Annotated in this window: 106 protein-coding genes, 2 tRNA genes, 1 rRNA gene, 1 pseudogene and 1 riboswitch (1 of these 111 cut by a window edge); of the genes and pseudogenes, 76 read left to right on the top strand and 34 right to left on the bottom strand. The window is 71.6% G+C overall.

Annotated elements, in window-relative coordinates:
• Positions 1–730, top strand: partial view of an NAD(+) diphosphatase gene (nudC, locus tag ACYQ1L_RS13280; RefSeq protein ID WP_460004562.1) — the 3' portion only. Its footprint begins 227 nt before the window's first position; the window shows 730 of its 957 coding nt (coding positions 228–957); its start codon lies off the left edge, out of view; its stop codon occupies positions 728–730.
• Positions 727–2454 (top strand): ATP-dependent helicase, encoded by a 1728-nt coding sequence (locus ACYQ1L_RS13275; RefSeq protein WP_460004561.1) that lies wholly within the window; start codon positions 727–729, stop codon positions 2452–2454. The genes nudC and ACYQ1L_RS13275 overlap by 4 nt, the downstream gene beginning before the upstream one ends.
• Before the next feature lie 749 nt (positions 2455–3203).
• On the opposite strand, the gene ACYQ1L_RS13270 is transcribed toward ACYQ1L_RS13275, so the two are convergent.
• Positions 3204–4667, bottom strand: coding sequence for a zinc-dependent metalloprotease (locus ACYQ1L_RS13270; RefSeq protein WP_460004560.1), 1464 nt, complete (start codon positions 4665–4667; stop codon positions 3204–3206).
• 130 nt (positions 4668–4797) lie between these two features.
• On the opposite strand from ACYQ1L_RS13270, the gene ACYQ1L_RS13265 reads away from it, so the two are divergent.
• From ACYQ1L_RS13265 to ACYQ1L_RS13250, 4 genes are all read left to right on the top strand, one after another.
• On the top strand, positions 4798–5901 hold the full coding sequence (locus tag ACYQ1L_RS13265; protein ID WP_460004559.1) for a YlbL family protein: 1104 nt from the start codon (positions 4798–4800) through the stop codon (positions 5899–5901).
• 82 nt (positions 5902–5983) lie between these two features.
• Entirely contained in the window at positions 5984–8884 is a 2901-nt protein-coding gene (locus ACYQ1L_RS13260; protein ID WP_460004558.1) for a UPF0182 family membrane protein, read from the top strand.
• 59 nt (positions 8885–8943) lie between these two features.
• A tRNA-Met gene (locus tag ACYQ1L_RS13255) sits at positions 8944–9017 on the top strand.
• 161 nt (positions 9018–9178) lie between these two features.
• Positions 9179–9556 (top strand): histone-like nucleoid-structuring protein Lsr2, encoded by a 378-nt coding sequence (locus ACYQ1L_RS13250; RefSeq protein ID WP_460004557.1) that lies wholly within the window; start codon positions 9179–9181, stop codon positions 9554–9556.
• A gap of 72 nt (positions 9557–9628) precedes the next feature.
• Here the strand turns inward: ACYQ1L_RS13250 and ACYQ1L_RS13245 are convergent, their stop codons facing one another.
• The 3 genes from ACYQ1L_RS13245 to ACYQ1L_RS13235 all read right to left on the bottom strand — a co-directional run bounded on the left by ACYQ1L_RS13245 (position 9629) and on the right by ACYQ1L_RS13235 (position 13440).
• The gene (locus ACYQ1L_RS13245) at positions 9629–10960 is read right to left on the bottom strand and encodes a hypothetical protein (RefSeq protein WP_460004556.1); all 1332 of its coding nucleotides are present in this window, start codon (positions 10958–10960) and stop codon (positions 9629–9631) included.
• A gap of 281 nt (positions 10961–11241) precedes the next feature.
• Positions 11242–12525, bottom strand: a complete 1284-nt coding sequence (locus ACYQ1L_RS13240) for an MFS transporter (RefSeq protein WP_460004555.1) — start codon at positions 12523–12525, stop codon at positions 11242–11244.
• Between the two features lie 126 nt (positions 12526–12651).
• Positions 12652–13440, bottom strand: a complete 789-nt coding sequence (locus ACYQ1L_RS13235; protein WP_460004554.1) for a slipin family protein — start codon at positions 13438–13440, stop codon at positions 12652–12654.
• 148 nt (positions 13441–13588) lie between these two features.
• Here ACYQ1L_RS13235 and ACYQ1L_RS13230 point away from each other — a divergent pair, with 148 nt between their 5' ends.
• Genes ACYQ1L_RS13230 through ACYQ1L_RS13205 form a run of 6 tightly spaced genes read left to right on the top strand, consistent with a single transcriptional unit; the run spans position 13589 to position 18682 of the window.
• Positions 13589–14086, top strand: coding sequence for a hypothetical protein (locus ACYQ1L_RS13230; protein WP_460004553.1), 498 nt, complete (start codon positions 13589–13591; stop codon positions 14084–14086).
• The gene (locus ACYQ1L_RS13225) at positions 14083–16299 is read left to right on the top strand and encodes a bifunctional polysaccharide deacetylase/glycosyltransferase family 2 protein (RefSeq protein WP_460004552.1); all 2217 of its coding nucleotides are present in this window, start codon (positions 14083–14085) and stop codon (positions 16297–16299) included. The genes ACYQ1L_RS13230 and ACYQ1L_RS13225 overlap by 4 nt, the downstream gene beginning before the upstream one ends.
• An 8-nt stretch (positions 16300–16307) precedes the next feature.
• Entirely contained in the window at positions 16308–16622 is a 315-nt protein-coding gene (locus ACYQ1L_RS13220; protein WP_460004551.1) for an FAD-dependent oxidoreductase, read from the top strand.
• Positions 16568–17404: an NAD(P)/FAD-dependent oxidoreductase gene (locus tag ACYQ1L_RS13215; RefSeq protein ID WP_460004550.1), complete on the top strand. Its 837-nt coding sequence runs from the start codon at positions 16568–16570 to the stop codon at positions 17402–17404. Before ACYQ1L_RS13220 ends, ACYQ1L_RS13215 begins: the two co-directional genes overlap by 55 nt.
• Positions 17401–17829: a Rieske 2Fe-2S domain-containing protein gene (locus ACYQ1L_RS13210; protein WP_460004549.1), complete on the top strand. Its 429-nt coding sequence runs from the start codon at positions 17401–17403 to the stop codon at positions 17827–17829. Before ACYQ1L_RS13215 ends, ACYQ1L_RS13210 begins: the two co-directional genes overlap by 4 nt.
• A gap of 49 nt (positions 17830–17878) precedes the next feature.
• Positions 17879–18682 carry a carbon-nitrogen hydrolase family protein gene (locus ACYQ1L_RS13205; protein WP_460004548.1) on the top strand — a complete coding sequence of 268 codons (804 nt, stop codon included), beginning with the start codon at positions 17879–17881 and terminating at the stop codon, positions 18680–18682.
• 41 nt (positions 18683–18723) lie between these two features.
• Here the strand turns inward: ACYQ1L_RS13205 and ACYQ1L_RS13200 are convergent, their stop codons facing one another.
• Positions 18724–19932, bottom strand: coding sequence for an aminotransferase class I/II-fold pyridoxal phosphate-dependent enzyme (locus ACYQ1L_RS13200; RefSeq protein WP_460004547.1), 1209 nt, complete (start codon positions 19930–19932; stop codon positions 18724–18726).
• Positions 19933–20030: 98 nt separating this feature from the next.
• Here ACYQ1L_RS13200 and ACYQ1L_RS13195 point away from each other — a divergent pair, with 98 nt between their 5' ends.
• From ACYQ1L_RS13195 to ACYQ1L_RS13185, 3 genes are all read left to right on the top strand, one after another.
• Positions 20031–21482 carry a S1C family serine protease gene (locus ACYQ1L_RS13195; protein ID WP_460004546.1) on the top strand — a complete coding sequence of 484 codons (1452 nt, stop codon included), beginning with the start codon at positions 20031–20033 and terminating at the stop codon, positions 21480–21482.
• A gap of 133 nt (positions 21483–21615) precedes the next feature.
• Positions 21616–22917: a CDP-glycerol glycerophosphotransferase family protein gene (locus tag ACYQ1L_RS13190; RefSeq protein WP_460004545.1), complete on the top strand. Its 1302-nt coding sequence runs from the start codon at positions 21616–21618 to the stop codon at positions 22915–22917.
• Positions 22914–24368, top strand: a complete 1455-nt coding sequence (locus tag ACYQ1L_RS13185; RefSeq protein ID WP_460004544.1) for a CDP-glycerol glycerophosphotransferase family protein — start codon at positions 22914–22916, stop codon at positions 24366–24368. The genes ACYQ1L_RS13190 and ACYQ1L_RS13185 overlap by 4 nt, the downstream gene beginning before the upstream one ends.
• A 43-nt stretch (positions 24369–24411) precedes the next feature.
• Here ACYQ1L_RS13185 and ACYQ1L_RS13180 read toward each other — a convergent pair whose 3' ends face one another.
• The 4 genes from ACYQ1L_RS13180 to ACYQ1L_RS13165 form a co-directional block, all read right to left on the bottom strand.
• The gene (locus tag ACYQ1L_RS13180) at positions 24412–25518 is read right to left on the bottom strand and encodes a glycosyltransferase family 2 protein (protein WP_488199507.1); all 1107 of its coding nucleotides are present in this window, start codon (positions 25516–25518) and stop codon (positions 24412–24414) included.
• Between the two features lie 102 nt (positions 25519–25620).
• Complete coding sequence (locus ACYQ1L_RS13175; protein WP_460004543.1) at positions 25621–25926, bottom strand: hypothetical protein; 306 nt, start codon at positions 25924–25926, stop codon at positions 25621–25623.
• Positions 25927–26028: 102 nt separating this feature from the next.
• The gene (locus tag ACYQ1L_RS13170) at positions 26029–27024 is read right to left on the bottom strand and encodes a hypothetical protein (protein ID WP_460004542.1); all 996 of its coding nucleotides are present in this window, start codon (positions 27022–27024) and stop codon (positions 26029–26031) included.
• Positions 27025–27114: 90 nt separating this feature from the next.
• Positions 27115–27807, bottom strand: a complete 693-nt coding sequence (locus ACYQ1L_RS13165; protein WP_045249181.1) for a phosphocholine cytidylyltransferase family protein — start codon at positions 27805–27807, stop codon at positions 27115–27117.
• 239 nt (positions 27808–28046) lie between these two features.
• Here ACYQ1L_RS13165 and ACYQ1L_RS13160 point away from each other — a divergent pair, with 239 nt between their 5' ends.
• Genes ACYQ1L_RS13160 through ACYQ1L_RS13150 form a run of 3 tightly spaced genes read left to right on the top strand, consistent with a single transcriptional unit; the run spans position 28047 to position 31716 of the window.
• Complete coding sequence (locus tag ACYQ1L_RS13160) at positions 28047–29852, top strand: ABC transporter ATP-binding protein (protein WP_460004541.1); 1806 nt, start codon at positions 28047–28049, stop codon at positions 29850–29852.
• 5 nt (positions 29853–29857) lie between these two features.
• Positions 29858–31396 (top strand): hypothetical protein, encoded by a 1539-nt coding sequence (locus ACYQ1L_RS13155; RefSeq protein ID WP_460004540.1) that lies wholly within the window; start codon positions 29858–29860, stop codon positions 31394–31396.
• A 53-nt stretch (positions 31397–31449) separates the two neighbouring features.
• On the top strand, positions 31450–31716 hold the full coding sequence (locus tag ACYQ1L_RS13150) for a DUF3039 domain-containing protein (protein WP_045249880.1): 267 nt from the start codon (positions 31450–31452) through the stop codon (positions 31714–31716).
• Positions 31717–31813: 97 nt separating this feature from the next.
• Here ACYQ1L_RS13150 and ACYQ1L_RS13145 read toward each other — a convergent pair whose 3' ends face one another.
• On the bottom strand, positions 31814–33136 hold the full coding sequence (locus ACYQ1L_RS13145) for a nicotinate phosphoribosyltransferase (protein ID WP_460004539.1): 1323 nt from the start codon (positions 33134–33136) through the stop codon (positions 31814–31816).
• A gap of 68 nt (positions 33137–33204) precedes the next feature.
• On the opposite strand from ACYQ1L_RS13145, the gene murI reads away from it, so the two are divergent.
• From murI to ACYQ1L_RS13125, 4 genes are all read left to right on the top strand, one after another.
• Positions 33205–34038: a glutamate racemase gene (murI, locus tag ACYQ1L_RS13140; protein WP_460004538.1), complete on the top strand. Its 834-nt coding sequence runs from the start codon at positions 33205–33207 to the stop codon at positions 34036–34038.
• Positions 34035–34805, top strand: coding sequence for a ribonuclease PH (gene rph, locus ACYQ1L_RS13135; RefSeq protein ID WP_460004537.1), 771 nt, complete (start codon positions 34035–34037; stop codon positions 34803–34805). Before murI ends, rph begins: the two co-directional genes overlap by 4 nt.
• Entirely contained in the window at positions 34805–35395 is a 591-nt protein-coding gene (gene rdgB, locus ACYQ1L_RS13130) for an RdgB/HAM1 family non-canonical purine NTP pyrophosphatase (protein ID WP_460004536.1), read from the top strand. Before rph ends, rdgB begins: the two co-directional genes overlap by 1 nt.
• 85 nt (positions 35396–35480) lie before the next feature.
• Positions 35481–36413 (top strand): cation diffusion facilitator family transporter, encoded by a 933-nt coding sequence (locus tag ACYQ1L_RS13125; protein ID WP_460004535.1) that lies wholly within the window; start codon positions 35481–35483, stop codon positions 36411–36413.
• Positions 36414–36436: 23 nt separating this feature from the next.
• Here the strand turns inward: ACYQ1L_RS13125 and ligD are convergent, their stop codons facing one another.
• The gene (gene ligD / locus ACYQ1L_RS13120) at positions 36437–38476 is read right to left on the bottom strand and encodes a non-homologous end-joining DNA ligase (RefSeq protein ID WP_460004534.1); all 2040 of its coding nucleotides are present in this window, start codon (positions 38474–38476) and stop codon (positions 36437–36439) included.
• 61 nt (positions 38477–38537) lie between these two features.
• On the opposite strand from ligD, the gene ku reads away from it, so the two are divergent.
• A complete protein-coding gene (ku, locus tag ACYQ1L_RS13115; protein WP_460004533.1) occupies positions 38538–39368 on the top strand; it encodes a non-homologous end joining protein Ku in 831 nt (276 codons plus the stop codon).
• A gap of 26 nt (positions 39369–39394) precedes the next feature.
• Here the strand turns inward: ku and ACYQ1L_RS13110 are convergent, their stop codons facing one another.
• From ACYQ1L_RS13110 to ACYQ1L_RS13095, 4 genes are all read right to left on the bottom strand, one after another.
• Positions 39395–40081: a DedA family protein gene (locus ACYQ1L_RS13110; RefSeq protein ID WP_460004532.1), complete on the bottom strand. Its 687-nt coding sequence runs from the start codon at positions 40079–40081 to the stop codon at positions 39395–39397.
• A 201-nt stretch (positions 40082–40282) separates the two neighbouring features.
• Positions 40283–40364: transfer RNA gene (locus ACYQ1L_RS13105), tRNA-Leu, on the bottom strand.
• Between the two features lie 47 nt (positions 40365–40411).
• Positions 40412–41236 (bottom strand): aldo/keto reductase, encoded by an 825-nt coding sequence (locus ACYQ1L_RS13100; protein ID WP_460004531.1) that lies wholly within the window; start codon positions 41234–41236, stop codon positions 40412–40414.
• A gap of 42 nt (positions 41237–41278) precedes the next feature.
• Entirely contained in the window at positions 41279–42487 is a 1209-nt protein-coding gene (locus tag ACYQ1L_RS13095) for an MFS transporter (RefSeq protein ID WP_460004530.1), read from the bottom strand.
• Between the two features lie 109 nt (positions 42488–42596).
• Here ACYQ1L_RS13095 and ACYQ1L_RS13090 point away from each other — a divergent pair, with 109 nt between their 5' ends.
• The 6 genes from ACYQ1L_RS13090 to ACYQ1L_RS13065 all read left to right on the top strand — a co-directional run bounded on the left by ACYQ1L_RS13090 (position 42597) and on the right by ACYQ1L_RS13065 (position 46515).
• The gene (locus ACYQ1L_RS13090; protein WP_460004529.1) at positions 42597–43046 is read left to right on the top strand and encodes a MarR family winged helix-turn-helix transcriptional regulator; all 450 of its coding nucleotides are present in this window, start codon (positions 42597–42599) and stop codon (positions 43044–43046) included.
• A 101-nt stretch (positions 43047–43147) separates the two neighbouring features.
• Positions 43148–44299, top strand: a complete 1152-nt coding sequence (locus ACYQ1L_RS13085) for a TadA family conjugal transfer-associated ATPase (RefSeq protein WP_460004528.1) — start codon at positions 43148–43150, stop codon at positions 44297–44299.
• A complete protein-coding gene (locus ACYQ1L_RS13080) occupies positions 44296–45150 on the top strand; it encodes a type II secretion system F family protein (RefSeq protein WP_460004527.1) in 855 nt (284 codons plus the stop codon). The genes ACYQ1L_RS13085 and ACYQ1L_RS13080 overlap by 4 nt, the downstream gene beginning before the upstream one ends.
• On the top strand, positions 45147–46073 hold the full coding sequence (locus ACYQ1L_RS13075; RefSeq protein WP_460004526.1) for a type II secretion system F family protein: 927 nt from the start codon (positions 45147–45149) through the stop codon (positions 46071–46073). Before ACYQ1L_RS13080 ends, ACYQ1L_RS13075 begins: the two co-directional genes overlap by 4 nt.
• A gap of 36 nt (positions 46074–46109) precedes the next feature.
• Positions 46110–46250, top strand: a complete 141-nt coding sequence (locus ACYQ1L_RS13070; RefSeq protein WP_460004525.1) for a hypothetical protein — start codon at positions 46110–46112, stop codon at positions 46248–46250.
• A gap of 94 nt (positions 46251–46344) precedes the next feature.
• Positions 46345–46515 (top strand): hypothetical protein, encoded by a 171-nt coding sequence (locus ACYQ1L_RS13065; RefSeq protein ID WP_460004524.1) that lies wholly within the window; start codon positions 46345–46347, stop codon positions 46513–46515.
• Positions 46516–46556: 41 nt separating this feature from the next.
• Here ACYQ1L_RS13065 and ACYQ1L_RS13060 read toward each other — a convergent pair whose 3' ends face one another.
• The 12 genes from ACYQ1L_RS13060 to ACYQ1L_RS13005 all read right to left on the bottom strand — a co-directional run bounded on the left by ACYQ1L_RS13060 (position 46557) and on the right by ACYQ1L_RS13005 (position 54619).
• On the bottom strand, positions 46557–46988 hold the full coding sequence (locus ACYQ1L_RS13060; RefSeq protein WP_460004523.1) for a hypothetical protein: 432 nt from the start codon (positions 46986–46988) through the stop codon (positions 46557–46559).
• On the bottom strand, positions 46988–48388 hold the full coding sequence (locus tag ACYQ1L_RS13055) for an arsenate reductase/protein-tyrosine-phosphatase family protein (RefSeq protein WP_460004522.1): 1401 nt from the start codon (positions 48386–48388) through the stop codon (positions 46988–46990). The genes ACYQ1L_RS13060 and ACYQ1L_RS13055 overlap by 1 nt, the downstream gene beginning before the upstream one ends.
• Positions 48385–48795, bottom strand: a complete 411-nt coding sequence (locus ACYQ1L_RS13050; RefSeq protein WP_460004521.1) for a hypothetical protein — start codon at positions 48793–48795, stop codon at positions 48385–48387. Before ACYQ1L_RS13050 ends, ACYQ1L_RS13055 begins: the two co-directional genes overlap by 4 nt.
• On the bottom strand, positions 48792–49760 hold the full coding sequence (locus ACYQ1L_RS13045) for a hypothetical protein (RefSeq protein WP_460004520.1): 969 nt from the start codon (positions 49758–49760) through the stop codon (positions 48792–48794). Before ACYQ1L_RS13045 ends, ACYQ1L_RS13050 begins: the two co-directional genes overlap by 4 nt.
• A 12-nt stretch (positions 49761–49772) precedes the next feature.
• Complete coding sequence (locus tag ACYQ1L_RS13040) at positions 49773–50084, bottom strand: hypothetical protein (protein WP_460004519.1); 312 nt, start codon at positions 50082–50084, stop codon at positions 49773–49775.
• Positions 50081–50389, bottom strand: coding sequence for a hypothetical protein (locus ACYQ1L_RS13035; protein ID WP_460004518.1), 309 nt, complete (start codon positions 50387–50389; stop codon positions 50081–50083). The genes ACYQ1L_RS13040 and ACYQ1L_RS13035 overlap by 4 nt, the downstream gene beginning before the upstream one ends.
• Positions 50386–50676, bottom strand: a complete 291-nt coding sequence (locus ACYQ1L_RS13030) for a hypothetical protein (protein WP_460004517.1) — start codon at positions 50674–50676, stop codon at positions 50386–50388. Before ACYQ1L_RS13030 ends, ACYQ1L_RS13035 begins: the two co-directional genes overlap by 4 nt.
• Complete coding sequence (locus ACYQ1L_RS13025) at positions 50669–52240, bottom strand: AAA family ATPase (RefSeq protein WP_460004516.1); 1572 nt, start codon at positions 52238–52240, stop codon at positions 50669–50671. Before ACYQ1L_RS13025 ends, ACYQ1L_RS13030 begins: the two co-directional genes overlap by 8 nt.
• Complete coding sequence (locus tag ACYQ1L_RS13020; RefSeq protein ID WP_460004515.1) at positions 52237–52614, bottom strand: hypothetical protein; 378 nt, start codon at positions 52612–52614, stop codon at positions 52237–52239. Before ACYQ1L_RS13020 ends, ACYQ1L_RS13025 begins: the two co-directional genes overlap by 4 nt.
• Entirely contained in the window at positions 52614–52748 is a 135-nt protein-coding gene (locus tag ACYQ1L_RS13015) for a hypothetical protein (RefSeq protein WP_460004514.1), read from the bottom strand. The genes ACYQ1L_RS13020 and ACYQ1L_RS13015 overlap by 1 nt, the downstream gene beginning before the upstream one ends.
• Positions 52745–52957 carry a hypothetical protein gene (locus tag ACYQ1L_RS13010; RefSeq protein ID WP_460004513.1) on the bottom strand — a complete coding sequence of 71 codons (213 nt, stop codon included), beginning with the start codon at positions 52955–52957 and terminating at the stop codon, positions 52745–52747. Before ACYQ1L_RS13010 ends, ACYQ1L_RS13015 begins: the two co-directional genes overlap by 4 nt.
• Before the next feature lie 186 nt (positions 52958–53143).
• Positions 53144–54619, bottom strand: a complete 1476-nt coding sequence (locus ACYQ1L_RS13005; protein ID WP_460004512.1) for a recombinase family protein — start codon at positions 54617–54619, stop codon at positions 53144–53146.
• Between the two features lie 125 nt (positions 54620–54744).
• Here ACYQ1L_RS13005 and ACYQ1L_RS13000 point away from each other — a divergent pair, with 125 nt between their 5' ends.
• The 3 genes from ACYQ1L_RS13000 (at position 54745) to ACYQ1L_RS12990 (ending at position 56133) form a co-directional block, all read left to right on the top strand.
• Positions 54745–55161, top strand: a complete 417-nt coding sequence (locus tag ACYQ1L_RS13000) for a TadE/TadG family type IV pilus assembly protein (protein ID WP_460004511.1) — start codon at positions 54745–54747, stop codon at positions 55159–55161.
• A gap of 106 nt (positions 55162–55267) precedes the next feature.
• Complete coding sequence (locus ACYQ1L_RS12995) at positions 55268–55654, top strand: TadE family protein (protein ID WP_460004510.1); 387 nt, start codon at positions 55268–55270, stop codon at positions 55652–55654.
• Positions 55651–56133: a pilus assembly protein TadG-related protein gene (locus ACYQ1L_RS12990; RefSeq protein WP_460004509.1), complete on the top strand. Its 483-nt coding sequence runs from the start codon at positions 55651–55653 to the stop codon at positions 56131–56133. The genes ACYQ1L_RS12995 and ACYQ1L_RS12990 overlap by 4 nt, the downstream gene beginning before the upstream one ends.
• Before the next feature lie 68 nt (positions 56134–56201).
• Here the strand turns inward: ACYQ1L_RS12990 and ACYQ1L_RS12985 are convergent, their stop codons facing one another.
• From ACYQ1L_RS12985 to ACYQ1L_RS12975, 3 genes are all read right to left on the bottom strand, one after another.
• Positions 56202–57698, bottom strand: a complete 1497-nt coding sequence (locus ACYQ1L_RS12985; protein ID WP_460004508.1) for a bifunctional phosphatase PAP2/diacylglycerol kinase family protein — start codon at positions 57696–57698, stop codon at positions 56202–56204.
• Between the two features lie 76 nt (positions 57699–57774).
• Positions 57775–59025 (bottom strand): MFS transporter, encoded by a 1251-nt coding sequence (locus tag ACYQ1L_RS12980; protein ID WP_460005822.1) that lies wholly within the window; start codon positions 59023–59025, stop codon positions 57775–57777.
• 58 nt (positions 59026–59083) lie between these two features.
• Positions 59084–60337, bottom strand: a complete 1254-nt coding sequence (locus ACYQ1L_RS12975; RefSeq protein ID WP_460004507.1) for an HNH endonuclease signature motif containing protein — start codon at positions 60335–60337, stop codon at positions 59084–59086.
• A gap of 127 nt (positions 60338–60464) precedes the next feature.
• On the opposite strand from ACYQ1L_RS12975, the gene prfB reads away from it, so the two are divergent.
• From prfB to smpB, 5 genes are all read left to right on the top strand, one after another.
• Positions 60465–61577, top strand: a complete 1113-nt coding sequence (prfB, locus tag ACYQ1L_RS12970) for a peptide chain release factor 2 (RefSeq protein WP_460004506.1) — start codon at positions 60465–60467, stop codon at positions 61575–61577.
• A gap of 98 nt (positions 61578–61675) precedes the next feature.
• Entirely contained in the window at positions 61676–62302 is a 627-nt protein-coding gene (locus ACYQ1L_RS12965; protein WP_460004505.1) for a C40 family peptidase, read from the top strand.
• Between the two features lie 91 nt (positions 62303–62393).
• Complete coding sequence (ftsE, locus tag ACYQ1L_RS12960; RefSeq protein ID WP_460004504.1) at positions 62394–63374, top strand: cell division ATP-binding protein FtsE; 981 nt, start codon at positions 62394–62396, stop codon at positions 63372–63374.
• Positions 63371–64285, top strand: coding sequence for a permease-like cell division protein FtsX (ftsX, locus tag ACYQ1L_RS12955; protein WP_460004503.1), 915 nt, complete (start codon positions 63371–63373; stop codon positions 64283–64285). The genes ftsE and ftsX overlap by 4 nt, the downstream gene beginning before the upstream one ends.
• A 51-nt stretch (positions 64286–64336) precedes the next feature.
• On the top strand, positions 64337–64813 hold the full coding sequence (smpB, locus tag ACYQ1L_RS12950; protein WP_460004502.1) for an SsrA-binding protein SmpB: 477 nt from the start codon (positions 64337–64339) through the stop codon (positions 64811–64813).
• 15 nt (positions 64814–64828) lie between these two features.
• On the opposite strand, the gene ACYQ1L_RS12945 is transcribed toward smpB, so the two are convergent.
• On the bottom strand, positions 64829–66727 hold the full coding sequence (locus ACYQ1L_RS12945; RefSeq protein ID WP_460004501.1) for a S9 family peptidase: 1899 nt from the start codon (positions 66725–66727) through the stop codon (positions 64829–64831).
• Positions 66728–66831: 104 nt separating this feature from the next.
• Between ACYQ1L_RS12945 and ACYQ1L_RS12940 the strand changes: the two genes are divergently transcribed.
• Together ACYQ1L_RS12940 and metE are read left to right on the top strand one after the other, a co-directional pair.
• Positions 66832–67842 carry a methylenetetrahydrofolate reductase gene (locus tag ACYQ1L_RS12940; protein WP_460004500.1) on the top strand — a complete coding sequence of 337 codons (1011 nt, stop codon included), beginning with the start codon at positions 66832–66834 and terminating at the stop codon, positions 67840–67842.
• Positions 67843–67877: 35 nt separating this feature from the next.
• Complete coding sequence (metE, locus tag ACYQ1L_RS12935) at positions 67878–70199, top strand: 5-methyltetrahydropteroyltriglutamate--homocysteine S-methyltransferase (RefSeq protein WP_460004499.1); 2322 nt, start codon at positions 67878–67880, stop codon at positions 70197–70199.
• 75 nt (positions 70200–70274) lie between these two features.
• On the opposite strand, the gene ACYQ1L_RS12930 is transcribed toward metE, so the two are convergent.
• On the bottom strand, positions 70275–72116 hold the full coding sequence (locus tag ACYQ1L_RS12930) for a flavin-containing monooxygenase (protein ID WP_460004498.1): 1842 nt from the start codon (positions 72114–72116) through the stop codon (positions 70275–70277).
• 90 nt (positions 72117–72206) lie between these two features.
• Here ACYQ1L_RS12930 and ACYQ1L_RS12925 point away from each other — a divergent pair, with 90 nt between their 5' ends.
• Positions 72207–73388, top strand: a complete 1182-nt coding sequence (locus tag ACYQ1L_RS12925) for a GAF domain-containing protein (protein WP_460004497.1) — start codon at positions 72207–72209, stop codon at positions 73386–73388.
• A 6-nt stretch (positions 73389–73394) separates the two neighbouring features.
• Here the strand turns inward: ACYQ1L_RS12925 and lexA are convergent, their stop codons facing one another.
• Complete coding sequence (gene lexA / locus ACYQ1L_RS12920; RefSeq protein WP_159575561.1) at positions 73395–74081, bottom strand: transcriptional repressor LexA; 687 nt, start codon at positions 74079–74081, stop codon at positions 73395–73397.
• A 321-nt stretch (positions 74082–74402) separates the two neighbouring features.
• On the opposite strand from lexA, the gene ACYQ1L_RS12915 reads away from it, so the two are divergent.
• The 7 genes from ACYQ1L_RS12915 (at position 74403) to ACYQ1L_RS12885 (ending at position 80311) form a co-directional block, all read left to right on the top strand.
• Positions 74403–74759 (top strand): LysM peptidoglycan-binding domain-containing protein, encoded by a 357-nt coding sequence (locus ACYQ1L_RS12915; RefSeq protein ID WP_460004496.1) that lies wholly within the window; start codon positions 74403–74405, stop codon positions 74757–74759.
• 75 nt (positions 74760–74834) lie between these two features.
• Positions 74835–75920 carry a histidinol-phosphate transaminase gene (locus ACYQ1L_RS12910; RefSeq protein WP_460004495.1) on the top strand — a complete coding sequence of 362 codons (1086 nt, stop codon included), beginning with the start codon at positions 74835–74837 and terminating at the stop codon, positions 75918–75920.
• Positions 75917–76519 carry an imidazoleglycerol-phosphate dehydratase HisB gene (hisB, locus tag ACYQ1L_RS12905; RefSeq protein ID WP_460004494.1) on the top strand — a complete coding sequence of 201 codons (603 nt, stop codon included), beginning with the start codon at positions 75917–75919 and terminating at the stop codon, positions 76517–76519. Before ACYQ1L_RS12910 ends, hisB begins: the two co-directional genes overlap by 4 nt.
• Positions 76516–77166: an imidazole glycerol phosphate synthase subunit HisH gene (gene hisH, locus ACYQ1L_RS12900; RefSeq protein WP_460004493.1), complete on the top strand. Its 651-nt coding sequence runs from the start codon at positions 76516–76518 to the stop codon at positions 77164–77166. The genes hisB and hisH overlap by 4 nt, the downstream gene beginning before the upstream one ends.
• A gap of 112 nt (positions 77167–77278) precedes the next feature.
• Positions 77279–78025, top strand: a complete 747-nt coding sequence (gene priA, locus ACYQ1L_RS12895) for a bifunctional 1-(5-phosphoribosyl)-5-((5-phosphoribosylamino)methylideneamino)imidazole-4-carboxamide isomerase/phosphoribosylanthranilate isomerase PriA (protein ID WP_460004492.1) — start codon at positions 77279–77281, stop codon at positions 78023–78025.
• The gene (locus ACYQ1L_RS12890; protein WP_460004491.1) at positions 78009–78815 is read left to right on the top strand and encodes an SseB family protein; all 807 of its coding nucleotides are present in this window, start codon (positions 78009–78011) and stop codon (positions 78813–78815) included. Before priA ends, ACYQ1L_RS12890 begins: the two co-directional genes overlap by 17 nt.
• A 110-nt stretch (positions 78816–78925) precedes the next feature.
• Positions 78926–80311, top strand: a complete 1386-nt coding sequence (locus ACYQ1L_RS12885) for a pyridoxal phosphate-dependent decarboxylase family protein (RefSeq protein WP_460004490.1) — start codon at positions 78926–78928, stop codon at positions 80309–80311.
• 96 nt (positions 80312–80407) lie between these two features.
• On the opposite strand, the gene ACYQ1L_RS12880 is transcribed toward ACYQ1L_RS12885, so the two are convergent.
• Complete coding sequence (locus tag ACYQ1L_RS12880; protein ID WP_460005821.1) at positions 80408–80737, bottom strand: DUF1844 domain-containing protein; 330 nt, start codon at positions 80735–80737, stop codon at positions 80408–80410.
• A gap of 353 nt (positions 80738–81090) precedes the next feature.
• Here ACYQ1L_RS12880 and infC point away from each other — a divergent pair, with 353 nt between their 5' ends.
• The 29 genes and pseudogenes from infC to ACYQ1L_RS12735 all read left to right on the top strand — a co-directional run bounded on the left by infC (position 81091) and on the right by ACYQ1L_RS12735 (position 111666).
• Complete coding sequence (gene infC / locus ACYQ1L_RS12875; protein ID WP_460005820.1) at positions 81091–81708, top strand: translation initiation factor IF-3; 618 nt, start codon at positions 81091–81093, stop codon at positions 81706–81708.
• Between the two features lie 88 nt (positions 81709–81796).
• Entirely contained in the window at positions 81797–81991 is a 195-nt protein-coding gene (gene rpmI, locus ACYQ1L_RS12870) for a 50S ribosomal protein L35 (protein ID WP_159575568.1), read from the top strand.
• 31 nt (positions 81992–82022) lie between these two features.
• Complete coding sequence (rplT, locus tag ACYQ1L_RS12865) at positions 82023–82409, top strand: 50S ribosomal protein L20 (RefSeq protein ID WP_045249837.1); 387 nt, start codon at positions 82023–82025, stop codon at positions 82407–82409.
• 82 nt (positions 82410–82491) lie between these two features.
• Positions 82492–83292: a TrmH family RNA methyltransferase gene (locus ACYQ1L_RS12860; protein WP_460004489.1), complete on the top strand. Its 801-nt coding sequence runs from the start codon at positions 82492–82494 to the stop codon at positions 83290–83292.
• Positions 83293–83313: 21 nt separating this feature from the next.
• The gene (locus ACYQ1L_RS12855) at positions 83314–83982 is read left to right on the top strand and encodes a response regulator transcription factor (RefSeq protein ID WP_460004488.1); all 669 of its coding nucleotides are present in this window, start codon (positions 83314–83316) and stop codon (positions 83980–83982) included.
• A 3-nt stretch (positions 83983–83985) separates the two neighbouring features.
• Positions 83986–85380 carry a HAMP domain-containing sensor histidine kinase gene (locus ACYQ1L_RS12850; protein WP_460004487.1) on the top strand — a complete coding sequence of 465 codons (1395 nt, stop codon included), beginning with the start codon at positions 83986–83988 and terminating at the stop codon, positions 85378–85380.
• Positions 85377–86369, top strand: a complete 993-nt coding sequence (locus ACYQ1L_RS12845) for a TAXI family TRAP transporter solute-binding subunit (protein ID WP_460004486.1) — start codon at positions 85377–85379, stop codon at positions 86367–86369. Before ACYQ1L_RS12850 ends, ACYQ1L_RS12845 begins: the two co-directional genes overlap by 4 nt.
• Positions 86370–86543: 174 nt before the next feature.
• A complete protein-coding gene (locus ACYQ1L_RS12840) occupies positions 86544–87308 on the top strand; it encodes an amino acid ABC transporter ATP-binding protein (RefSeq protein WP_460004485.1) in 765 nt (254 codons plus the stop codon).
• Between the two features lie 42 nt (positions 87309–87350).
• On the top strand, positions 87351–88259 hold the full coding sequence (locus ACYQ1L_RS12835) for a glutamate ABC transporter substrate-binding protein (RefSeq protein WP_460004484.1): 909 nt from the start codon (positions 87351–87353) through the stop codon (positions 88257–88259).
• Positions 88260–88350: 91 nt separating this feature from the next.
• Positions 88351–89007 carry an amino acid ABC transporter permease gene (locus ACYQ1L_RS12830; protein WP_159575575.1) on the top strand — a complete coding sequence of 219 codons (657 nt, stop codon included), beginning with the start codon at positions 88351–88353 and terminating at the stop codon, positions 89005–89007.
• Entirely contained in the window at positions 89004–89951 is a 948-nt protein-coding gene (locus tag ACYQ1L_RS12825; RefSeq protein ID WP_460004483.1) for an amino acid ABC transporter permease, read from the top strand. The genes ACYQ1L_RS12830 and ACYQ1L_RS12825 overlap by 4 nt, the downstream gene beginning before the upstream one ends.
• Positions 89952–90014: 63 nt before the next feature.
• The gene (gene pheS, locus ACYQ1L_RS12820) at positions 90015–91073 is read left to right on the top strand and encodes a phenylalanine--tRNA ligase subunit alpha (RefSeq protein ID WP_460005819.1); all 1059 of its coding nucleotides are present in this window, start codon (positions 90015–90017) and stop codon (positions 91071–91073) included.
• Positions 91073–93595, top strand: coding sequence for a phenylalanine--tRNA ligase subunit beta (gene pheT, locus ACYQ1L_RS12815; RefSeq protein ID WP_460004482.1), 2523 nt, complete (start codon positions 91073–91075; stop codon positions 93593–93595). Before pheS ends, pheT begins: the two co-directional genes overlap by 1 nt.
• 106 nt (positions 93596–93701) lie before the next feature.
• Positions 93702–94400 carry an urease subunit gamma gene (locus ACYQ1L_RS12810; RefSeq protein WP_460004481.1) on the top strand — a complete coding sequence of 233 codons (699 nt, stop codon included), beginning with the start codon at positions 93702–93704 and terminating at the stop codon, positions 94398–94400.
• Positions 94400–96100, top strand: coding sequence for an urease subunit alpha (locus ACYQ1L_RS12805; RefSeq protein WP_460004480.1), 1701 nt, complete (start codon positions 94400–94402; stop codon positions 96098–96100). Before ACYQ1L_RS12810 ends, ACYQ1L_RS12805 begins: the two co-directional genes overlap by 1 nt.
• Positions 96101–96102: 2 nt before the next feature.
• Complete coding sequence (locus ACYQ1L_RS12800; protein WP_460004479.1) at positions 96103–96804, top strand: urease accessory protein UreF; 702 nt, start codon at positions 96103–96105, stop codon at positions 96802–96804.
• Positions 96797–97555, top strand: a complete 759-nt coding sequence (gene ureG / locus ACYQ1L_RS12795) for an urease accessory protein UreG (protein ID WP_460004478.1) — start codon at positions 96797–96799, stop codon at positions 97553–97555. The genes ACYQ1L_RS12800 and ureG overlap by 8 nt, the downstream gene beginning before the upstream one ends.
• Positions 97552–98295, top strand: a complete 744-nt coding sequence (locus tag ACYQ1L_RS12790; RefSeq protein WP_460004477.1) for an urease accessory protein UreD — start codon at positions 97552–97554, stop codon at positions 98293–98295. Before ureG ends, ACYQ1L_RS12790 begins: the two co-directional genes overlap by 4 nt.
• Positions 98285–98914: pseudogene (locus ACYQ1L_RS12785) on the top strand (HoxN/HupN/NixA family nickel/cobalt transporter); the annotation flags it as partial. The gene ACYQ1L_RS12790 and the pseudogene ACYQ1L_RS12785, both read left to right, overlap by 11 nt.
• A gap of 115 nt (positions 98915–99029) precedes the next feature.
• Entirely contained in the window at positions 99030–99266 is a 237-nt protein-coding gene (locus ACYQ1L_RS12780; protein ID WP_460004476.1) for a hypothetical protein, read from the top strand.
• Between the two features lie 49 nt (positions 99267–99315).
• Positions 99316–99409: riboswitch (TPP riboswitch) on the top strand.
• Complete coding sequence (thiM, locus tag ACYQ1L_RS12775) at positions 99400–100311, top strand: hydroxyethylthiazole kinase (RefSeq protein ID WP_460004475.1); 912 nt, start codon at positions 99400–99402, stop codon at positions 100309–100311. It overlaps the preceding riboswitch by 10 nt.
• Positions 100308–102491 (top strand): bifunctional hydroxymethylpyrimidine kinase/phosphomethylpyrimidine kinase, encoded by a 2184-nt coding sequence (locus tag ACYQ1L_RS12770; RefSeq protein WP_460004474.1) that lies wholly within the window; start codon positions 100308–100310, stop codon positions 102489–102491. Before thiM ends, ACYQ1L_RS12770 begins: the two co-directional genes overlap by 4 nt.
• Before the next feature lie 347 nt (positions 102492–102838).
• Positions 102839–103912 carry an N-acetyl-gamma-glutamyl-phosphate reductase gene (gene argC / locus ACYQ1L_RS12765; RefSeq protein WP_460004473.1) on the top strand — a complete coding sequence of 358 codons (1074 nt, stop codon included), beginning with the start codon at positions 102839–102841 and terminating at the stop codon, positions 103910–103912.
• On the top strand, positions 103909–105066 hold the full coding sequence (gene argJ, locus ACYQ1L_RS12760) for a bifunctional glutamate N-acetyltransferase/amino-acid acetyltransferase ArgJ (protein WP_460004472.1): 1158 nt from the start codon (positions 103909–103911) through the stop codon (positions 105064–105066). The genes argC and argJ overlap by 4 nt, the downstream gene beginning before the upstream one ends.
• A complete protein-coding gene (gene argB, locus ACYQ1L_RS12755) occupies positions 105063–105962 on the top strand; it encodes an acetylglutamate kinase (protein WP_460004471.1) in 900 nt (299 codons plus the stop codon). Before argJ ends, argB begins: the two co-directional genes overlap by 4 nt.
• A complete protein-coding gene (locus tag ACYQ1L_RS12750) occupies positions 105959–107194 on the top strand; it encodes an acetylornithine transaminase (RefSeq protein ID WP_460004470.1) in 1236 nt (411 codons plus the stop codon). Before argB ends, ACYQ1L_RS12750 begins: the two co-directional genes overlap by 4 nt.
• Positions 107191–108132: an ornithine carbamoyltransferase gene (argF, locus tag ACYQ1L_RS12745; protein WP_460004469.1), complete on the top strand. Its 942-nt coding sequence runs from the start codon at positions 107191–107193 to the stop codon at positions 108130–108132. The genes ACYQ1L_RS12750 and argF overlap by 4 nt, the downstream gene beginning before the upstream one ends.
• On the top strand, positions 108129–109550 hold the full coding sequence (gene argH, locus ACYQ1L_RS12740; protein WP_460004468.1) for an argininosuccinate lyase: 1422 nt from the start codon (positions 108129–108131) through the stop codon (positions 109548–109550). Before argF ends, argH begins: the two co-directional genes overlap by 4 nt.
• Positions 109551–110141: 591 nt before the next feature.
• A 16S ribosomal RNA gene (locus ACYQ1L_RS12735) occupies positions 110142–111666 on the top strand.
• The last annotated feature ends 166 nt before the right edge of the window (positions 111667–111832 follow it).

Below are 111832 nucleotides of genomic sequence, written 5' to 3'. Positions count from 1 at the left end.
CGATCCCGTGCTGGCGCGCACCCGGGAGTGGGCGCTGCTGGGGCGACGCCCCGACGGATCCGGGCTCCTGCTCGCGCTGCAGGATCCGGATGACGACACCGATGCCGACGGCTCCTGGGCGGCGCAGTGGAGCGACTTGCGCGAGGCGCTCCCCGTGGTCGACGCCGGCGACGGCGAGCTCGTGGTCGCCGCGATCGCCCTGGCCGGATGGTTGCGCGACGCCGGGTTCTGCCCGACCTGCGGGCACGCGGCGGAGTTGCGTCAGAGCGGATGGTCGCGGCACTGCCCCTCCTGCGGTCGCGAGCACTTCCCGCGCACCGACCCCGCGGTCATCGTCGCCGTGCAGAGCGCGGATGGCGAGCGGCTGCTGCTCGGCGCGAACGCGCAGTGGAAGGGGCGCTTCTACTCCTGCTTCGCCGGATTCGTGGAGGCGGGGGAGTCGCTGGAGACCACGGTGCACCGGGAGCTGTTCGAGGAGTCCGGGGTCCGCGTGCGCGACGTGCGCTACTTCTCCTCGCAGCCGTGGCCGTTCCCGCGATCGCTCATGGTGGGATTCCACGCCACCGCGATCGACGAGCGGACGGCCCGCGGCGACGGCGACGAGATCATCGATGTGCGCTGGCTGACGCGGGACGAGATCGGATCGGCACTCGCCGGATCCGGTCCCGTCGGGCTTCCCGGCGCGGCGTCGATCGCGCACCGTCTCATCGCCGACTGGTATCGGCGGTGAGTGCGCTCGACGGCCTCGACGAACGCCAGCGGGAGGCCGCGTCCGTGCTGCGCGGACCGGTCGCGGTGCTGGCGGGCGCGGGCACCGGTAAGACGCGGGTGATCACGCACCGCATCGCGCACGGGGTGGAGACCGGCGCGTACTCGCCGGCGCGCGTGATGGCGGTGACCTTCACCGCGAAGGCCGCGGGGGAGCTCCGCGGACGGCTGCGTGCGCTCGGCGTGCAGGGCGTCGCCGCACGGACGTTCCATGCCGCGGCGCTCGCCCAGCTCGGCTTCTTCTGGCCGCAGCTGGCCGGGGCGCCGGCGCCGGCGATCGTGGACAACAAGGTGCGCCTGCTGGCGCAGGCCGCGGACATGCTGCGGCTGCGCCCCGACACGGCGACCCTGCGGGATCTGGCCTCGGCGATCGAATGGCGCAAGGTCTCGATGCTCTCCATCGACGAGGTCGCCGCGCGCGGCCGCTCGATCGGGCGGTTCGACGCAGAGCAGGTCGCCGATCTGTCGCGCGCGTACGAGACCCTCAAGGACGACCGTCACCAGCTCGACTTCGAGGACGTGCTGCTCGCCTGCGCCGGCATGCTGGAGGCGGAGCCGCGCGTCGCCGCGGCGGTGCACGAGCAGTACCGGCACTTCACGGTCGACGAGTATCAGGACGTGTCCCCGCTGCAGCAGCGCCTTCTCGAGTTGTGGCTCGGCGACCGCGGGGATCTGTGCGTCGTGGGTGACGCGTCGCAGACCATCTACTCGTTCGCCGGCGCCGATCAGAACTACCTGCTCGACTTCGCCCGACGCCACGCCGACGCCACGGTCGTGCGGCTCGAGACCAACTACCGATCCGCGGGCAGCGTGCTCGATGTCGCCAACGCGCTCATGAAGGGGCGCCCGGGCGCGCTCGAGCTCGTCCCCGCGCCGGAGCGGCAGACGGCCGCATCCGAGGTGGCGGACGCCGCCGTCGTGGTGGCGTTCGACGACGACGCGGAGGAGGCCCGCGGCGTGGCGGCCGCGATCGCCGCGCGCATCGCGGCCGGCGTGCCGCCGGAGGATATCGCGGTGCTGTACCGCGCGCACTCCCAGTCAGCGATCCTGCTGCAGGCGCTCGCCGCGGCGGGCGTGGCGGCGACGGTTCTGGGTGGCAAGCGCTTCTTCGACCTGCCCGAGGTGCGCCAGGCGGTGCAGGCGCTGCGCGCGGCGGCGGTGGCGCCGCAGCAGCATTCCTTCCTGGCCGCGGTGCGCGACGTGCTGCGCGGTCTCGGCTTCAGCGACGATCCGCCCGAGGCGGGCGGCGCGCTGCGCGATGCCTGGGAGGCGCGCCGCGCCGTGCTGCGCCTCGCGGAGGACGCCCCGGCCGGCACCACGATGCGCGCGTTCGCCGACGATCTGTTCGCGCGCGCCAAGGACCAGCACGACCCGGTGCTGCGCACGGTGACGCTGTCCACCCTGCACGCGGCGAAGGGCCTGGAGTGGCCCGAGGTGTACCTCGTGGGCTGCTCGGAGGGGCTGCTGCCCATCTCGTACGCGACCGGGTTCGAGGCGATCGACGAGGAGCGCCGCCTCGCCTACGTCGGCCTCACGCGGGCCGCGCGAGCGCTGACCCTGACCTGGTCCCGCGATGTCGATCGGGCAGGGCGACGGCCGTCGCGCTTCCTTGCGGAGATCGGCAGAGGCAGTCTGCGTGAAATCCGGCCGTCTGAGATGATCGGACGCCGTCGCGACGGATCCTGATCCGCCGGCCGGACCCGCCCCGCTCGGCCTCCTCCTGTCCGGCGAGCAGATCCGCCACGGCGTCCGCGGCGGAGGCGATGACGCCGAGCGGCACCCGGCCGGGATCCCGCTCCAGCAGCTGCACGTGCAGGGCCGCCCAGGCCGGGTCCCGATCGCGGTCGTGCGAGTCGCGGCAGGACAGGCACGGCGTGCGCCCGGGCACGACCAGGGGTCCGATCGTGGCTCCGCCGGCGTCGAAGGAGAGGGCGAGGTGCGGCCGGTCCTCGGCGAGGAGGTGCGCGGCCTCACGCGCCGGCACCGCGCCGTGGCGCACGAGCAGGCTCACCGCGCCGGGAGAGTCGGTGAAGTCGACGCCGGCGTCGGCGAGCGCCTCCTCCAGCCGCAGCAGCGTGCGCGCGCCCACCGCAGGTGCCGCCGCGAGCGCCACCGCGAGGCGGGGCACGTCGTCGCGCAGCACGGGGCCGAGCAGCGCGCGGAGCCGCCGTGCGTCGGGAAGCGGCGCGCCGGCGCTGTGCGCGACGACCTCGAACGCGCGCTCGTCGATCCCGCGCGCCAGCTCGTGCAGCAGACGCGGGATCCACGGGCCGTCGACGGGGAGGGTCAGAGCGGCGTCCGCGCCGAGCTGCACCGTGTCGGCGTCGCGCCAGAGCACGGGATGGGCGGGGTCGAGCCGGATCGTGGGCATGCCCCGATCATGACCCGTCCGCCGTCGTCGTCGGACACGGATCCCGAATCGGTGGAGAACTCGGTCAGACCGGCTTCTCGCCGGATCCATCCGGACCCGGATCCGGCCGGTCGGTGCCCGATCCCGGCTCGTCCGCGCCCGGGGCCGACTCGTCCGAACCCGAGTCCGGTCGGCCGCCGCCGGAGTCCGGCCCGTCCGCACCGGCGCCGGGCTCACCGAAGTCCTCGCCGCGCAGCAGCCGCTCCAGCGCCTCGTCCATCTCGTCCGGTGCCGGCTCCTCGCCGCGGGCGCGCGCCTGCAGGCGGGCCACCAGGGCCGCGGGGTCGTCGATGTCCGAGGCTTCGGGCATCAGGTCGGGGTAGTCCCAGAGCGCATCGCGCGCCTCGATGCCGACCGCGTCGGTGACGGCGCGCCACATCGCAGCGGCCTCGCGCAGCCGGCGGGGACGGAGCTTGAGTCCGACGAGGGCGCCGAGGGCGTCCTCCGCGGGTCCGCCCGCGGCGCGGCGCCGTCGCGCGGCCTCCGCGATGCGCACGCTGTCGGGCAGCCGGGAGGTCGCCTGCGTGGTGACCACGTCGACCCACCCGTCGATCGTCGCGATGAGGCTCTCCAGGCGCTCGAGGGCCTCGCGCTGCACGTCGGAGAGTTCCGGCAGGAGGGCGCCGCCCTCGATCGCCGCGCGCAGCTCCTCCGGGTTCGACGGGTCGAGGCGCCCCGCGACGTCCTCCAGCTTCGCGACGTCGACCGTGACGCCCTTCGCGAACTCGGTGATCTGCGTCATCACGTGCAGGTGCAGCCACCGCGCGTGCCGGTAGAGCCTCGCGTACGCGATCTCCCGCGCCGCGAGGTAGAGCGCGATCTGGTCCTCGGGGATCTCCAGGCCCTCGCCGAACGCGGCCAGGTTCTGCGGGACGACGGCCGCAGTGCCCGGCGGCAGCACGGGGATCCCGACGTCGCCGCCGGAGACCACCTCGAGCGACAGGTTCCCGAGCACCTGGCCGAACTGCATCGCGAAGACCGAGCCGCCGATGCCGCGCATGAGCCGGCCGGCACCCTGCACCGCGCCCTGCATCTCCTCGGGCACCTGACCCTCGAGCGCGCTCGTGAGGGCGTCGGCGATGCTGGTGGAGACCGGCGTGGCGACCTCCTTCCACACCGGGAGCGTCTGCTCGACCCACTCGCCGCGGGTGAGGGCGCGCGGAGCGGATCCGAGCTCGGAGATCGTGGTCGCCTCGCCGACCCACAGATCCGCGAGGGCGAAGGCGTCGGCGATCGAGGACCGCGCCCCGGAGTCGATGCCGAGACCGTCGCGGTTCGCGATGTGCAGCGCCTGGCGCAGGGCGGTCTCCCAGGGGTCGCCGCTCATCGCGTGCTGCATCTGCTGCATGATCTGCTGCATCATCGCGGGATCGAGGTTGAGCCCCTCCATGCCCTGCAGCGCGCTCAGGTCGAAGTCCTCGGCGGATCCGCCGAGCATGCGGCGCAGGAACTGCAGGAAGTCCTCGGAGTTCGGGTCGTTCTCAGCCATCGGAAGCCCTCTCAGCACGTGTAAAGCCCGTGCTGACTACGCTAGTCACACGACCAGTGCGAGTGCTCCGAACCCGGCCGCTCCGCTGTACGCCGCTCGCGAACGAGCATCGAGCACCCCTGGGAGACACATGACGAGCACCCGCTCCGGCCGCGGCACCCGGATCGGTCTCATCGCGTTCATCGCCTCGCTCGCGGCCCTGCTCGTGCTCACGTTCCTGCCGCTGCCGTACGTGATCGAGCAGCCGGGGCCCGTGTTCAACACGCTCGGCGAGGTGAAGGACGCGAAGGGCGAGAGCGTTCCGCTGATCTCCGTCACCGGCGCCGAGACGCACCCGACCAGGGGCGCGCTCGACCTGACCACCGTGCAGGTCGTCGGCAACCGCGAGACGCCGCCGTCGTGGATGCAGATCGTGCTCGCCTGGTTCGATCCGTCCAAGGCCGTGGTGCCGGTGGACGCCGTGTTCCCGCAGGGCGTGAGCACGACGCAGCGGGACCAGGCGAACCAGCTGATGATGGTCGATTCGCAGCAGGAGGCGACCGCCGCAGCACTGCGCGAACTCGGCCACACCGTCCCGGTCACGATCCAGGTGGCCTCGGTCACGGACGACGGCGCGGCGCACGGCATCCTGCAGAAGGGGGACACGGTCATCGCTCTGAACGGCAGCAACCCGGCCGATTCGGACGCCCTGCGCGCGGAGATCCAGGACTCCCAGGGAGCGCCGGTGACCCTCACGATCGAGCGCGGCGGGCAGCGCCAGGACGTCTCGGTCACCCCGCGCCGGCAGACGATCGACGGCGCGAGCCGGTGGCTGCTCGGCATCACCCTGCAGCAGAAGTACACCTTCCCGGTCGACGTGAAGCTGCAGCTCGACAACGTGGGCGGGCCGAGCGCCGGCATGATGTTCGCGCTGGGGATCATCGACACCTTGACGCCCGGGGCGCTCAACGGCGGCAAGCAGGTGGCCGGCACCGGCACGATCACCGCCGACGGCACGGTCGGGCCGATCGGCGGCATCCGGCAGAAGCTGTACGGGGCGCGCTCCGCCGGGGCGACGTACTTCCTGGCGCCCGGATCGAACTGCGACGAGGTGTACGGGCACGTCCCCGCGGGGCTCACCGTGGTCCGCACCGACAGCCTGGAGCAGTCGCTGGACGCGCTGAAGGTCATCGCCGACGGGGGAGACGTGGCCAGGCTGCCCACGTGCACCGCCGCCGACCTCAAGAAGCAGTAGCGCGAAGGCCGCGTTCGCGACGGGCGAAGCCGAGGCTCCCGCGCCTCAGGATCCCGAGATTCCGCCGACCTAGGATGGGACCGTGACCTCACCCGCACCGGCCGCGCCCCGACCCGCCCGACGCATCGTCCTCGCGACGGTGGTGATCCTCGCTGTGCTCATCGCCGCGTTCTTCGTGTTCGCGACGATGTACACCGACTTCCTCTGGTATGACCAGCTGAACTTCGCCCAGGTGCTGACCACGCGATGGATCGCCACGGCCACGATGTTCGTGGTCGGCTTCCTCGGCATGGCGGTGCCGATGTTCGTCGCCATCCAGCTCGCCTACCGTCTGCGTCCCGTCTATGTGCGGCTGAGCTCGCAGCTCGACCGCTACCAGGAGGTCGTCGAGCCCCTGCGCCGCCTCGCCATGTGGGGGATGCCGGTGTTCTTCGGCCTGTTCGCGGGCTTCGCCGCGGCCGGGCAGTGGGAGACCGTGTGGCAGTGGGCCAACGGCACCGCCACCGGCAAGACCGACGCGCAGTTCCACCTCGACACCGGGTTCTATCTGTTCGACCTGCCGTTCTACGAGGCGCTGCTCGGATTCGTCTCGGCCGTGCTGATCCTGAGCCTGCTGGTGTCGGCGCTCGTGCTGTACCTCTACGGCTCGGTGCGCGTGGGGCAGGGCGAGCTCCGTATCTCCAAGGCCGCGCGCGTGCAGCTGGCCGTGATCGCCGGCGTGTACCTCCTCGTCCAGGCGGCGAGCCTGTGGGTGGACCGGTACAAGACCCTCACCGCGACCGAGGACAAGATCACGGGTGCGGCATTCACCGGCGTGAACGCCACCATCCCCGGTCTGTCCATCCTCGCGATCATCGCGGCGCTCGTGGCCGTGCTGTTCTTCGTCACCGCAGTGATCGGCCACTGGCGCTTCCCGCTCGCGGCGACGGCGCTGCTCATCGTCGCCGCGCTCGTGCTCGGCATCGGCTATCCCTGGGCGGTGAACACCTTCCAGGTGAAGCCGAACCAGAACCAGCTGCAGGCGCAGTACTACGAGCGCAACCTCAAGGCGACGAAGGCGGCCTACGGCATCGACGCCGTCGACACGACGCCGTTCAAGGCCCAGACCACGGCCGAGTCGGGCCAGCTGCGCAGCGACGCCGACACCACGGCCTCGATCCGGATCATGGATCCGAACGTCATCGGCCCGACCTTCCAGCAGCTCGAGCAGTACCGCAGCTACTACAAGTTCCCGCAGAAGCTCGACGTCGACCGATACAAGATCGACGGCAAGAACCAGGACGCGCTGGTCGCCGTCCGCGAGATCGACACGAGCCGCATCCCCAGCCAGACCTGGAACAACAGCACGCTCGTGTACACGCACGGCTACGGTCTCGTCGCCGCGGCGGGCAACCAGCGCACCGACGACGGCGAGCCGGTGTTCCTCGAGCGGGGCATCCCGACGTCCGGCACCCTGACCGACAGCAAGAAGTTCGAGCCACGCGTGTACTTCGGCGAGAACTCGCCGGCCTACTCGATCGTGGGCGCCCCCAAGGGCACCGCGCCGGTCGAGATCGACTACCCGCGCGGCAAGGACTCGAGCGAGAACCAGACCAAGACGACCTTCACGGGCGACGGCGGCCCGCGCATCGGCAACTTCTTCACGAAGCTGCTGTACGCGCTGAAGTTCCAGTCCGAGCAGATCCTCTTCTCCGACAGCGTGAACCAGGACTCCCAGATCCTGTACGACCGCGACCCGGCGGATCGCGTGCAGAAGGCCGCGCCGTACCTGACCCTCGACAGCGACCCCTACCCGAGCATCGTCGACGGACGGATCGTGTGGATCGTGGACGGCTACACCACGAGCTCGAACTACCCGTACTCGACGACGGTGAACCTGCCGAAGGCGATCAGCGACTCGGTGAACACCCAGCCCGGGTTCGTCACGGATGACATCAACTACATCCGCAACTCGGTGAAGGCGACCGTGGACGCCTACGACGGCAAGGTCACCCTCTACGCCTGGGATCCGTCGGATCCGGTGCTGAAGACGTGGCAGAAGATCTACCCGGGCACGCTCAAGCCGATCAGCGACATGTCGTCGCAGCTGATGAGTCACGTGCGCTATCCGACCGACCTGTTCAAGGTGCAGCGCGCGATGCTCGGCACCTATCACGTGAACGACGCCGCGTCGTTCGCCCGCCAGGACAACCTCTGGGAGACCCCGAACGACCCGCAGAGCGGGTCCGCCAACCCGGAGCTGCAGCCGCCGTACTACCTGAGCATGAAGATGCCCGGTCAGGACCAGTCGCAGTTCTCGATGTACACCACGTTCATCCCCGCCTCGCAGGGATCCAACAGCCGCAACGTGCTGTTCGGGTACCTGGCGGTGGATGCGGATGCGGGCTCGACGGCGGGCAAGAAGTCCGACTCGTACGGCAAGCTGCGCATGCTGGAGATCGACGCGGACACGACCGTGCCCGGTCCCGGTCAGGTGCAGAACTCGTTCGACTCGGATCCGACGGTCGGACAGCAGCTCAACCTGCTGAAGCAGGGGCAGTCCAAGGTCACCCACGGCAACCTGCTGACGCTGCCGGTCGGCGGCGGGTTCCTGTACGTGCAGCCCGTCTTCGTGCAGTCCTCGGGCGGCACGCAGGTGCCGCGCCTGCAGAAGATCCTCGTCGCGTTCGGTGACAAGATCGCGTTCGCCGACACGCTCACCGAAGCGCTCGACCAGCTCTTCGGAGGCAACTCCGGTGCGGCCGGCGGCGACAACAACGTGAATCCGACGCCCACCCCGACTCCGGGGGGCGGCGGCACGACGCCGCCGACCGGCGACGCGGCGTTCCAGGCTGCACTGGCCGATGCGAAGGCCGCGATGCTCGCGCGCGACGCGGCGCTGAAGGCGGGGGACCTCTCGGAGTTCGCGGTGCAGGACAAGAAGCTGACCGACGCCGTCAACCGGCTGATCGCGCTCGAAGGGAGCGGCAGCGCCACGAAGTAGCGCCGATCCTGCCCCGATTGGCGCTCTGCCGAATCCCGTGCTAAGCTCATTTCTTGTGCCGCGGGGTGGAGCAGTTCGGTAGCTCGCCGGGCTCATAACCCGGAGGTCGCAGGTTCAAATCCTGTCCCCGCAACAAGAGAAGGCCCCCTGATCAGGAGAAATCCCGATCAGGGGGCCTTCGTCATGTGCTCCTCCGTGCACGATGAGCGGCGAAATACCGCTATTCGACAGATCTTTCTGTCGACCTTCACAAATCTTTCGCCGTCTGTTGCCGCGTCGGATAGCTTCTATAGCATGGCGAAGCGAAGCATCATCGAATCCGACCTCAGCGGCAAGCCCGATGCCGACACGGTCACGTTCGGCTGGGGTGGTGCCTGGTACGACATCGATCTGACCGCGGAAGAGCAGAAGGAGTTCGAGGCGACGTTGGCTCCCTACCTGGAGGCGGGGCGGGAGTCCGAGCGCTTCGGACTCGACGACGGCGTCGGTCGACGCCAGGTTCCCATCACCACTGCGGCCGAGCGGGTGCAGATCCGCGAGTGGGCCAAGGAGCACTACGGCGGAGCCGTGCCCGAATTCGGCCAGATCCCCAAGGGCATCATCGAGGCGTACGACCGGGCGCACGGCCTGACGAGGCAGACCCGACCGGCGGAGCCGCGCGGTCGGCGTTGAGCGAGGCATCCCCGCCCCGACGTGTGCTCGAGGCGGGGATGCTGTCACGCGGGCGTGCCCGCCGTCAGACCTTCAGCGTTTGCCGCCGGTCGAGGTGCTGCTGCCCGGCAGGGTCAGCTTGTAGATGTTCGCCTTCGATGAGCCGATGTAGGCGATGCCGTTGGAGACCGCGATGCTCTTGGCGTCGTAGTAGGCAGGCATGATCACATCGGCGAGCTTCGTCCAGGTGCTGCCGTCGGTCGACGAGTAGATGCTCGGCGCGACCGGACTGTTGGCGAGGATGTAGCTGGTCGTGCCGTCCTGATAGGTGTCGAGGACCGAATACACGCCGGGTGCGTTCAGCGAGCCGTAGGTGTTCGTCGAGGTGTCGAAGACCGGGACTGCTGTGGTCTGGCCGTTCACCGTCACCGATCCCGTGACGCCGCGGAAGCTGCTCATCGCGAAGATGATCTTCGAGCCGACCGCGTCGGCGTGGTACGGGTGGGGCAGGGTGGCGATCGTCGGACCCGCGTCGATCGCGCTCCAGCCGCTGCCGGGTGTGTAGACGTCCAGTCCGGGGGTGTTGTACGCCGTGTGCTGCACGCCGTCCGTCCCCGGGTAGGTGAAGGCGAGCGACGGGTCGCCCGTCGAGCTCATCGTGCTGGCACGGGTGTACAGCTTCCCGCCGGACACGGCGAGCCAGTAGTAGCGCGCGTACTCGCCGTCGCCGGGGTAGGTCGACAGGACCACGGGGTCGTCCGCCGCCGTGCGGTCGATCGTCCAGGTCGCACCGCCGTCGACGGACTTCTTGATCGCGGCCAGGGTGTTCGTCGGTCCGTACACGGTCTTGTCCGGGTTGACGATGGAGCCGGCCATGAAGAGCTCGCTGCCGAGCTTGGCGACGTCGAACACGTGGATGAAGGGCGTGTTGGCGATGTAGCTGCCTGCGTGCGTGGCGGGGTCGTAGCGGCCGTAGTTCGCCGGGGACGTCCAGCTGACGCGGGGGTCGATGTTCGGCGCATACACGGCGCCGTCCAGGAGCTTCAGCTTGCCGATCTCCTCTCCGGGGATGCCGGTGATCTCGTGCTTCTCCGCGCCCGTCGCGATCGAGTACGAGTTCAGGTTCACCGGTCCGGTGTTGGCGTTGTAATCGCCGTAGCCGGCGAACACCTTGCCGTCGGCGATGGCGAGGTCATGGATGCTGGAGTGGAACGAGTTCGCACCGGCGGACGCGGGGACGTTCTGCGCATCGGTGTTGGTCGCGAACAGGGACACCTTGATTCCGCTGGGGGCGGACTTGCCGGTGATGACGGCGCTGGGGACGCCGGCCGAGGCAGGCGCTGCGACCGCGACGGCGAGAGCCGCGCTGGCAGACAGCGCCGAGAGCGCGATCCAGACGCGCTTGCCGGGCTTCGATGACTTCATGGGGATTCCGTCTCCTTATGGATCTGGAGTTCTGGGGAACTGGGGATGGGAGTGACCGGGCCCGGCTCAGACCCGAAAGCTCTCTGAAAGGCCCGGTCGACGTCTTGTCACAGATCCTCGGTTCTGCAGACACGTCCTCGGGTCTGCGACGAAACGTCATCGATACAGGTTGTTTCGAATGGGGCGAGCCTATCTGTATCGAAAGACTGCCGAATAGGTTCTTTCGACACGACAAGACCCCCTGCGGCGCCCGCAGGGGGTCTTGATGCGAGTCGGGCGGGTCAGGAGCGCATCAGGCGCAGCACGGTGATCAGCCCGGCGAGTGCGAGTGCATTGGCGATCAGCACCGCGGTGACGATGACGGGCGTGCCCAGATCGTAGGCGGCGCCCAGGACTCCGCCGGCGACGAGGAGCCCCACGCCGCGAACGAACGCGAGCCATCCGAAGGCGATGGCCCGGGCGGCGGCGGGCACCAGCTCGGTGACCACCGCCTTGACGGTGGAGTCGAGGATCCCGTTCACGACGCCCCAGATCGCGACGCCGATCCAGATGAGCGCGGCGCTCTCGGAGAACGCGATCACCGAGGCGCCCGCGGCGACGGGGACGAGCAGCAGCGTTCGCGGGCCGAAGCGGTCGTAGGCGCGCCCCATCACGAGTCCGCTTGCGCCGTCCACCAGCATCGCGACGGCGAACAGGATCGGGATCTGGGCGTCGCTGAGCAGTGACCGGGTCTGCGCATGGAAGGCGAGCAGCGGGAAGGATGCGACCCCCGCCGAGAGCACGGCGATCGCCGCCGCATACAGCCAGAACCGCCCGGGGAGTCGCCGGTCCGCCGGTGCGGGCGTCGGAGCCGGGTCGGTCTCGCCGGCGGGATCCGCGGCAGCGCTCGCGCCACCGTCCGCGGTCCCCACCGGGGGTCCCGCCTGCAGCGCGGCCGGCTCCTCGTAGACGAGCGGATCCGGCACCCGGTGGCGGAGCCAGAACAGCACCCCGAGCACGAGGATCCCCGGCACGATGAGCACGCCGAAGGCGAGGGCGTAGTCGCCGTCCCGCCAGCCCAGAACCGCAGCCAGCAGCAGCGGGCCGAGCACGGCGCCGGTCTGGTCGAGCGCCTGATGCACGCCGAACGCGCTGCCGCGCCCGGTGCGCGCCGAGGCGTACGAGAGCAGCGTGTCCTTCGCGGGAGAGCGCACCGCCTTGCCGAGGCGTTCGGTGCCGTAGAGCAGGAGCGCGGGGGCGAGCACCCCGGTGACCCCGATGAGCGGCACGCTGAGGACGGTGAGGGCGTAGCCGAGGATCGTCCAGGTCCAGTAGTGACGCGTGCGCACCACCGCGTAGCCGGTGACGACGCGCAGCCCGTAGCCGATGAACTCCCCGGCACCGGCGACGATGCCGACGACCGTCGCCGACGCGCCCAGCGTGGCGAGGTAGGGGCCGATGATGCTGCGCGCGCCTTCATAGACCATGTCGGCGAGGAGGCTCACGATGCCGAACGCGAGGATGAAGTGCCACGGGCGCAGGAGTCGCGCGGCGCCGGGCTGGGCGGAGGGGGTGTGTGCGTTCATGCATCGCCTGTCGGTCGGGTGATCGTCGGATCGATCATCCACCGGACGGCATCACGGGGCCACGCGGCGCACGGCGGCCGTCCTGATTCGCCCTGGGCGGCGCGGCCCGCCCGCCGCCTCCCATGCTCAATGCGCGCGCATCTGTGCGACCGCCGCCTCCCGGTCGATCAGGTTGACGACGTCGCCGATCGAGCTGACGAGCGGTGCCGGGGCGATGACGAGCGTGTTCTTGTCGACGCCGATCTCCACGAGCGTCTGCAGGGTGCGCAGCTGCAGCGCGAGGGGGTGCGACATCATCGTGTCGGACGCCGAGCCCAGCTGGGCCGCGGCGAGCGCCTCGCCCTCCGCGGCGATGATCTTCGCCCTCTTCTCGCGCTCCGCCTCGGCCTGCTTCGCCATCGCGCGCTTCATGGTGTCCGGAAGCAGGATGTCCTTCAGCTCGACGAGAGTCACCTCCACGCCCCAGTCGACCGTGATGACGTCGAGGATCTCCCGGATGTTCGCGTTCAGTGCGGCCGTGTCGGACAGGATCTCGTCGAGATGGTGCTGGCCCACGACCCGGCGCAGGGTCGTCTGCGCAATCTGGTCGATCGCCGCGCGCACGTTCTCGATCGCGATGACCGACTTCACCGGGTCCTGGATCCGGTAATAGGCGACGGCCGAGACGCCCACGGTCACGTTGTCCTTGGTGATGATGCCCTGGGACTGGATCGGCATCGTCACGATCCGCAGCGAGACGGGGATGAGCACGTCGACGATCGGGAAGATGAACCGGATCCCCGGCTCGCGCACGTTGTGCAGGCGGCCGAAGCGCAGCACCACGCCGCGCTCGTACTGCCGCACGATCCGCGCCGACAGGAAGAACGCGATGATCGCGAGGACCACCACGATGCTGAGGATGATGAGCGGGGTCATGGGGACCGCCTCCTCCGGCTCCGGTGACGTGCCGCGGGCCGTGCCTCCATTGTCCTCCTCGCCGCCCGCGGCGTCGCGGAAAATCTCGGGATCGCGGACGCAGAGCGCGCCGAGAGGGCTCTCAGCGAACCGCATTATCCTGGTCTCCGTGACCCCCGATGAACCGCTGACCCGGCGTGCCCTGCGCCGGAGCGCCGACGCCCCGAGCGCCGTGTTCGTCGACCCGAGCGGTCGCCGTGCCAAGCGCGCCCGCGGCGCGGTGACCGTGCTCGTCCTCGCCGTGACCGCCGCGGTCGGCGCCGTCGTCGTCGCGGTCGCCACCACGCCGGAGCTGCGCGCGCCCCTGCTGCCGCCCGTGGTGGCCGCCGGTGCGCCCGCGACGGCGCGCACAGCTGCGCCGTCCCCGGCTCCGGGCGCCCGCCCGGGGACGCCGGCACCGGCCCCGGCGCCCGCCGAGCCGGCGACCGACACGACCTCGGCCACCACGGCCGGCACCCCGGCCGTGGTGCAGCCGGCCCCGGTCTCGGGGACGTCCGCATCCGGCACGGCGCCTGCACCGACGCCGGCACCCGTGACGGGACCGGGCAACAGCGCCAACGCCCCTGGGCGCACGACCCCGCACGGAACACCGCCGCCGCATCCATGACCCGCCGTCCCGTCGTGCGCCCCACGGCGCACTGGGTCGCGCTCTCGGCCCTGGTCGTCTTCCTCGTCGCAGTGCTCGTGGCGCAGGGGTACGTGCAGCATCTCGGCGGCTCTGCCGCGGATGGTGCGGTGTCGCGTGGCGATGCCCGCTCCGTGCCGCAGGCCGTGCGCGACGGCGGCCCGGTCGTCGCCGCGCGCAGTGACGGCCAGGTGCGCACCTCGGCCCCGCCGGCCCGGACCGTGGCGCTCACGTTCGACGACGGCCCCGATCCCCGCTGGACGCCCGAGATCCTCAAGGTCCTGGAGAAGCACGGCGCTCACGCCACGTTCTTCGAGGTCGGTCAGGAGGCGATCGCGCATCCGGACCTGGTCCGCGCGATCGTCGGGGCCGGCAACGAGGTGGGCGTGCACACCTTCACCCATGTGGATCTGGGAACCGCGCCCGACTGGAGGCGGCAGCTGGAGATCACCCTGGGCGAGCAGGCCCTGATCGATGCGACAGGCCGCACCGCCGCGCTTCTGCGGCCGCCCTACAGCTCGACCAATGCCGCCGTGGACGACGCGGGCTGGGGCGCCATCCAGGCCGCGGGAGCCGACGGGTTCGTCACGGTCCTGAGCACCCAGGACAGCGAGGACTGGCGGCGGCCGGGCGTGGAGCAGATCGTGCACAATGCCGCGCCGCGGGGCGATGGCGGGCAGGTGCTGCTCATGCACGACGGCGGAGGCGATCGCAGCGAGACGGTCGCCGCGCTCGAACGGCTCCTGTCCGAGCTCTCGGCACGCGGCTTCCGGGTCACCACCGTGAGCGACGCCTTCGGGCTCTCCGGCAGCACACGGCCGGCGACCTTCGCCGAGCGAGCGACCTCCGCGGTGACCGCGGGCGCGGTGCGGCTCAGCGACGGGGTCGTGCTCGCGGTGGAGGTCGCGCTGCTGATCAGCGGCATCCTCGTGGTGCTGCGCTCCGTGCTGGTGGTGATCGTCGCCGCGCGCCACGTCCGGCTCAGCCGTGGCCACGCGGCACGTGCCACGAGACCGCGGCGGCGCGGTGCGGACCTGCTCGCCGTGACCGATCCGGTGACGGTGATCGTGCCCGCGTACAACGAGTCCGCGGGCATCGAGGCCGCGGTCCGTTCGATCGCGGCGTCCACGCACCCGGTCGAGGTGATCGTCGTGGACGACGGCTCCTCGGACGGCACCGCCGACATCGTGGAGCGCCTGGCTCTGCCCGGAGTGCGGGTGATCCGGCAGGCGAACGGCGGCAAGCCGGCTGCCCTCAACACCGGCATCGCCGCGGCCTCGCACGAGCTCATCGTCATGGTCGACGGCGACACCGTGTTCGAGCCGGACACCGTGACCCGGCTCGTGCAGCCGTTCGCGGATCCGGCCGTCGGCGCCATCTCCGGCAACACCAAGGTGGTGAACCGCTCCGGCATCCTCGGCCGATGGCAGCACATCGAGTACGTGGTGGGGTTCAACCTCGACCGCCGGCTGTTCGACCTGGCCGAGTGCATGCCGACCGTCCCCGGCGCGATCGGCGCGTTCCGCCGCTCCGCGCTCGCCGGCGTCGGCGGCGTCAGCGACGACACCCTCGCGGAGGACACGGATCTGACGATGTCGATCCTGCGTGCCGGATGGCGGGTCGTCTATCGCGAGGACGCCCGCGCCTGGACCGAGGTCCCGGCGAGCCTGGGGGCGCTCTGGCGGCAGCGCTATCGCTGGTGCTACGGCACGATGCAGGCCATGTGGAAGCACCGGAGGGCGGTGTTCCAAACCGGACCGGCAGGCCGACTGGGGCGCCGCGGGCTCACCTATCTGCTGCTGCTCCAGGTGCTGCTGCCGCTGCTCGCACCGGTCGTGGACGTGTTCGCCGTCTACGGCGTCCTGTTCCTCGACCCGATCCGCGTGCTCGGGCTCTGGCTGTTCTTCCTCGTCGTGCAGAGCCTGGTGGCCGCGTACGCCTTCCGCCTGGACGGCGAGCGCCTGGGCCCGCTCTGGACGCTGCCCCTGCAGCAGGTGGTCTATCGGCAGCTCATGTACCTCGTCGTCATCCAGTCGGTGTTCACGGCGATCGCCGGAAGACGACTGCGCTGGCAGCGCATGCAGCGATACGGAACGCTCGCCGGCGTGGTCGAGCCGACGGCATCCTCTGCCGCACCGCTAGTTGGCGCGGCGGGCGAAGTCAATGCCGTGTCCGGGCGGTCCGCGCGCACGTAGCGTTCCCGATGTCCCTCGTCGACGGGGGAGGGAAGGCCGGGGCGCTCATGGACTCTCTCTGGATCGACGGGCGCACGTTCCCGACCCTCGACCCGTGGGACTCGGGCGCGCACGCCGATTCCGTGGTGGTGGGAGGGGGCCTCACCGGCCTCGTCACCGCACTTCTGCTCGCCCGTGCGGGCATGAGCGTGACGGTGCTCGAGGCGCACCATGTCGGAGCGCTGACCACGGGCCGCAGCACCGCCAAGCTCAGCCTGCTCCAGGGGGAGTGCTCTCCAGCATCCGACGGCACTTCTCGGCACGCGTGGTCGAGGCGTACGTGACGGCCAACCGCGAGGGGCAGGCGTGGATGCTGCGCTACCTCGCCGAGTGCGACGTGCCCGTGCAGCGCCGTGACGCGTTCACGTACGCACGCACGTTCGAGGGCGCCGCGGACCTGGACCGCGAGCTCGAGGTCGCGCGCGCCGCAGGTCTGGACGTGGAGCGGATCGACGAACCGGGGCTGCCGTTCCCCACGCACGGCGCCCTGCGCCTCGCAGATCAGGCCCAGCTCGACCCGATCGCCGTCGTGTTCGCCCTCGCCGAGGAGCTGCGGGCGCGCGGAGCCCGGATCGTGGAGCGCACCCCGATGCGCGGCGTGGACGACGAGTCGCCGGCCACCATCGTCACCGCCCGCGGGACGATGACGGCCGACCACGTCGTGCTCGCGACCGGGACCCCGATCCTCGATCGCGGCCTGTACTTCGCGAAGCTGGTGCCGCTGCGCTCCTACGCGGCCGCCTACCGGGTTCCCGGGGACGAGGTCCCGCGCGGCATGTACCTGTCGATCGACGCGCCCCACCGCTCGCTGCGCACCGCGGAGGCCGGCGGGCGCCCCCTCCTGCTCGTCGGAGGCAACGGGCACATCGTGGGCAGGGCGGCCTCCGCGAAGGAGCGCCTCGACGAGCTGGACGTCTGGACGCGCGAGGCCTTCCCCGGCGCGGAGCGGACGCACGGCTGGTCGGCCCAGGACTACCGCTCGGTGAACAGGGTCCCGTTCGTGGGATCCCTGCCGCGCGGTCATGACCGGATCTTCGTCGCCACGGCTACGGGAAGTGGGGCATGACGAACGCGGTGGCCGCGGCGCTCAGCCTCTCCGCGGAGATCCTCGGCGGTCGGCTGCCCTGGGCGGACACGCTCCACCACCGGGTGACCCATCCCGCGACGCTCGGCGCGGGCGCACGGTTCAACGCCGGGGTGGTGCGCGAGGACGTCAAAGGCTGGGTGCGCGCGGAGACCGCCCGGCCCGAGGAGCCGGCGGAAGGCCAGGGGACGATCCGCCGGGTGAGCACGGGCCCGGTCGCGGTCTCCCGCGTCGACGGCACGTGCCGCGGCGTCTCCGCCGTGTGCACCCACCTCGGCGGGATCGTGACGTGGAACGACGCGGAGCGCACGTGGGACTGCCCGCTGCACGGTTCGCGATTCCGCCCGGACGGTGCGCGGATCGAGGGCCCGGCCACGGAGGACCTCGCGGCAGAGCCCGAGCGGTGACCGGCGCGCATGCGGTGTCGGCGGCGTGGGAGTGCGCGATGATGGACCCATGACCGCCGGATCCGTCCTCGTCGCCGTCTGCCAGTTCGCTCCCGTCGCGGATCGCGCGGCGAACCGCGGACGCATCGGCGAACTCGTCGCACGTGCGGCGGAGCGGGGCGCGCGGCTGGTCGTGCTGCCCGAGTACTCGAGCTACTTCGTGGATCCCCTGGATGAAACCCTCGCCGCGAACGCGGAGCAGCTGGACGATGTCTTCACCGCGGAGCTGAGCCGTCTCGCCGCAGAGCACGACGCGGTCATCGTCGCCGGGCTCGTGGAGCGCGCGGACGGCGGACGCATCCGCAACGGCGTCGTCGCCGTCGGCGCCTCGGGGATCCTGGCGGTCTACCGGAAACAGCATCTGTACGACGCGTTCGGGCAGACCGAGTCGACCTGGATCGAGCCGGGCGAGGTCGGGGACGCTGCCACGTTCGTCGTCGACGGACTGAGGTTCGGGCTGATGACCTGCTACGACCTGCGGTTCCCGGAGGTCGCGCGCACCCTCGTCGACGCCGGCGCGGACGCGCTCGTCGTCCCGGCGGAGTGGGTGCGCGGTCCGCTCAAGGAGCACCACTGGACGACCCTGCTCGCCGCGCGCGCGATCGAGAGCACGAGCTACGTGATCGCGGCCGATCATCCCGCCCCGGTGGGCGTCGGCCACTCCGCGGTGGTCGATCCGCAGGGCGTGGTCGTCGCCGGCGTCGGCACGGGGGAGGGGATCGCCGTCGCCGAGCTCGACGCCGGTGCCGTGGCGCGCGTGCGCGAGGTCAACCCGGTGCTGCGGCTGCGCCGTTACCGCGTCGTGCCGCGCTGACCGCATCGACCCCCGCCGGGGACGGGCCGCGTTCCGCCGCCTCAGCGGCCGCGGCGAAGCCCGGCCAGGCGCTCCGCCGCCTCGGCGATCACCTCGGGACGCTTGCAGGCGGCGAAGCGCACCAGGCCTGCGTAGGCGTCGCGGTGCTCCGGCCGCACGAACGCGGTGAGCGGGATCGCCGCCACGCCGATCCGCCCCGGCAGCGCGCGGCAGAACGCATCCGCGTCGGAACCGCCGATCGCCGTGGCGTCCGCGACCGTGAAGTAGCCGCCGTCGGGGCGATGCACCTCGAATCCGGCCGTGGTGAGCCCCTCGGCGAGCAGATCGTGCTTGGCGCGCAGTCGCTCCGCGGCATCCACGAAGAACGCGTCGGGCAGGCGCAGCCCCGCCGCGACCGCCGGCTGGAACGGCCCTCCGTTGACGTAGGTGAGGAACTGCTTCACGCTGAGCACGGCGGTGATGAGCTCGGCGGGACCGTGGATCCACCCGATCTTCCAGCCGGTGACGGAGAACGTCTTGCCCGCGGAGGAGATCGTCAGGGTCCGCTCGGCGGCGCCCGGCAGCGTCGCGATCGGCACATGCGGCGCGGTGAAGGAAAGATGCTCGTACACCTCGTCGGTGACGATGATCGCGTCGTGCTGGTGGGCGAGGCGCACGATCTCGGCGCGCAGCTCGTCGCTCAGCACGGCGCCCGTGGGATTGTGCGGGTCGTTCACGAGGATCACCCGGCAGCGATCCGTCACCGCGCGCGCCAGCTCGTCCGGATCCGGCTGGAACCCCGGAAGGCGCAGCGGGACGGTGCGCAGGGTCGCCCCGGTCAGCGCGGCGATGGCGGCGTAGGAGTCGTAGTAGGGCTCGAACACGACGATCTCGTCATCCGGGCCGTCGACGAGGGCGAGCAGCGCCGCCGCGATCGCCTCGGTGGCGCCCGCGGTCACCAGGATCTCGCGGTCGGGATCCAGGTCGAAGCCGTAGAAGCGGTGCTGATGCTCGGCGACCGCGTGCAGCAGGTCGGGCACGCCGCGACCCGGCGGGTACTGGTTCGCGCCGTCGACGATCGCAGCCCGGGCGGCCTCGAGGACCTCCGCCGGACCGTCCTCGTCCGGGAAGCCCTGCCCGAGGTTGATCGCCCCGGTGCGGGCCGCGAGCGCCGAGATCTCGGCGAAGATGGTAGGGGCGACCTCCCCGGAGGCGGAGAGCAGGCCGGCGCCGGCCGCGGTGCGGCGCCACGCGCCAGGAACGATTCCCATGGCGCCCAGGGTAACGCCATAGCGGAATCTCCCAACGGGCATAAGAAAAACACAGAAACGGTCGTCAGGCTGTAAGGGCAAGGTTCGAAGGAGCAGACATGAACGAGCAGACGCCTCACCCCGACGCCGGACACTCCGTGCCCCCGGCGTTCTCGTCCACCCCCGCAGACAATGCCGCAGCGGCCGGCGCGACGGCCCCCACGACCCCCCTCCCGCCCACCGGCTCCTACGCCCCGCAGGGCCAGACGCAGCCGGGACAGCCGGGAGCGCATCCCGGTGCCGCCTTCGGGGCGGCTGCGGCGCCCGCGTCGACCGCCGAGCCGAAGGTGAAGTCCGGCGTCGGCGGCGGCAAGATCGCCGCCATCATCATCGCCGCAGCCCTGGTCGGCGGCATCGCCGGCGTCGGCGGCGCGGTGGGCTACGGCTCCCTGACGGCCTCCAGCCCCTCGTCGTCCAAGACGGCGGCGGGCCCCAGCACGGTCACGGTGAACAACCCCGAGTCCGTCTCGGAGGCCACCGCGATCGCCGCGAAGGCCGTGCCCTCGGTCGTCACGATCGAGGTCTCCGGCTCCAGCGCCGCCGGCTCCGGATCCGGCATCGTGCTGGACAAGGAAGGTCACATCCTCACCAACGCGCACGTGGTGACCCTCGACGGCGAGGTCTCCGACCCGGCGATCCGCGTGACCACCTCGGACGGTCGCATCCGCGACGCCACCGTGGTCGGGATCGACGCGACGTACGACATGGCTGTCATCAAGGTCAAGGACGGCTCGGACCTGACCCCCATGGAGTTCGCCGACTCGTCCAAGCTCAACGTGGGATCGATGACGGTCGCGGTCGGCGCTCCGCTGGGCCTGTCCAACTCGGTGACCACGGGTATCGTCAGTGCGCTCAACCGCAGCATCCAGATCCAGTCGTCGGCGGCTCCCGCGCCCGGCAACGGCGACCAGCAGCAGAAGCCGAACCAGGACGGCTCGCAGCAGCCTTTCCAGTTCGACATCCCGGGTCGCGGATCCGGCTCGCAGGGCGCGGCGTCCACGATCTCGATCTCGGTGATCCAGACCGACGCGGCCATCAACCCCGGCAACTCGGGCGGCGCGCTGGTCGACAGCGACGGCAAGCTCATCGGCGTGAACGTCGCGATCGCGAGCGCCGGATCCTCGTCCTCCTCGTCGGGGCAGTCCGGCAACATCGGCGTCGGCTTCGCCATCCCGTCGAACATCGCCAAGCGCATCGCGAACGACATCATCTCCGACGGCAAGGCCACGCACGGCCTGCTCGGGGCGACCGTGCAGGACGCCAGCGGGCAGAAGGGCGCCACGGTCGTCGGCGCCGCGATCGCCTCCGTCACCAGCGGCGGGGCGGCGGCCAGCGCCGGCATCCGGGCCGGCGACGTGGTGACCGGCTTCAACGGCAACCCGATCACGGATGCCAGCGATCTCACGGCGCAGGTCCGCTCGGTCGCGGGCGGCAGCTCCGCCACGCTGACCATCGTCCGCGACGGCAAGAGCCAGGACATCAAGGTCACCCTCGGCACGCTCGCCCAGTGACCGGCTGCGCCTGAACCTCGCCTCAGGAAGGACGCCACCTTCGCGACTCCGTCGCGGGTGGCGTCCTTCCTTCTCTGGATCCCTTCGGGATCGGCTCGGTCGGCTGCGCCGACAGGCGCGATAGGCTCGCGGGGTGGCGTCCTTCTCCTTCCGTGCGGGCAACGCCGGCAAGCTGCTGAGGATCCCGCTGTACCTGCTCGGCCGTCTGGGGACTCTCATCGTCCCGCGCGGCCGCAGCTGGGTGATCGGCTGCGGCGCCGGCATCGGCGACGGCGCGCTCGCGCTGTGGCGCGCGGCCGCCGCGGCCGGGCTGGAGCCGCTCTGGCTGACCGGCTCCGAGCGCGAGGAGCGCGATGCCGCTGAGCTCGGCATCCCCGCGACCCCGAAGAACGGGCTGCACGGGTGGTGGGCCACGGCCCGGGCGGGCGTGATCGTCGTCACGCACGGCTTCGGCGACGTCAACCGCTACGCGACGTCGGGGGCCTTCCTCGTCCAGCTCTGGCACGGCATACCGCTCAAGCGCATCGGGCTCGACTCCCCGGCCACCGTGCAGAGCGCCTTCCTTCCCCGCTTCACGCCGCTGCAGCGGCTGCTCGGCCTGCTCTACCGCGGCCAGACGCAGCGCATCGGCCTGCTCCCGGCCGCCTCCGACCGCTCCCGCGGACGCCTGGAATCGGCGTTCGGGCTCGGTGTGCAGCAGGTGCTGGTGACCGGCGAGCCGCGCGTCGACGTGCTCTCCGCCGGAGATCCGGTCACGCGTCGCGCCGACGCGGTCGCGCGCCGCGACGCCGCGGTCGGTCCGGTCCCGGAGGGCGCCCGGGTGGTGCTCTACGCGCCCACCTGGCGCGATGGCGCGCCCGATCCGGCTGTCCCCACGGACGACGAGTGGGCGCGCATCCTCGAGGTGCTCGAGCGCACCGACAGCGTGCTGCTCGTGCGCTCGCACCCCCTCGGCGAGGGGGAGTACCGGCCGCCCGTGCCGACCGACCGGGTGCGCTCGATCGGCTCCGCCGTGGTCGCGGACATCACTCCGGTGCTGCCGGCCGTCGACGTCCTCGTCACCGACTACTCGTCGCTCGCGTACGACGTGGGGCTGCTGTCGATGCCCGTCGTGTATCTCGCGCCGGACCCCGAGGAGTACGCGAGCTCGCGCGGCTTCTACGGCGCGTACGCGGAGGTGGCCGGCGACGACCCCGCCTCCGACTGGACGGCCGCCGCCGCGCAGCTGGAGGCGGTGCTCGCCGACGAGTCGGAGCACGCCCGCCGCGCCGAGCTCTCCCGCGCCCTCAGCGCCCGCATGCACGCGCACCGCGACGGACGCAACACCGCCCGGGTGCTCGCCGCGATCCTCGCCCGCACCGGCGACGCACCGCGCACCACCGCACCGGCGCCCGCCTCGGAGCAGCCGGCCCCCGCATCGAAGGGAACCCCATGACGAGCCGCGTCACGACCGTCCGCGTCGACGAGGAGCAGCAGACGCTGCTGATCGAGGGGGACGGATCCACGCCCGGCGAGGTCGAACTGACCGGACGCCGTGCGGTGGCCGCGGCGTCCGACGTCGTCGCGGGTGAGGACGGCACCTGGCGCGCCGAGCTGCCGCTGCGCGCCTCGCGCTGGGGCGGGGCGGAACTGCCGCTGCCGTCCGGCGACTACGCACTCCTCCTCGACGGCCGCGCGGCCGCCGTCCCCGCCATCGCGACCGTGATGCTGGCCGGACTCCGCGTCGGCTCGACCGGGGGAGACGTGCGCATCGATCCGCCGGTCGACCCGGCGTACGAGACCGCCGAAGGCCGCCTCGCGCTCGAGGGGCGCTATGCGGCGCTGCCGGGCGCCCACGAGAACGCCGTGTTCTTCGAGTCGTTCTACGGGCAGTCGAGCGGCTGCAATCCCGGCGCGATCGACCGGGAGCTCGCCGTGCGCGCCCCCGGTGTCACCCGGTACTGGAGCGTCGTCGACCTCTCCGTCGCGGTGCCCGACGGCGCCATCCCGGTGGTCGAGGGATCTCCGGAGTGGTGGCGGGCCCGCGCCGACGCGCGCCTGCTCATCGTGAACGACTGGCTGCGCCGACGTTTCGACCGCAAGCCCGGGCAGCGCGTCCTGCAGACCTGGCACGGCACGCCGCTCAAGCGCCTCGCCCTGCATCGTCCCGGTCTGCACCCCCGGCGCTGGCTCGCGGTCATCCGGGAGTCGCGGCGCTGGGATGTGCTGCTCGCGCAGAACCCGTACGCCGAGCGCGTGCTGCGCAAGGCGTACGCCTTCCTGCGCCGGCCCGTGTGGGTGGAGGGCTACCCGCGCAACGACGTGCTGACGACGGGCGACCCGGCGCGGATCCGCGCGGCGCTCGGCATCGATCCGGCTGCCCGGGTGCTCCTGTACGCCCCGACCTGGCGCGACGACCGTTCCGAGATCGTCGACTTCGTGGATCCCCGGGCGCTCGCCGACGCGGCCGACGCGGTGGTGCTCGTGCGTGGTCACTCCCGCACGATCCGTCCCGGGCGCGATCACGCCGGATCCCGCGTCATCGACGTCACCGGCTACCCCGACACCGCGGAGCTGCTGCTCGCCGCCGACGCCCTCGTCACCGACTACTCCTCGGTGATGTTCGACTTCAGCGCCACGGGCAAGCCGATGTACTTCCTGGTGCCGGATCTCGAGCACTATCGCGGCAAGCTGCGCGGCTTCTACTTCGACCTCGCCGCCCGCGCGCCCGGGCCGCTGGTGCGCACGCAGGAGGAGCTCGTGGCGGCCCTCTCGGATGTGTCGGCGCTCGCCGAGCATGCGCCGAAGTACGTCTCCTGGCAGGCGCAGTTCAACGGGCGGGACGACGGTTCCGCATCGGCGCGCGTCGTCGACCGGATCCTGGACCTGGGCTGGCTCGACGTCTGAGCGCCCGGGTCCCTGCGCCTGCCGCAGGGCCGGCGCAGGCGGTTCAGGGGAGCGGCGTGTTCCGCGTCCCGAGACGCGACGTGTCGACGGTGTCGTGCGCGCCGCGCAGCACGCCCATGAGGAAGCCCAGGCCCCAGGCGAGGTGCATGGTCGGCAGCACGGCCAGGGTCCAGATGCGCTCACGGGGACTGCGCGGCGGATCCGTCGGGCGGCCGGGGGCGAGCGCCATCGCGATCACGAGCAGCGCGTACGCGATCAGCGGCAGGTACACCACGGAGGCGAGCAGTCCTGCGATGCCGGAGAGCACTCCGGTCAGCTGCAGGATGCCGACGAGGACGGCGAGGACGAGGATCACCAGCAGCGCGGGCGGTGCGAAGAAGCGCAGGCCGTTGCTGCGGCCGTAGCGGCGCACCAGCTCGCCGCGCCACGCGCCGGTCGAGCGGAACTGCCGGGCGAGCCGGATCCAGCTCTCCCGCGGCCAGTAGGTCACGGCCAGCTGCGGATCGAACCACACCGTGTACCCGGCCTGGCGGATCCGCAGGTTCAGCTCCCAGTCCTCGCCGCGGCGGATCGACTCGTCGAACAGCCCCACCTCGTCGAGCACGGCCCGGCGCATGACGCCCAGATAGGCGGACTCCGCGCGGCCCTCGCGCGTGCTTCCGTGGTAGCTGCCGCCGCCGAGGCCGACGGGCGAGTTGTACGCCCGCGCGACCGCGGCCTGGAACGGGGTTCGGCCGTCGGCGCGCATGACGCCGCCGACGTTCGCCGCGCCGGTGCGCTCGAGGGTCTCGATCGCACGCTTCGCGTATCCGGGGGAGAGCTCGGAGTGCGCGTCGACGCGGATGATCGTGGGGTGGCTGCTCGCCCGGATCGCCGCATTGAGGCCGACCGGGATGTCGGCCGCCGGGTTGTGCACGATCCGCAAGCGGGGCTCGGCGACGGCCAGGCGCTCCGCGAGCGCGGTGGTGCCGTCGGAGGAGGGGCCGAGGGCGAGGACCAGCTCGGTGGGGCCGTCCACGTCCTGCGCCAGCACCGACTCCACCGCGTGCTCCAGGTAGGCGCGCTCGTTCAGCACGGGCATCACGAACGACACGCCTGCGCCGGACAGCGGAGTGCCCGCGTCGGGTGCGGACGGGCCGGAACGGTTCACCCGTCGATCCTCGCACGTCCGGCCTGCGAGACCAGCGGGAGACGGATCCGGGCGCGTCGGCCGCCCGCGGGCCCGCGCGGACTTCCGGGGCGCGGGTCGGGCTCACACGACGAAGCGCCACACGTACTCCAGGCCGTCGTCGGGGCGGAACCACGCCAGGGTGACCACGACATCGTCGACGTCGGTGTCGCACAGGCAGATCTCCATCTGCTCGCCCGGGCGCACCCGGCCCCAGAGCAGGGTGCGCCCCGGTTCCGCCGAGGTGCGGGCGAACGCGCGCACGAAATCGACGCCGCCGCCGGCGTTGGTGACGACGGGATGGGTGCGGTCTCGGCGATCGATGATCCACGGCACGGGGTAGGAGGCGTCGGGGAGCCGCGGCGACGGCGGATCAGGGGAGCGGGTCATGCCGGTCAGGCTAGGAACGGCCCCCGACGATCCGACGCGGCGGCTGCCCGATCCCATGGCAGCGGTGCGGAACTTCTCGACCGACCCGGCTGTGCGGACTGGTCAGAGCTCCTGATCGGAAGGCGGCGACGGGTGAAGACCGGGCCCGGGAGCCTCCGGTGCCGACACGGGCGCAGGTCTGCGGCGCGCGGCCTCCACGGCGCGCCGGCCGGCTGCGCCCGCACCGCGTGCTGCGGTGCCGGCGGCACCGGCCACTGCCGCGCCGGCGAGCTGCGCGCCCCGGGCGAGCCGGCGCTCGATGCGCTCGGCGCCCTCCTGCGGCTCGAGCTCGGCGGGCAGCACCTGCGGCGGAACCCCGAACGCGCGGCGCGAGCTGCTCAGCACGCGGCGGCCGAGCACATGGTTGCCCGCGCCGCCGATCACCGCTCCGACGCCGAAGGGCAGAGCCTTGCCGACGAAGGAGGCACCGCCCACGCCGGCGAACTGCTTGATCAGCAGGCTCTTGAGCCGGTCGGCGAGCGGCCCCACGGCCGCGCGAGGGAGGGACTTCGTCACCAGTTCGCCCCAGTAGGCGGAGCGTCCCGCACCCGTGCCCGCGGCCTGGCCGGCGAGCTGACGGATGAGGTCCACCCCCTCCTTGCCGAGCATGAGGGTCATCACGAGCGCCCTGGCGCGGTCGGGGTTCTCGACCGTGATGCCGTGCACCTCGGCGATCGACTGGGCGAACAGTGCCGTCGCCTCGACGAAGCCCGCCGTCTCGACGCCCGAGAGCGCGAGGGTGACTCCGGTGCCGATCCCCGGGATCACGGCCGTCGCGCCGACCGCGGCACCGCCGGTGGTCACCGCGGCCAGGTAGCGCCGCTCCAGCAGCGTGATGATCTGCGCTGGTGTGGCGTCCGGATGTCGCAGCCGGATGCTGCGGATGTGCGCGAGCACGAGCGGACGCTGCACGGCGAGCACGCGGTCGAGCCCGCGGATGTGCATCGGATGCTCGGAGGATCCGGCGGGCGGCAGGCCACCGGCCCACGGCGCGTCGTCGGGAAGCGAGTGGATCCGGTGCGCGGTCCGCTCGTGGCTGCTGCGTTCTCTTCTCCCCATGACCCGAGCCTACGTCGGCGCTGCCTGCAAGATCCCCGCAGACGCGGAGAGCCCGTGCACAGGGCACGGGCTCTCCGGGATCGGGGGCGATCAGACGAACAGGTTCGCCCGCTCCAGGTCCTCGGCGAAGTCGACCTCGACCGCGTACAGGTCGGAGATGTCCATCGGCTCGAGCAGCAGGCCGTTCTCGACGATCGCGAGCTCCAGGCCGCGCTCGAAGTAGTCCTGGTCGTCGACGCGCTGCAGCTGGCGCATGAACGCCTGCTTGTCGCGCGAGGAGATGTAGTTGATCCCGACGGCCTCTCCGATGCCGCCCTTGACCGTCTTGGAGAGCTCCTTGATGTACCCCTCGGCGTCGACGGTGTACTTGACCTCCTCGTCGCTCACCTTGGCGGTGTTGACGGTCACGAAGGACTGGTCGCGCTCGATGAGCGCGATCGCGCGGCCGAGGATGCGCGGGTCGAACACGACGTCGCCGTTCATCCAGAGCACGCCGCTGCGCCCGGTGGCGGCGAGGCCGCGCAGCAGGCTCTTCGAGGTGTTGGTCTGGTCGTAGCGCTCGTTGTGCACGTAGTTCACGTCGGGGAACGCCTCGATGATCGTCTCCGCGCGGTAGCCGACGATCGTCGTGATGCGGACATCGTCGCCGAAGGCCGCGTGGATGTTGTCGTGCTGCTGCTGCATGATGGAGCGTCCGTCGTTGAGCTCAGTCAGCGGCTTCGGGAGGGAGCGCCCGAGGCGCGAGCCCATGCCCGCAGCGAGAATGATGGTCTGAAGAGTCACAGAACTGCTCCTGTCACGTGTGTTCACGGTCTTGTCACCGATGGGACACTTCTTCGTGCCACGACTCATGCTATCGATGCGCCCTGAGCGCAGCATGTGGAGGACGGGCGCGATGCCATTCCGTTATCGACTGCTCGGTGGTTTCCCAGCTTCGCCATGGGCGACATCCTGTGCGCGGGAATGCGTCATCTCCGGTCGCCCGCCGGGTCTTCGCAGCACCGGTTGCTACCGTGAAAGGCATGACCGGAGCATCCCATGACCCCCGCGCGCCCAAGGATTCCTCGCCTCCTGCGAAGCCACGCCGCACCGCCTCCGGCAGCGCTCGCAGCACCGCCGCGCAGACGGCCCGCGTGAAGGCCGAGAGCCAGGCCGCCGCGGCGCGCTCCGCCGCGGCGAAGCGGGCGGCGGCCCGCACCAGCGCCGCGCGCACGGCGGCGGCGAAGGCGGCGACCGAGAAGGCTGCTGCCGCCAAGGCCGCGGCAGCAGCGGAGAGCGCGAAGGAGGCGGCGGCCAAGGTTGCGGCCGTCAAGGCGGCCGCCCCGGACACCACGCGTGCGCCGCGCGGCGCCGCGAAGAAGGCGCCCGCTGCGAAGCGCACGGCTCCTGCCCCCACCGCGACGCCGGGGGACGTCGCGGACGAGGGTTCCACTGCGACGCCGAAACGACAGGCCGGCGCGAAGCCGACGGCCGCCAGGACCGCGGCCGCGACGACCACGGCTGCCAAGTCCACGGGCGCGAAGAGCACAGCTGCGAAGAGCACGGCGGCCAAGAGCGCTGCGGCGAAGCGCGCCGGCAGCCCCGGTGCCACCGCGAAGAAGGCCTCGACTGCAGCGAAGCGCGCGCCGCGCACGGCGCCGGCGACCGTCGCGGACGCCGCCGCACCCGCTGCGACGGAGGTCGTGAAGCCGTCGGAGCCGATCGAGATCGCACTGAGCGGGGCCGCCCAGGCGCCTCCGGCGGAGGAGTCTGCGCAGAGCCTCTCGCCAGAGGTGGCGGTCACGCGGGATGATGCTCCTGTGGACAGCGATCCTGGGGCGGCCGCGCTGACGACGGAATCCGCGCCGAGCACGCCGGAGACGGACGCGCCGGGTGCTCCGGAGCGCGACTCTGCGGAGCCCGCCTCGCGGGGCTCGGCAGCGCCGGAGCCCGCCGCCCAGGAGCCCGCCGCGCCGGAGCAGTCCGCCCAGGAGCCGGCAGCGCCGGAACCGGCCGCACCGGAGCCGTCCGCACCGGAGCCGGCGGAGCAGGAGGCGCCGAAGGAGCCGCCCGCACCCCTCCCGACCGAGGGCCAAGCGCTCGTCGTGCGCGGACTGGTCAAGCGCTTCGGCGACACCGTCGCCGTCGGCGGGATCGACCTCACCGTGCCCGCCGGATCGTTCTACGGCATCGTCGGCCCCAACGGTGCGGGCAAGACCACGACACTGTCGATCATCGCGGGGCTCCTGCGGGCCGACGCCGGCACCGTGCGGATCAGCGGCATCGACCAGAGCGCTGATCCCGCTGCGGCGAAGAGGGCGCTCGGCGTGCTTCCGGACCGCCTGCGCACCTTCGACCGGCTGACCGGTCGGCAGCTGCTGCACTACTACGGGCTGCTGCGCGGCCTTCCCGCCGACGTGGTGGAGAAGCGCGTCGCCGACCTGGCCAGGGCGTTCGACCTCGCCGGCGCGCTGAGCCGCGTCGTGTCGGACTACTCGGCGGGCATGACCAAGAAGATCATGCTCGCCGGCGCCATGATCCACTCTCCGCGCGTGCTCGTGCTCGACGAGCCGTTCGAATCGGTCGACCCGGTGTCGTCGGGGGTCATCCTCGACATCCTGCGCGCCTACGTCGCGCACGGCGGGACGGTGATCCTGTCCAGCCACGGCATGGATCTGATCGAGCAGGTGTGCGAGCGGATCGCGATCATCGTCGGCGGCGAGGTGCTCGCCGAGGGCACCGTCGACGAGGTGCGCGCGGGACAGACCCTGGAGCAGCGGTTCGTGGAGCTGTCGGGCTCGGGCTCCGAGGTGGAGGGGCTGGAGTGGTTGCACACGTTCTCCGACTGAGGCTGATGCTGGCGCTCGGCGCCCTCCGGGGTGACCGCAGCCGGGTGACGCGGACGGCGGTGGCGCTGCTGCTCACCGCCGTCGCCACGACCGTCGCGTTCCTCGCGATCCGCAGCCTGTCCCACACCTCCGAGGCCGCGGCGCACGCGGTCATCGTGCTGGGCAGCTCCGCCGTGGTGCTGGGCTTCTTCGTCGCGCCCATCCTCGCCGGCGCGGTGGATCAGCTGGATCCGCGCCGGTTCGCGGTTTTCGGCGTCGACGAGCGGCGGCTTCCCGCGATCCTCGCGCTCGCCGCGTTCGTCAGCGTGCCGAGCCTCGCGCTGCTGCTCGTGGAGGTCGCCGTGGTGGGCGTCGCGATCTCGTTCGGCGCCCCGTGGGCTGTCGCCGTGCTCTCCGGGTTGCTGACGCTCGTCACCGCGGTGCTGGCGGCGCGGGTCGGGATGGCGCTGAGCGCGCGCCTGCTTCCGGAGCGGCGCTCGCGCGAGCTCACCTCGCTGTTCGCGCTCGCGGTGATCGTCATCGCCGTGCCGGTGGGCGTGTTCATCGCGTCGCTCGGCTGGGCCGGCGCCGTGCCGCCGGGTCTGCACTCCATGGCCGGCGTGCTCGGGATGACGCCGCTCGGCGCGTCCGCAGCCTTCCCGTTCCTCGTCGCCGGCGGCCAACAGGGCGCTGCCTGGGTCGCCGTGATCATCGCGATGCTCACCACTGCGGTCGTGGTGATCGGCTGGCTCGCGCTCGCGCGCCGCGCGCTGACCACCCGTGAGCGGCCCGCCGCGGTGCGCGAGCGTCCGGGGCTGGGCTGGTTCGCGCTGCTTCCCGCGAGCCCGTTCGGCGCGGTGGCTGCGCGGAGCCTCGTGTACTGGCTGCGGGACCGCCGCTACATCACCAACCTCGTCGTCGTGCCCATCGCCGGGGTGCTCACTGTCGTGCCTCTGCTGATCGCCGGGGTGCCGCTCTCGATCGCGGCGGCGCTGCCCGTCGCGGTGATGGCGCTGTTCTTCGGATGGCTGCCGCACAACGACGTCGCCTACGACTCGACGGCCTTCTGGATCCATGTCGCCAGCGGGCTGCGCGGACTCCCGGACCGGCTCGGCCGGCTCGTCCCGGTCGCGCTCATCGCCATCCCCACCCTCGCGGTGGCGCTCTCGGTCACACTCGCGGTGATCGGGCGCTGGTCGCTGCTTCCGGTGTTCATCGGGGTGGTCGCCAGCCTGCTGCTGTCCGGACTCGGCCTGTCGAGCGTCACGTCCGCCGTCGCCCCGTACGGGGTCTCCCGACCGGGGGACAGCCCGTTCCAGCAGCCGCAGCGCTCGCGCGGCGGCGCACTCGGGCAGGCGAGCGCCCTCATCGGCGCGGTCGTGCTGAGCCTTCCGGCGATGCTGCTGGCGTGGCCGCCCCTGGTGGACCCGGACGCCTCGACCGCGCCCGCGCTGTGGACGGGCGTCCTCGTCGGGTGCGCGGTCCTCGTGGCGGGCGTGTACGCCGGCGGCCGGGTGTTCGATCGCCGCGGCGCTGCGCTCATGGAGTTCGTGGAGACGGTCTGAGCGGTCCGTCCCGTACGGCGCCGGAGCGGCCGCGCGCGATTAGACTCGCGGTCATGAGTACCCCGCTGGATGCCCCGGATCAGGGTGGCGTCGCCACCCTCGATCGCGAACTCGAGCAGCTCCTCAACGAGGAGCTCCAGGAGCCGGGAGACCACGAGCGGTTCTCCCACTATGTGAAGAAGGAGAAGATCCTCGAGTCGGCCCTCACCGGCAAGCCCGTCCGAGCGCTGTGCGGCAAGAAGTGGACGCCGGGACGCGACCCGGAGAAGTTCCCGGTCTGCCCCACGTGCAAGGAGATCTACGAGTCGATGGCCCGCTGACGGGCATCAGGAGACGTCGACGTCCTTCGACTCGTCGCTGCGCTCCGGATCCTGAGCGAGCGCAGCGAGACGAAGGGCGCTCAGGAACCGGTCGGCCCTAACGGACATCTTCAAAGAGGGTCGGGATCGCCGGATCCGATTTGCTGAGCGCGAGGGCGCGCACCGGCAGCTCCTCGCGCACGCGGTGGTGGTGCTCTCGCGCGGCCAGCGTGCCGGCTGCACCCTCGTAGGCGGTGTCGATCTCGCCGTTCTCCACCAGGGTCACCTGCAGGGGGCGGCCGTCCGGGTGCTCCTGCACCCCGAGCTCCTCGAAGCCGTCGGCGACCAGCACGCGCTCCGACTGCGCCACGCCGTCCGCGAGGATCCGGAACGCCGCCTTGCGACCGCCCTTGGAGCCCTTGTCCGCCGAGGCCTTCGCGACCGCGACCCAGCCGCCGTCGGAACCCTGCCGCGCCACGAGCTTGTAGACCATGCCGGCCGTGGGGTAGCCGGATCCGGTCACGACCGAGGTGCCCACGCCGTACGCATCCACGGGGGAGGCAGCGAGGGCGGCGATCGCGTACTCGTCGAGGTCGCTGGTCACCGTGATCCTCGTTCCCGTCGCGCCGAGCTCGTCGAGCTGGGCCCGCACCTCGGCGGCCATGATGGGCAGGTCGCCGGAGTCGATGCGCACCCCGCCCAGTCCGGTGCCCGCGACGCGGATCGCGGTCTCGACGCCGCGGCGGATGTCGTAGGTGTCGACGAGGAGCGTGGTGCCGGCTCCGAGCGCATCGATCTGCGCGCGGAACGCGTCCTCCTCGCTGTCGTGCAGCAGCGTCCAGGAGTGCGCGGCCGTGCCCATCGTGGGGATCCCCCAGGTGCGCCCCGCCTCGAGGTTGCTCGTGGCGCCGAAGCCGGCGATGAACGCGGCGCGCGCCGCGGCGACCGCGGAGTCCTCGGCGGCGCGGCGCGAGCCCATCTCCGCGAGCGGCCGCTCACCCGCCGCGATGCTCATGCGGGACGCAGCCGTGGCGACCGCGGAGTCGTGGTTGAGCACGCTGAGCGCCAGTGTCTCCAGGATCACGGCGTCGCCGAACGTGCCCTCCACGGTGAGCACGGGAGACCCGGGGAAGTAGAGCTCGCCCTCCCGGTAGCCGCGGATGGTCCCGGTGAACCGGTAGTCCTCGAGGTAGCGGACGGTCGCCGCGTCGACCACCTTCTCATCGCGGAGATAGCGCAGCTCCTCGTCGCCGAAGCGGAAATCCCGCAGCAGCGACAGCAGCCGCCCGGTGCCGGCGACCACGCCGAACCGACGCCCGCCGGACAGACGCCGGGAGAACAACTCGAACACGCTGCGCCGTGCCGCGGTGCCGTCGCGCAGCGCGGCCTCCAGCATCGTGAGCTCGTATCGATCGGTCTTCAGGGCGCTGGACGCGGTCATGGCGATCAGCATACGGGCGGAGCCGCTCCGGAGCGCGCGGGCGCGTCGGCCGACTAGGCTGGAGCATCATGAACGACGCGCCGATCGGGATCTTCGACTCCGGGGTCGGCGGTCTCACCGTCGCCCGGGCGATCCGGGCGCAGCTGCCGCGGGAGTCCTTCGTCTACATCGGTGACACCGCGCACTCGCCGTACGGGCCGAAGCCCATCGCCGACGTGCGCCGCTACGCGCTCGAGGTGCTCGACACGCTCGTCGATCAGGGCGTGAAGATGCTCGTGATCGCGTGCAACACGGCCTCCTCGGCGATGCTGCGCGACGCCCGCGAGCGCTACGACGTGCCCGTGGTCGAGGTGATCGGCCCCGCTGTGCGCCGCGCGATCTCGACCACGCGCAACGGCCGCATCGGCGTCATCGGCACTGTCGGCACCATCGGATCCCGGGCGTACCAGGACATGCTCGAGGTGAACGAGAACCTGCGGGTGTTCACCGCCGCGTGCCCCCGGTTCGTCGAGTTCGTCGAGGCCGGCATCACCGACACTCCCGAGGTGCTCCGCACCGCCGAGGAGTACCTGGCGCCGCTGCGGGAGGCCGAGGTCGACACGCTCGTGCTGGGCTGCACCCATTACCCGTTCCTGCGCGGCGCGATCGGCTACGTGATGGGGGAGGGCGTCTCCCTCGTGTCCAGTGACGACGAGACCGCCGGCGACGTGTACCGCCAGCTGGTGCGGGGCGATCTGCTCGCGCCCGCCGACGCGCAGCCGCGCTACGTGTACGAGGCCACGGGCGCCTCCGCCGACGACTTCACCGCCCTCGCCAACCGCCTGATGGGCCAGGAGGTGCGGGGCGTCCGGCTCGTGCAGACCGGCGTCATCGACCTTCCCCACCTCAAGGAGATCCCATGACCGAGCCCACCGCCGCCCCGACCGTGCGCAAGGACGGCCGCACCGTCGATCAGCTCCGCCCGATCACGATCGAGCGCGGTTGGAGCGCCCAGGCAGAGGGCTCCGCGCTGATCAGCTTCGGCAACACGAAGGTGCTCTGCACCGCGTCGTTCACGAATGGCGTGCCGCGCTGGCTGACGGGCAAGGGCAAGGGCTGGGTGACGGCGGAGTACGCGATGCTGCCGCGCGCCACCAACGAGCGCAACGACCGGGAGAGCGTGAAGGGGCGCATCGGCGGCCGCACCCACGAGATCTCGCGGCTCATCGGGCGGGCACTGCGTGCGGTGGTCGACACCAAGGCGCTCGGCGAGAACACGATCGTGATCGACTGCGACGTGCTGCAGGCCGACGGCGGCACGCGCACGGCCGCCATCACCGGCGCCTACGTCGCGCTCGCCGACGCCATCGAGTGGGGCCGGAAGAAGAAGTTCATCGCGCAGAAGGCCCAGGTGCTGCTCGACTCCGTCGCGGCCGTCTCGGTCGGGATCATCGACGGCGAGCCCATGCTCGACCTGGCATACGTCGAGGACGTGCGCGCCGAGACCGACATGAACGTGGTGGTCACCGGTCGAGGGCTGTTCGTCGAGGTGCAGGGCACCGCAGAGGGCGCGCCCTTCGACAAGCGCGAGCTCGACGCACTCCTCGACCTCGGCGTGAACGGCTGCGCCGACCTGCGCGACCACCAGCTCGCCGCACTCGCCCCTTCGGCGGGCTCAGGGACCGAGTGATGAGGATCGTCCTCGCCACGCACAACGCGCACAAGGTGGCCGAGTTCGGCCAGATCGTGGCGGCCACCCGGCCGGACCTCGAGGTCGTCGGCTACGACGGCCCGGAACCCGTCGAGGACGGCGTGACGTTCGAGCAGAACGCGCTGCTCAAGGCCCGTGCGGCCGCGGCGCACTCCGGACTGCCCGCGCTCGCCGACGACTCCGGCATCGCGGTCGACGTCCTCGGCGGCTCGCCCGGCGTGTTCTCCGCCTACTGGGCCGGGCAGCACAAGGACGACGTCGCGAACCGCGAGCTGCTGCTGGATCAGCTCCGCGACATCGCGGATCCGCATCGCGCCGCGCACTACGTCAGCGTCATCGCCCTGGTGACCCCGGACGGGCGCGAATGGACGGTGCGCGGCGACTGGCCGGGGCGTCTCGCACACGCGGCGTCCGGCGACGGCGGCTTCGGCTACGACCCCGTGTTCATCCCCGACGGGCAGAACGGGCCGGAGCGCACGGTGGGCGAGTTCACCGCCGAGGAGAAGCAGGCGCAGTCGCACCGGGCCCGCGCCTTCGTCGCGCTCGTGCCGCTGCTCGCCGAGCTCTGAGCCGCTGGCGCAACTGAGAATCATCCCCATTCCCGACTAGGCGAAACAGGCTCCGACCGGGGGATCCCGGCTCTACTCTGGAGACATGCACGACCACGCGCCCGCCACCGGGATCCGCTCCGCAGGCCACCGCCGCCTGCTCGCGATCTCGCTGACGCTCACCTGCGTCGTGATGCTCGTACAGGTGGTCGGTGCGATCCTCAGCGGATCCCTCGCCCTGCTCGCCGACGCGGCGCACATGTTCACCGACGCGTCCGCGCTGGTCATCGCGCTCATCGCGAGCGCGGTCGCCGCGCGGCCCGCCGACGACCGGCGCACGTTCGGCTACCAGCGCGCGGAGGTGTTCGGCGCGCTCATCAACGCCATCATCCTCATCCTGCTGTCCGGCTGGGTCGCGTTCGAGGGCATCGGTCGTCTCCTGCACCCCGACCAGGCGGAGGTCGCCGGGGCGCTCATGCTCATCGTCGCCGCGGTGGGCCTCGTCGCCAACGCGGTCTCGATGTGGCTGCTCAGCGCTGCGCAGCGGGAGAGCATCAATGTGCGCGGGGCGTACCTGGAGGTCATGGGGGATCTGATCGGATCCGCCCTGGTGATCGTCGCGGCCGTCGTCATCATCACGACGGGATGGATGCCGGCCGACGCGATCGCCTCCCTGGTGATCGCGGCGATGATCATCCCGAGGGCGGTCGCGCTGCTGCGCGAGGTGTTCTCCGTGCTCGCGGAATCCGCACCGAAGGGCACGGCCGTAGGAGAGATCCGCCAGCACCTGCTCGAGTACCCGGGAGTCACCGGCGTGCACGACGTGCACGTGTGGCAGCTCACGCGGGGCGCCCCGGTCTTCACCGCACATGTCTCGGTGCGGGCGGCCGTGCTGGCCGGCGGGGGAGCGCAGGCGCTCCTCGCGCAGATGCAGGCCTGCCTCGCCGAGCACTTCGATGTGGAGCACTCGACGTTCCAGATCGAGGCCGACAGGACCGGATCCGGCGGCGTCGGCGACTGCGAGGCCGTGCACGCCTGAGGCCCGTCCAGGTTCCCCGCGCGTCAGGCCTCGACCACGACCTCGGCGGGCGTCTTGTCCGGGCGCAGGCCGCGCCAGCGCGCGTGGCGCAGCACCCCGTCGTCGGTCCAGTTCGCGAACTCCACCTCGCCGACCAGCTCCGGACGCACCCACAGCGCGTCGGAGGCGTCGGCGACCGGGACGCCGTCCACGGCGGGCCGGGGCGTCCGCAGGGGCTCGAGCCGGGCGCCGAGGTCCTGCAGCGTGCGCTCGGTGAACCCGGTGCCGACCCGGCCCACGTAGCGCAGCCCCGACGGCAGGGACGGCTCGGGGATCGCGAGCAGCAGGGATCCGATGCGCCCGGTGCGGTCGCCCTTGCCGGGCCTGATGCCGACGATCACGACCTCCTGGGCGCGGGTGAGCTTGATCTTGAGCCAGTGCGGGGAGCGCCGTCCCGGGGAGTAGGACGACGCCGGATCCTTGACCACGACGCCCTCGAGGTCGAGCGCAGCGCTCGTCGCCAGCGCCGCGTCCACGTCGTCGAATGCGGGAGGGACCACGACCGCCTCTGGCAGATCGGCCGTGATCTGCTCGAGCAGCTCGCGGCGGTCGCGCAGCGGCAGCGCGGTGAGGTCGTGGCCCTCCAGGTGCAGCAGGTCGAACAGGTGATAACGCACCGGGTTGCGGATGACCTCGCGCTCGATCTCCCGCGCGCGGGTGAGGTGGATCCGGTCCTGCAGCCGGTGGAAGCTCGGGCGTCCCGCTGCGTCGAACGCCACGATCTCCCCGTCGACGACGGCCTCGTCCACGGGGAAGCCGGGGGCGCCGTCGGCGGTGAGTTCCGGATAGCGGTCGGTGATGTCGGTGCCGCTGCGCGCGTTCAGCCGGAACCGGCCGTGCGACCAGATGCCGATCGCGCGGATCCCGTCCCACTTGATCTCGGCCCAGCCCAGCGCGCGGGCGGTGCCCGGCGTGCCGTGCTCCGCGAGCATCGGGGAGTACGACGGCACGGCGGAATCGCCGGCGTCTGAGGCGCGGGCCGGATCCGCCGTCCCGGTGCGGGGTGCAGCGGCGCGGGCCAGTGAACTGCGTGGTGCGCGCGGCCGGTGCGGCGTCGGGGAGTCCGTCGCCGGCGCGTGCTCCGCGGCCCGCACCACGGGGCGCGGTGCGTCGGCATCGGGCGCCGGGGGAGCCTCGCCCGCGGAGATCGCCGCGAACGGATCCATCCCGCGCTCGGCCCGCTCGAGCACCTCGTCGAAGCGCAGGTGGCGCAGCTCCGGATCCTCCAGCTCCTCCCAGGTGCGGGGAGCGGCGACCCAGGGTTGGGGGCGTCCGCGCAGGGAGTACGGCGCGATGGTGGTCTTCTTGCCGTTGTTCTGGCTCCAGTCGAGGAACACCTTCCCGGCGCGGAGGGTCTTCGTCATGACGCTCGTCGCGAGGTCGGGGTGGTCGGCCTCGATCGCGCGGGCGAGGGCGTGCGCCAGCGCCGAGATCTCATCGCTCGTGCTCTCGCCCTTCAGACGCGCGTAGAGGTGAATCCCCTTGCTCCCGCTCGTCACCGGAACCGGATCCAGGCCCATGCCGGTCAGGATGCCGCGCGCCAGCCGCGCCACCTCGGCGCACTGCGAGAGGGGCACGCCGGGGCCGGGATCCAGATCGAGCACGAGCCGGTCCGGGTTGCCGCGTCCGCCGTCGGCGGCGAAGCGCCACTGCGGGATGTGCAGCTCGATCGCGGCGACCTGCGCCATCCACACGAGCGTCGCGACCTCGTCCACGAGCGGGTAGTCCTTGGCGCCGCCCGAGTGCGGGATCTCCTGGCGGGGGATCCACGACGGTGCTCCCGGCTCGAGCTGCTTCGCGAAGAAGGACCCCTCGGGATCCGCCGCGGTGCCCACGCCCTCGACCCAGCGCTTGCGCGTCACGGGGCGACCCGCGAGCACGGGCAGCAGCAGCGGCGCGATCCGCGCGTAGTAATCGATCACCTCGCCCTTCGTGGTGCCCGTCTCGGGGTACACGACCTTGTCGAGGTTCGTCACGCGCAGCCGCCGCTCTCCGATGCGCACGAACTGCGGGGCGTCTGCCATGGGGTCACACTAATGCGCAAGACGGTATACGTCGCGTGCGCCGGTGGTGTGTACTGGTGCCATGAGGTCGATCTGGAAGGGCTCGCTCACCTTCGGGCTGGTCAACGTGCCGGTGAAGGTGTACTCCGCGACGGAGGACCACGACGTCCCGCTGCATCAGGTGCACGACGCCGACGGGGGGCGGATCCGGTACAAGCGGGTGTGCGAGATCTGCGGTCAGACCATCGCGTACTCCGACATCGACCGGGCGTATCAGGACGAGTCGCAGACGGTGGTGCTGACGAAGGAGGACCTGGAGTCGCTCCCCGCCGAGCGCAGCCGTGAGATCGACGTCGTCGAGTTCGTTCCGTCGGACCAGGTCGACCTGCTCACCCTCGACAAGGCCTACTACCTCGAGCCGGACTCGAAGTCGCCGAAGGCGTACGTGCTGCTGCGCAAGACCCTGGAAGCCACCGATCGCACGGCGATCGTGCGGTTCACCCTGCGCCAGAAGACCCGGCTCGCCGCGCTGCGGGTGCGCGGCGACGTGCTCGTGCTGCAGACCCTGCTGTGGGCGGACGAGGTGCGCGAGGCCGACTTCCCCTCGCTGCACGAGGACGTCACGGTGTCGGACAAGGAGCTCGAGCTGTCCGCGTCGCTGGTCGAGGGCTTCTCGGCGGACTTCGACCCGAACGCGTTCGTCGACGAGTACCAGGCGGAGCTGCGCACCCTCATCGACGCCAAGATCGAGAAGGGCGAGGCCTTCGAGACCGAGGAGACGTTCGCGCCCGCCGAGAAGGGCGGCGAGGTCATCGATCTCATGGAGGCGCTGCGGGCCAGCGTCGAGAAGTCGCGCGCCGCCCGCGCCGCGGCGAGCGACGAGGGCGGCGGCTCCAAGCGCGACGCGGGCTGAGACCGGCGACGCGGGCTGAGACCGGCTCAGACCTCGGGGTCGACGGCCGGGATCCCGGCGGCGGTCTCCTTCTTCGCCTTGCGGCGCTCATTGAAGTAGTGCCAGGCGGTGACCGCCAGGGTCAGCGCCACGACGCCCAGCAGGATCACGTCGATGTACTTCGTGACCAGATCCCGGATCCACGGGATGTAGGCGATCACGTAGCCGAGCATCGTCATCCCGAAGCCCCACAGCACCGCGCCGATCAGGTTGTACAGGCTGTAGCGGCGCCACGGCATGTGCCCGACGCCGGCGGCGACCGGTGCGAACGTGCGCACGACCGGCACGAAGCGCGCGAGGATCACGGTCAGGCCGCCGAAGCGCTCGAAGAACTGGTTCGTGCGCTCCACGTTCTTGCGGCTGAACAGGCCGGACTCCTTGCGCTCGAACACCGCGGGGCCGCCCTTGTGTCCGATGAGGTAGCCCACTTCGCCGCCGAGGAACGCGGCGAGGGAGATGAGCGCGCACACGACCCAGATGTTCACACCGAAGACGTCCACGGTGTGCGTGAGCAGACCCGAGATGATCAGCAGGGTGTCGCCGGGCAGGAGGAACCCGACGAGCAGACCCGTCTCGGCGAAGATGATGAACAGCACCACGGCCAGGGCCCAGGGGCCGGCGCCGTGGATGATGACGTTCGGGTCGAGCCAGGGGATGAGGGCGGCGTGGTGCACAGGTGGGTCCGTCCGTGGGTCGTCGCGGGAGAGGGCCGAGATGCCGGCTTCCCTGAAGTCTAGAGCGGGCCGGTCACGCGCGGCTGGGAGAAGCGACGCGCGGAGCCTCTGGCCGGTGGGTCCCTGGGGTTCAAGGAAGCCCCTCTTCGAACCAAGAAGCGTTCTGGGGACGGCCATGCGGCCGCCCCCAGAACGCTTTCGTGCGGAAGGTGGGACTTGAACCCACACGCCCGGAGGCACAGGAACCTAAATCCTGCGTGTCTGCCAATTTCACCACTCCCGCGGGCGGATCCAGTCTAGTGAGGCCGGATCCGCCCTGCCCCGCCACGCTCAGCCGTGGAACTCGTGCGGGTGCGGGCCGGTGCGGCCGTCGCGGTCGAGGGCGTCGATCGCGGCCAGCTCCGTCGTGTCGAGGTCGAAGCCGAACACGTCGAAGTTCTCCGCGATGCGGCTCGGCGTGACGGACTTGGGGATGACGATGCGGCCCTGCTGCAGGTGCCAGCGCAGCACCACCTGGGCCTGGGTGCGGCCGTGCCGGGCGGCGATCGACGTGATCGCCGGATCCTGCAGCACCGCGCCCTGTGCGAGCGGGCTCCATGCCTCCGTCACCACGCCCGCCGCGGTGTCAGCGGCGATCACCGCGCGGTTCTGGAAGGCGGGGTGCAGCTCGACCTGGTTGACCGCAGGAACGACGGATCCGGTCTCGCGGATCCGCGCGAGGTGCACGGGCTCGAAGTTCGAGACGCCGATCGCGCGCACGCGGCCCTGCTCGTAGAGGGCTTCGAGACCGCGCCACGTGCCGGCGTAATCACCGTCGCCGAGCTCGGGCCAGTGGATGAGGTAGAGGTCGAGGGCGTCCAGCCCCAGCTTCTCCAGACTCGCGTCGTAGGCGCGCAGCGCGGCGTCGTAGCCCTGCTCGGCGTTCCACGCCTTCGAGGTCACGAAGAGCTCGTCCCGGGCGATGCCGGACTCGGCGATCGCGCGACCGACGCCGCGCTCGTTGCCGTAGATCGCGGCGGTGTCGATGCTGCGGTACCCGGTCTCCAGCGCCGTCGCGACGGCAGCCGTGGTCTCGTCGTCCGGGAGCTGGAAGACGCCGAAGCCGAGCTGGGGCATGGAGACGCCGTTGTTCAGCGTGAGGGTGGGAACGGTCATGTCGTTCGTCCTTCTGTGGGGGTGGGGAGAGGGCGTCGTGGTTCAGTCCGCGATGACGGGCGTGCTCGCGGTGAGCGTGCGCACCGTGGCGGTGCCGGTGCGATCGTGCGCTCCGCGCGCCGCGGCCGTGGCGGCGATCATGACGACCAGCGCCAGCGCCGTGATGCCGGCGCCGATCCAGATGGGGGAGGTGTAGCCGAGGCCCGCGGCGATGCCGACGCCTCCGGCCCAGGCTCCGAAGGCGTTGCCGACGTTGAAGGCGCCGATGTTCGCACCCGACGCGAGCGTCGGGGCGGACGACGCGTAGCCCATGATCCGCGACTGCAGTCCGGGCACCGTGCCGAATCCGAACCCGCCCATGAAGAAGAGCGCGACGACGGTCGCGGGGCCGCTGGAAGCGAGGAGCGCGAATCCGGTCAGCACGACGACGAGCGCGGCGATGAAGACGATCAGGGTCGCATCGATCGAGCGGTCGGCCGCCTTGCCGCCGGCCCAGTTGCCGAGGAACAGGCCGACGCCGAACAACACGAGCAGCCAGGGCACCATGCCAGACGCGAAGCCGCTGACCTCGGTGAGCGTGTAGGCGATGTAGGTGAACGCGCCGAACATGCCGCCGTATGCGAGCACGGTCACGATGAGCGACAGCCACACCTGACCGGAGCGGAAGGCGCCGAGCTCGTCGCGCAGGCGGGTGGACGCGATGTCGTGCGTCGCCGGCACGAGCAGCGCGATGCCGACGAACGCCAGCACGCCGATGAGCGCGATGGCCCAGAACGTGGCGCGCCAGCCGAGCTGCTGGCCGAGGAAGGTGCCGAAGGGCACGCCGAGCACGTTCGCGGCGGTCAGGCCCGTGAACATGATCGCGATCGCTCCGGCCTTCTTGGCGGCGGGCACGAGCGAGGCGGCGAGGACGGATCCGATCCCGAAGAACGCCCCGTGCGTGAGGGCGGCGATGATCCGGCCCACCATCGCGAGACCGTAGCCGGGAGCGAGTGCGGTGAGCGCGTTGCCGATGACGAAGAGGACGATGAGGCCGAGCAGCACGGGCTTGCGCGGCAGGCGCGTGGTGGCGGCGGTGAGGAACAGCGCGCCGACGACGACGCTCAGCGCGTAGCCGGAGATGAGCCAGCCGGCGGCGGCCTCGGTGACACCGAAGTCGGCGGCCACCTCGGGCAGCAGGCCCATGATGACGAACTCGGTGAGGCCGATTCCGAAGGCGCCGAGGGCGAGGGCGATCAGGCCGAGAGGCATGGGGGAACTCCTGGTACAGTGAGATAGTTGCAGACGCGGGATTTTGCGTCGGTGATCACAATACTTGCACGCGCAAATAGAAAGCGCAAGCAACTACTTTGGAGGATCCATGGGCATCGCCGATGACGCCGTCGAGATCCGCGCGCGCGGATGGCGCACGATGGCCGCGCTGCACGCCATGATCGAGGCGGAGCTGGAGCGGGCCCTGTCCGCGGAGGCGGGACTCTCGGTCGTCGAGTACACCGTGCTGGAGGCGCTGAGCCGACAGGACGGCTGGCACATGCGCATGCAGCAGCTCGCCCGCGCCGCTGCCCTCAGCCCGAGCGCGACCACCCGCCTCGTGAACCGCCTCGAGGACCGCGGACTGCTCACCCGGATCCTCTGCGTCGACGACCGGCGCGGGATCTACACCGAGCTCACGCCGAGCGGGCAGGAGCTGTACGAGCGAGCCCGCCCGGTGCACGACGAGACCCTGGAGCGCGTGCTCGCGGACGCCGCGCAGCAGCCCGAGCTGCTGCCGATGGTCGACGCGCTGCACGACGTCGCCCGCGTCGGCTGACGGTCCTCCGCAGTCGTCTGGACGGTCGGTCAGCCCGTCGCTTGCCGCCCGGGTGTGGATAACTTCCGGAGCCGGATCGCGGATCCTGCGACGATGCGAGTGTGAGCCTCAGTACCGCCGCCGTCACCGAGAGGGTGCGCGCGCGACTGCGCGCCGAGCGGACCGATCCGTCCATGCACCCGGATGAGGCGCGCCGGATCGCTCAGTTCGAGGTGCGCCGGCACAACGATCAGGCGCTCGCCCGAGGCACCGCGACGATCGATGACGAAGCCGCCTGCGTGCGCGACATCCTCGCCGGCGTCGCCGGGTACGGTCCGCTGCAGCCGCTGCTCGATGACGACACGATCGAGGAGATCTGGCTGAACGGCCCGTCGCACGTGTTCGTGGCGCGGGAGGGGCGCAGCGAGCGCGTGCCGATCAGCCTGACCGAGGCGCAGCTGCGCGATGTCGTCGAGCGCATGCTGCACGCCACCGGACGCCGCGTCGATCTCGGTCAGCCGTTCGTGGACGCGTCCCTGCCCGACGGCTCCCGCCTGCACGTCGCGATCGCGGATGTGGTGCGGGGATCCTGGGCCGTGAACATCAGGAAGTTCCTGCCACGGTACCGGAGCCTGGAGTCGCTCGTGGGGCAGGGCATGGTGCCGCCGCGCGTCGCGGCGACGCTGGCCGACGCGATGCGCGCGGGCCGAAGCGTGATCGTGTCCGGACCCACGCACGCGGGCAAGACCACGCTGCTGGCGGCGCTCGTCGCCGAGTGCGCGGATCAGCGCGTGATCACGGTCGAGGAGACGTTCGAGCTGGGGGTGCAGGCGCCCGACCTCGTCGCGCTGCAGGGGCGCCAGGCCAGCCTGGAGGGCACCGGGGAGATCACGCTGCGACGGCTCGTGAAGGAGGCACTGCGGATGCGGCCCGACCGGCTCGTGGTGGGCGAGGTGCGCGATGCCGAGGCGCTCGACCTGGTGCTCGCCCTGAACACCGGTGTTCCCGGAGCGGCGACGGTGCACGCGAACTCGGCGGCGGAGGCGCTGGAGAAGCTCAGCATGCTGCCGCTGCTCGCCGGCCGCAACATCGATCGCGCGTTCATCGCGCCCGCGCTCGCCGGTTCCGTCGATCTCGTCGTGCACTGCCGCCGCGACGCGGACGGCACCCGCCGGGTCGCCGAGGTGATCGCACCCACCAAGGCCGACGCCGACGGACGGATCCACCACCGCGTGCTGTACGCCGACTCGAATCCGGGGGAGGGGATCTCATGACCCTGCTGCTGGGCGCACTGCTCGCCGCGGGCGTCGTGCTGGCGGCGTCGCCGTGGTTGTGGCCGGCCGGTACTCGCCCGGTCCGTGCGCCCCGTCCCGGTGTGGCGACCCGTCTGCTGCGCGAGGCGGGGTTCCGCGCCGATGCGCGCGTGCTCGTCGTCGCGGTCGTCGCCGGCGGCCTCGTCACCGGGGCGGTGGCGTGGCTCATCACCGGTACCGCGGCGTTCGCGCTCGTCCTGGCGGTGGCGGGAGCCGCCGCGCCCGTGGTGTTCCTGCGCTCGCGGCGGCAGCGTCTGCTGCGGCTTCGGCGGGGGCTGTGGCCCGATGTGTGCGACCTGCTCATCGCGTCGATCCGGGTCGGCATGCCGTTGCCGGACGCGGTCGCGGCCCTGGAGGAAGCCGCCCCTGCGCCGCTGCGACCGGCCTTCGCGGCGTTCGCCCGCGACCTGCACGCCACGGGACGGTTCGACGCTGCGGCCGTGAAGCTCAAGGAGGCGCTCGCGGATCCGGTCGGCGATCGCATCGTGGAGACGCTGCGGATGGCGCGAGAGGTCGGCGGCACGGAGCTGAGCACCGTGCTGCGGGCGCTGTCGAGCTCGGTGCGGGCCGAGGCGGCGCTGCGCTCCGAGGTCGAGGCACGGCAGTCGTGGATCCGCGGCGCCGCCGTGCTGGGAGCGATCGCGCCGTGGGTCATCCTGGTGCTGCTCCTGCTGCGACCGGAGGGAGCGGAGGCGTACACCAGTCCCGAGGGCGTCGCCCTGATCCTCGGCGGGGCGGCGGTGTCCTTCGTCGCATTCCGGATCATGCTGCGCATCGGCCGGCTGCCCGAGCCGCGGAGGTGGTTCCGGTGAGCGCGCTGTCCGACCTCGCCGTCGCCGTGCTGCTCGGCGGGGCGCTCGCCGCCGGAGTCCTCCTCGTGCTGGCCGCCTTCCCGCGCTGGCGCTGGGCCGACCTCAGCTCCCGGATCGCGCCGCACCTGCGCGACGTGGCGGACCTCGCCGATCCGACGGCGCGGCTGCCGTGGCGGATGCCGGCCGGGGGTTCCTGGGCGGCGCGGATCAAGGGCGCGCTCGGGCTCTTCGGCGGAGGCGACGCCGGCGTCGCGCTGCGGATGACCCAGGCGGGACTGCCCGGCGGTCCCGGCGCGTTCCGCAGCCGCCAGCTCGTCTGGGTGCTGGTCGGTCTCGGAGCAGGTGCCGCCACGACGGTCGCGCTCGTCCTCGCGGGCCGCCTCTCCGCGCCCGCCGTGCTGTTGCCCGTGCTGACGGCGGTCATCGCCGGCGTCACCTGCGACGTCCTGCTGAGCGCCCGGGCCAAGGCGCGGGTCGGCCGGCTCACCGAGGAGCTGCCGACGGTGCTGGAGTTCCTCGCGCTGTGCCTGTCCGCGGGCGAAGGGCTGCCCGACGCGCTGCGCCGGGTGGGCGCCGCAGGATCCGGTGAGCTCAGCGGCGAGCTGCGCGCGGTGACGCTCGCGGTGAACACCGGATCCTCGCTCGCGGACGCGCTCGGAGACTGCGCCCACCGGCTGCAGATCCCGCCGCTGACGCGCGCGGTCGATCAGATCATCGCGGCTCTCGAGCGCGGCGCGCCGCTGGCCGCGGTGCTGCAGGCGCAGGCGTCCGACGCGCGCGAGGAGACGAAGCGCAGCCTGATCGAGCAGGCCGGCCGGAAGGAGATCCTGATGCTCCTCCCGCTCGTCTTCCTCATCCTCCCGCTGTCGGTTCTGTTCGCCGTCTTCCCCGGCGTGTTCATCCTGAGGCTCGGAATCGGCTGACGTCTCACGGACCCCGCATCCACGAAAGGAATCCCCATGTCTGCAGATCGCGCATCGGCTCACCTCACCCGCCTCGAACCGTCATCGTTCGTCTCCGACGATCCCGAACGCGGCGACGTGCCCGGCTGGGTGCTGATCACGTTGATGACGGCAGGACTACCCGCGGTAACGATATGAGAGTAATTAGCCCGCGATGCCGCGCCAGCAGCGGGGAGTCGCCACCGCCGCCTCGACCCTACGTGCGGGCGCGCGGTTTGAGAGAGGCGCGAGCATGACCTACGTCGACGATTTCGGGAGCACCGAGCCGCGATGCCCGGAGTGCGGCGTCGTGATGCGCGGCGAGGCGGGCGGCTGGACGTGCCCGGAGTGCCGCCGCTTCGAACCCGTCGAGCAGGGACCGTTACCGCCGCCGTTTGACGGCCCGGCGATCAGAGGCGGATAGAGCCACCGTGCCGAGGATGCGCCACCCCGGCACGGTGGCGGTCAGTGCTCGTCGTCGTCGACGACCTCGGCGTCCAGCACGTCGAGCGGAGCGGGCGCGGCCAGCTTGCCACCGGTCGCGCGGAAGGCGAGAAGCTGCTCCAGCAGCAGCGCGCGGCTCTCCTCGAGAGACGGCTGGGCGCGGGTGATCCCGGCGCGGTCGAGAATCGAGTTGGCGGCGCGTACGCGCACGGCCTCGCTCTGGCCCTGGACCATCACGCGTGCGAGCGTCCCGATCGCAGGCTCGACGAGAGACGCGAGGCGCAGCGCCGCCTTCCGCTTCACGCTCGGAGCGCCACCGCCGTGGAAGCGGCAGACGGTGCCGCCGGGGATCGGCCGGTTGCCGCAGCGCTCCCCGGTCGAGCGAGCGTGCGCCGTGCAGCGGCGACGACCACCGTCCATGGGGTCGGTGGCTTCTACGGGGTGGTTGCCCATCATCGGCTCCTTTCGAGAGAGCACACGACGTCGAGCACGTCGGCGCAGACACCGGCGATCCGCCGGTGCGCGTCCTGGTAGAGCGCAGCCGAGCCGCGCCAGGGATTCGGGACATGCGCCACGCGCACCTGCGCGGACGCATCCACGGTCGCCACGATCCGCCGCACCACCTCGCCGACCTCGCGGTCCAGCACCACGATCAGGTCGGCGCGGCCGATCTCGCGGAGCGAGACGTGACGGGCGCGGTGCTCGGAGCCGTCCAGCCCGTGCCGAGCCGCCTCGGCGAGCGACCCGGCATCCATCGCACTCCCGGCCTCGACGGCGACCCCGCCCGAGGCGACCTCCACCGCCACGCCCGCCTGCGCAGCCATGTCGCGCAGCAGCAGCTCCGCGGTGGGCGACCGGCAGATGTTGCCCGCGCAGACGAACAGCACGCGCACCGGCCGATCCGGCAGCAGGTCGCACACCTCCGGCCACGACGCCGCGAAGCCGGGATGCAGCGCCCGCTTCGCCACCTCGGCGACAGGCACCCACTCGTGGCCCGACGACTCCCAGGTCGTACCCGGCGCACCGACGCCGCGGGCGCGCTTGCGCAGCTTCGCGACGTGCGTGGTGAACCGCCACCCGTCGACCGGTTCGGCCCGGTGCCGCACCTTCGCCACCTTGAGATCACCCCGGCCGATGCCGCACTCCTCGGCGACCTCGCGCAGGGCCGCCTCGAGGCTCGTCTCGCCACGCTCCACCGCCCCGGCGGGGATCGACCAGGTGCCGCCCGCCTGGACCCAACTCGAGCGCCGCTGCAGCAGCACGCGGCCGCGATCGTGGATGAGCAGCCCCGCCCCGGAGCGACCCCACGTCGACATGCCCGGCACCGCGCCCGGCCGCAGCTCGACCACCGCCGCGTCCTCGGGAAGGTCGAGCACGTACTCGATGTTGCCGCCGGGGTGCTCCGCCTTCGCCAGCACCCACTCCGGCTCAGCGCGCACCGTCCAGATCGCCGAGCGCAGCCCGTCGGCGGCGTGGATCGCCTGGAACATCTCGGCCCACGATCGATCCGGCGTCCAGGCCATGCCGCGCTCGTGGCCGGGCGTCGCCGCGCGGTAGAGCACGATCGGCGAGCGGGGCCGGAGCCGAGGCAGGCGCAGACCGACCTGCAGATACCCGGTCGCGGCGAACCAGCGCCGCCACTCCTCCCGAGGCGCAGCGATCTCTGGCCGCCATGCGCGACCCCGCCCCGGCGTGCCGGTGACCCACGCGACGATCAGCGCCGTGCCGAAGCGGTCCAGCGCTGCCTCGCTGGGCGCATCCCCGAGCCGGGCGAAGTCCGCCCGCACGTCAGCGACCGACGGCGGCGCGATCGAGCGCACCGCGAGCAGCATCGCCACGTCTGCCGCGCTCATGACAGCCCCTCGGCCGAGGCGCATCCGCTGCAGAGCTGGATCGCCACGACTGCACCGGCCGCCGTGAGCAGCTCGGCGGAGTGCATCCCGTCCGCCCGAGCGACGTCGCAGCGCAGGCAGGTGCGCTTCCGACCCGCCTCGATCTCGTTGCGGATCGAGCGAGCGCACGCCGCGCATGAGGCGAGGCGCTGGGCGGCGAAGATCACGACGCCGTCGAATTCGTCGAACTCCCGAGCGAGCCGCGTGTGCGAGCAGTAGCTCATCGGCGAGAGGCCCGAGCCGGGCACGAGCGCGAGCACCACGTCAGCCCAGACACGATCCAGGAACGGCGACTCCGGAGCCGCGAAGTCTTCGCCCGCCGCCTCGGCGCGGTCCAGCAGCGCCGTCCACGCCAGCCGGGCGCTCATCGTGCACCCGCGTTCACGTAGCCGCGCTCCTGCACGTCGGCGAGGTCGCGCCGCAGCGCATCGGCGTCGACGTGCGCCCACGGCTCCGCGTTCGGCGGCGTGCCGTCCGGCAGAGCGCCCCAGCCGATCACCCGCATGTCGATCGCGTCGAGAGCGAAGGTGCGCGTCATCCCGAGGTGCTGCAGCAGCGCGCGGCGCATTGCCGTCTGACCCACGGAGCCGACGTCGGCGAGCACGTCGCTGCAGCGCCCGCAGACGTCGCCCTCCACCGCCCCCGCCGAGGGGCGGCCACCGAGCGCGCGCGTCGACGCCGAGAGCGCCTCCCAGGCGTCGGCGGCCGCGACACCGCAGAGCAGGCAGCCGCGGCGCGCCGAGTCGGCGGGCGGGCCGAGCGGCACCGCGGCCGGTGCGGCCAGGCGCGACCGCAGTAGAGCCGCCAGGGCGTCGCGCGCCGCCTGGCGCAGCTCGTCGCCGACGTGGGCGAAGGGCGCGGCGTTCGCGACGCCGAGACGGGCGTCGGACGCCTGCACAGGCGCGAAGCGGGTCGACCACAGCGCGGCCGCACCGGCGACGTTCAGGTGCTCGAGCGCGGCGGAGAGATCCCGCGGCGAAGCGAGACGCACGGCAGTCCCAATGACGCCCTCGACGGCGAGCACCGCCTCGAGCCGGTCGACGACGAGGGACCGGGAGCCGAGGCGCGAGGCGAACGCCCCGAACGCGTCGACGGCAGCACGGGCACGCTCGAGGCGGCCACGGCACAAAGCGCAGCGGGTGACGGCCAGCGAGCGCTGCGGCGTCAGCTCGCGCACGCCGAGACGCGGATCGTCGACGGCGGAGATCGTCAGCTCGACGACGTCGCGCTGCAGATGCGGACCCTCGACGGCGACACCGCAGACCCCGCAGGGCAGCAGCGAGCCGGAAAGCTGGACGGCGACCGGGACGGCCGCGGAGGTGGGAACGGACATGAGAGAACTCCTTCAGAAGCGGGACAGCAGAGCGATCGCGTGCGGGTCGGTGATGGGCACGCCGTTCACGACGACGCGAGGCGTCGGAGCGGTGGAGCGCTGTGCGGCGCTGTGCGCGCCTGAAACGGGCGCGGCGGCCGGTGGTACCTGCCGAGGCGGTTTCGGCCGCGGTGCGCGACGCTGGGCGGCTGTCGCAGCCGCCCGCGCCTCAGCCGCCGCCTCACGCTCGGCGATCGCAGCGCGGCGGGCCGATGACGCCTGCTCGACGGCGAGGCGATCGGCGCGGGCGTCGACGAAGCCGACGAGGCCCGAGCGGCGGCTCATGATGCATCTCCGAGAGCATCCGCGACCGCCAGCAGCGCTTTACGCGCCCGCGCCAGCTTCGCCTCGGCCTGACGCGCTCGACGAGCTGCAGCACCCTCGCGCCGCTGGCGGTTGTCGGCGGCAACATGGTGGGCGAGAGCGAACGCGCTGCGCTCGGGATGCACCTCGAGCACCTCATCGACGCCGTCATCCAGATCGCATGCGCTGAACGGATCAGCGCCGCAGCGCGGGCAAGCGACGGCGAGGGCGATCCTCCGTGCGCGGCCGCGATCCGACGTCGACAGCGGCAGCCCCTCGCCGTTCACGACGCCACCGCCGACGACCGACGCCGCACGCGCTCGCCGCAGGCACCCGAGCCACGGCCGCCGACCGAGCCGAAGCACGGCACGCCGACGGCTGCGGCATGAGCGGTGCACGCCACCGCGAGCGACGCAGGCAGCACCGCCGCAGCGGCGACGCGAGCGTGCACGACCTCGACCGGCACCGGCTGAGCCTCGACCCAGCCACCGGGCGGAGCAGCCGGAGCGCTCGGCTCCTGACGCAGCCCTTCCTCGATCCGGCGCACCGAGACGCCGGGCAGTCGACTAACCACGATTTCCTCCTTCGCTAAAGGCCTTCGATTTCTTCGCCTTAGCCGGAACCTCGCGGCCCGGCACGGTTTCAGCACCATCCCCGAACCGAACCTCGCCGCGACTCGCCCTATAGGCGAGGTTCGCGAGGTTCGGGAAGTTCGCGGCGGCGAGGTTCCGCGAGGTTCGCGAGGTTACGAACTCAGCCGCCTCGTCAGGCTTAAGGTCGCCGATCCGGTAGCCATAACCACCGCCGCGACCGGTGCGCTGCTCCTTCACGACGGTGCCGTCCTGCCACAGCGCCTTGAGAGCGAGCCGCACCACGTCACGAGAGCCGTCGACACCACGCTCGATCTCGGCACCGGACGCGCCGGGGTGGCTGGCGACGAACTCGACGACGCCCGGCGCGACCGCAGCCATGTCGCGATAGAGCTTCCCCTCGCGGCGGTTGCCCTCGCCGAGCACGAGCGCGCGGGTGGCGGGATCGAACTCGAGGCGACCCTCCGGCACGGCGACGTCGCGGCCGAACGCCGAGAAGAACCGATCCGAGGCCGGGTCGTTGGCGTCCTCGCGGGCGATCCGCCAGGTGGCATCCGGCCAGTCGAGGAAGCGGGAGTCGCCGCGCGAGCGCTCGCCGCCGTGGCCGGTGTGGTGCACGGCCACGCACTCGGGCGAGACGCCCTCCTCGGGACCGATCAGCGCCAGCAGCTCGTCGAGCGCGACGGTGAAGCGGCCGCCGTCGCGGTTCTCGTCGAGGCCGAGCGCGTCGAGGATCGGGCGGATGCAGTCGACGACCACGACGTCGCAGCGCCCGATGTGCGCGGCCCAGCGGCGGCGGCCCTCGGCGGTCAGAATGTCGAACGACGAGACGCGGCCGCGCAGCGAGACGACCTCGATACGCTTCGCCTTGTCGATGCCGTGGTCGCTCAGCCACGCCCGCAGCGTCCGCGGGTCCAGCTCGTCGTCGACGAGCACGATGCGCTTCGCCCGGCGCACCTCGAAGCGACCGAGGAACGCGGCCCCGTCGGCCAGCGACCGCAGCAGGTTCCCGACGATCGTCGACTTGCCCGCCTTGTGCGGTGCGGCCAGCAGCGCGCGAGCACCCGCGGCGAGCAGTCCCTCGATCCGCCACGCCACCTCGGCGTCGTCGTCCTGCTCGAGCAGATCCCGCAGCGACGTGACGGCGGGCAGGTCGCCAGGCACGCGAGGCAGCAGGGAGCGCAGCGCGTCCTCGACGTCGGAGACGCGCGAGCGGGTCGGATTCCACTGCTTGAACGCGCCCGGCTCGTCGTCGCCCGCCACCTCGCGATCGCGGAAGACGCCGAGGCCCAGCGTCTCGTACAGGCCGCGACGCAGCTCGTCGGCGGGCACCTGCTCGGCCTCGCCGGTGACACCTTCGCGCCACCACGACCCCTCGCCGAAGGCGTAGCCCTCCAGCCACGGCAGCGACCGGTGCACGAGCAGCCGTGCCGTCTCGTAGGGCGCGCCGGGCGGCGGCCAGACGTGAGCGCCGAGCCGCTGCGCCTCGGTGGCGTAGCTCTCCTCGGGCGCAGCCGCAGCGGGCGCGGCATCCCGCTTCTTGCTCATGACGCCACCTCGCCCGGCAGCACGTCCTCGGACCAGCCGACGACGACGCGCTCGATCGAGGACCACGGCACCAGCGAGACGACCTCGGAGCCGTCGAGCACCGCGTGACCGGGCACGACGAGCAGCAGGCCGGTGCGGTCGGTGGCCTTCACGCGACCCGTGACGTCGCATAGGCCAGCGTCGAGCGCGGACCCGGTGAACCGGACGCAGACGAGCTGGCCACGCAGCGCGCGGCGGGCGTCGGCGAACTCGGAGAGATAGCGCGCCAGGACCGCATGTCCGCACCCCGTGAGAGGATGGGAACCGGTCGCGTCGCAACGACTTTCCTGAACCGCCCTGGTCGCCACAACCGGGGCGGTTTCGTTCGCGCGCATCAGCTCACCGCCGCCGGAGTCGAGTGGCGGAGGATCGCGGCGATGCGCTCGGCCTGCGCATCGGTAAGCGGGGGAGCAGCAGAGGTCGCCGAGGCGACGAACTGCTCGAGCGCAGCAGCGGCCGAGGCGATCATCGCGCACCGGCCTTCAGGCGGGCGGCGAGCTGCGCCGCGTGCTCAGCCTTCAGCGGCGCGCCAGAGGCGGCCAGAGCCGAGTCGATCGCCGCCGAGATTTTGGCGGCAGCGAGGTCGCGACGAAGGTCCGTCGCTTCCGGGGAGTCCGGTCCATACCGGCGGACCGCTGCACCGTAGCGGCCCGTGACAACGCGGGGTCGGGCGTCCATTTCTCTTCCAAACGGTTCCTACGGGAACCCGCTGGAGGAGGACGGTGGCGACCTTCTCAGTGGCGATGCGGGGCGGTGCTGCTGACAAGTTACAGCCTAGCCGCTACTACGCCCTGATCGCAAGTCGGAAATGGCCTCTGATCAGGTCATATATTAGGTGACGTCGATATCGCCGCTGACCAGCCGCTAGTCCATTTCGGCGTCGCGCCAGGCGACCTGCAGCCGCGAGAGGTCGGGCACCGGGTTGCCCTCGGCGTCGAGCGGGCGGCGGCCGCGCTTGGCCTTCGCCACGGTCACCTGCAGGCCCAGCTCGTCGATCACGCGGCGACGCTCGAGCACCGGCAGCGACCGCCACCGCTTCGGCATGGCGCGGCTGAGCGCGAGGTCGGTGAGCGGGGAGTGCCGCCGCATCGCCGCCAGGCGCGCGCTGAGCGCCTCAATCCGCTCGGCAAGGGCATCCAGCCGCTCCCGCGCTTCCCGACGCGCCAGGTGGCCGTCTGCGATCAGGTCGACGATCGCCTCGCGCCGCGAGCGGAGGTCGGCCAGCTCGGTCAGCACCGGCTCCGTGTCCGGCGCGGTGCGCAGCGCCTTGAGCACCCGCTTGTCGCGCAGCCGCTCGAGCACGACGGCCTCGACGGCAGGCTCCACGTCGCGCGCCAGCACCGAGACGCACCAGCCCGCCACGCACTGATAGCTCATCTGCGTGCGACGCGAGCCGTCCGCGTTCTTCCGGTACTCGGGGCGCGCCAGCAGGCGCTCGCCGCAGACGTCGCAGACGAGCAGCCCGGAGAGCAGGTGCTTGGTCGCGTTCGACCACCCGTGAGGCTTCGCGCGGCCGTCGCGGGTGGCGAGGTAGTCGCCCCACGTCCGCTCGTCGATCAGCGGCGTCCATTGCGGCTCGGCCTCGAGCCGCTCGCCCGCGTAGGTCACGATCCCGGCGTAGCGCTCGTTGCGCAGCAGCGAGCGAACCCGCGTCATAGACCAGGCGGTGCGCTCGGCGGGGATGCCACCGGTGCCGATCGTCGGCACGCCGCGCTCGTTCCAGTCGTTCGCGATCGCGTAATACGTCTCGCCCGCGATGTAGCGGCGATAGCCCTCGCGCACGATCTCGGCCTCGGCCTCGACGACCACCACGCGACCGTCGCGGCGCTCATAGCCGTAGGGGCGGCGCGAGAAGTGCCAGTGCCCGGATTCGGCGCGCTGGCGGTTCGCCGACTGCTGACGCGCGGCCTTCTGCTCCGTCTCGTACTGCGACCACGCCGCCACGGTGCGAGCCACCGCGCGACCGGCCGGGGTGGCGAGGTCCAGGCCACCGCGGGACGACGCAACGAAGTGCACGTCGACGCCGAGGTCGATCACGCGCTCGAGGTCGGAGGTGAGCCGGAGCAGGCGGTCCTGGTGCCACGCCACGATCGACTCGGGGTGGTCGCGGAGCATCGCCTCGAACTCGGGGCGCACGCGACCGCTGGTGGCGGAGACGTCGTTGTCGACGTAGACCCGCGCGACCTCGAGGCCGAGCTTCCGCGCGAGGGTGCGGCACTCGCGCTCCTGGCGCTCGACGCCGAGGCCTTCGCCGGTGCGGTCCTGCGAGATGCGGAGGTAGATCACGCACGTCTCCGCGCCGAGGTCGAGGGAGAGAGGGCGAGTTGAGCGTCGAGCCATGACGAAATAATACCCTCACAGCGATACAACTGCGCTCGTCGTCCTGATCTGGGCCGTGGCCGGTCCTGCGCTCACGAACCTGTTCGAGCAGGCCATCGCACGCGTGAGCGGACTCTGACCGCACCATGAGCGTCGGACGGCGAGGTGTCGACGTGCTCGGCGACGACCGGGGATCCAGCCCGGTCGAGTTCGTGCTCGTCGGTGCGCTGCTGACCGCGCTCACCCTGGCCGTGCTGCAGTTCGCGCTCGCCGTGTACGTGCGCAACGTGGTGCACGACGCCGCCGTCGAGGGCGCGCACGTCGCAGCGCTCGCCGATACCGACCCGGGTGAGGGCGTGCAGCGCACCGCCCTCGTCATCGGTCGTGCCATCGGTGCGGAGTACGCGCGCGACGTCAGCGTGCGCGAGACGGCGGCGCTGGGCGTGCCCACGATGGAGGTGACGGTGCGCACCACGCTCCCGCTCATCGGTCTGCTCGGGGTGCCCTCGGGGTTGGAGGTGACCGGCCGTGCTCCCGTGGAGTCGTTCACCGAAGCGGACTGATGCGCGGGGCGCGCCGGCCGGTGCGCCAGACGGTCCGACATCGGCTCACCCGCGCGTCCCCGGCAGCGAGGACGGATCCGCGGCCCTGGAGTTCATCGGGCTCGGCGTGATCCTGCTCGTGCCGCTGGTGTACCTCGTGCTCGCGCTCGGGGCGATCCAGGGGCAGCTGCTCGGCGCGGAGTCCGCGGCCCGGCACGCGGCCCGCATGATGAGCGCCGCCTCGGACGGCGCGGAGGCTTCGGCCCGCGCCGATGCGGCGGTGAGATCGGCGATCGAGGAGTACGGCATGGATGCGGGATCCGTCGACGTCGACATTCAGTGCGCGCCGGCGGGCGCCGCGTGCCCCTCCGCGGGGGCGACGGTCGTCGTCACCGTCACGGCGAAGGTCGCGCTGCCGTTCGTCCCACCTGTGTTCGGCCTGGACCGGATCGGGACGGTCCCCGTGCAGGCGGCGTCGGCGTACAAGGTCTCGCGCACGTGGACGGGCGGATGAGCGCCGCCGGCGTGCACCGGCCGGAGTCCGGGCCCGGGCTCGGGGGCGGGCTACGCAGGGCCGGCGCGGCCCTGTTCCGCGACGACCGGGGAAGCACGATGCCGCTGATCCTCGGCTACCTCGTGCTCGCGATCGCCCTCATCTACGTGTGCGTCTGCGCGACCGATCTGTACATCGCGCAGAAGCGCCTCGACTCCGTGGCCGACGCGGCGGCGCTCGCCGGCGCGGACGGCTTCCGGCTGCAGGTCGACGGTGCGGCGATCCGCGCGGAACTGGAGGATGCCGCGATCGCCGAGCAGGCGACCGCAGTGATCGGCGTGCTCGCCGACGGCACGGAACTGGTGTCCGCAGGCAGCCCGGATGGTCTCTCCGCCCGGGTGACCGTGCGGACGACGTGGACGCCTCCGCTGCTCAGCGAACTCCTGCCGCCGATGGTGACGATCCAGTCGATCGGCACGAGCCGCACCGCACTGGAGTGACATCGCCCGCGCCCGTGCTCGCGGCACGCCGATGCTGACAGGGCCCGCCCCGGCGTCCGCGATGCGCGTCAGTCGCCGTGGGGCATCCGGTAGACGGTCAGCGCCCGTCGGACGGCGCGGATCCGCAGCAGGTCGCTCGCCTCGCCGACCTCGCCGTCGCGGGTGACGCGCTCCGAGCCCTGAGGGAGGGCGATCTCGAGCTCCGGCGCCGACACCTCGTGATACTGCTTCACGCGGGCCAGCTGCCCCGTGAGCGTCGCCAGCAGCACGACGAAGCGCGACCACCGTGTCGACACGTCCAGGATCCGCAGATCCAGGAGACCGTCCTGCAGGTCTTCGCGCACGCTCGGCGCGAAGCCGTGCGGCTGGTATTGGCCGTTCCCGATGAAGAGCAGGCTCGACTCGCGGGTCCTGCCGTCGACCGTCACCGTGATGGCGCGATCCTTCCGCATGGTCCGCCAGCCGGCGACGAGCGCCGCGAGCGGCTTGCCGATGCGCTTCTCCAGGCGCTCACGGATGCGCACGAAATCGGTGTAGGCGCCGACGCTGGCGGTGTTGAGGAAGATCCTGTCGTTCAGGTAGGCGACATCCACCGTCGTCGCGCTGCCGCGCCGGATCGCCCGCACGGTGCGGCTCGTGCGATCGGCGCCGATGGCGCGGGCGAAGTGGTTGAACGTTCCGGCCGGGAACACGGCCAGAGGGATGCCGCGGTCGATGGCCGCCTCCGCGGCGGCCGCGATGGTGCCGTCGCCGCCGGCGACCGCGAGCACCTCGGCCCCGGCCGCGGCGCGTCGCATCGCGGCCTGCACGTCGTCCGACCCCTGCAGCTCGAGGATCCTCATCCGGGGCAGGGCTCGGCGCAGGCTCCGGGTGAGCGCCGCACCGCGACCGCTGTGCGCGGCCGGGTTGACGACGAGCACCACGCCCTCGCCACGTGGACGCGGCGGCAGCTCGTCCAACTCGCGCGGCGCGGGTGCTGCCGGCGGCGGGACGGGCGGCACGAGCCGCCGGCCGATCGCCGCCACCGTGCCGCCGAGGACGAAGCCGGCCGCGACGTCGGAGGGATAGTGCGCGCCGGTGGCGACCCGGGAGAAGCCGACGAGCCCCGCCAGCACGCCCAGCGGCACCGCGGCTGCGGGCATCTCCGCGGAGACGCCCGCCGCGAAGGCCGCCGCACTCGCGGAGTGCCCGCTCGGGAAGGAGGAGGACAGCGGTGCGCGGCGGGAGAGCCGGAGCAGCGGGATGAGGTCGCGGATCGGCCGCTGCCGGTGGTGCAGGCGCTTGGCGAGCTGGTTCGCGATGAGGCTGGTCGCGCCCAGCGTGACCACGCCGCGCAGGGCGCCGCGGCGGGCGCGGCTGCGGCCGGTGAGGTACATCCCTCCGGCGATCACGAGCCAGAGCACGGAGTGGTCCGCCGCGTTGGTCAGCCTCGGCATCCACCGGTCCAGAATCGGGCTCGGCGTCGATGCGACCGCCGAGAACACCGCCGCGTCCAGCGCGTGGATCTGCTCGCGTGCGCTCGCCGCGCCGGCGCGGATCCGCCACGGGTTCCTCCTGGGTGCCATCGGATACCTCCTCGCACTCACGCTAGCGAAGGCGCCGCGCAGCAGAGACCGCCCTTGCGGCGGGGAGCGACGACCGCTAGCGCCGTGGCACGAACCGCGGGATGAAGCGCAGGAACCCGATCGCGCCCAGGATCCCGATCGCTCCCATGATCGCCGCGCCGATCGCGAGCGAGCTCAGAGCTGCGATGCCGGAGAAGAGCAGGGGAGCGACGGCCCCGCCCGCATCGGTCAGCGTGCGCCAGGATCCGAGGAACGCCGCCGGTTCCGACTGCGGCGCGACGTCCGCACCGAGCGTCAGCAGGATGCCGCTGGACAGCCCGTTGCCGACGCCGAGCACCGCGGCGATCATGCCGAACCACAGCACCTTCGTGTCGGCGTCGTGCGTGAGCGACAGCGTGAGGAAGCCCAGGCCCATGAGCACCATCGCGGGCAGGGCCGCCCACAGCCGGCCGAACCGGTCCATCACCTGGCCGCTCGCGTAGAACAGGGCGAAGTCGATCGCCCCGGACACACCCACCACGAGCGCGATCGACGAGGCGTCCAGTCCGATCGACACGCCCCACAGCGGCAGCACCACCTGCCGCGCCGAGCGCACGGCCGACAGGCTCGCCGCGGCGAGCCCCAGGCGCGAGAGCACCCCGCGGTTGCGCCACATGGTGCGGAAGACGCCCGCGCGCTCGACCGTGGGGATCGAGCCGCTCACCGCCTCGCCGGTGTCCTCGGGCTCCGCGGGCTCACGGTCCGCGGCGGCGGCCTGTGCCTCCGGATCCGGCCCGAACAATACGAGCACGACCAGCGCGACCAGGCACACCGCGAAGAACCACAGCGCGGCGTTCTCGGTGTGGAACAGCCCGAGCAGCGCCGCCGCGAGGAACGGCCCCACGAACATGCCCGCGCGGAAGGACCCGCCGAGCAGCGACAGCGCACGGGCGCGGAATTCGAGGGGCACACGCGTCGTCATGAACGCGTGCCGGGCGAGCCCGAACGCCGCCGCCGACATGCCGACCACAAACACGGCGATCGTGAACACCACGAGGCTCGGGGCGAGCGCCCCCGCCGCCACTCCGACCAGCGAGAGCGCACCCGCGATCACCATGGTGTGCCGCTCGCCGACCCGGGAGACGAGCCAGCCCGCAGGGATGTTGCCGCACAGCTGGCCCACGACCAGTGCGGAGGCGATGAGGCCGGCTGAGGCGAGCGTCGCCCCACGGCCGGCCGCGATCACCGGGATCAGCGGCACCACGGCGCCCTCGCCGAGCGAGAACAGCAGCGTGGGCAGGTACACCATCGGACCGAACTTCCACAGCACCGCCGACGCTCGAACCATCACGGCTCCACGCTAGTCCGGGGGCATGTCGTGGCTATGCGCAACCTGGGTGATCCGATCAGAACGGTGCGGGTGCGGGTGCCGAACTGCGGAATCCGGTCGGCGTGACGACTTCGACCGTGCGTTCCTCGGGTCTCGTGCGGTATCTCACCCGGGTGCGATGTCGCGTCCGATGATCGCGTGGGCAGAGCGGGCGCAACTGACGCAGGTCGGTCGTGCCACCGTCGGCCCAGGGCCGGTCGTGGTCGAAGTCGGCGTCGATCGCGAGCCTGCTGCAGCCGTCCCGGGAGCAAGTGCCGTATTGGAGGATGAGCCAGTCCCGCTGCGCCCTGGTCGGACGGTAGGTGCGCCGATCCATGTCGACGATGACGCCCTTGATCGGATCCGTGATGACCCGGTGGAAGGATTCCGCGTCGAGGAACATCTGCCGCGCCGTGAGCGGGTCGATCGGCCCGACCCCGACGATCTCCGCCTGCTCCGGGGGTACCGGCACACCGGCCAGCAGCTGCGCCGGAATCGTCACGAACACCTTCGTCTTCACAGCGGTCGCGGTGCCTGCACCGGTCAGCCAGGCGATGGCGAGATCGGCGCGGATCTGGTCGCGGGTGCGACCATGGCGCTCGGTCTTCTGCAGATGCTTCGCGGTCGCCGACAGGCGCCGGTACGCGGCGTGCAGCTCGGCGGTCGGGCCGTAGACGGTCAGCCACGACATGCCGTCCCCCGCATCAGTGAACGACACGCCCCGGTGCTCCATCGCCCGGGTGTGACGCTGCGTGGTCCGATCGCCGAGCAGCCGGTCGACCAGGGCGCGCACCTTGCGCCGCAGTAGCGAGGGCGGGCACGTCAACACCCATCCGGACGCAGCCTCGTCAGCCGCGGCGATGGCCCTGCGGGCCGCCTCGCGAACCTCATCCGGCGCGCCGTCGGGCGCCTGCAGCACCCGCACCCGCGACACGACATCCAGCACGGCGGCAGGGGAGGCGAACCCTTCGGAGGCGCGCTCCCACAGGGCAGGCATCAGCGACTTCACGAACTCGGCGGTCGCCTGCATGCTGCGCACGTGGTCTTCGGACAGCTGCAGCCGCAGCGCGATGTCGAGCACCGCGGCGCGCTCCGCGACCTTGGGATCCGCATCGTGCGTGTAGACATCCGGGTTCCGGCGGGCGAGCTCGATCACCTCGAGGATCCGCTCGGAGCGCAGGGCTGCCTGCCGGTTCGCCTCATTGTCGTTGCGCGCGAGATCGCCCAGCACGTGGCCGACGATCTCCGCTGCGGACGCGTGCCGCGGGGTCTGCTCGTCGGTGGGTTCCATGCGTCCAGTATAGTACAAAGATTCGAATAAGGCGAGAGGTTGGGCAGAAGTTCCGGGATCCCACACGGCCGGACGCGGCGTCCGTGCGGTTCGCCACGGCGCGCCCGCGCGATACGCTGGTAGCGCCATGCTCGAACTTGATCTCTCCGCCGAAATCGCGGCCCTCCGTCAGACCTTCGGCGACATCCGCGAGGTCGTCGACGTCACCTCTCTCCGTGCCGACATCGAACGCCTCAGCGAGGAGGCCGGCGCGCCGGATCTCTGGGACGACCCGGAGAAGGCGCAGAAGGTGACCAGCGCCCTCAGTCATCGCCAGGCCGAGCTCAAGCGCGTCACCGAGGTGGAGCAGCGTCTCGACGATCTCGAGGTGCTCATCGAGCTCGCCAACGAGATGGAGGACGAGGACTCCGCTGCCGAGGCGCGCGCCGAGCTCGCGTCGCTCACCGAGACCATCAACCAGCTCGAGGTGCAGACCCTGCTCGACGGCGAGTACGACGAGCGCGCCGCGATCGTCACGATCCGCTCGGGTGCGGGCGGAGACGACGCCACCGACTTCGCCGAGATGCTGCTGCGCATGTACCTGCGCTGGGCCGAGCGCCACAAGTATCCCGTGAAGGTCATGGACACGTCCTACGCCGAGGGCGCGGGCATCAAGTCCACGACGTTCGAGGTCGACGCGCCGTACGCGTTCGGCACGCTCTCGGTCGAGGCCGGCACCCATCGCCTCGCCCGGATCAGCCCGTTCGGCTCGGCCGACAAGCGCCAGACGTCCTTCGCCGCGGTCGAGGTCATCCCGCTCATGGAGGAGGCGACCGAGGTCGACATCCCCGAGGGCGACATCCGCGTCGACGTCTTCCGCTCCTCCGGCCCCGGCGGCCAGTCGGTCAACACGACCGACTCAGCCGTGCGCATCACGCACCTCCCGACCGGCATCGTCGTCTCGATGCAGAACGAGAAGTCTCAGATCCAGAACCGCGCCGCCGCCATGCGCGTGCTGCAGACCCGCCTCCTGCTGCTGCAGAAGGAGGAGGAGGCCGCCAAGAAGAAGGAGCTCGCGGGGAACATCACCGCGAGCTGGGGCGACCAGATGCGCTCCTACTTCCTGTACGGCCAGCAGCTCGTCAAGGACCTGCGCACCGGCTACGAGTCCGGCAACCCGTCGACCGTCTTCGACGGCGATCTCGACGGTTTCATCTCGGCCGGGATCCGCTGGCGCAAGCGCAAGGACGACGACGACTGAGCGAGCTCCGGCTCGCACCCGCTCAGGGGCTTCCCAGTGACGTCGGACGGGATTGCCCGTAAGGTGGTCTCCCGATGACTGTGGCACGGAGATTCCCGATGACTGTGACACGGAAGACGGCGGCAGGCTGCGCCATCGCGGCCCTGATCGTGCCTCTCGCGGCGACGGCGGCGTTCGCCTTCCCGTCCGTGGACGCAGCGGCTCCCCGCCGTGCGGTGTCTCTCGTGGTGGACCCGCAGAGCTACACGGTCGCATCCGCTGCGCAGGAGCCGGTCACCGCCCGCGCAGCATTCGACGTGTACACGCCTCCGGCCCCTGCGCCGGTGGCGGATCCGGCGCCCGCCGCTGCGTCCGCCGGGGCGGCCGCCGGCCCGCAGTCTTACTCGGGGGAGGCCGTCGTCGCATACGCGGAGACCTTCGTCGGCGTGGTGCCCTACGGCTGGGGCAACGACCCGAGCGACTCCTTCGGCTGCGACGGTCTGACCCAGTACGTGTTCGGCCACTTCGGCATCAGCCTGCCGCGGGGCGCGGACAACCAGGCCGCGCTCGGCACCGTGATCTCCGCCGACGAGGCCAGAGCCGGGGATCTCGTGTGGTGGCCCGGGCGGCACATCGGCATCTGGGACGGCGCCGGAGGGATCATCGACTCGCCTGACTGGGGACGCTACGTCGAGCACCACGCTCCCTGGGCGAGCTCCGGCCCGCCGATCTTCGTCCGGCTCTGAGAGCCGTCCCAGCGACCTCATAGTCGGGAACCCGCCGCGGTGGGGTGTCGCTCGCCCGCAGCGGGCGGTGCCCGCTTAGGCTCGACACGCCATGATCCGATTCGAGAACGTCACCAAGCGCTATCGCGGCACCGAGCGTCCCGCGCTCTCCGGGGTCGATTTCGAGGTGCAGCGAGGCGAGTTCGTCTTCCTCGTCGGCGCGTCGGGATCCGGGAAGAGCTCCTGCCTCCAGCTCATCCTCCGGGAGGAGTCGCCCACCTCGGGCCGCGTCGCCGTGCTCGGGCGCGACCTGAAGTCCATCGCGAACCGCAAGGTCCCCTACTTCCGCCGCAGCATCGGATCCGTCTTCCAGGACTTCCGGCTGCTGCCCTCGAAGACCCTCTATCAGAACGTCGCCTTCACCCTGCAGGTCACCGGCGCCTCGCGCGGGTTCATCCAGCAGGCGGTGCCCGAGGCGCTGGCGCTCGTCGGGCTCAGCGGCAAGGAGAAGCGCCTCCCGCACGAGCTCTCCGGCGGCGAGCAGCAGCGAGTTGCGATCGCCCGGGCCATCGTGAACCGCTCGCAGATCGTGCTCGCCGACGAGCCGACCGGAAACCTCGACCCGGGAACCTCTGTCGACATCATGCAGCTGCTGGCGCGCATCAACGCCGGCGGGACCACCGTGGTCATGGCCACGCACGAAGCCGCGTTCGTCGACCAGATGCAGCGCCGGGTGATCGAGCTGCGCGACGGCGAGATGGTGCGCGACGAGGTCGGCGGCGGCTACGGCGACACGTCGAACGTCCCTCGCCTCGAGCCCGAGGCCATCCGCGGCGCCGCCGCCACCGCGGCGCTGCAGACCGTGCGCGAAGTGCATCGCGCGACCGAGGCGGCGATCGCCGAGCCGGTCGCCCCGCCTGCGCCCGTCGAGGAGCCGCGGACCCCGGCGCCGCCGACGATGAAGCCCGCCGACGACGCGCCTCCGACGACGCATCCGATCACCGTGCCCGCGATCGATGTGGCCGAGCTCGGAGTGGCCGACCGGCTGGGGCTGGCAGAACGCGACGACGACGAAGTGGGGCCGACGTCATGAGGTTCGGACTCATCCTCGGCGAGGCGCTGACCGGCCTGCGCCGCAACGCCTCCATGGTCATCTCCGTCGTGCTGGTGACGTTCGTGTCGCTCACGTTCGTGGGCGCCGCCATCCTCATGCAGGCGCAGATCGGCACGATGCGCGCCTACTGGCAGGACCGCGCGCAGGTCGCGATCTACATGTGCTCCTCGGTGTCCACCTCGCCGGGCTGCGTCGGCGGCGTCGCCACAGATGACCAGATCAAGGCCGTGCAGGCCGAGCTCGACGGCGCGACGCTCAAGCCGCTGATCAGCAAGAGCACCTTCCAGACCGCGGACCAGGCGTATCAGGAGACGCTGAAGCTCGTCGGCAAGGACTACGCGGGGGTGCTCACGCCCGACCAGGTCAACGCCGTCTTCAAGGTCAACCTCAAGGATCAGACGCAGTCGGCCGTCATCGCCGAGGCGTTCCACGACGTCAAGGGCGTGGACGAGGTGAAGGACCAGCTCGAATACCTGGATCCGCTCTTCAACGCGCTCACCGTCGCCACCTACATCGCGGTCGGAATCGCCGTGCTCATGCTCGTCGCCGCGGTGCTGCTGATCGGCACCACGATCCGCCTCTCCGCCTACGCGCGGCGGCGCGAGATCGGGATCATGCGCCTGGTCGGCGCCTCGAACCGCTTCATCCAGACGCCGTTCGTGCTCGAGGGCGTGTTCGCGGCGGTGATCGGATCCGTGCTCGCCAGCGCCGCCGTGCTGCTCGGCGTGCACTTCGGCGTGCAGGAGTACCTGACCAAGCGAGTGGGGTTCATCACGACGTGGGTGGGCCTCGACGACGCGCTGCTCGTCGTACCCGTGCTCATCGGCATCGGAGTGGTGCTCGCCGCGCTCAGCGCCGGGTTCGCGATCCGCCGCTGGCTGCGCGCCTGATAGGCTGACAGGCTGCCGTGCGCCCGCACGGCGCAGAATCAGGAGATCGCCATGCCCAGGGAACGCGGGGAGAAGGTCGTCGCGACCAATCGTCGCGCACGTCACGACTACAACCTCGACAAGTCGTACGAGGCGGGACTCGTGCTCACGGGCACCGAGGTGAAGTCGCTGCGCCAGGGGCGCGCGAATCTGACCGACGGATACGCGTACATCAAGGGCGGCGAAGCCTTCCTCGACGCCGTGCACATCCCGGAGTACTCCCAGGGGCACTGGACGAACCACTCGGCCAAGCGGATCCGCAAGCTCCTGCTGCACAAGGAGGAGATCGCGAAGCTCTCGCACGCGGTCTCCGCCGGCGGCTACACGCTGATCCCGCTCAAGCTGTACTTCTCCGACGGACGCGCCAAGGTCGAGATCGCGCTGGCCAAGGGCAAGCGCGAGTACGACAAGCGGCAGGCCCTGCGCGAGCGCCAGGACTCCCGCGAGGCGGAGCGCGCCATGCGCACCCGCAACCGCCTCGGGGAGTGACTCCCCGGTGGGCGGCTAGGGCGTCGGCTCGAACCCGAACACCTCGCCGAGGAAGCGCAGCTCCGCCTCCGCGGCCGCGATGATCGTCTCCGCCTGCCGGAACCCGTGGCCCTCACCGGGGAACAGCAGGTAGTCGTGCCGCACCCCGCGCGCGGCGAGCGCATCGCGGATCGCCTCGGACTGCGAGGGCGGGACGACGGCGTCGTCCGCGCCCTGCAGGATGAGCACGGGCACGTCGATGCGATCGGCGTGGGTGAGCGGCGAGCGATCGATGTAGGTCTGCTCGGCCTCGGGCAGCGGCCCCACGAGACCGTCGAGGTAGTGGCGCTCGAAGTCGTGGGTCTCTGCCGCGAGCAGGCGCAGATCCGCGACGCCGTACCGGTCGATGCCCGCGGCGAACACTCCGCCGCGCACGAGCGCGGAGAGCACCGTCCAGCCGCCGGCCGAGCCGCCGCGGATCGCGATGCGGCGGGGGTCGGCGAGGCCGGCGTCGGCGAGGCCCTGCGCCGCGGCGAGCACGTCGTCCACGTCGACGACGCCCCACGCGCCGTCCAGGCGCTTCCGGTAGGCGCGGCCGTAGCCGGTCGATCCGCCGTAGTTCACCTCGAGCACGCCGATGCCGCGGCTGGTGAAGTAGGTGATCCAGCCCGCCTGCGCGCCCGCCGCGTGCGCCGTGGGCCCGCCGTGCACCTGCACGATGTACGGCGGCAGGGCGCCCGCGTCGGGGGTGACGTCGGGGTTCGCCGGCGCGTGGTCGAACGCGTGCACGGGGCCGTGCGGGCCGTCGAACGTCACCGGGCGCGCGCCTCGCACCCAGGCCGGATCCACCGGATCCCCGCCGCGGATCGCCCGCGCGGTGCCCGCATCGATGTCCAGCTCCCAGAGGCCGGGGGTGACGCGTCGTCCCTGACCCGTGATCAGGACCCGGGATCCCCGGGAGTCCTCCAGGCTGAGATCCGCGTCGAAGGGCACCTCGAGCTCCCGGATCACCGTGCCGTCGCGATCCAGCAGCGCGAGGGAGTCCGAGCCGTTCGTGCGGACGGCGAGGATCCGGCCGTCGTCGAGGATCCGGAACCAGCGCTGGCCGAGCACCCAGAGCCCGCCGCCGGTGTCGGCGTCGGCCACCGCGAACTCGTCGCGGATCGCCGGGCGGATCTGGTCCGAGGGAGCGGGACGATGGTCCAGGCGCGCGCGGTGCAGGTTCCAGCGGCCGGTCCCGTCGTCCGCGAACAGCACCTCGTCGTCGGAGAGCCACTCCGGCTGCAGCGCTGCCCGGGACGGGATGAGGCGATGCCCTCCGTCGAGGTCGGCGATGACGCCCGTCGCGTTGTCCCACGGCATGCGACTCTCAGACCAGTGGACGAACGCGAGTCGCGCACCGTCGGGTGAGAGCGACGGGTGCGCGAAGAATCCGGAACCGCTGTAGACCGCGCGGATGGCTCCGTCGTCCTCCGCCGCGGCGCCGTCGACCGGGATCTCCACGATGGCCCGCTCGTGCGGATCCGGGCGCAGATCCTCCCGCACCGCGAACAGCCGCCCCTGCTGCAGGCGGAGCCCGCCGTACTGCGGGCCGGGTGCGGTGAGCGGCACGGGCGCGTCGGCGCCCCGATCCCACCGGCGGACGCGCTGATCCTCGCCGTCGACGAAGAAGAGCGTGCCGTCGTCCGCGACCGTCCACGCACCGCCGCCGTACTCGTGCACCCGGGAGCGTGCGCTCCACGGCGCGGGCAGCACCTCCTGCACGCCGTCCTCCGGGTCGAGCCGGAGCACGCGCATGCGGCCGCGCTCATGCGGCACCGACTCGCTCCAGTGGATCCCGTCCGCGGCGTAGCGGGCGCCGTCGATCCGGATGCCGGCGGTGGCCAGGTCGGCGGCGGACAGCGGCGAGGGCCAGGAACCGTATGCAGCGCTCATGCTTCGAGCCTAGAAGAGCGCGTGCCGACACATGGTGAAACAGAGAATGCGCCGCCTGCCGGTGCCGCCTAGCGTGGGGGGACCGCCCCCGATGCAGGAGAGAGATGTCCTTCGACGTGCCGCCGTTCGCCCCGCACGGGGCTGTCGCGCCGCGCGTGCCGATCTCCTTCGAGCTGTACCCGCCGCGCACGCCCGCACCCGTCGAGGCGCTGCACGAGACGATCCAGCAGCTCGCCTCCGTGTCCCCGCGGTTCATCTCCGTGACCTACGGAGCCGGCGGATCCGTCGGCGGCCGGTCGCTGGAGGTGCTGCGCTACATCCGCGAGCACACCGCGGTCGAACCGCTGGCGCACCTCACGTGCGTCGGCAGCACCTACGCGGGCGCGTCCCGGCTGATCCGGGAGTTCCTCGACGCCGGGATCCTGAGCTTCCTCGCCCTGCGCGGGGACCCGCCGCTGGGGGAGACCGAGCCGTTCCTCGGGGATCTGGAGAGCTCGGCGCAGCTGGTGCAGCTCATCGACCGGGCACAGGCCGAGCGCGCGCCCTATCAGGAGCGACCGATTCCGGGCGTCCCGGGGGCGGTGCAGGTGACGCCGCGCCGCAAGGTGAACATCGCCGTCGCCGCGTACCCGAACGGGCATCCGCGCTCGACGTACCGCAACCAGGACATCGACGCGCTGCTGGCCAAGCAGGCGGCCGGGGCGACCCTCGCGATCACCCAGCTGTTCTTCCACCCGGACGACTACTTCGCGTTCGTCGAGCGGGCGCGCCGTGCCGGGGTGACGATCCCGATCTTGCCCGGCATCATGCCGATCACCTCGCCTGCGCGTCTGCGCCGCGTGCTGGAGCTCAGCGGCGAGGAGCTGCCCGCCGAGCTGTCCATCGCCCTCGAGGTCGAGCCTACGGCGGAGGGACGCACCGAGATCGGCGTCGCCCACGCTGCAGCGCTGGTGCGCGAGCTCGTCGACGGCGGCGCACCCGGCGTGCACCTGTACGCGTTCAACCAGCACCGCACCGTGCTCGACGTGCTCGAGGAGGCCGGAGTGCTCGCCACGGCCTCCTCCGCCTCCGCGCGCACCGACCGGCAGCCGGCGGTGCCCACCGTCCGGCGTTGAGCCGCATCTTCCCCCTTCCGTCAGAGAGGACCGTCATGACCGCATTCCCCGAGGGCACCATCCTGGGCTACCCCCGCATCGGCCGTCGCCGCGAGCTCAAGAAGGCCGTCGAGGCGTTCTGGGCCGGCCGGATCGATGAGGCGGAGCTCGAGCGCACTGCCGCCGAGCTGCGTGCGACCACGCGCGAGCGTCTCGCCGCGCAGGGGCTCGGCCGCGACGACTCCGCCATCCCCGAGTCGTTCTCCTACTACGACCAGGTGCTCGACGCGGCCGTCACGGTGGGCGCGATCCCGGCCCGGTTCGAGGACCTCCGCGGCGAGGACGGCACGATCGGCCTGCCCGCGTACTTCACGATCGCGCGCGGCGAGGGCGAGCGCGCGCCGCTCGAGATGACCAAGTGGTTCGACACGAACTACCACTACCTCGTTCCCGAGATCGGTCCGGACACCGCGTTCTCGCTGTCCAGCGACCGCATCGTGCGTCAGGTGCAGGAGGCGGCCGAGGCCGGCTTCCGCACCCGCCCCGTGATCGTCGGCCCGGTCACCTTCCTCGCTCTCGCGAAGGCCGCCGACGAGGCGCCGGAGGGCTTCGACCCGCTGTCCCGCCTGGACGACCTCCTCCCGGTGTACACCGAGCTGCTCGGCGCGCTGAAGGCCGCGGGAGCCGAGTGGGTGCAGCTGGACGAGCCCGCGCTCGTGAGCGAGTCCCTCCCGGCGTCGGTCGCCGAGCTGGGCGACGCCGCCGCGCGCGCCTACGCGGTCCTCGGCGGTCTGGCCGAGCGTCCCGCGATCTTCGTCGCCGCCCCCTACGCGGCGCTCGACGCCAATCTCGCCGTGCTCGCGGCCGCTCCGATCGAGGCGATCGGCCTCGACCTCGTCCGCGGCACGGTGCCCGCCGCGGTGCCGGGACTCGACGACAAGGTGCTCGTGGGCGGCGTGATCGACGGCCACAACATCTGGCGCGGCGACCTGTCCGCAGCCTTCGACACCCTCGAGGCGCTGCGCGGCCTCGGCGCCGCCGGCGTGTCCGCCGCGACCTCGACCTCGCTGCAGCACGTGCCGCACGACGTCGAGGACGAGTCGAAGCTCGACGCCCGCCTGGTGAGCTGGCTCGCGTTCGCCGACCAGAAGGTCGCCCAGGTCACCACCCTGGCTCGCGGCCTCGCCGAGGGGCGCGCCGCCATCGCCGCCGAGCTCGACGCCGCGTCCGCCGCCCTCGCCGATCGCCTGAGCGCACCCGGCGTGCGCGTCGACGCCGTGCGCGCGCGCACCGCGGCGCTCACCGATGCCGACTTCCAGCGCGGCGACTACGACGCCCGCGTGGCGGCCCAGTCCATCGCGCTGGACCTGCCGGCGCTGCCGCTCACGACGATCGGGTCCTTCCCGCAGACCGGCGAGATCCGCCGCGCCCGCGCGCAGTTCACGAAGGGCGAGATCACGGCGGACGAGTACGACGGGTTCCTCCGCGACGAGATCGGCCGCGTGGTCGCGCTGCAGGAGGAGCTGGGCCTCGACGTCCTGGTGCACGGCGAGCCCGAGCGCAACGACATGGTGCAGTACTTCGCCGAGAACCTCGACGGCTTCGACGTCACCGAGAACGGCTGGGTGCAGTCCTACGGATCCCGCGCCACGCGTCCGTCCATCCTGTGGGGCGACGTCTCCCGCCCGGCGCCGATCACGGTCGCCTGGTCGCAGTACGCGCAGTCTCTCACCGCGAAGCCGATGAAGGGCATGCTGACCGGCCCGGTCACGATCCTCGCCTGGTCGTTCGTGCGCGACGACCAGCCGCTGGCGGAGACCGCGAACCAGGTGGCGCTGGCGCTGCGCGACGAGATCGCCGATCTCGAGGCCGCGGGCATCGGCGTCATCCAGGTGGACGAGCCCGCGCTGCGCGAGCTGCTCCCGCTGAAGAAGGCCGACCAGCCGGCGTACCTGGACTGGTCCGTCGCCTCGTTCCGCCTGTCCACCGCCGGGGCCGAGACCGCCACCCAGGTGCACACCCACCTCTGCTACTCGGAGTTCGGCGTCGTCATCGACGCGATCCGGGCGCTGGACGCCGACGTGACCTCGATCGAGGCCGCGCGCAGCCGCATGGAGGTCGTCACCGACATCGCCGCCGCCGGCTTCGACCACGGCATCGGCCCCGGCGTCTACGACATCCACTCGCCGCGAGTGCCCGATGTCGCCGAGGTCGAGGCGCTCCTGCGCCGTGCGGTCGAGGAGATCCCCACGCGTCAGCTCTGGGTCAACCCCGACTGCGGTCTGAAGACCCGCGGCTACGAGGAGACCAACGCCTCGCTGCGCAACATCGTCGAGGCCACCCGCCGCGTCCGCGAGGACGTGTCGGTCGCGGTCTGACCGTTCCCCGAGCCCGTCGAAAGGCACGAGAGACGCCCTCCCGGATCCGGGAGGGCGTCTCTCGTCGTACGGGCGTCAGCCCCGGTGGTGCACCTGCTGCAGGGCGTGCACAGGCGTGTCCAGACCCACCTGACGCGCCTTGAGCTGCAGCGCCAGATACAGCGAGTAGTGCCGCGACTGGTGCAGGTTGCCGCCGTGGAACCACAGGTTGGGCTGCTGCGTCGGCTTCCACATGTTGCGCTGCTCGCCCTCCCACGGGCCGGGATCCTTGGTCGTGTCGGATCCGAGACCCCAGCACTTGCCGACGCGGTCCGCGACCTCCTGGCTGATCAGATCCGCCGCCCAGCCGTTCATGGATCCGTAGCCGGTCGCGTACACGACCAGGTCGGCGGGCAGCACCGTGCCGTCCTTCAGGACCACCGCGTCCTCGGTGAGGTGGTCGACGTCGCCCTTGGCGAGCTTGACCTCGCCGTCCGCGACGAGCTCGGCGGCGCCCACGTCGATGTAGTAGCCGGACCCGCGGCGCAGGTACTTCATGAACAGACCGGATCCGTCGTCCCCCCAGTCGAGGTCGAAGCCCGCCGCCTCGAGGCGGTCGTAGAAGTCGCGGTCGCGCTCCTTCATGCGCTCGTAGAGCGGGATCTGGAACTCGTGCATGATGCGGTAGGGGAGCGAGGCGAAGATGAGGTCGGCCTTCTCGGTCGTCACCCCCGCGGCGAGTGCACGCTCCGAGTACAGATCGCCGAGGCCGATGTCCATGAGCGTGTCGCTCTTCACGATGTGCGTGGAGGAGCGCTGCACCATGGTGACGTCGGCGCCGTGCTCCCACAGGGCGCCGCAGATGTCGAACGCGGAGTTGTTGCTGCCGATGATCACGCAGCGCTTGCCCGCGTAGGCGTCGGGTCCGGGATGCTGCGAGGAGTGCTGCTGCTCGCCGCGGAACACGTCCTGGCCCTCGAAGCGGGGGATGTTCGGCTTGCCCGACATGCCGGTGGCGAGCACGAGCTGGGTGGGGTGGAGCGTGAGCGGCTGCCCGTCGCGCTCCACCTCCACGGTCCAGGTGCCGGTCGCCTCGTCGAAGGCGGCACGGGTCGCGACGGTCTTCGACCAGTACGGCACCTCCATCGTCTTCACGTACGCCTCCAGCCAGTCGCCCACCTTGTCCTTGGGGGCGAAGACCGGCCAGTTCTCGGGGAACTTGATGTAGGGCAGGTGGTCGTACCAGACCGGGTCGTGCAGGCACAGCGACTTGTACCGGCCCCGCCACTGATCGCCCGGACGCGGGTGCTTGTCCACGACGAGCGCCGGGACGCCGAGCTGACGCAGCCGGGCGCCGAGCGCGATGCCGCCCTGCCCGCCGCCGATCACGAGCACGTAGGGCTGGGTGTCGCCGCCGAGGGACGCCTCCTCCGCCTGGCGCCGCTCCAGCCAGGTGACGCGATCCCGCCGGGCGCCGTGCTCGGCCCCCATCGGGCGGCGCTCGCGCAGCGGCTCCTCGTGCCCGGTCAGCTCGAAGAGGGTGGTGAGCAGCGTCCACGCCTTGGGACCGTCCTGGTCGATGAGGCGCACCAGGCCGCGGCCCCGTCCGACCGCGGTGGAGAACTCGAACCACGCGGTGGTGACGCCGTCCGCCGTCTCCGCGGGCTCCGTCAGGCGGAAGTCATGGGGGTCCGTGCGATCCAGCGTCGCGGTGAGGAGCTCCGTGACGCCGTCGCGGTTCTCGGTGGTCGTGATGTTCCAGGTGAAGGACACCAGATCCCGCCAGAAGCTGGTCGTCGCGAAGAGGTCGGCGGCCGCGGCGATGTCACGCGCGGCGAGCGCCTCCTCGAAGGCGGCGAACCAGGCTGTGGCGGGATCCGCATCCGTGAGGGCAGGGGCGGCCGGCGACACTGCGGGCCGTTCATCGAGCTGAGTCATGGTGACAGCACACGCCCGCCGGAACCCGGTGGTGAAGCGTTGCACGATGTTGCAACCGGACGCAGCGTTCGGCGCGCTACGCTCCCGGCCATGGCGACGACGCCCGACCTGGCCGACCTGGCGCGCAGTCTCGTGCGCGTGCACGACGCGGTGCTGTCGGGTGCGGCCCCGCCGGAGCGCCCGCGGGAGCTGGTGGCGCGCTCATGGCGGCGTGCGCTCGAGTTCGGCGTCGACCCGGAAGGACGGGGCCGGCGCGACCCGCTCGGGCCGGCCGAGGTCGAGGCGCGCCGGCGGGACTCTCGGCTCGCGCTCGTGCTGGACGATCTCCGCGCCCCGCTGCTGGCGGCGGCGGATGCCTCCTCGTACCTCGTGGTCGTCACGGACGCCGATGGCGTCGTGCTCTGGCGCAGCGGTTCGGCACGGGTGAAGCACCAGGCGGACGCGCTGGGCTTCACCGAGGGCGCGGTGTGGACCGAGGACGCCGTGGGGACGAACGCCATCGGCACGGCGCTGGCCGAGGCGGCTCCCGTGCAGCTGTTCTCGGCCGAGCACTTCGAGAACGCGCAGGTGCCGTGGTACTGCTCGGCAGCGCCGATCCACGACCCGATCGACGGCCGCCTGCTCGGCGTCGTCGACGTGAGCGGCCCTGCGCTGACCCTGCATCCCGCGATCCGGGCCCTCGTGAGCGCTTCGGCGTCCCTGGCGGAGGCACGCCTGTGGCGCCGGCACGGCGAGCACCTGGAGCGGCTGCGCACCGCGGTGCAGCCGCTGCTGGCCGCGGCGAACGAGCCCGTGCTCGTGGTCGACGACCATGGCTGGGTCGCCGTGCAGCGCGGGGTGAGCGTCGGGCCCCGGATCGACGCGCCGCGGGCCGACCGCGCGATCGCTCTGCCCGGACTCGGCCTGTGCGTGCCGGAGCCGGTGCACGGAGGGTGGATCGTGCGGCCCCGCGGCGGCTCCGCGACCGTCCGCGCGACCCTGGACCTCACGGCGCCGCAGGCCGTGCTGGAGGTGTGCTCGGCGCAGTCGTCCTGGCGGACCGCCCTCGGCGCGCGCCCGGCTGCGCTGCTGGCGGCGATCGCCGAACACGGCCGTGCCGGGGCGTCGGCGGAACGGCTCAGCCGGGTCGTCTACGGCGACGGAGCCCACCAGGTCACGGTGCGCGCCGAGATCTCCCGGATGAAGCGGTCCCTCGGCGCGCTGATCACCGCGAGCCCCTACGCGATCGCCGACGGTGTCGTCCTCACCGTGTCGCGCCCCGGCCGCGCGTAGGCGCGCTCAGACCGCGCGCAGGACCGCGACGACCTTGCCGAGCACCGTGGCGTCGTCGCCGAGGATGGGCTCGAAGGCGCTGTTGCGGGGGAGCAGCCAGACGTGGCCGTCGCGACGGCGGAACGTCTTCACGGTCGCCTCGCCGTCGAGCATCGCGGCGACGATCTCGCCGTTCTCCGCCGTGCCCTGCGAGCGCACGACCACCCAGTCGCCGTCGCAGATGGCCGCGTCGATCATCGACTCGCCGGAGACCTTGAGCATGAACAGGTCGCCCTTGCCCACCAGCTGACGCGGCAGCGGGAAGATCTCCTCGACCTGCTGCTCGGCCGTGATCGGCACTCCGGCGGCGATGCGGCCGACCAGCGGGACCAGCGCCGCATCGCCGACGGCGGGCGCGGCATCGGCCGGGTTCTCCGCGGACATGCCGGGCAGGTCGATCAGCACCTCCATGGCGCGCGTCTTGCCCGGGTCGCGGCGCAGGTAGCCGCTCAGCTCCAGCTGTCCGAGCTGGTGCGTCACGCTGCTCAGCGACTTCAGGCCGACGGCGTCGCCGATCTCGCGCATGCTCGGCGGGTAGCCGTGCCGGGCGATCGAGGTCTGGATGACCTCGAGGATCGCCATCTGCTTCGCACTGAGGCTCTTGCGGCGCCGCGTCCGCGGGGCCTCGGAGCCGGGGGTCGCGCCGTCGCTCATGCCATCTCCTTCGTGTGCGTCGTGCCGTCTCGGATCCGGTCGATCCGCCCGAACTGCGGGCGGCGGTTCGAATGTCGGTGGTCCGTGATGGGGTCTCGGTATCGAAACCGTATCCGAGATCGGGTCGGAATCGGTAGATCTGTTCGAGCGTGTCGGCGAAGTCGGCGAAGCCAATTTCGAAGAATGCTTGACAGATGTTCGAACTCGAAAGTAGTTTCGGAACGTAGGTTCGCCTCTCCAGAGGCCCGGAACCCCGGATCCTCACACAGAGGACCGGGATCCGGGGAGAGGCGGACCCGCACCACACAGAGGAGAAGCACCATGAGCAGCATCACCTTCGCCGGACCGGTCCCCGCCACGCGCCTGCGGATCACCGCACGCGGACGGCGCGTGCTGGCGGCGCTGGTCGCGCTGCCGGTGGCGGGCGCGATCGCCTTCGCGGCGCTCAGCGGCGGCACGGCCCTCGCCTCGGCGCAGCACACGGCCGCCGGCACCTTCTCGACCGTCACCGTGCAGCCCGGCGACACGCTGTGGTCGATCGCGGGCGAGGTCGCGCCGAACGACGACCCGCGCGACGTCGTCGCCGAGATCTCGAAGCTCAACCTGATCGACGGCGGCGTCATCGAGGTCGGCCAGCACCTCGCGATCCCGGCGCAGTACGGCGCCACCGGGCGCTGATCCGTGCTTCGACGGAGCTCAGCAACCGCCGACATCTGTGCCGGGCCTCACAGCCGCGCCGCCTAGCATGGCAGGGTGACTGTCTCGCTCGATGACTTACCCCTTCGCGACGACCTCCGCGGGCTGCGCCCGTACGGAGCCCCGCAGGCGCCGCTGCCGGTGGCGCTCAATGTGAACGAGAACACCCATCCGGTGCCCGAGCAGGTGGCGAGCGACATCCTCGACGAGGTCGCCGTCGCACTGCGCGACGTGAACCGCTACCCGGACCGGGAGTTCACGGAGCTGCGCACGGCGTTCGCCGAGTATCTCGGCCACGACCTCCAGGCGGCGAACATCTGGGCGGGCAACGGCTCCAACGAGGTGCTGCAGCACATCCTGCAGGCGTTCGCCGGACCCGAGCGGACCGTCTTCGGGTTCGCCCCGACCTACTCGATGTACCCGCTGCTCGCACAGGGGACCGGCGCGACCTGGATCGCGGGCACCCGGCACCCGGATTACGAGATCACCGTCGAGGAGGCCGTCGCCCAGGTGCGACAGCACGACCCCGACGTGATCCTTTTGTGCGCGCCGAACAACCCCACCGGCACACCGCTTCCGCTCGAGGTGATCGAAGCGGTGTACGAGGCCGCGCGGGGGATCGTCATCGTCGATGAGGCTTACCAGGAGTTCGCGCCGAAGGACTCCCCGTCGGCGCTCACCCTGCTCGACGGGCGCCCGCGGCTCGCCGTGTCCCGCACGATGAGCAAGGCGTTCGCCTTCGCCGGGGCGCGGGTCGGCTATCTCGCGGCGGATCCCGCGTTCATCGACGCGCTCCGCCTGGTGCGCCTGCCGTACCACCTCAGCGCGCTCACGCAGGCCGCGGCCCTCGCGGCGCTGCGCAACGCGCCGATGATGCTCGCGATGGTCGACGAGATCGTGGCGCAGCGGGACCGCATCACCGCCACGCTCGAGGCTCTCGGCTACACGCCGCACCGCTCCTGGTCGAACTTCGTGCTGTTCGGCGGGGTCGCCGACCCGGCAGCCACCTGGCGCGCCCTCTACGACAAGGGCGTGCTGATCCGCGACGTCGGGATCCCGAACCACCTCCGTGTCACGGCCGGCACGGAAGCGGAGACCACCGCGTTCCTGGACGCGCTCGCCTCGATAGGATCGCCCTCATGACCGCTCGCACCTCCCGCCGCACCCGCTCGACGTCCGAGTCGACGATCGAGCTCGAGCTGAACCTCGACGGGACCGGTCAGAGCCACATCGACACCTCGGTGCCGTTCTTCGACCACCTCCTCACGGCGTTCGCGAAGCACTCGCTGACCGACCTCACCGTCCGCGCCTCCGGGGACACCCACATCGACGCCCACCACACCGTGGAGGACGTCGCGATCGTGCTGGGCCAGGCGATCCGCGAGGCGCTCGGCGACAAGAGCGGCATCTCCCGGTACGGCGACGCCCTGGTGCCGCTGGACGAGGCGCTCGTGCAGGCCGTCGTCGACATCTCGGGGCGCCCGTATCTCGTGCACGAGGGGGAGCCGGCCGGCTACGAGCACCACCTCATCGGCGGCCACTTCACCGGGTCCCTGGTGCGGCACGTGTTCGAGGCGATCGCGTACAACGCCGCGCTCACGATGCACGTGCGGGTGATCAGCGGCCGCGACCCGCACCACATCGCCGAGGCCGAGTTCAAGGCGTTCGCCCGCGCGTTCCGCCAGGCGAAGGCGCTCGACCCGCTGGTGGTCGGGGTGCCGTCGACCAAGGGGGCGCTGTGACCGCGCCCGCCGAGGGGCGCCGCCCCACCGTCGCCGTCTTCGACTACGGCTCCGGCAACGTCCACTCCGCGGTTAAGGCGCTGATCCGTGCGGGCGCCGACGCGGAGCTCACCGGAGACCGCACCGCCGCGCTCGAGGCGGACGGTCTCGTGGTGCCCGGCGTGGGCGCGTTCGCCGCCGTCCGCGAGGCCCTCGCCGCGCACGGCGGCGACGAGATCATCGAGCGCCGCCTGGCCGGCGGCCGTCCCGTGCTCGGCATCTGCGTCGGCATGCAGGTGCTGTTCGCCGGCGGCGTGGAGCGTGGTGCCGAGGTCGACGGTCTCGGCGAGTGGCCGGGCATCGTCACCGAGCTGGACGCCCCTGTGCTGCCGCACATGGGGTGGAACACCGTGGAGCCCGACCAGGGCAGCGTGCTGTTCCGCGGCATCGAGCAGGAGCGGTTCTACTTCGTGCACTCGTTCGCGGCGCAGTCGTGGGAACTCGACGTCATCCCGCCGTTCCCGCAGCCGAAGCTCACCTGGGCCGAGCACGGCTCCCGCTTCCTCGCCGCGGTAGAGAACGGCCCGCTCTCGGCCACCCAGTTCCATCCGGAGAAGTCCGGGGACGCCGGCATCCAGCTGCTGCGCAACTGGATCTCCACGCTCTGAAACGCCCGTGCCGAGCGTCGGCGGGGGATTGGTGCCCCGCCGGCGCCCGGACTACTCTCTTCTCTCGTGCCGCGCCCGCAGCGGGCCGGCGCCCCGTGACCCGAAGGACGACATGAACGAGTTCGCGCAGTCCCCCTCCCTCACCCTGCTCCCGGCTGTCGACGTGGCCGGCGGACAGGCCGTGCGCCTGACCCAGGGCGAGGCCGGCAGCGAGACCAGCTACGGCGACCCGATCGACGCCGCCGCCGAGTGGGTGGACCAGGGCGCCGAGTGGATCCACCTCGTCGACCTCGACGCGGCCTTCGGCCGCGGCAGCAACGCGCCCATCCTGCGGCGCGTCATCAAGCAGTTCCGCAGCGTCAACGTCGAGCTCTCCGGCGGGATCCGGGACGACGCCAGCCTCGAGGCGGCGATGGAGTCGGGCGCCGCCCGGATCAACCTCGGCACCGCCGCGCTGGAGAACCCCGAGTGGGCCGCCGACGTCATCGCCCGCTACGGCGACGCCGTCGCGGTGGGGCTGGACGTGCGGGGGACGACCCTCGCCGCCCGCGGCTGGACCAAGGAGGGCGGCGACCTGTGGACGGTGCTGGACCGCCTCGAGGACGCCGGGTGCAGCCGCTATGTGGTCACCGATGTCACCAAGGACGGCACCCTCAAGGGACCGAACCTCGACCTGCTCCGCGAGATCACGGCGCGCACGCCGAAGCCGGTGGTCGCGTCGGGCGGCATCGCCAGCCTCGACGACATCGCCGCGCTGCGCGAGCTCGTGCCGCTCGGCGTCGAGGGTGCGATCGTCGGCAAGGCGCTGTACGCGGGCGCGTTCACCCTGGCCGAGGCGCTGGATGTCGCCGGATCCTGACCACTCGCCCGAGGCCTGCGATCACGGCGGACCCGCCAACACCGCGGACTCCGCCGGCGTCCCCTGGGCGGGGCGCTCGTTCCAGGAGAACACCCGCGCCGGCGACGACGGATCCGCAGACCCGGCGCTGTGGGATGCGCTGACGCGCTTCCGCGCGGGGCAGGGTTCCCAGGTCGAGGTGGTCGACGCGTTCCGCGCGGCGCGCGTGCTCGTGCCGCTCGTCGCCGAGAAGGGCGAGGAGGGCGTCGCCCCGTCCGGGCTCGCCGTGGACAAGACCCAGGAGCTCTCGCTGGTGACGGTGGCCGCACCCGACGGGCGCACCGTGCAGCCCGCGTTCACGAGCGTGGACACCATGCGGGCCTGGGATCCCGTGGCCCGTCCCATCCCCGTCGAGGCGGCGCGGGTCGCTCTGTCGGCCTCCGCCGGCGATGCCGAGCTCATCGTGCTGGATCCCGGGTCCGCGACCGAGTTCGTGCTGCGCCGTCCTGCCGTGTGGGCCGTCGCGCAGGGCCAGCGCTGGGAGCCCAGCTTCCTCTCGCCCGAGGTCTACGCGGGCCTTCAGGAGAGCGTCGGCAGCGAGCTCGCCGTCATCGACGTGGCGGTCTCCGCGGGTGACCCGGACGCGCGGCTGCGCGGCCCCGAGCTGGTCGTCACCCTCGAACTCGTCGAGGGCATGGACCGCGAGACGCTGGACGCCGTGCTGGCGCGTCTGGCCCAGCGCTGGGCGGCGGACGACCGCATCGCCGTGCTGGTCGACTCGCTCACGGTGCGCCTGCGCGCCAGCGCCTGACCCGCCGCCGAAGCGGATCGGGACGCGGGAGCGGGCCCTCGCGGATCGGTGCGCGGCGGAGTAGCGTGGCGTCTCAGCACCCGCGGAACGGCGGCGGAGAGGCAGGGGCGATGGCGCAGCTGTCGAAGGGCCCGGACGAGGCGGCGCTGACCCTCGCACACGAGCGCGCGCTCGCCTGGTGGCGCGGACTCGAAGAGCGTCCGATCACGCCCCGCGCGGATGCGGATGCGGTCAAGGACGCGCTGGGACGGACGATCCCCGAGGCGGGCGAGCCCGCGTCCGAGGTGCTGGCCCGGCTCGCCGACTGCGTCGAGCCGGGCGTCATGGCGATGGGCAGCCCGCGGTTCTTCGGCTGGGTGATCGGCGGCGCGCAGCCGGCGGCGCTCGGCGCGGACTGGCTCGTCTCGACGTGGGACCAGAACACGGCGATGCGCGCCGCCACACCGGGTGTGGTCGCCGCCGAGGAGCTCGCGGGCGAATGGATCCTGGAACTCCTCGGTCTGCCGTCGACCGCGGATGTCGGATTCGTCACCGGCGCCACCATGGCGAACTTCACCTGCCTGGTCGCCGCACGCGATGCGGTCCTCGCCCGGGTCGGCTGGCATTGCGCGGTCGACGGCCTGGCCGGAGCCCCGCGGATCCGGCTGCTCGTCGGTGCGGAGCGGCACGACACGGTCGATCACGCCGCCCGGATGGCGGGCCTCGGAGCCCCGCGGGTCGTCGCCGCGGACGAGCAGGGACGCATCGTGCCGGACGCCCTCCGCGAAGCGCTCGTCGCCGGGACCGGACCGGCCATCGTCGTGCTGCAGGCCGGGAACCTGCACTCAGGCGCGTTCGACCCCTTCGCCGAGGCGATCGGGATCGCGCACCACGCCGGCGCCTGGGTGCATGTCGACGGCGCCTTCGGGCTGTGGGCGGCGGCGTCGCCGCGCACGCGGCACCTGGTCGAGGGACTGGCGGAGGCCGACTCGTGGGGGACCGACGCGCACAAGACGCTCAGCGTGCCGTACGACTGCGGCGTCGCCGTCGTCGCGGACGCTGCGTCGCTGCGCGCCTCGATGGGGATGACGGCGGCCTATCTGGCGGCGGTGGCGAGCGGCGGGCACGACGATCCGCACGACCGCGTACCCGAGCTCTCCCGCCGTGCCCGAGGCGTCCCCACCTGGGCCGCGCTGCGGACGATGGGGCGTGCGGGCACCGCCGCCCTCGTCGAGCGGCTGGCCGGGAGCGCTTCCGATCTCGCGGCCGGACTCGCCCGGCTGCCCGGGGTGGAGGTGCTCAACGACGTCGTGTTCACTCAGGTGTGCGCCGCACTGGACACGGATGAGGCGACCGATGCGTGGGCGCGCGCGCTGCGTCAGGCGGGGGAGGCGTACGCCTCCTCGTCCCGGTGGCGCGACCGGGCGGTGCTGAGGTTCTCCGTGAGCAACTGGGCGACCGATGCGGAGGAGGTCGCCCGGACGCTGTCCGCGGCGGCCAGGGCGCTTCCGGTCTGAGCCGGGTCCCGATCGAGGACGATGACCGTCGCGCACCCGTGTCCGCGCCGCCGCTGATGCGCTGCCTCCGGGCGCGCTCCGCTGTGGAGCCTGCGGTCAGTTGACCGGGCCGGTCCACTTCTCGCCCGGCCCCTGGCCGATCGGGTCGGGGATGACGGACGCCTCGCGGAACGCCAGCTGCACCGACCGCAGGCCGTCGCGCAGGGATCGCGCGTGCATGTCGCTGATCTCGGGCGCGGCGGCGGTGATGAGGCCGGCGAGGGCGTTGATGAGCTTGCGCGCCTCGTCCAGGTCCTTCTGCGTCTCCGGGTCGTCCGCGAGGCCCACTTTGACGGCGGCGGCGCTGAGCAGGTGCACCGCCGCGGTCGTGATCACCTCGACCGCGGCGACGTCGGCGATGTCGCGGGCGGCGCCGGAGGCGTCGATGCCTGCTGCGACGTCGGAGACGTCGGGGGACGTGGGAGAGACGTGCTCGTGGCCGTCGGGCGCGGGAGTGCTCACTGTGCCGGCTTTCCGAAGGTCTTGCCTTCTGATAGACTCTTGCGGGCTCCGGGGCTTATGTCCCGGCACGAAAGAGGATTCACTTCCCACCCGCGCTTGCCGCTCAAGGCTACCGGGTCCAGCACTCCGCCGATTCACATCGGTAGCCGTCATGCAGCGTGAGCCGTGCGACGGTCAGGGTGCCGCCGACGTCTGAGTGTCGGCGGGTGGGACGATTCCGATTTCGCCCGTGATCCGTCCGGATCATGGTGGCCGAAACCATCGTCTAAGGAGTCCGCATCAGCGATCCCCGCACCAATGAGCGCATCCGCGTCCCCGAGGTCCGCCTCGTCGGTCCCGCGGGTGAGCAGATCGGCGTCGTCCGCATCGAGGCGGCGCTGCGTCTTGCGCAGGAAGCCGACCTCGATCTCGTCGAGGTCGCCCCGAACTCGAAGCCTCCCGTGGTCAAGATCATGGACTACGGCAAGTTCAAGTACGAGGCCGCGCAGAAGGCGAAGGAAGCTCGCCGCAACCAGGCGAACACCGTCCTGAAGGAGGTGCGCTTCCGTCTGAAGATCGAGGCGCACGACTACACGACCAAGCTCAAGCGCGCCGAGGGCTTCCTCAAGTCCGGCGACAAGGTGAAGGCCATGATCCTGTTCCGCGGCCGCGAGCAGTCCCGTCCCGAGCAGGGCGTGCGGCTCCTCCGCAAGTTCGCCGAGGATGTCGCGGAGTTCGGCACGGTGGAGTCGAACCCCACCATCGACGGACGCAACATGGTCATGGTGATCGCCCCGCTCAAGAACAAGTCCGAGGCGAAGGCCGAGCAGAACGCGGTGCGTGCGGCGAACAAGCAGGCTGCACGAGACGCGAAGGCGCCCGCCGCGCCGAGCGCGCCGGCCGAACCGGCTGAGTGATCCCCGGATCCCGAAGCCCACACAGACCTCCCGCAGCATGCGGGCAGAACCCTGTCGCCCAGCTGGGCGCCATACGAAGGAAGAGAAGATGCCGAAGCAGAAGACCCACTCGGGTGCCAAGAAGCGCTTCAAGATCACCGGCAGCGGCAAGCTGAAGAAGCAGCAGGCCGGGATGCGCCACAACCTCGAGCTGAAGTCGAGCCGTCGCACCCGCCGTCTCAACGAGGACCAGGTGCTGTCGAAGGCAGACACCAAGGTCGCCAAGAAGCTCCTCGGTCGCTGACGCGCCGAACGCACGATAGGAACACACGAAAATGGCTAGAGTCAAGCGCGCCGTCAACGCTCAGAAGAAGCGCCGCGTCATCCTCGAGCGCGCCTCGGGTTACCGTGGCCAGCGCTCGCGTCTGTACCGCAAGGCGAAGGAGCAGGTCACCCACTCCCTCGTCTACGCGTACCGCGACCGTCGCAAGCGCAAGGGCGACTTCCGTCGTCTGTGGATCCAGCGCATCAACGCCGCTGCCCGCCAGAACGGCATCACGTACAACCGCTTCATCCAGGGCCTCGGTCTCGCCGGCGTCCAGGTCGACCGCCGCATGCTCGCCGAGCTCGCGGTGAACGAGCCGGCGACCTTCGCCGCGCTGGTCGAGACGGCCCGCAAGGCTCTGCCGGCGGACGTCAACGCGCCCAAGTCGGCTGCTTAAGCAGGTTCCCGAGCCCGTCGAGGGTTCTGAAGGGGCGTCGTCCTTGCGGACGGCGCCCCTTCGCGTTCCCTAGACTGTGAGCGTGCTGGAGAACCCCCGATCCCCGCGCGTGCGCGCCGTCGCCAAGCTCACCAAGCGCAGTGCCCGCACCGAGACCGGCCTGTTCCTCCTCGAGGGACCGCAGGCCGTCCGCGAGGCGCTGTCCTACCGGCCCGACGCGATCGTCGAGCTCTTCGCGACGCCCACCGCCTGGGACAAGCACAGCGACCTGCGCCACGCCGCCGCCGACGCCGATGTGCACCTGGAGTACGTCACCGAGTTCGTGCTCGCGGCGATGGCCGACACGGTCACTCCGCAGGGGGTCGTGGCCGTCGCCCGGCAGACGCCGACCTCGGTGCGCGACATCTTCGCCGCGTCGCCGCGGCTCGTCGCGATCTGCGAGGAGGTGCGCGATCCGGGCAACCTCGGCACCATCATCCGGGCGGCCGACGCCACCGGCGCCGACGCGGTCGTGCTCACCGGCCGCACCGTCGACCTGTACAACCCGAAGGTCGTGCGCTCGACCACCGGATCCCTGTTCCACCTTCCCGTGTCGGTCGGCGGCGACCTCGCCGACGTCGTCACGCGCGCCCACGAGGCGGGACTGCAGGTGGTCGCCGCCGACGTGAAGGGCGACGACCTGCTGGCGGCGCGGGCGGAGGGCGTGCTCGCCCAGCCCACCGCCTGGCTGTTCGGCAACGAGGCGCGGGGGCTCGAGGACGAGTCGCTGGGCCTCGCGGACCGGGCGCTGCGGCTGCCCATCTTCGGTCGGGCCGAGTCGCTGAACCTGGCGACCGCGGCCAGCGTGTGCCTGTACGAGAGCGCGTTCGCGCAGCGCGCCTAGGGCAGGAGACCCGCGGCCGGTATGAAGATCCTCATCGTCGAAGACGACGAACGCGTGGCCGACGCCCTCTCCGGGTTCCTCGGGCGCGCCGGGTACGCGGTCGAGCGGGCCGGCGACGGACGCGCCGCGCTGGAGATGCTGGGCAGCGACACCGAGGCGGTGATCCTGGATCTCGGTCTTCCGGACATCGACGGGATCGAGCTGTGCCGGCGGATCCGCGCTATCAGCGGAGTCCCGATCCTCATCGCCACCGCCCGCAGCCAGGTGCACGAGCGCATCCGGGGACTGCGCGCCGGGGCCGACGACTTCCTGGTGAAGCCCTACGACGTGCAGGAGCTGCTCGCCCGGATCGAGGCGGTGACACGCCGCGCCCAGGCGATCCCGGGCGAGGTCGGCCCCGTCGGGATCGACATCGACGGGGTGCGCATCGACCTCGTCGCGCGGCGCGTGCTCGTCGACGGCGAGCCCGTGGAGCTGACCCGCAAGGAGTTCGACATCGTCGCGGTTCTGGCGCGGTATCCCGGCGTGGCGGTGCCGCGGGAGCGGCTCATCCGCGAGGTGTGGAACACCGACTGGCAGAGCTTCGCGCGCTCGCTGGAGGTGCACGTCGCCTCCATCCGCCGCAAGATCGGGCGCCCCGCGCTCATCGAGACGGTGCGCGGCGTCGGATACCGCTTGACGGGACTCTGAGCCGTGCGCCAGCGCCTCTTCATCGTCTTCCTGGTGCCGCTCGCCGCGGTGCTGCTGCTGCTCGGCGGCGCATACGGCTGGGCGGCCTCGCGCAGCGTGCAGCAGTCGTTCTACACGCAGCAGGTCGGCGACATCGGCACCTTCGTGACCAGTGCGCGCCAGGCGCTGCTGTCGGGGAGCGCCGAGGTGCTGGACGGCGAGCTCCGCCGCTACCACGAGCTGTACGGCACGCAGGTGGTCGTGGTGGACCGCTCCGGCCGGCCGTGGTCGCCCCGGGGCGCGGACGCCGAGGTGTGGGATCAGGACACCGCCGACAAGGTGCAGCTGGCGCTCTCCGGCCGCCGCAGCGACCTGCCCGAACCCGTGCTGCTGCCCTGGCAGTTCGCCGAGCAGTCGCTCGTGGAGCCGATCTTCGACGGCGGCGACGTGATCGGCGCCGTCGTCATGTCGGCGAGCGTCGATGCGCCCCGCGCCGAGATCGTGCGGCAATGGATCCTCCTCGGGGCGGTCAGCGTGCTGGCGATCGGCATCGGCCTCCTCGTGGTCGTGCGCCTGGCCGGCTGGGTGCTGCGGCCCGTGCACCGCGTCGACGAGGCGATGGAGGCCATCGAACGCGGCGACATGGAGGCGCGGATCGCCGACGACACCGGCCCGCCGGAGCTGCACCGCATGATCCTTCTCTTCAACCGGATGGCGGAGGAGATCGAGCGGGTGGTGTCGCGCCAGCAGGAGTTCGCGCTGAACGCCTCGCACGAACTGCGCAACCCGCTGAGCGCTCTGCTGCTGCGCGTCGAGTCGCTCGCCACCGGCCTGGATCGCAGCTGGGATCCCGAGGTCGAGGCGACCAGGGAGGAAGGGCGGCGGATGACCCGGATCCTGGACACGCTGCTCTCCTTCGCGCGCGGCGAGGATCCGGCGCCGTCCCGCGCACCGGTCGATCTCGTGGCGCTCGCCGAGCGCCGGGTCGCGGCCTGGCGCGACGCGGCCGCGGCGAACGACGTCGCCCTGGCGCTGCACGTCGACGGCGCCGGCCTCGACGGCCAGGTGCTCTCGGCCACGGACGAGACCATCGCCGAGAGCGCGCTGGACGCGGTGATCGACAACGCGGTCAAGTTCTCGCCCGCGGGCACCCGGATCGATGTGACCGTCTCACGCACCGCGAACCGGTGCGAGCTGACCGTGCGGGACCACGGGCCGGGTCTCTCCGAAGAGGAGCTCGCACACGCCGCCGACCGGTACTGGCGCAGCGACCGCACCCGCGCCGTCCCGGGCTCGGGCCTCGGGCTGGCGATCGCCACCGACCTCCTCGCCACCGTCGACGCGTGCGTGCGGCTCGAGGCGGCCGACGGCGGCGGCCTCCGCGTCGTGCTCGAGCTCCCCGCGGCGGAGGCGCGATGAGGGCCCGGATCCGCGGCGCCCGGCCGGTGCGCAGCGGGATGGTGCGGCTGTTGGCGCTGCTGCTGTGCCTGCTGAGCGCGTTCGGCCTCGCTGCGTGCGCGCCCGCCGATCGCGGCTGGGCGGACAGACCGCAGGCGATCGCCGGCGGGGGAGCGACCGGCGTGTACTACGCATACGGGCAGCGGTTCGCGCAGGTGCTGCGCACTCGGCTCGGCGCGAGGTTCACGGCGCAGCGCACCAACGGGTCCGTCGACAACCTCGAGCGCATCGGCGACGGCACGGCCGTGCTCGGGTTCGCCCAGGGCGACGCCGTGGCGGACGCCGTCGCGGGGACCGGCGCCTTCCACGAACCCATCCCGATCGTCGCCGTCGCGCGGCTGTACGACGAGTACGTGCACATCGTGGTCCGGGCGGGATCCGACGTGCGGGACCTCCGGGATCTCGCCGGGCGCGCGGTCTCGCTCGGCGCGCGCGGATCCGGCGTGGATCTCGTCGCGCGGCGCGTCCTCGGGGCTGCCGACGTGGACGCCGCGTCGATCCGCAACCCCGAGCTGGGACTGGAGGCCTCGATCGGGGCCCTGCGCCGGGGGGAGATCGACGGCTTCTTCTGGGTGGGCGGCCTGCCGACGCCGGGCATCGCCACGCTCGCCGCGGACACGCCGATCCGGCTGCTGTCGATCCCGCCGGGCGTCGTCGACGCGGTCAACGCGGCCCACGCCGGCGCCTACCGGCAGGCGGACTTCCCGATCGGCGCCTACGGCATCGACACCTCCACGGTCACCATGACCGTGCCCAACTACCTGGTCACGCGCGCCGACGCCCCGGAAGGGCTCATCCACGATGCCACGGCGGTGCTGTTCGATGAGCGCGCGGCGATCGCGCGCGGTGCTCCGGCAGCCGCCCTGCTGGACCGTCGGCAGGCGATCTTCACCGACCCGATCGCCCTGCACACGGGCGCGGTGCGGTACTACCGCGAGACCCACGGCTGACGCGCGCGCACCGTCGGCGGAACGCCGCCGTCGCATGCCGGAAACAGGCGGGAAACGGTGGCGACGAAACCCTCAAGGATTCCTCAAGCGCGCTGGTCCCGGCGGCGCGGAGCCAATAACGTCATCGGCACCCCGCGGTGTCATCCGCACCGCCCGTCCTCACGGAGATCCGACATGCCCGAATCCCGCCCCGCCTCCGTCGGCGCCCCGCTGGTCGTCGTGGACCACGTGCAGAAGCACTACGGCGACTTCCAGGCCCTGACCGACATCGACCTCACCGTGCACAAGGGCGAGGTGGTCGTGATCATCGGCCCGTCCGGATCCGGCAAGTCGACCCTCTGCCGTACGATCAACCGCCTGGAGACCATCACCAGCGGCTCGATCACGATCGACGGCAAGGAGCTCCCCGCGGAGGGCAAGGGCCTGGCCCAGCTGCGCGCGGACGTGGGCATGGTGTTCCAGTCCTTCAACCTGTTCGCGCACCTCACGATCCTCGAGAACGTCACGCTCGGGCCGATCAAGGTGCGCGGCCTGAAGAAGGCGGACGCTGAGAAGGAGGCCATGCAGCTGCTCGAGCGCGTCGGCGTCGCCAAGCAGGCCTCGAAGCTCCCGGCGCAGCTCTCCGGCGGCCAGCAGCAGCGCGTGGCGATCGCGCGCGCCCTGGCGATGCACCCCAAGGTGATGCTCTTCGACGAGCCGACCAGCGCCCTGGACCCGGAGATGATCAACGAGGTCCTCGACGTGATGGTCGAGCTCGCGGCCAGCGGCATGACGATGATCGTCGTCACGCATGAGATGGGCTTCGCCCGCAAGGCGGCGAACCGCGTCGTGTTCATGGCCGACGGAAGGATCCTCGAGGAGGCCGAGCCCGAAGAGTTCTTCACCAACCCGAAGTCGGATCGCGCGAAGGACTTCCTGTCCAAGCTCCTCACCCACTGACCTGATCCCCGCACCACAGCACCTGCACTGAAGGAGAAGCACATGCGCAAGTCACGGATCCTCACCGGCATCGGCATCGCCGCCGTCGCCCTGATCGCCCTCACCGGCTGCAACAGCGGCAGCCCCACCAGCCCCGGTGCGACCGGGGAAGGCGTCACCCCGACGAGCAACAAGCCCCTCTTCGAGGTCGCCAAGGACGTCAAGCTGGAGGGCAGCCCCACCTTCGACCGCATCACCAAGAACGGCAAGATCACGGTCGGCGTCAAGGAGGACCAGCCGGGCCTCGGCTACAAGGACGCGACCACGGGCAAGCGCAGCGGCTTCGACATCGACATCGCGCGCTGGATCGCCGCCTCGCTCGGCTACAGCGAGGACAAGATCGAGTTCAAGGCGATCCCGTCCGCCAACCGCGAGCAGGCGATCGTGAACGGCGACGTCGACTACTACGTCGGCACCTACTCGATCACCGACAAGCGCAAGGCCGTGATCGACTTCGCTGGCCCCTACTTCGTCACCGGCCAGGGCCTGCTCGTCCGCAAGAGCGACGACACCATCAAGAGCGAGAAGGACCTCAAGGGCAAGACCGTCTGCTCGGCGACCGGATCCACCCCGCTGCAGAACATCCAGGCGAACTTCCCCGACACCAAGACGGTCGGCCTCGACCTGTACTCCGCATGCGTGGAGCAGCTCATCAACAAGCAGGTCGACGCGGTCACCACGGACCAGGCGATCCTGATCGGCTACGCCTCGCAGGATCCGGACGAGCTCAAGGTCGTCGGCCAGCCGTTCACCACGGAGAAGTACGGCGTGGGCCTGGCCAAGGGCGACACGGCACTGCAGACGTTCATCGACAAGATGTTCACCGACGGAGGGGACACCTGGAAGGCGATCTTCGAGAAGAACCTGGGCGCGAGCGGCATGAAGGTCGATCAGCCCGCGGTCGAGAAGTGATCCAGGGCGGCCGGCGGGACTGATCCCGCCGGCCGCGTCCTCCCTCCCGACGTCCACGGACGTCCCGACCCGAACCCGAAAGAGAGATCGCGTGGACGCACTCCTGGGCAACCTCGACCTGTGGGGGCAGGCGACGCTCAACACGGTCCTGCTGTTCCTCGGCGGCGGCGCGCTGGCCCTGGTGCTCGGCACCATCGTCGGAGCGATGCGCGTGTCGCCCGTGCCGATCGCCCGCGCCGTGGGCACGGTGTACGTGAACCTGGTGCGCAACACCCCGCTCACGCTGGTGTTCTTCTTCTTCGTCTTCGGATACCCGAAGCTCGATCTCCCGGAGATCCCGTTCATGCCGCTGGGCATCCTCGCGCTCGGCATCTACACCGCCACCTACGTGGCGGAGGTGCTGCGCGCGGGCATCAACACGGTCCCGGTGGGGCAGGCCGAGGCCGCCCGCGCGATCGGCCTCACGTTCGGCCAGGTGATGACCCTCGTGGTCATGCCGCAGGCGTTCCGCTCCGTGGTGCCGCCGATGATGAGCGTGTTCATCGCGCTGCTGAAGAACACCACGGTGGCCGCCGGCTTCTCCATCGCGGAGCTCGCCGCCCTCCGCGCCACGGTCGCCGACTCGGCGAACCGCCCCGGCACCGTGATGGAGATCCTGCTCTGGGTGGCCGTCGTGTTCGTGATCCTGGTGACGCTGCTGAGCCTCGTGCAGCGGCACTTCGAGAAGAAGTGGAGGATCGTCCGATGAGCGGCGCATCCGTTCTCTACGACGTGCCCGGTCCGAGGGCCGTGCTGCGCAACCGGGTCCTCGGCGTGGCCACGGTGCTGCTCGTCCTCGCGATCGTCGGCTTCATCGTCTACCGCTTCGCGGTGACGGGGCAGTTCGACGCCTCCCGCTGGAACCTCTTCACCTACACGCTCGTGTGGCAGGGGATGGCGCAGGCGCTGTGGGCCACCGTCAGCGCCTTCCTCGCCGCAGGCGTGGGAAGCATCGTGCTCGGCTTCGTGCTGGCGATCGGGCGGCTCTCCGACCACGCCTGGGTGCGCGTGCCGGTCACCGTGGTGATCGAGCTGCTGCGTGCGGTCCCCGTGCTGGTCATGATGATGATCTTCTTCTACGGGGTGAACTCGATCCCCGGATCCACGTTCCGCATGTCGGCGTATGCCGCGGTCGTGATCGGTCTCGTGCTCTACAACGGCTCGGTGCTCGCCGAGGCGCTGCGCGCCGGCGTCGAGGCGCTGCCGAAGGGGCAGAAGGAGGCGGGCTACGCGATCGGCCTGCGCAAGTCGGGTGTGATGGCGTTCATCCTGCTCCCGCAGGCGATCCGGGCGATGCTGCCGGTCATCGTCGCCCAGCTCGTGGTGACGCTCAAGGACACCGCCCTCGGGTTCATCATCACGTACCCCGAGCTCATCTACTACGCGAAGTACCTCAGCTCGCAGCCCGGCCGGCCGCTGCTGCAGGCGGGGCTCATCGTCGCCGTCATCTACATCTCGATGTGCCTGATCCTCTCCGGGGTCGCGAAGTGGCTCGAGGTGCGCACCCGCCGCTCGCCGAAGCTCAAGGGCTACACGCCGGACCAGGGCGGGGGAGATCCGCGGATCCACGAGGGCAGCACGGTGACAGAGGTGATCGCGATGCAGCGCGGTGCCGGCAAGTTCGACGGCACCAGCACCGGCCCGAGCGTCTGACTCCGGGCTGCCTCCCGAGTCTACCGGCGCGCTCAGAGGGGGCTGAGCGCGCCGGTAGACTCGATTCTCGTGTCCGACAACGCACAGACTTCTCCCGAGATCACGCCCGAGGCGGTGGAATCCGCCGTCGCGGCCGCGCTCGCCGCGATCGGCTCCGCGGCCGACACCGCCCAGCTCAAGGCCGCGCGCGCCGCGCACGTGGCCGAGGGATCGCCGCTCGCGGTCCTGAACGCGTCCATGCGCCAGGTCGCGCCCGAGCACAAGGCCGCGTTCGGCAAGCTCATCGGCCAGGGACGCGGTCGCGTCACCCAGGCGCTCGCCGCGAAGGAGGCGGAGCTCGCCGAGGCGGAGACCGCCGCGCGACTCGAGGCGGAGCGAGTCGACATCACCGCGGTCGCCTCGCGCACCCCGGTCGGCGCGCGGCACCCGCTCACCCTGCTGCAGGAGCAGATCAGCGACGTGTTCGTCGGCATGGGCTGGGAGATCGCGGAGGGCCCGGAGCTCGAGCACGAGTGGTTCAACTTCGACGCGCTGAACTTCGACGTCGACCACCCGGCGCGCCAGGAGCAGGACACGTTCTACGTGGATCCGGCCTCGCGCCACCTGGTCATGCGCACGCACACCAGCCCGGTGCAGGTGCGCTCGATGCTCGACCGCGAGGTGCCGATCTACGTGCTGTGCCCGGGACGCGTGTACCGCACCGACGAGTTCGACGCCACGCATCTGCCGGTGTTCACCCAGTTCGAGGGCCTCGTCGTCGACAAGGGCATCTCGATGGCGCACCTCAAGGGCACGCTCGACCACGTCGCGCGCCAGCTCTTCGGCCCGGAGGCGAAGACCCGCTTCCGCACGAACTACTTCCCCTTCACGGAGCCGTCCGCCGAACTCGACCTCTGGCACCCGACCTTCAAGGGCGGTGCGCGCTGGATCGAGTGGGGCGGCTGCGGCATGGTCAACCCGAACGTGCTGCGCGCGGCCGGGATCGACCCCGACGTGTACAGCGGCTTCGCATTCGGCATGGGCGTCGAGCGCGCGCTCATGTTCCGCAGCGACGTGCAGGACATGCGCGACATGGCCGAGGGCGATGTCCGTTTCAGCGAGCAGTTCGGGATGGTGGTGTGATGCGCGTCCCGCTTTCGTGGCTGCGTGAGTACGTGGATGTCGCCGATGCGGTGACGCCGGACGACGTCTTCGCGGCGCTCGTCGCGGTCGGCTTCGAGGAGGAGGAGCTCATCGGCTTCGACATCGCGGGGCCGGTCGTGGTGGGGCAGGTGCTCTCCTTCGAGGAGGAGCCGCAGTCCAACGGCAAGACCATCCGCTGGTGCCAGGTCGACGTCGGCGAGGCGAACGGCGGCGTCCGCGGCATCGTCTGCGGTGCGCACAACTTCGCGGTGGGGGACAAGGTCGTCGTGACCCTGCCCGGCGCCGTGCTGCCGGGGCCGTTCCCGATCGCCGCGCGGAAGACCTACGGACACGTCTCGGACGGCATGATCGCCTCGGCCCGCGAGCTGGGCCTGGGCGACGAGCACAACGGGATCCTGATCCTGTCCGACCTCGGCATCGACGCTCCCGTCGGCGCCGACGCGATCGCGCTCCTCGGCCTCGACGACGTCGCGGTCGACATCAACGTCACGCCCGACCGCGGCTACGCGTTCTCGATCCGCGGCGTCGCCCGCGAGTACGCGCACGCGACGGGTGCGGCCTTCCGCGACCCGGCCGAGCGCGACTTCGCCGAGCTGCAGCCCGGCACCGGCTTCACCGCCGTCGTCGAGGACGCGGCCCCCATCCGCGGCGCGGTGGGCGCGAGCGAGTTCGTCACGCGCGTGGTGCGCGGCGTGGACCCGTCCCGCCCGACGCCGCCGTGGATGGTCGCGCGCCTCACGCTCGCGGGTATGCGCTCGCTCGGCATCCTCATCGACATCACCAACTACGTGATGCTCGAACTCGGCAACCCGATCCACGGCTACGACCTCGACAAGCTCGACGGCGGCATCGTGGTGCGTCGCGCCGTCCCGGGGGAGACCATGGTCACCCTCGACGGACAGAAGCGCACGCTCGACCCCGAGGACCTGCTCATCACCGACGGCTCCGGTCCGATCGGTCTCGCCGGCGTCATGGGCGGCGGCACCACCGAGATGAGCGGCACCACGCGCAACGTACTCATCGAGGCGGCGACGTTCGACCCGATCACGATCGCGCGCACCGCCCGCCGGCACAAGCTGCCCAGCGAGGCGTCCAAGCGCTTCGAGCGCGGCGTGGATCCGCTCATCCCGTTCGCCGCGGCGCGCCGCGTCGCCGACCTGATGGTGGAGCTCGCCGGCGGCACGCTCACCGACGAGGGCGGCGCGCTCTACGCCGAGGTGCTCCTCGAGGGGATCGACCTCCCCGCCGGCTTCGTGCAGGGCCTCATCGGCGTCGACTACACCGACGACGAGGTCACGAGTGCGCTCGAGACCATCGGCGCCGAGGTCACCGCCGTGGACGGCGGCTGGAACGTGATCCGTCCGAGCTGGCGGCCCGACCTCAGCGACAAGTGGACCCTGGCCGAGGAGGTCGCCCGCATCCACGGGCTGGACCGCATCCCGTCCGTGCTGCCCACCCCGCCCTCCGGTCGCGGCCTCACCGAGCTGCAGCAGGGGCGCCGGCGCGTCGCGAACGCGCTCGCGGCGGCGGGTCTCGTGGAGACCCCGTCGTTCCCGTTCACCACGCAGGACCAGAACGACCTGCACGGCTCCGCCTCCGGGGAGAGCCTGCCGGGCGTGCGCCTGGCGAACCCGCTCGACGGGCAGGCTCCGTACCTGCGCCGCTCGCTGATCCCGGGCCTGCTCCAGATCGCGCACCGCAACATCGCGCGCGGGCTGGTGGATCTCGCGATCTTCGAGACCGGCGTGGTGTTCCTGCCCGAGCCGGGCGTCGTCTACGGCACCGACGAGGTCCCGCCGCTCGGGATCCGTCCGTCGGACGAGACGCTCGCCGCGCTGAACGCGTCCATCCCGCCGCAGGCCCGCCACGTGGCGGCGCTGTTCACCGGTCACGTCACGCCCCGCCAGCCGGGCCGCGCGGCCGAGGAGTACGGCCTCAGCGAGGCGCTCGACGCGGTGCGCGTGATCGCCGACGCCGCGGGCGTGGAGATCGACGTGGTGCAGGGCACCCGCGCCGCGCTGCACCCGGGTCGCACCGGCGTGCTGCAGGTGCGCGACGCCTCGACAGGCTCAGCGACCGAGGTCGGCTACGTCGGAGAGCTGCACCCGCAGGTCTCCGCCGACGCGGACCTGCCGGGCCGTGCGGTCGTCCTCGAGCTCGACCTCGACGGCGTCCTCGGCCTGTCCGGGCAGCGTGTGGTCGCGGCGTCGCTGTCGACCTATCCCGCCGCCACCCAGGACGTGTCGCTCGTGCTCGACGCGGGCGTGGCCGCGGCCGACGTCCGCGCCGCCCTGGCCGAGGGCGCCGGTGCGCTGCTGGAATCCGTCCGGCTCGTCGACGACTACCGTGGCGACGGCGTGCCCGCCGGATCCAAGAGCCTCACCTTCGCGCTCCGCTTCCGGGCCGACGACCGCACCCTCACCGCCGCCGAGGCGAGCGAGGCGAAGCTCGCCGGTGTCGCCGTGGCGACCGAGAGGTTCGGGGCGCACATCCGCGACTGATCGCAGCACCCCCAGGGATCCGTAACGCGGCCGAAACACATTCGACCTCGATCGGACACCCCGGGGGGCTTAGAGTCTCGATGTTCCCTGACATCGGAGGCGCTGCATGCACGTGAGTCCGGCCGAGACCGAGAAGCTCCTGCTGGCCGTCGCGGGCATGGTGGCGAGAGACCGCCACGCGCGCGGGGTCCGCCTGAACCACCCGGAGACGGTGGCACTGCTCAGCACGTGGGTGATCGAGCGGGCGCGTGAGGGCGCCCTCGTCGAGGACCTCATGCAGCAGGGGCGCGAGGTCCTGACCGTCGACGACGTGCTGCCCGGGGTCGCCGCGATGCTGCACGACGTGCAGGTCGAGGCCACGTTCCCGGACGGACGCAAGCTCGTGACGGTGCACCATCCGATCCAGGAGGCGCCGGCGAGCGGGGCCGAGGTCGGGCTGGACACGCAGGCCGCGCAGGACGAGGCGCCGGGGGCGTACCGGATCCGCCCGGGATCCATCGAGCTCAATGCGCGCGACACCGCCGACCAGACGCGGACCCTGGTGTTCCTGAACACCGGCGACCGTCCGATCCAGGTCGGCTCGCACGTGCACCTCCCCGACGTCAACACAGCGCTCTCCTTCGACCGCGCGGCGGCCTACGGCTTCCGGCTGGACATTCCGTCCGGCACGTCGCAGCGGTTCGAGCCCGGGGCCTCCCGCGAGCTGCCCGTCGTCTCGATCGCCGGAGCGCGCCGGGTGCCGGGGCTGCAGCGCGGCAACACCGAGCGCGGCGCGCTCGTCGCCGAGACGGGAAGGGGCGCCTGATGCGTCTGGACAGGGAGCGCTACGCGTCGATCTACGGTCCCACCGCCGGCGATCAGGTGCGCCTCGGCGATACGGATCTGTGGATCGAGATCGAGCGGGACCTCACCGCCGGCGGCGAGGAGGCCGTGTTCGGCGGCGGCAAGTCGATCCGCGAGTCCATGGCGCAGTCGGCCGCGACCAGGGCCGAGGGCGCGCTGGACACCGTGATCACGAACGCGATCGTGCTCGACTGGTGGGGCGTCGTGCGCGCCGACGTCGGGCTGCGCGACGGCCGGATCGTCGCCCTGGGACGCGCGGGCAACCCGGACATCGCCGACGGCGTGCACCCGCAACTGGTGATCGGTCCGTCCACCGACGTGATCTCCGGTGAGGGCCGGATCCTCACCGCCGGCGGGATCGATTCGCACGTGCACCTGCTCTCGCCGTCGCAGATCCACGAAGCGCTGGCGGCGGGGATCACCACGATCGTCGGCGGCGGCACCGGCCCCTCCGAGGGCTCCAAGGCGACAACCGTGACCCCCGGTGCCTGGCACCTCGAGGCGATGCATCGTGCGCTGGACCGCTTCCCGGTCAACGTGCTGCTGCTCGGCAAGGGCAGCACGATCTCGCAGGACGCACTGCGCGAGCAGGCGCTCGCCGGGGCCGCCGGCTACAAGATCCACGAGGACTGGGGTGCGACGCCGGCAGCGATCGATGCGGCGCTGACGGCCGCGGAGGAGTGGGGCCTGCAGGTGGCGCTGCACTCCGACTCGCTCAACGAGACCGGCTACGTGCAGTCGACCGTCGACGCGATCGGCGGGCGCGGCATCCACGCGTTCCACGTCGAGGGCGCGGGCGGCGGCCACGCCCCGGACATCCTCGCGATCGCGTCGCTGCCCAACGTCATCCCCGGCTCGACGAACCCCACGCTGCCGCACACCGTGAACACCGTGGCCGAGCATCTCGACATGCTGATGGTCTGCCACCACCTCAACCCGGCCGTGCCCGAGGATCTGGCTTTCGCGGAGTCCCGGATCCGGGCCACCACGATCGCCGCCGAGGACATCCTGCACGACATGGGCGCGCTGTCGGTGACCTCCTCCGACGCCCAGGCGATGGGCCGGATCGGCGAGGTGATCACCCGCACCTGGCAGGTCGCGCACGTCATGAAGCACCGTCGCGGCCGGCTCAGCGAGGACCTGCCGGCCGACAACGAGCGCGCCAGGCGGTACGTCGCCAAGTACACGATCAACCCGGCGATCGGCCACGGGATCGATCATGAGGTCGGATCCGTCGAGCCCGGCAAGCTCGCCGACCTGGTGCTCTGGGATCCGCGGTTCTTCGGCGTGCGCCCGGAGGTCGTGATCAAGGGCGGCGGACTGGTCTGGGGCGCGCTCGGCGACCCGAACGCGTCGATCCCCACGCCGCAGCCGGTGCTGATGCGCCCGGCGTTCCTCGATGCGATCGGCGCCGACCTGTCGCTGACGTTCGTCTCACCCGCCGCGCTCGCCGACGGCCTCGCGGAGCGGCTCGGCCTGCGCCGCCGACTCGCGGCCGTGCGCAGCACGCGAGCCGTCACGAAGACCGACCTGAAGAACAACGACGCCCTGCCGCGCATCGACATCCGCCCCGACACGTTCGCGATCTCGATCGACGGCGAGAACGTGATCCCGGCCCCTGCGGATCGGCTGCCGCTCGCCCAGCTGTACACGATGTTCTGACCATGACCGCTCCGGCACTCACCTCGACGCCGCCCGCGTCGCTGACCGTGGCGATGCTGCTCGCCGACGGCCGACTGCCGTCCGGCGGGCACGCGCACTCGGCCGGTCTCGAGCCCGCGCTCCTGGCGGGCATGCCGGCGGCCGACGTGCCGGCGTACCTGGTCGGGCGCGCGCGGACCACGAGCCTCGTCGAAGCCGGCACCGCGGTCGTCGCGCGGCACCGGCTGCGCGCAGCGCCGTCGCCGGCGGCGCTCGACGACGTCGTCGCCCACTGGGCGGCGCGCACGCCGAGCGGCGCGCAGCGCGAGGCGTCTCGGCTTCTCGGGCGCGGCGTCCTCCGTCTGGCCGACCGGCTGTGGCCCGACGCCGAGGCGGTGCGGGCCTGCGCCGCGCTGGCGGCGCCGCCGCGGCCGGTCGTCATCGGCGCGATCGCCGCCGTGACGGACATGGATCCCGCCGACCTGGTCCGCGTCATCGTCTACGAGGACGCGCAGACCGCCGCCGCCGCCCTGCTGAAACTCGCCCCCGCTGATCCGGCCGTGCCCGTCGGCTGGGTCCTCGCCGCGTGCGCCGCCGTCGGCGAGCTCGTCGACGAGATCGCCGCACTGACCGATCCCGCCGGCATCCCCGCCGGCAGCGCCCCTCACGCCGAGGGGTGGGCCGAAGCCCATGCCCTCATGAACCGGAGGTTGTTCCGTGCCTGATTCCCCCTCTCCCCGCGCCCTCCGCCTCGGCATCGCCGGTCCCGTCGGCGTCGGCAAGTCGACGCTCATCGCGACGGCCTGCCGTGCCCTCGCCGGCGAGATCGCGCTCGGCGTGATCACAAACGACATCTACACCGACGAGGACGCCCGCTTCCTCCGCTCCGCCGGCGTGCTGGATCCGGATCGGATCCGCGCCGTGGAGACGGGTGCCTGCCCGCACACGGCGATCCGCGACGACGTGACCGCGAACCTGCTCGCGGTCGAGGACGTCGAGCGCGACTTCGCCCCCCTCGACGTCGTGATCATCGAGTCCGGTGGCGACAACCTGACGGCGACCTTCTCGCCGGCGCTCGTGGACGCGCAGATCTTCGTGCTCGACGTCGCCGGGGGCGGCGACGTCGCGCGCAAGGGCGGACCGGGGATCGCGCGCGCCGACCTGCTCGTGGTGAACAAGACCGATCTCGCCCCCTACGTCGGCGTCGATGTGGCGCAGATGGTGCAGGACGCCTCGAATGCCCGGGACGGGCGGGAGGTGCTCGCCCTCTCGCGCACCGACCCGGACTCCGTGGCTCGTCTGAAGAGCTGGATCCTGGAGATGCTCGCCGCCCATCGCTCCGGCGCGCACCAGCCGCAGGATCCGGGTCCGATGGCACCGCACTTCCACGCGGACGACAGCGAGGCCGGCGGCTACGTGCACAGCCACGACGACGGCGGCGCCGAGCACGTCCACGCGCACGCGGAATCGCGGTGACGGATCCCGCCGGCCCATCGACCACGGTCGTCCAGGTCGCGGCGGGCGCCGATCGCGCGCGCGTGGTGCTGCGCTCCGGCGCGATCGCCGCGCGCATCTTGGAACGGCGGCCGCGATACGCCCGCGTCGGGCTGATCGCGGCAGGGGCGCTCCTGCTCGGCGGCGATGCCATCGATCTGCGGATCTCGGTCGGCGCGGGCTGCACGCTCGAGCTGGAGGACATCGGCGGCACCGTCGCCTACGACGGCCACGGCGAACGCGCTTCGTGGTCATCGCGCATCGAGGTCGGCGCCCGCGGGATCTGCACCTGGCACGGTCTGCCGTTCGTCGTCGCGGACGGCGCCGATGTCGACCGCAGCACGGAAGCGGAACTCGGTGAGGGGGCCGCGCTGCTGCTGCGCGAGACGCTCGTCCTGGGGCGGGCGGGGGAGCACGGCGGCGCCATCCGAGCGCGCACGCGGATCGCGATCGACGGCAGCCCCGCCCTGATCGAGCAGCTGGACCTGGCGGGCGCGGAGCCGATCCCCGGTGTCCTCGGATCCGATCGCGTGCTGGACAGCGTGGTGCTCATCGGCCGCGACCCCGAGGGCGACGAGAGCGCGTGGCGCACGGGCGGGACGGCCGTCCTCCACCCCGAGCGCGGGGGGATCGTCGTCCGGGCGATCGTGGACGCCGCGCATCTCGGCGATCTCGCCCCCGGTTGGGGCGCGCTGCGGGAGGAGCTGCTCCGTGAGACGTAGCGCCGCCGTGTACATCGTGGGCGCGCTGCACCTGCTCGGATGGGGCGGGCTGCTGCTGTCCGCGCCGTCGCCGCTCATCGCCGGGCTGGGCGTCACCGCGTACCTGCTCGGGCTCAGGCACGCCTTCGACGCCGACCACATCGCCGCGATCGACAACACGACGCGGCAGCTGCTGGCGCGGAACCGCCCGGCACAGGGCGTCGGACTGTGGTTCTCCCTCGGTCACGCGACGGTCGTCTCGGTGCTGTGCGTGCTGCTGGCGCTGGGGGCGGGCGCGCTCACGACGAGCCTGGAGGATCCGGATTCGCCGCTGCAGGTCTGGACGGGCGTCATCGGGCCGGTCGTGTCGGGCGTCTTCCTTCTCGCCATCGCTGTGGCGAACCTCCTCGCGCTGCGCCATCGTCGCCGGGCGAGGGGCGGGCATCGGCACGGCGGACCGGCGTGGGTGCTCTTGGGCCGGCTCGGCGATGCGATCGACCGGCCGTCGCGGATGTACGTGGTGGGGCTGCTGTTCGGGCTGGGCTTCGACACGGCCACGGAGATCGGCCTGCTCGCTCTCGCCGGCACCGCCGCTTCGCGCGCCACGCCGTGGTGGGCGATCCTGCTCCTGGCGGCGCTGTTCGCCGCGGGCATGTCGCTGCTGGACTCCGCGCAGGGCGCGATGTCGCGGCGCGTACTCCTGGCGCTCCACGGAGTCCGGGGCGGGGCGCGAGAGCGCCGGGCGGCGCTACGACGTGCTGGTCACGGGGGTGTCGATCGTCGTGGCGCTCGTGATCGGTGTCGCCGAGCTCGCGGGCGTCGCGGTGCGCAGCCTGCCGCAGCAGGGCCTCGCGCGAGCCGTCGCCGACCTGGACCTGAACGCGCTCGGTGTGATCCTCACCGCCGTGCTGATCGCGTGCTGGGCGGCCGCCGCGCTCTGGTCCGGCGTGCTCCGCGGCCGTCCGCCCATGCGGCGGTCCTCGCTCGACTGAGCCCGGCCGCGGGCCGGGCGGCGCGGTCGCCCTCCTGGTTAGACTGGCCGGCAGTGACACGGGGTGCCGCATCCGCGGCTGAGATCACACCCGTCGAACCTGATCTAGGTCGTACTAGCGAAGGGATGTCGCGATGAACGCGCGTCTGGAATCGTCGTCCGAATCCGTGGCGGAGTCCGCTGCGGAGCTTCTCGAGGAGCTGCGCGCCACACCGCCGCTCGTGCAGTGCATCACGAACGCGGTGGTGACGGGCTTCACCGCGAACGTCCTGCTCGCGCTCGGCGCGGCGCCCGCCATGGTGGACATCACCGGCGAGGCCGGCATGTTCGCGGGCATCGCCTCGGGGCTCCTGGTGAACCTCGGCACGCCCACGCCAGAGCAGCGCGCGGCGAGCCTCGAAGCCGTCGGGGGAGCGCGCACGGCGGGCACGCCGTGGGTGCTCGACCCCGTCGCCGTCGGGGCTCTGCCCGTGCGCACCGCGCTGGCGCAGGACCTGCTCGCGCTGCGTCCGACCGTCATCCGCGGCAACGCCTCGGAGATCCTCGCCCTCGCGGGCCGCTCGGCGGGAGGCCGCGGGGTCGATGCGCTGGACGGCACGGAGGAGGCGGCCGGCGCAGCCCGGGAGCTCGCCCGGACGACCGGGGGAGCGGTCGCGGTCTCCGGTCCTGTGGACCTCCTCGTCGACGCCGGCACCGAGATCCGCGTCGCCCACGGCGATGCGCTGCTCACCCGCGTCACGGGAGGAGGGTGCGCGCTGGGTGCCGTGATCGCGGCATTCCTCGGCGCCGCCCGCCGCACGGGCGACCGCCCGCTGGTCGCGTCCGCCGCAGCGACCCTCGTCTACACGCTCGCCGCGGAGGACGCGGCAGCGCGGGCCGCGGGTCCCGGATCCTTCGCGGTAGAGCTGCTCGATGCGCTCGCCGCGCTCGAGCCGGGTCGCATCGCCGCGCGCGCCCGCGTCACCGTGCGTCCCGTCCCGGAGGGCCCCGTCGGAGCGGACCCGGTTCCGTCGCATCCCGTCTCGGCTGCGGAGGCCGTGGCATGACGCTCGCCGACGTGGTCTCCGTCGACAGCGGCGTCACGCCCTCCCGCACGTCTGCCGGACGGCCGCGGCTGACGACGGACGACCTCGCCCTGTACCTCGTCACGGATGCGCGGCTGAGCGGTCCGCGGGGTGTCGCGGCGGTCGTGGATGCTGCGGTGTCCGGCGGCGTCCGGATGGTGCAGCTGCGCGACAAGGACGCCGACGATGCGTCCACCGTGGCGCAGCTCGTGGAGCTGTCCGCGGTCATCGCCGGACGGGCGCTCCTGGTGGTCGACGACCGGCTGGATGCGGTCGTCGAGGCGCGCCGCCGCGGCGCCCGCGTCGACGGCGTCCACCTCGGTCAGTCCGACGCCTCGCCCCTGGTGGCGCGGGCGCTGCTCGGCCCCGACGCGATCGTGGGCCTCACCGCGAACCGCCCGGAGCACCTCGACGCCGTGCGTGCGCTCCCGCCCGGCACCGTGGACTACCTCGGCGTGGGCGTGATCCGCCCGACCACCACCAAGGCCGACCACCCCGCACCGCTGGGCGTGTCCGGGTTCGCGGCGTTCGCGGCGCAGAGCCCGCTGCCGTGCGTCGCGATCGGCGGGATCTCCGCCGAGGACGCGGCCGCGCTCCGCGCCGCCGGCGCCGCGGGCGTCGCCGTGGTGTCCGCATTGTGCGCGGCGCCGGACCCGCAGGCCGCGGCGCGCACCTTCCTGCGCGCCTGGGGCGCGGGCGGGGTGCCGCGGGTGCTCTCGATCGCCGGCAGCGACCCCTCCGGCGGCGCCGGGATCCAGGCCGATCTCAAGGCCATCGCCGCGAACGGCGGCTACGGCATGGCCGCGATCACGGCCCTGACCGCGCAGAACACCCGCGGCGTCACCGGCGTGCACGTGCCGCCGACGGAGTTCCTGCGCGCCCAGCTGGACGCGATCACCGCGGATGTGCGCGTGGACGCGGTCAAGATCGGGATGCTCGCCGGCGCGGAGGTGATCGCCGAGGTCGGCTCCTGGCTGCGCGCGCACCGCCCGCCCACCGTCGTTCTCGATCCCGTCATGGTCGCGACGAGTGGGGACCGCCTGCTGGACGCCGACGCGGAGCAGGCGCTGCGGGCGCTGCTCCCGCTCGCCGATCTGCTCACTCCGAACCTTCCGGAGCTCGCCGCGCTCCTCGGCGAGCCCACGGCGACGGACTGGCACGGTGCGCTCGACCAGGCGCAGCGGCTCTCCGCGGCGACCGGGGCGCTCGTGCTCGCCAAGGGCGGGCATCTCGGCGGCGAGGAGGCGCCGGACGCGCTCGTCGATGGATCCGGCGTCGTGCGCAGCTTCCCCGGCGCGCGCATCCCGACCACCGCCACCCACGGCACGGGGTGCTCGCTGTCCGCCGCCCTGGCCACGCGCCGCGCCGCGGATGAGAGCTGGCACGACGCCGTCGCCGAGGCCCGGGCATGGCTGCGGGAGTCGATCGCCGCCGGCGACGCACTGCAGGTCGGCTCCGGCCAGGGCCCGGTGCACCACTTCGCCGGGATGTGGGCCCGCGGCGGGCTCCGCACGGCGCCCGAGCCGGAGGCCGTCGTCCGCGACTGGTGGGAGGCGATCGCCCCGGTGCGGCGGGCGATCGACGAGCTGCCGTTCCTGCGCCGGCTCGCCGACGGCTCGCTGTCCGAGGACGCCTTCCGGTGGTACCTGGCGCAGGACGCGCTCTACCTGCACGAGTACGCACGGACCCTCGCCGAGGCGTCGCGGCTCGCGCCGACGGCCGCCGAGCAGGCGTTCTGGGCGCGTTCCGCGCAGCAGTGCATCGTCGTCGAGCTGCAACTGCACGAGCATCGGCTCGCGACGAGCGCGACGGCCGCGTCGCCGGACCCGGCACCGGCCACCGTCGCCTACCTCGACCACCTGCGCGGCGCGGCGTTCGACGGCGACTACGGGGTGCTCATCGCGGCGCTGCTGCCGTGCTACTGGATCTACGCCGACGTGGGCGCGCGGCTGCACGCGGCCGCCGGCGGGGATCCGTCGCATCCGTTCGCGCGGTGGATCGAGGAGTACGCCGATCCCGGCTTCGCCGCGGCCGCCGAGGAGGCGCTCCGCGTCGTCTCCGCCCACGCTGCGGGGACGGATCCGTCGACGAGGGAGCGGATGCGCGTCGCCTTCATGCGCTCCGCGGAGCACGAGCGGGCTTTCTTCGCCGCCGCCCTCTGAGCGAGCGCGCCCCTCTGGCCCCTGAGCGAGCGCAGCGAGACGAAGGACCCCCGCGCCCTTCGTCTCGGCTTCGGCTCGCTCAGGGGCCGGCCCGGCCCTCGATTTGGCCGAGGACGCCACCCCGCGATATCGTCGCGGCATGCTTACGGCTCCGCTCGCGACCACCCGCCAGGGTGCTGTCGTGGTGCGTCGACGCCGTTCGGGCGACCGCCGACTCTAGGCGACCCCGCGCTCCCGCGTCGCACGCGGTCGAGTGCCGGTGTCGCCGCCTCCGGCCCCGCATCGCACTCCTGCCGCGCGCCGTCTTCAAGCGCGTCACCGGCAGACCCGACCGTTAAGGTGGAAGCATGACGTATTCCGTCGCCGTCTCCGGCGCATCCGGTTATGCGGGCGGCGAGATCCTTCGCCTGCTCGCGAACCATCCCGACATCGAGATCCGCACCGTCACCGCGCACTCGAACGCCGGACAGAAGCTCTCCGAGCACCAGCCTCATCTGCGCTCCCTGGCGCACCTCACCCTGCAGGAGACGACCCCCGAGATCCTCGCCGGTCACGACATCGTCTTCCTCGCCCTCCCGCACGGGCAGTCCGGTCAGTACACCGACGCGCTCGGCGACGTCCCGCTCGTCATCGACGCCGGTGCCGACCACCGGCTCACCTCGCAGGCCGCGTGGGACGCCTTCTACGGCGGCGCGTTCCACGCGCCGTGGGCCTACGGGGTGCCGGAGCTTCTCGTGGACGGCGCCAAGCAGCGCGAGAGCCTCCGCGGCGCCACCCGCATCGCAGCCCCCGGCTGCAACGCGTCGACGGTGAGCCTGAGCCTCGCCCCCGGTGTCGCGGCCGGCGTGATCGACCCGTCCGACATCGTGACGGTGCTCGCCGTCGGGCCCTCGGGCGCGGGCAAGAGCCTCAAGCCGCACCTGCTGGGCAGCGAGATCCTCGGATCCGCCAACCCGTACGCCGTGGGCGGCACGCATCGGCACATCCCGGAGATCCGACAGGCCCTCGCGGCCGCGTCGGGCCCTTCGGCAAGCTCAGGGACCGTGGAGGCGGACGGGATCCGGATCTCCTTCACCCCGGTCATCGTGCCGATGGCGCGCGGCATCCTCGCCACCTCGACCGCGCCGATCGCGCCGGGCGTCAGCGACGCGCAGATCCGGCAGGCGTGGGAGAGCGCGTACGGCGACGAGACCTTCGTGCAGCTGCTGCCGGAGGGATCCGTGCCGCGCACCGCCGACGTGCTCGGCGCCAACACCGCCCTGATGGGACTCGCGATCGACCGCGCCGCGAACCGCGTCGTCGTGGTGACCGCCGTCGACAACCTCGTAAAGGGCACCGCGGGAGCGGCCATCCAGTCCATGAACATCGCGCTCGGTCTCGCCGAGACCACGGCGCTCAGCATCAACGGAGTCGCCCCATGAGCGTGACCGCACCCCAGGGATTCGAAGCGGCCGGCGTCGCCGCGGGCCTCAAGTCCACCGGAAAGCCCGACGTCGCCGTGGTGGTGAACCGCGGTCCGCGCAAGGTGGGCACCGCGGTGTTCACCAGCAACCGGGCCAAGGCGAACCCGATCATCTGGTCGCAGGAGGTCGTCAAGGACGGCTTCGTCGAGGCCGTCGTGCTGAACTCCGGCGGAGCGAACTGCTTCACCGGCGCGTTCGGCTTCCAGACCAGCCACCTCACGGCGGAGCGCGCGGCCGAGCTGCTCGGTGTCAGCGCCGGCGACGTGGTGATCTGCTCGACCGGGCTCATCGGCAGCGGCGACGAGGTCTTCCGCAGCAAGGTGCTCGCGGGGGTGGAGGCCGGTGTGGCGCAGCTGAGCGCCGACGGCGGCCAGTCCGCGGCCGAGGCGATCATGACCACCGACACGGTCGCCAAGACGGCGGTCGTCAGCCGCGACGGCTGGACGATCGGCGGCATGGCCAAGGGCGCGGGCATGCTCGCACCAGGGCTGGCGACGATGCTGGTCGTGCTCACGACCGACGCCGACCTCGACGCCCCGGAGGCGCACGCCCTGCTGAAGGGGGCGACCGGCACGACCTTCGATCGGCTCGACTCCGACGGCTGCATGTCGACGAACGACCAGGTCACGCTGCTGGCCAACGGCGCGAGCGGGATCCGCCCGGATCCCGACACGTTCGCCGCCGCGCTGCGCGAGGTCTGCGACGACCTGGCCCGCCAGCTCCAGGACGACGCCGAGGGCGCCAGCCACGCCATCTCGATCGAGGTGGTGCACGCGCAGAGCGATCAGGACGCCGTCGAGGTCGGCCGCTCCGTCGCACGCAACAACCTGTTCAAGGCGGCTGTCTTCGGGAACGACCCGAACTGGGGCCGCGTGCTCGCCGCGATCGGCACCACCCAGGCCGCGTTCGACCCGTACGACGTCGACGTGTGGATGAACGGCGTCCGCGTGTGCACCGCCGGCGGCCCCGACCGTCCCCGCGAGGAGGTCGACCTGACCCCCCGCGCCACCCACGTGCTGATCGATCTCAAGGTCGGCGACGCCACGGCCACGATCCGCACCAACGACCTGACCCACGACTACGTGCACGAGAACAGCGCCTATTCCTCATGAGCGACCTTCAGGACACCGCCCCGGAGGAGGCTGCGCTCAAGGCGCAGACCCTCATCGAATCCCTGCCCTGGCTGAAGAAGTTCCGTGACCAGATCGTCGTCGTGAAGTACGGCGGCAACGCCATGATCTCGGACGAGCTGCAGGAGGCCTTCGCGCAGGACATCGCCTACCTGCGCTATGTCGGCGTCCAGCCCGTCGTCGTGCACGGCGGCGGTCCGCAGATCTCGAACATGCTCGACCGCCTCGCGATCCCGAGCGAGTTCAAGGGCGGCTACCGCGTCACCTCCACCGAGGCGATCAGCGTGGTGCGGATGGTGCTCACCGGGCACATCAACCCGCAGCTCGTCGCGAAGATCAACAGCCACGGACCGATCGCCACCGGGCTCAGCGGCGAGGACGCGGGCCTGTTCGGCGGCCGCCGCCGCGGCATCGTCGTCGACGGCGAGGAGGTGGATCTGGGGCGCGTCGGCGATGTGGTCCAGGTCGACCCGACCCCCGTGCTCGATCACCTCGCCGCGGGCCGGATCCCCGTCGTGTCGAGCATCGCGCCGGACCTCGACCACCCCGGCCAGTCGCTCAACGTGAACGCGGACGCCGCGGCCGCGGCGCTGGCGACGGCGCTGGGCGCGGTCAAGCTCGTGATCCTCACCGACGTCGCGGGCCTGTACGCCGACTGGCCGAACCGCGACTCGCTCGTCTCGCACCTCACCACCGGCGAGCTGCGGCAGCTGCTGCCATCCCTCGAGTCGGGCATGATCCCGAAGATGACCGCGTGCCTGGAGGCCGTGGAATCGGGCGTGCACGCGGCAGCCATCATCGACGGACGGGTGCCGCACTCGGTGCTCGTCGAACTTTTCACCAGCAAGGGAATCGGAACGGAGGTGGTGGCGGGATGACGTCGCCCCACGACACGTCAGCGGCTGCGCAGACCTGGCAGCTGAGCGCCGACCGCGACCTGATCTTGAACGCGGGCCCGCGCTTCGAGCTGCTCGTCCGCGGCGAGGGATCGCACCTGTGGGACGGCGAGGGGCGACGCTACCTCGACTTCCTCGCGGGCATCGCCGTCACCGCGCTCGGTCATGCTCACCCGGTGTTCGTCGAGGCCGTGACCCGCCAGGCCGGCACGCTCGCGCACGTCTCGAACTACTTCGCCACCCCGCCCCAGCTGGAGCTGGCTGCGCGCCTGAAGCGCCTCGCCGGCACGGGCGAGCCGGGCCGGGTCTTCTTCGGCAACTCCGGCACCGAGGCCAACGAGGCCGCGTTCAAGCTCGCCCGCCTGCACGGCGGAACCGAGCGCCCGCGGATCCTGTCGCTCGACAACGCGTTCCACGGCCGCACGATCGGCGCACTGGCGCTGACCGCGAAGGCGTCGATGCGCGACCCGTTCCAGCCGCTGCCCGGCGGCGTGGAGCACATCCCTGCGACCATCGAGGCGCTCGAGGCGGCGATGGACGACCGCGTCGCGGCCCTGTTCGTCGAGCCCATCCAGGGCGAGGCCGGCGTGCTCGAGCTGCCGGAGGGCTACCTCCGTGCGGCCCGGGAGCTCACCACGAAGCACGGTGCGCTGCTCATCGTGGACGAGATCCAGACCGGCGCCGGCCGCACCGGCGACTGGTTCGCGTTCCAGCACGACGGGATCCTGCCCGACGCGATCACCCTGGCCAAGGGCATCGGCGGCGGCTTCCCGATCGGCGCGCTCGTCGCGTTCGGCGAGGCGGCGGCGCTGCTGCAGCCGGGCTCGCACGGCTCCACGTTCGGCGGCAACCCGCTCGCCACCGCCGTGAGCAACGCCGTGCTCGAGGAGATCGAGCACGCGGGTCTCGTGCAGAACGCGCGCGAGCGCGGCGCTCAGGTGCGCGCGGCGATCGAGGGGATCGGCTCCCCGCTGGTCACCGGCGTGCGCGGACGCGGACTGCTCATCGGCGTCGCCCTCGCCGCCCCGGTCGCGGGCGACGTGGTCGCCGCGGCGCAGCGCCTCGGCCTCATCGTGAACGCCGCCAACCCGTCCTCGGTGCGCATCGCGCCCGCGCTCACCATCGGCGATGCCGAGATCGCCGAGTTCACCGACCTGTTCACCGCCGCCCTCGCCGAGGTCGCGGCCACCGCTCTCACGGAGACCACGGCATGACCCGCCACCTGCTGCGCGACGACGATCTGACCACCGCCGAGCAGACCGAGATCCTCGATCTCGCGCTCGAGCTCAAGAAGGACCGCTGGGCCGACAAGACCCTCGCGGGCCCGCAGACCGTCGCGGTGATCTTCGACAAGTCCTCGACCCGCACCCGCGTCTCGTTCGCGGTCGGGATCGCGGATCTGGGCGGATCCCCGCTGATCATCTCGACGGCGAACAGCCAGCTCGGCGGCAAGGAGACACCGGCCGACACCGCCCGGGTGCTGGAGCGCCAGGTCGCCGCCATCGTGTGGCGCACCTACGCGCAGCAGGGCCTGGAGGAGATGGCCGCGGGCACGCGCGTGCCGGTCATCAACGCGCTGTCCGACGACTTCCACCCCTGCCAGCTGCTCGCCGATCTGCTCACGATCCGCGAGCACAAGGGCGACCTGCAGGGCCTCACGCTCTCGTTCTTCGGCGACGGGCGCAGCAACATGGCGCACTCCTACGTGCTGGCCGGCGTCACCGCGGGCATGCACGTGCGGGTGGCGTCGCCCGAGGCCTACGCGCCGCGCGCCGACGTCGTCGCCGACGTGCATCGGCGCGCCGCCGAGACCGGAGGCTCGCTGACGCTCCTCACGGATCCGGACGAGGCCGCACGCGGGGCCGACGTGATCGTCACCGACACCTGGGTGTCGATGGGCAAGGAGGAGGAGAAGGCCCAGCGCCTGCGCGATCTCGGCGGCTACAAGGTGACCGCCGCGACCATGGCGCTCGCGGATCCGGAGGCGATCTTCATCCACTGCCTGCCGGCCGATCGCGGCTACGAGGTCGACTCCGAGGTCATCGACGGCCCGCAGAGCGTCGTCTGGGACGAGGCGGAGAACCGCCTGCACGCCCAGAAGGCGCTGCTCGTGTGGCTCATCGGCAAGTCGTCGAGCGAGGGAGCGAAGTGAGCGCGCACGGCACGAACCAGGGCGCGCTCTGGGGCGGCCGCTTCGCCGGCGGACCCAGTCCGGAGCTCGCCGAGCTCAGCCGCTCGACCCACTTCGACTGGATCCTCGCCCCGTACGACATCGCGGGATCGCATGCGCACGCCACGGCCCTCGAGGCCGCCGGGTACCTGGAGGCCGACGAGGCCGTGCGCATGCACGCCGGTCTCGACGCTCTCGCCGCCCGCATCGCCGACGGCACGCTGCTCCCGGAGCCGGGGGACGAGGACGTGCACGGCGCACTCGAAGCCGCCCTGATCGCGGAGGTCGGCCCAGATCTGGGCGGACGGCTCCGTGCGGGCCGGAGCCGCAACGATCAGATCGCGACGCTCGTGCGGATGTACCTGATCGACCACGCTCGGGTCATCGCCCGCGAGGTGCTCGGTCTCATCGACGCGCTCGTCGCGCAGGCTCAGGCGCACGAGAGTGCGATCCTGCCGGGGCGCACGCACCTGCAGCACGCGCAGCCGGTGCTGCTCGCGCACCACCTGCAGGCGCACGCGTGGCCGCTCGTGCGGGACCTCGAGCGCCTGGTCGACTGGCGCGCCCGCGCCGGCGTCTCGCCGTACGGCGGGGGAGCGCTGGCCGGATCCACCCTGGGACTCGATCCCGCTCTCGTCGCCCGCGAGCTCGGCCTCGACCGCCCGGCGGAGAACTCGCTCGACGGGACCGCGTCTCGCGACGTCGTCGCCGAGTTCGCGTTCATCGCCGCGACGATCGGCGTGAACCTGTCCCGCCTGTCCGAGGAGATCATCCTCTGGAACACCCGGGAGTTCGGCTTCGTCACGCTCGACGACGGCTACTCGACCGGCTCGAGCATCATGCCGCAGAAGAAGAATCCCGACATCGCCGAACTCGCACGCGGCAAGTCCGGGCGCCTCATCGGCAACCTCTCGGGTCTCCTGGCGACGCTCAAGGGCCTGCCGCTCGCCTACAACCGGGATCTGCAGGAGGACAAGGAGCCGGTGTTCGACTCCGTCCGGACCCTGGAGCTCGTGCTTCCGGCGTTCACGGGAATGGTCGCGACGCTGCGCTTCGACACGGAGCGGATGGCCGAGCTCGCGCCGCAGGGCTTCTCCCTCGCGACCGACGTCGCCGAGTGGCTGGTGAAGAACCGCGTGCCGTTCCGCGAGGCGCACGAGATCTCCGGATCCCTGGTCCGCGCATGCGAGCAGCGGGGCATCGGTCTCGAGGACGCCGACGACGCTCTTCTCGCTGAGGTGTCCGAGCACCTGACGCCGGCCGTGCGCGAGGTGCTCACGATCGAGGGATCGGTCGCGAGTCGTGACGGCATCGGCGGCACGGCGCCGGTGCGCGTCGCGGAGCAGCGCACCGAACTGGTCGCTCGTGCGCAGGCCGCGGTGCACGCCCTCGGGCTGTGATCGATGCGTCCCCTGGATGCCTCTCAGCGCCCCGAATCCCCCTCCCGGCTGTCGCCGCGGAGGGGGATTCCGCGTTCACCAGGCGTTTCGTCCGAAGGCGGCCCGATCACGGGCCGCGCGACACGCCCGGGATGCGGCCCCGATTTGCCGGGACCCGGGGATCCGCGTAAGTTATTACCTGTTCGCCCCAAGCGGTAGAGCGAAGGGCCGGAAGGCCTGACTCCCCAAGCGGCGAACAAACCCCATCTCGATCAAGAACTTCCCAAGTGGAAGAACTTCAGCTACGATGGGTAACTCCCGGGCTCAGGTTCGCCGCAAGGCGCAGCGAGCGGGAGTGAGATCAAGCCCTATTTGTGATGCCGCGAGGCGGAGCTGTAGGAGCATCCGATCCTTGAGAACTCAACAGCGTGCACTTGTCAAATGCCAATTTATTCCTCGTCCAGTCTTAGGGCTGGTTGAGAAATTCCTTTGGATCAAAGACCAATCCTTTCGGGGGTTGGCATTCGGATGAAGTCAGCAATGATGTCATCTCTTTGGTCAGTTTCAAACTCGCTGCGTGCCGGTTTTTCCCCGGTGTGCATGCATTTCTTTTTTACGGAGAGTTTGATCCTGGCTCAGGATGAACGCTGGCGGCGTGCTTAACACATGCAAGTCGAACGATGAACCCGAAGCTTGCTTTGGGGGATTAGTGGCGAACGGGTGAGTAACACGTGAGCAACCTGCCCCTCACTCTGGGATAAGCGCTGGAAACGGCGTCTAATACTGGATACGAGTTGGAGCCGCATGGTTACCAACTGGAAAGATTTTTTGGTGGGGGATGGGCTCGCGGCCTATCAGCTTGTTGGTGAGGTAATGGCTCACCAAGGCGTCGACGGGTAGCCGGCCTGAGAGGGTGACCGGCCACACTGGGACTGAGACACGGCCCAGACTCCTACGGGAGGCAGCAGTGGGGAATATTGCACAATGGGCGGAAGCCTGATGCAGCAACGCCGCGTGAGGGATGACGGCCTTCGGGTTGTAAACCTCTTTTAGCAGGGAAGAAGCGAAAGTGACGGTACCTGCAGAAAAAGCACCGGCTAACTACGTGCCAGCAGCCGCGGTAATACGTAGGGTGCAAGCGTTATCCGGAATTATTGGGCGTAAAGAGCTCGTAGGCGGTTTGTCGCGTCTGCTGTGAAATCCCGAGGCTCAACCTCGGGCCTGCAGTGGGTACGGGCAGACTAGAGTGCGGTAGGGGAGATTGGAATTCCTGGTGTAGCGGTGGAATGCGCAGATATCAGGAGGAACACCGATGGCGAAGGCAGATCTCTGGGCCGTAACTGACGCTGAGGAGCGAAAGGGTGGGGAGCAAACAGGCTTAGATACCCTGGTAGTCCACCCCGTAAACGTTGGGAACTAGTTGTGGGGTCCTTTCCACGGATTCCGTGACGCAGCTAACGCATTAAGTTCCCCGCCTGGGGAGTACGGCCGCAAGGCTAAAACTCAAAGGAATTGACGGGGACCCGCACAAGCGGCGGAGCATGCGGATTAATTCGATGCAACGCGAAGAACCTTACCAAGGCTTGACATACACCAGAACACCGTAGAAATACGGGACTCTTTGGACACTGGTGAACAGGTGGTGCATGGTTGTCGTCAGCTCGTGTCGTGAGATGTTGGGTTAAGTCCCGCAACGAGCGCAACCCTCGTTCTATGTTGCCAGCACGTAATGGTGGGAACTCATGGGATACTGCCGGGGTCAACTCGGAGGAAGGTGGGGATGACGTCAAATCATCATGCCCCTTATGTCTTGGGCTTCACGCATGCTACAATGGCCGGTACAAAGGGCTGCAATACCGTGAGGTGGAGCGAATCCCAAAAAGCCGGTCCCAGTTCGGATTGAGGTCTGCAACTCGACCTCATGAAGTCGGAGTCGCTAGTAATCGCAGATCAGCAACGCTGCGGTGAATACGTTCCCGGGTCTTGTACACACCGCCCGTCAAGTCATGAAAGTCGGTAACACCTGAAGCCGGTGGCCTAACCCTTGTGGAGGGAGCCGTCGAAGGTGGGATCGGTAATTAGGACTAAGTCGTAACAAGGTAGCCGTACCGGAAGGTGCGGCTGGATCACCTCCTTTCTAAGGAGCATCTGGAGGCTTCGGTCTTCCAGGCGCCAGATCAGCACCGAATGTGTGCTGCTGGTTAGCTCATGGGTGGAACATTTGACATGGCTCTCGAGTCAATGGTCTTGCTTAGTACGCTGCTTCGGCAGTGGGAACGGTGGGGTCGGCGATGCGGGGGCCT

The sequence above is a fragment of the Microbacterium xylanilyticum genome, from assembly GCF_054654695.1.
This window is presented reverse-complemented; position numbering and strand designations above follow the sequence as displayed.

Excerpts from the sequence above, each read along its gene's own strand:
- argJ (WP_460004472.1), top strand. The coding sequence starts at position 103,909 with ATGAGCGTGACCGCACCCCAGGGATTCGAAGCGGCCGGCGTCGCCGCG.
- ACYQ1L_RS13235 (WP_460004554.1), bottom strand. The coding sequence starts at position 13,440 with ATGACCCCGCTCATCATCCTCAGCATCGTGGTGGTCCTCGCGATCATC.
- ACYQ1L_RS12975 (WP_460004507.1), bottom strand. The coding sequence starts at position 60,337 with ATGGAACCCACCGACGAGCAGACCCCGCGGCACGCGTCCGCAGCGGAG.
- ACYQ1L_RS13060 (WP_460004523.1), bottom strand. The coding sequence starts at position 46,988 with ATGGGCAACCACCCCGTAGAAGCCACCGACCCCATGGACGGTGGTCGT.
- ACYQ1L_RS12940 (WP_460004500.1), top strand. The coding sequence starts at position 66,832 with ATGTCCTTCGACGTGCCGCCGTTCGCCCCGCACGGGGCTGTCGCGCCG.
- thiM (WP_460004475.1), top strand. The coding sequence starts at position 99,400 with ATGAACGCGCGTCTGGAATCGTCGTCCGAATCCGTGGCGGAGTCCGCT.
- ACYQ1L_RS13185 (WP_460004544.1), top strand. The coding sequence starts at position 22,914 with ATGACGAGCCGCGTCACGACCGTCCGCGTCGACGAGGAGCAGCAGACG.
- ACYQ1L_RS12890 (WP_460004491.1), top strand. The coding sequence starts at position 78,009 with ATGTCGCCGGATCCTGACCACTCGCCCGAGGCCTGCGATCACGGCGGA.
- ACYQ1L_RS13195 (WP_460004546.1), top strand. The coding sequence starts at position 20,031 with ATGAACGAGCAGACGCCTCACCCCGACGCCGGACACTCCGTGCCCCCG.
- ACYQ1L_RS13270 (WP_460004560.1), bottom strand. The coding sequence starts at position 4,667 with ATGGCTGAGAACGACCCGAACTCCGAGGACTTCCTGCAGTTCCTGCGC.
- ftsE (WP_460004504.1), top strand. The coding sequence starts at position 62,394 with ATGATCCGATTCGAGAACGTCACCAAGCGCTATCGCGGCACCGAGCGT.
- ACYQ1L_RS12855 (WP_460004488.1), top strand. The coding sequence starts at position 83,314 with ATGAAGATCCTCATCGTCGAAGACGACGAACGCGTGGCCGACGCCCTC.
- ACYQ1L_RS13055 (WP_460004522.1), bottom strand. The coding sequence starts at position 48,388 with ATGAGCGCGGCAGACGTGGCGATGCTGCTCGCGGTGCGCTCGATCGCG.
- ACYQ1L_RS13200 (WP_460004547.1), bottom strand. The coding sequence starts at position 19,932 with ATGGGAATCGTTCCTGGCGCGTGGCGCCGCACCGCGGCCGGCGCCGGC.
- ACYQ1L_RS13065 (WP_460004524.1), top strand. The coding sequence starts at position 46,345 with ATGACCTACGTCGACGATTTCGGGAGCACCGAGCCGCGATGCCCGGAG.
- ACYQ1L_RS12885 (WP_460004490.1), top strand. The coding sequence starts at position 78,926 with ATGGCGCAGCTGTCGAAGGGCCCGGACGAGGCGGCGCTGACCCTCGCA.
- ACYQ1L_RS13225 (WP_460004552.1), top strand. The coding sequence starts at position 14,083 with ATGACCCGCCGTCCCGTCGTGCGCCCCACGGCGCACTGGGTCGCGCTC.
- hisB (WP_460004494.1), top strand. The coding sequence starts at position 75,917 with ATGACCGCTCGCACCTCCCGCCGCACCCGCTCGACGTCCGAGTCGACG.
- argF (WP_460004469.1), top strand. The coding sequence starts at position 107,191 with ATGACCCGCCACCTGCTGCGCGACGACGATCTGACCACCGCCGAGCAG.
- ACYQ1L_RS12925 (WP_460004497.1), top strand. The coding sequence starts at position 72,207 with ATGGCGACGACGCCCGACCTGGCCGACCTGGCGCGCAGTCTCGTGCGC.
- ACYQ1L_RS12840 (WP_460004485.1), top strand. The coding sequence starts at position 86,544 with ATGCCCGAATCCCGCCCCGCCTCCGTCGGCGCCCCGCTGGTCGTCGTG.
- ACYQ1L_RS13010 (WP_460004513.1), bottom strand. The coding sequence starts at position 52,957 with ATGGACGCCCGACCCCGCGTTGTCACGGGCCGCTACGGTGCAGCGGTC.
- ligD (WP_460004534.1), bottom strand. The coding sequence starts at position 38,476 with ATGGCAGACGCCCCGCAGTTCGTGCGCATCGGAGAGCGGCGGCTGCGC.
- ACYQ1L_RS13125 (WP_460004535.1), top strand. The coding sequence starts at position 35,481 with ATGCACGACCACGCGCCCGCCACCGGGATCCGCTCCGCAGGCCACCGC.
- ACYQ1L_RS13240 (WP_460004555.1), bottom strand. The coding sequence starts at position 12,525 with ATGAACGCACACACCCCCTCCGCCCAGCCCGGCGCCGCGCGACTCCTG.
- rplT (WP_045249837.1), top strand. The coding sequence starts at position 82,023 with ATGGCTAGAGTCAAGCGCGCCGTCAACGCTCAGAAGAAGCGCCGCGTC.
- ACYQ1L_RS13040 (WP_460004519.1), bottom strand. The coding sequence starts at position 50,084 with ATGAGCCGCCGCTCGGGCCTCGTCGGCTTCGTCGACGCCCGCGCCGAT.
- ACYQ1L_RS13210 (WP_460004549.1), top strand. The coding sequence starts at position 17,401 with ATGACGAACGCGGTGGCCGCGGCGCTCAGCCTCTCCGCGGAGATCCTC.
- ACYQ1L_RS13265 (WP_460004559.1), top strand. The coding sequence starts at position 4,798 with ATGACGAGCACCCGCTCCGGCCGCGGCACCCGGATCGGTCTCATCGCG.
- rpmI (WP_159575568.1), top strand. The coding sequence starts at position 81,797 with ATGCCGAAGCAGAAGACCCACTCGGGTGCCAAGAAGCGCTTCAAGATC.
- ACYQ1L_RS13045 (WP_460004520.1), bottom strand. The coding sequence starts at position 49,760 with ATGTCCGTTCCCACCTCCGCGGCCGTCCCGGTCGCCGTCCAGCTTTCC.
- ACYQ1L_RS12825 (WP_460004483.1), top strand. The coding sequence starts at position 89,004 with ATGAGCGGCGCATCCGTTCTCTACGACGTGCCCGGTCCGAGGGCCGTG.
- smpB (WP_460004502.1), top strand. The coding sequence starts at position 64,337 with ATGCCCAGGGAACGCGGGGAGAAGGTCGTCGCGACCAATCGTCGCGCA.
- ACYQ1L_RS12770 (WP_460004474.1), top strand. The coding sequence starts at position 100,308 with ATGACGCTCGCCGACGTGGTCTCCGTCGACAGCGGCGTCACGCCCTCC.
- murI (WP_460004538.1), top strand. The coding sequence starts at position 33,205 with ATGAACGACGCGCCGATCGGGATCTTCGACTCCGGGGTCGGCGGTCTC.
- ACYQ1L_RS12980 (WP_460005822.1), bottom strand. The coding sequence starts at position 59,025 with ATGGTTCGAGCGTCGGCGGTGCTGTGGAAGTTCGGTCCGATGGTGTAC.
- ACYQ1L_RS13070 (WP_460004525.1), top strand. The coding sequence starts at position 46,110 with ATGTCTGCAGATCGCGCATCGGCTCACCTCACCCGCCTCGAACCGTCA.
- ACYQ1L_RS12835 (WP_460004484.1), top strand. The coding sequence starts at position 87,351 with ATGCGCAAGTCACGGATCCTCACCGGCATCGGCATCGCCGCCGTCGCC.
- ACYQ1L_RS13150 (WP_045249880.1), top strand. The coding sequence starts at position 31,450 with ATGAGTACCCCGCTGGATGCCCCGGATCAGGGTGGCGTCGCCACCCTC.
- lexA (WP_159575561.1), bottom strand. The coding sequence starts at position 74,081 with ATGAGCGACGGCGCGACCCCCGGCTCCGAGGCCCCGCGGACGCGGCGC.
- ACYQ1L_RS13160 (WP_460004541.1), top strand. The coding sequence starts at position 28,047 with ATGACCGGAGCATCCCATGACCCCCGCGCGCCCAAGGATTCCTCGCCT.
- ACYQ1L_RS13205 (WP_460004548.1), top strand. The coding sequence starts at position 17,879 with ATGACCGCCGGATCCGTCCTCGTCGCCGTCTGCCAGTTCGCTCCCGTC.
- ku (WP_460004533.1), top strand. The coding sequence starts at position 38,538 with ATGAGGTCGATCTGGAAGGGCTCGCTCACCTTCGGGCTGGTCAACGTG.
- ACYQ1L_RS13025 (WP_460004516.1), bottom strand. The coding sequence starts at position 52,240 with ATGAGCAAGAAGCGGGATGCCGCGCCCGCTGCGGCTGCGCCCGAGGAG.
- metE (WP_460004499.1), top strand. The coding sequence starts at position 67,878 with ATGACCGCATTCCCCGAGGGCACCATCCTGGGCTACCCCCGCATCGGC.
- argC (WP_460004473.1), top strand. The coding sequence starts at position 102,839 with ATGACGTATTCCGTCGCCGTCTCCGGCGCATCCGGTTATGCGGGCGGC.
- ACYQ1L_RS13020 (WP_460004515.1), bottom strand. The coding sequence starts at position 52,614 with ATGCGCGCGAACGAAACCGCCCCGGTTGTGGCGACCAGGGCGGTTCAG.
- ACYQ1L_RS12810 (WP_460004481.1), top strand. The coding sequence starts at position 93,702 with ATGCACGTGAGTCCGGCCGAGACCGAGAAGCTCCTGCTGGCCGTCGCG.
- ACYQ1L_RS12845 (WP_460004486.1), top strand. The coding sequence starts at position 85,377 with ATGAGGGCCCGGATCCGCGGCGCCCGGCCGGTGCGCAGCGGGATGGTG.
- ACYQ1L_RS12805 (WP_460004480.1), top strand. The coding sequence starts at position 94,400 with ATGCGTCTGGACAGGGAGCGCTACGCGTCGATCTACGGTCCCACCGCC.
- ACYQ1L_RS13245 (WP_460004556.1), bottom strand. The coding sequence starts at position 10,960 with ATGAAGTCATCGAAGCCCGGCAAGCGCGTCTGGATCGCGCTCTCGGCG.
- ACYQ1L_RS12985 (WP_460004508.1), bottom strand. The coding sequence starts at position 57,698 with ATGGCACCCAGGAGGAACCCGTGGCGGATCCGCGCCGGCGCGGCGAGC.
- ACYQ1L_RS13095 (WP_460004530.1), bottom strand. The coding sequence starts at position 42,487 with ATGCCTCTCGGCCTGATCGCCCTCGCCCTCGGCGCCTTCGGAATCGGC.
- ACYQ1L_RS12965 (WP_460004505.1), top strand. The coding sequence starts at position 61,676 with ATGACTGTGACACGGAAGACGGCGGCAGGCTGCGCCATCGCGGCCCTG.
- ACYQ1L_RS12945 (WP_460004501.1), bottom strand. The coding sequence starts at position 66,727 with ATGAGCGCTGCATACGGTTCCTGGCCCTCGCCGCTGTCCGCCGCCGAC.
- argB (WP_460004471.1), top strand. The coding sequence starts at position 105,063 with ATGAGCGACCTTCAGGACACCGCCCCGGAGGAGGCTGCGCTCAAGGCG.
- ACYQ1L_RS13080 (WP_460004527.1), top strand. The coding sequence starts at position 44,296 with ATGACCCTGCTGCTGGGCGCACTGCTCGCCGCGGGCGTCGTGCTGGCG.
- ftsX (WP_460004503.1), top strand. The coding sequence starts at position 63,371 with ATGAGGTTCGGACTCATCCTCGGCGAGGCGCTGACCGGCCTGCGCCGC.
- ACYQ1L_RS13155 (WP_460004540.1), top strand. The coding sequence starts at position 29,858 with ATGCTGGCGCTCGGCGCCCTCCGGGGTGACCGCAGCCGGGTGACGCGG.
- ACYQ1L_RS12930 (WP_460004498.1), bottom strand. The coding sequence starts at position 72,116 with ATGACTCAGCTCGATGAACGGCCCGCAGTGTCGCCGGCCGCCCCTGCC.
- ACYQ1L_RS12800 (WP_460004479.1), top strand. The coding sequence starts at position 96,103 with ATGACCGCTCCGGCACTCACCTCGACGCCGCCCGCGTCGCTGACCGTG.
- ACYQ1L_RS13100 (WP_460004531.1), bottom strand. The coding sequence starts at position 41,236 with ATGACCGTTCCCACCCTCACGCTGAACAACGGCGTCTCCATGCCCCAG.
- ACYQ1L_RS13170 (WP_460004542.1), bottom strand. The coding sequence starts at position 27,024 with ATGGGGAGAAGAGAACGCAGCAGCCACGAGCGGACCGCGCACCGGATC.
- ACYQ1L_RS13005 (WP_460004512.1), bottom strand. The coding sequence starts at position 54,619 with ATGGCTCGACGCTCAACTCGCCCTCTCTCCCTCGACCTCGGCGCGGAG.
- pheT (WP_460004482.1), top strand. The coding sequence starts at position 91,073 with ATGCGCGTCCCGCTTTCGTGGCTGCGTGAGTACGTGGATGTCGCCGAT.
- priA (WP_460004492.1), top strand. The coding sequence starts at position 77,279 with ATGAACGAGTTCGCGCAGTCCCCCTCCCTCACCCTGCTCCCGGCTGTC.
- ACYQ1L_RS13000 (WP_460004511.1), top strand. The coding sequence starts at position 54,745 with ATGAGCGTCGGACGGCGAGGTGTCGACGTGCTCGGCGACGACCGGGGA.
- ACYQ1L_RS12750 (WP_460004470.1), top strand. The coding sequence starts at position 105,959 with ATGACGTCGCCCCACGACACGTCAGCGGCTGCGCAGACCTGGCAGCTG.
- rph (WP_460004537.1), top strand. The coding sequence starts at position 34,035 with ATGACCGAGCCCACCGCCGCCCCGACCGTGCGCAAGGACGGCCGCACC.
- prfB (WP_460004506.1), top strand. The coding sequence starts at position 60,465 with ATGCTCGAACTTGATCTCTCCGCCGAAATCGCGGCCCTCCGTCAGACC.
- ACYQ1L_RS12915 (WP_460004496.1), top strand. The coding sequence starts at position 74,403 with ATGAGCAGCATCACCTTCGCCGGACCGGTCCCCGCCACGCGCCTGCGG.
- rdgB (WP_460004536.1), top strand. The coding sequence starts at position 34,805 with ATGAGGATCGTCCTCGCCACGCACAACGCGCACAAGGTGGCCGAGTTC.
- ACYQ1L_RS13015 (WP_460004514.1), bottom strand. The coding sequence starts at position 52,748 with ATGATCGCCTCGGCCGCTGCTGCGCTCGAGCAGTTCGTCGCCTCGGCG.
- ACYQ1L_RS13175 (WP_460004543.1), bottom strand. The coding sequence starts at position 25,926 with ATGACCCGCTCCCCTGATCCGCCGTCGCCGCGGCTCCCCGACGCCTCC.
- ACYQ1L_RS13250 (WP_460004557.1), top strand. The coding sequence starts at position 9,179 with ATGGCGAAGCGAAGCATCATCGAATCCGACCTCAGCGGCAAGCCCGAT.
- ACYQ1L_RS13220 (WP_460004551.1), top strand. The coding sequence starts at position 16,308 with ATGTCCCTCGTCGACGGGGGAGGGAAGGCCGGGGCGCTCATGGACTCT.
- ACYQ1L_RS13090 (WP_460004529.1), top strand. The coding sequence starts at position 42,597 with ATGGGCATCGCCGATGACGCCGTCGAGATCCGCGCGCGCGGATGGCGC.
- ACYQ1L_RS12990 (WP_460004509.1), top strand. The coding sequence starts at position 55,651 with ATGAGCGCCGCCGGCGTGCACCGGCCGGAGTCCGGGCCCGGGCTCGGG.
- ACYQ1L_RS13145 (WP_460004539.1), bottom strand. The coding sequence starts at position 33,136 with ATGACCGCGTCCAGCGCCCTGAAGACCGATCGATACGAGCTCACGATG.
- ACYQ1L_RS13050 (WP_460004521.1), bottom strand. The coding sequence starts at position 48,795 with ATGAGCGCCCGGCTGGCGTGGACGGCGCTGCTGGACCGCGCCGAGGCG.